The organism is Methanomassiliicoccus luminyensis B10, assembly GCF_000308215.1.
GTDB lineage: Archaea > Thermoplasmatota > Thermoplasmata > Methanomassiliicoccales > Methanomassiliicoccaceae > Methanomassiliicoccus > Methanomassiliicoccus luminyensis.
In genome coordinates, this window is record NZ_CAJE01000013.1 from 57,672 (window position 1) to 166,644 (window position 108,973).

General features: G+C 61.9%; 124 protein-coding genes, 2 tRNA genes and 1 pseudogene (2 of these 127 only partly in view). 50 read left to right on the forward strand and 77 right to left on the reverse strand.

Going from position 1 to position 108,973, the window contains the following annotated elements; all coding sequences use genetic code 11:
- From rrp42 to WYS_RS07090, 6 genes are all read left to right on the forward strand, one after another.
- Window positions 1-639, forward strand: partial view of an exosome complex protein Rrp42 gene (gene rrp42, locus WYS_RS07065; RefSeq protein ID WP_026068908.1) — the 3' portion only. Its footprint begins 135 nt before the window's first position; only the last 639 of its 774 coding nucleotides appear in the window; the start codon falls outside the window, past its left edge; it ends in the stop codon at window positions 637-639.
- A 6-nt stretch (window positions 640-645) separates the two neighbouring features.
- Window positions 646-939 (forward strand): 50S ribosomal protein L37ae, encoded by a 294-nt coding sequence (locus tag WYS_RS07070; protein ID WP_019177468.1) that lies wholly within the window; start codon window positions 646-648, stop codon window positions 937-939.
- Window positions 940-945: 6 nt separating this feature from the next.
- Window positions 946-1,080: a DNA-directed RNA polymerase subunit P gene (locus tag WYS_RS07075; RefSeq protein ID WP_019177469.1), complete on the forward strand. Its 135-nt coding sequence runs from the start codon at window positions 946-948 to the stop codon at window positions 1,078-1,080.
- 4 nt (window positions 1,081-1,084) lie between these two features.
- A complete protein-coding gene (locus WYS_RS07080; RefSeq protein WP_026068909.1) occupies window positions 1,085-1,327 on the forward strand; it encodes a KEOPS complex subunit Pcc1 in 243 nt (80 codons plus the stop codon).
- Window positions 1,320-1,685 (forward strand): prefoldin subunit beta, encoded by a 366-nt coding sequence (locus tag WYS_RS07085; protein WP_019177471.1) that lies wholly within the window; start codon window positions 1,320-1,322, stop codon window positions 1,683-1,685. The genes WYS_RS07080 and WYS_RS07085 overlap by 8 nt, the downstream gene beginning before the upstream one ends.
- Before the next feature lie 125 nt (window positions 1,686-1,810).
- Window positions 1,811-2,782 (forward strand): DHH family phosphoesterase, encoded by a 972-nt coding sequence (locus WYS_RS07090; RefSeq protein ID WP_019177472.1) that lies wholly within the window; start codon window positions 1,811-1,813, stop codon window positions 2,780-2,782.
- Window positions 2,783-2,787: 5 nt separating this feature from the next.
- Here the strand turns inward: WYS_RS07090 and WYS_RS07095 are convergent, their stop codons facing one another.
- Window positions 2,788-3,300: a hypothetical protein gene (locus tag WYS_RS07095; protein WP_019177473.1), complete on the reverse strand. Its 513-nt coding sequence runs from the start codon at window positions 3,298-3,300 to the stop codon at window positions 2,788-2,790.
- A 264-nt stretch (window positions 3,301-3,564) separates the two neighbouring features.
- Here WYS_RS07095 and WYS_RS07100 point away from each other — a divergent pair, with 264 nt between their 5' ends.
- The 7 genes from WYS_RS07100 (at window position 3,565) to WYS_RS14675 (ending at window position 13,676) form a co-directional block, all read left to right on the forward strand.
- A complete protein-coding gene (locus WYS_RS07100) occupies window positions 3,565-3,993 on the forward strand; it encodes a hypothetical protein (protein WP_019177474.1) in 429 nt (142 codons plus the stop codon).
- Window positions 3,994-4,711: 718 nt separating this feature from the next.
- Complete coding sequence (locus tag WYS_RS07110; RefSeq protein ID WP_162137714.1) at window positions 4,712-6,265, forward strand: right-handed parallel beta-helix repeat-containing protein; 1,554 nt, start codon at window positions 4,712-4,714, stop codon at window positions 6,263-6,265.
- 249 nt (window positions 6,266-6,514) lie between these two features.
- Window positions 6,515-6,757 (forward strand): hypothetical protein, encoded by a 243-nt coding sequence (locus tag WYS_RS07115; protein ID WP_049796287.1) that lies wholly within the window; start codon window positions 6,515-6,517, stop codon window positions 6,755-6,757.
- Window positions 6,758-6,759: 2 nt separating this feature from the next.
- Window positions 6,760-6,969 (forward strand): hypothetical protein, encoded by a 210-nt coding sequence (locus WYS_RS07120; RefSeq protein WP_026068910.1) that lies wholly within the window; start codon window positions 6,760-6,762, stop codon window positions 6,967-6,969.
- A 99-nt stretch (window positions 6,970-7,068) separates the two neighbouring features.
- Window positions 7,069-8,772 carry an adenine deaminase C-terminal domain-containing protein gene (locus WYS_RS14670; RefSeq protein ID WP_019177479.1) on the forward strand — a complete coding sequence of 568 codons (1,704 nt, stop codon included), beginning with the start codon at window positions 7,069-7,071 and terminating at the stop codon, window positions 8,770-8,772.
- 659 nt (window positions 8,773-9,431) lie between these two features.
- On the forward strand, window positions 9,432-9,947 hold the full coding sequence (locus tag WYS_RS07130) for a phosphoribosyltransferase (RefSeq protein ID WP_019177480.1): 516 nt from the start codon (window positions 9,432-9,434) through the stop codon (window positions 9,945-9,947).
- A gap of 195 nt (window positions 9,948-10,142) precedes the next feature.
- Window positions 10,143-13,676 carry a cobaltochelatase subunit CobN gene (locus WYS_RS14675; RefSeq protein ID WP_081579890.1) on the forward strand — a complete coding sequence of 1,178 codons (3,534 nt, stop codon included), beginning with the start codon at window positions 10,143-10,145 and terminating at the stop codon, window positions 13,674-13,676.
- A gap of 19 nt (window positions 13,677-13,695) precedes the next feature.
- Here WYS_RS14675 and WYS_RS07140 read toward each other — a convergent pair whose 3' ends face one another.
- Genes WYS_RS07140 through WYS_RS07150 form a run of 3 tightly spaced genes read right to left on the reverse strand, consistent with a single transcriptional unit; the run spans window position 13,696 to window position 16,745 of the window.
- Window positions 13,696-14,487, reverse strand: coding sequence for an ABC transporter ATP-binding protein (locus tag WYS_RS07140; RefSeq protein WP_019177482.1), 792 nt, complete (start codon window positions 14,485-14,487; stop codon window positions 13,696-13,698).
- Window positions 14,484-15,668 (reverse strand): FecCD family ABC transporter permease, encoded by a 1,185-nt coding sequence (locus tag WYS_RS07145; protein ID WP_019177483.1) that lies wholly within the window; start codon window positions 15,666-15,668, stop codon window positions 14,484-14,486. The genes WYS_RS07140 and WYS_RS07145 overlap by 4 nt, the downstream gene beginning before the upstream one ends.
- Window positions 15,669-15,680: 12 nt before the next feature.
- The gene (locus WYS_RS07150; RefSeq protein WP_019177484.1) at window positions 15,681-16,745 is read right to left on the reverse strand and encodes an ABC transporter substrate-binding protein; all 1,065 of its coding nucleotides are present in this window, start codon (window positions 16,743-16,745) and stop codon (window positions 15,681-15,683) included.
- Between the two features lie 159 nt (window positions 16,746-16,904).
- On the opposite strand from WYS_RS07150, the gene WYS_RS07155 reads away from it, so the two are divergent.
- The 3 genes from WYS_RS07155 to hpt all read left to right on the forward strand — a co-directional run bounded on the left by WYS_RS07155 (window position 16,905) and on the right by hpt (window position 18,664).
- Window positions 16,905-17,474 carry a hypothetical protein gene (locus WYS_RS07155; protein WP_147654346.1) on the forward strand — a complete coding sequence of 190 codons (570 nt, stop codon included), beginning with the start codon at window positions 16,905-16,907 and terminating at the stop codon, window positions 17,472-17,474.
- Window positions 17,475-17,483: 9 nt separating this feature from the next.
- The gene (locus tag WYS_RS07160) at window positions 17,484-17,933 is read left to right on the forward strand and encodes a hypothetical protein (RefSeq protein ID WP_019177486.1); all 450 of its coding nucleotides are present in this window, start codon (window positions 17,484-17,486) and stop codon (window positions 17,931-17,933) included.
- Window positions 17,934-18,106: 173 nt separating this feature from the next.
- Window positions 18,107-18,664 carry a hypoxanthine/guanine phosphoribosyltransferase gene (gene hpt, locus WYS_RS07165; protein ID WP_019177487.1) on the forward strand — a complete coding sequence of 186 codons (558 nt, stop codon included), beginning with the start codon at window positions 18,107-18,109 and terminating at the stop codon, window positions 18,662-18,664.
- Here the strand turns inward: hpt and WYS_RS07170 are convergent.
- Both WYS_RS07170 and WYS_RS07175 read right to left on the reverse strand, forming a co-directional pair.
- On the reverse strand, window positions 18,657-19,460 hold the full coding sequence (locus WYS_RS07170; RefSeq protein WP_019177488.1) for an ABC transporter permease: 804 nt from the start codon (window positions 19,458-19,460) through the stop codon (window positions 18,657-18,659). The two genes, hpt and WYS_RS07170, sit on opposite strands and share 8 nt — an antisense overlap.
- Entirely contained in the window at window positions 19,457-20,371 is a 915-nt protein-coding gene (locus tag WYS_RS07175) for an ABC transporter ATP-binding protein (RefSeq protein WP_019177489.1), read from the reverse strand. The genes WYS_RS07170 and WYS_RS07175 overlap by 4 nt, the downstream gene beginning before the upstream one ends.
- Window positions 20,372-20,464: 93 nt before the next feature.
- Between WYS_RS07175 and WYS_RS07180 the strand changes: the two genes are divergently transcribed.
- The gene (locus WYS_RS07180; protein ID WP_019177490.1) at window positions 20,465-22,045 is read left to right on the forward strand and encodes a tripartite tricarboxylate transporter permease; all 1,581 of its coding nucleotides are present in this window, start codon (window positions 20,465-20,467) and stop codon (window positions 22,043-22,045) included.
- Here the strand turns inward: WYS_RS07180 and WYS_RS14680 are convergent.
- Genes WYS_RS14680 through WYS_RS07195 form a run of 3 tightly spaced genes read right to left on the reverse strand, consistent with a single transcriptional unit; the run spans window position 21,998 to window position 25,168 of the window.
- Window positions 21,998-24,205 carry a DNA polymerase domain-containing protein gene (locus WYS_RS14680; RefSeq protein WP_019177491.1) on the reverse strand — a complete coding sequence of 736 codons (2,208 nt, stop codon included), beginning with the start codon at window positions 24,203-24,205 and terminating at the stop codon, window positions 21,998-22,000. The genes WYS_RS07180 and WYS_RS14680 overlap by 48 nt on opposite strands.
- Window positions 24,202-24,441: a hypothetical protein gene (locus tag WYS_RS14685; RefSeq protein ID WP_019177492.1), complete on the reverse strand. Its 240-nt coding sequence runs from the start codon at window positions 24,439-24,441 to the stop codon at window positions 24,202-24,204. Before WYS_RS14685 ends, WYS_RS14680 begins: the two co-directional genes overlap by 4 nt.
- A gap of 1 nt (window position 24,442) precedes the next feature.
- Window positions 24,443-25,168 carry a hypothetical protein gene (locus WYS_RS07195; RefSeq protein WP_162137715.1) on the reverse strand — a complete coding sequence of 242 codons (726 nt, stop codon included), beginning with the start codon at window positions 25,166-25,168 and terminating at the stop codon, window positions 24,443-24,445.
- Between the two features lie 215 nt (window positions 25,169-25,383).
- On the opposite strand from WYS_RS07195, the gene WYS_RS07200 reads away from it, so the two are divergent.
- The 5 genes from WYS_RS07200 (at window position 25,384) to WYS_RS07220 (ending at window position 28,908) form a co-directional block, all read left to right on the forward strand.
- Window positions 25,384-26,361 carry an MBL fold metallo-hydrolase RNA specificity domain-containing protein gene (locus WYS_RS07200; protein WP_162137716.1) on the forward strand — a complete coding sequence of 326 codons (978 nt, stop codon included), beginning with the start codon at window positions 25,384-25,386 and terminating at the stop codon, window positions 26,359-26,361.
- 64 nt (window positions 26,362-26,425) lie between these two features.
- Window positions 26,426-26,833, forward strand: a complete 408-nt coding sequence (locus tag WYS_RS14690) for a carboxymuconolactone decarboxylase family protein (RefSeq protein WP_019177495.1) — start codon at window positions 26,426-26,428, stop codon at window positions 26,831-26,833.
- Between the two features lie 26 nt (window positions 26,834-26,859).
- Window positions 26,860-28,017, forward strand: coding sequence for a hypothetical protein (locus tag WYS_RS07210; RefSeq protein WP_019177496.1), 1,158 nt, complete (start codon window positions 26,860-26,862; stop codon window positions 28,015-28,017).
- Window positions 28,018-28,060: 43 nt separating this feature from the next.
- Window positions 28,061-28,411, forward strand: coding sequence for a hypothetical protein (locus WYS_RS07215; protein ID WP_019177497.1), 351 nt, complete (start codon window positions 28,061-28,063; stop codon window positions 28,409-28,411).
- A 74-nt stretch (window positions 28,412-28,485) separates the two neighbouring features.
- Window positions 28,486-28,908 (forward strand): hypothetical protein, encoded by a 423-nt coding sequence (locus WYS_RS07220; RefSeq protein ID WP_019177498.1) that lies wholly within the window; start codon window positions 28,486-28,488, stop codon window positions 28,906-28,908.
- Here the strand turns inward: WYS_RS07220 and WYS_RS07225 are convergent.
- Entirely contained in the window at window positions 28,902-29,399 is a 498-nt protein-coding gene (locus WYS_RS07225) for a GNAT family N-acetyltransferase (protein ID WP_019177499.1), read from the reverse strand. The genes WYS_RS07220 and WYS_RS07225 overlap by 7 nt on opposite strands.
- Window positions 29,400-29,462: 63 nt before the next feature.
- A complete protein-coding gene (locus WYS_RS07230) occupies window positions 29,463-30,224 on the reverse strand; it encodes a potassium channel family protein (RefSeq protein WP_019177500.1) in 762 nt (253 codons plus the stop codon).
- Window positions 30,225-30,570: 346 nt separating this feature from the next.
- On the opposite strand from WYS_RS07230, the gene WYS_RS07235 reads away from it, so the two are divergent.
- Entirely contained in the window at window positions 30,571-31,215 is a 645-nt protein-coding gene (locus tag WYS_RS07235) for a helix-turn-helix domain-containing protein (RefSeq protein ID WP_019177501.1), read from the forward strand.
- A 56-nt stretch (window positions 31,216-31,271) separates the two neighbouring features.
- On the opposite strand, the gene WYS_RS07240 is transcribed toward WYS_RS07235, so the two are convergent.
- From WYS_RS07240 to WYS_RS07385, 30 genes are all read right to left on the reverse strand, one after another.
- Window positions 31,272-32,333 carry an MtaA/CmuA family methyltransferase gene (locus WYS_RS07240; protein ID WP_081579891.1) on the reverse strand — a complete coding sequence of 354 codons (1,062 nt, stop codon included), beginning with the start codon at window positions 32,331-32,333 and terminating at the stop codon, window positions 31,272-31,274.
- Window positions 32,334-32,400: 67 nt separating this feature from the next.
- The gene (locus WYS_RS07245; protein ID WP_236993872.1) at window positions 32,401-33,738 is read right to left on the reverse strand and encodes an MFS transporter; all 1,338 of its coding nucleotides are present in this window, start codon (window positions 33,736-33,738) and stop codon (window positions 32,401-32,403) included.
- Window positions 33,739-33,917: 179 nt separating this feature from the next.
- Window positions 33,918-34,874, reverse strand: coding sequence for an RNA-guided pseudouridylation complex pseudouridine synthase subunit Cbf5 (locus WYS_RS16315; RefSeq protein WP_019177504.1), 957 nt, complete (start codon window positions 34,872-34,874; stop codon window positions 33,918-33,920).
- Entirely contained in the window at window positions 34,867-35,403 is a 537-nt protein-coding gene (gene cmk / locus WYS_RS16320) for a (d)CMP kinase (protein ID WP_019177505.1), read from the reverse strand. The genes WYS_RS16315 and cmk overlap by 8 nt, the downstream gene beginning before the upstream one ends.
- Window positions 35,400-36,074 carry a DUF106 domain-containing protein gene (locus WYS_RS14695; protein ID WP_081579892.1) on the reverse strand — a complete coding sequence of 225 codons (675 nt, stop codon included), beginning with the start codon at window positions 36,072-36,074 and terminating at the stop codon, window positions 35,400-35,402. The genes cmk and WYS_RS14695 overlap by 4 nt, the downstream gene beginning before the upstream one ends.
- Before the next feature lie 2 nt (window positions 36,075-36,076).
- Entirely contained in the window at window positions 36,077-37,657 is a 1,581-nt protein-coding gene (secY, locus tag WYS_RS07265) for a preprotein translocase subunit SecY (RefSeq protein ID WP_049796300.1), read from the reverse strand.
- A gap of 19 nt (window positions 37,658-37,676) precedes the next feature.
- The gene (locus WYS_RS07270; RefSeq protein ID WP_019177508.1) at window positions 37,677-38,102 is read right to left on the reverse strand and encodes an uL15m family ribosomal protein; all 426 of its coding nucleotides are present in this window, start codon (window positions 38,100-38,102) and stop codon (window positions 37,677-37,679) included.
- Between the two features lie 10 nt (window positions 38,103-38,112).
- A complete protein-coding gene (locus WYS_RS07275; protein ID WP_019177509.1) occupies window positions 38,113-38,577 on the reverse strand; it encodes a 50S ribosomal protein L30 in 465 nt (154 codons plus the stop codon).
- 5 nt (window positions 38,578-38,582) lie between these two features.
- Window positions 38,583-39,278, reverse strand: coding sequence for a 30S ribosomal protein S5 (locus WYS_RS07280; RefSeq protein WP_049796290.1), 696 nt, complete (start codon window positions 39,276-39,278; stop codon window positions 38,583-38,585).
- Window position 39,279: 1 nt separating this feature from the next.
- The gene (locus WYS_RS07285; RefSeq protein WP_019177511.1) at window positions 39,280-39,780 is read right to left on the reverse strand and encodes a 50S ribosomal protein L18; all 501 of its coding nucleotides are present in this window, start codon (window positions 39,778-39,780) and stop codon (window positions 39,280-39,282) included.
- A complete protein-coding gene (locus tag WYS_RS07290; RefSeq protein WP_019177512.1) occupies window positions 39,780-40,241 on the reverse strand; it encodes a 50S ribosomal protein L19e in 462 nt (153 codons plus the stop codon). Before WYS_RS07290 ends, WYS_RS07285 begins: the two co-directional genes overlap by 1 nt.
- Window positions 40,238-40,972: a 50S ribosomal protein L32e gene (locus tag WYS_RS16325; RefSeq protein ID WP_019177513.1), complete on the reverse strand. Its 735-nt coding sequence runs from the start codon at window positions 40,970-40,972 to the stop codon at window positions 40,238-40,240. Before WYS_RS16325 ends, WYS_RS07290 begins: the two co-directional genes overlap by 4 nt.
- Window positions 40,969-41,520, reverse strand: a complete 552-nt coding sequence (locus WYS_RS07300; RefSeq protein WP_019177514.1) for a 50S ribosomal protein L6 — start codon at window positions 41,518-41,520, stop codon at window positions 40,969-40,971. Before WYS_RS07300 ends, WYS_RS16325 begins: the two co-directional genes overlap by 4 nt.
- Before the next feature lie 10 nt (window positions 41,521-41,530).
- Window positions 41,531-41,920 carry a 30S ribosomal protein S8 gene (locus WYS_RS07305; RefSeq protein ID WP_019177515.1) on the reverse strand — a complete coding sequence of 130 codons (390 nt, stop codon included), beginning with the start codon at window positions 41,918-41,920 and terminating at the stop codon, window positions 41,531-41,533.
- A gap of 9 nt (window positions 41,921-41,929) precedes the next feature.
- Complete coding sequence (locus WYS_RS07310) at window positions 41,930-42,076, reverse strand: 30S ribosomal protein S14 (protein WP_019177516.1); 147 nt, start codon at window positions 42,074-42,076, stop codon at window positions 41,930-41,932.
- Entirely contained in the window at window positions 42,073-42,585 is a 513-nt protein-coding gene (locus tag WYS_RS07315) for a 50S ribosomal protein L5 (protein ID WP_026068918.1), read from the reverse strand. Before WYS_RS07315 ends, WYS_RS07310 begins: the two co-directional genes overlap by 4 nt.
- Window positions 42,582-43,292 (reverse strand): 30S ribosomal protein S4e, encoded by a 711-nt coding sequence (locus WYS_RS07320; RefSeq protein WP_019177518.1) that lies wholly within the window; start codon window positions 43,290-43,292, stop codon window positions 42,582-42,584. Before WYS_RS07320 ends, WYS_RS07315 begins: the two co-directional genes overlap by 4 nt.
- Complete coding sequence (gene rplX, locus WYS_RS07325) at window positions 43,289-43,666, reverse strand: 50S ribosomal protein L24 (protein ID WP_019177519.1); 378 nt, start codon at window positions 43,664-43,666, stop codon at window positions 43,289-43,291. The genes WYS_RS07320 and rplX overlap by 4 nt, the downstream gene beginning before the upstream one ends.
- Before the next feature lie 10 nt (window positions 43,667-43,676).
- Window positions 43,677-44,075 (reverse strand): 50S ribosomal protein L14, encoded by a 399-nt coding sequence (locus WYS_RS07330; RefSeq protein ID WP_026068919.1) that lies wholly within the window; start codon window positions 44,073-44,075, stop codon window positions 43,677-43,679.
- Window positions 44,076-44,080: 5 nt separating this feature from the next.
- On the reverse strand, window positions 44,081-44,410 hold the full coding sequence (locus WYS_RS07335) for a 30S ribosomal protein S17 (protein WP_019177521.1): 330 nt from the start codon (window positions 44,408-44,410) through the stop codon (window positions 44,081-44,083).
- 5 nt (window positions 44,411-44,415) lie between these two features.
- Window positions 44,416-44,682 (reverse strand): ribonuclease P protein component 1, encoded by a 267-nt coding sequence (locus WYS_RS07340; RefSeq protein ID WP_019177522.1) that lies wholly within the window; start codon window positions 44,680-44,682, stop codon window positions 44,416-44,418.
- The gene (gene yciH, locus WYS_RS07345; protein ID WP_026068920.1) at window positions 44,679-44,978 is read right to left on the reverse strand and encodes a stress response translation initiation inhibitor YciH; all 300 of its coding nucleotides are present in this window, start codon (window positions 44,976-44,978) and stop codon (window positions 44,679-44,681) included. The genes WYS_RS07340 and yciH overlap by 4 nt, the downstream gene beginning before the upstream one ends.
- The gene (rpmC, locus tag WYS_RS07350) at window positions 44,978-45,181 is read right to left on the reverse strand and encodes a 50S ribosomal protein L29 (protein WP_019177524.1); all 204 of its coding nucleotides are present in this window, start codon (window positions 45,179-45,181) and stop codon (window positions 44,978-44,980) included. Before rpmC ends, yciH begins: the two co-directional genes overlap by 1 nt.
- Window positions 45,181-45,921 carry a 30S ribosomal protein S3 gene (locus WYS_RS07355; RefSeq protein WP_019177525.1) on the reverse strand — a complete coding sequence of 247 codons (741 nt, stop codon included), beginning with the start codon at window positions 45,919-45,921 and terminating at the stop codon, window positions 45,181-45,183. Before WYS_RS07355 ends, rpmC begins: the two co-directional genes overlap by 1 nt.
- Window position 45,922: 1 nt before the next feature.
- Entirely contained in the window at window positions 45,923-46,369 is a 447-nt protein-coding gene (locus tag WYS_RS07360; RefSeq protein ID WP_019177526.1) for a 50S ribosomal protein L22, read from the reverse strand.
- A 9-nt stretch (window positions 46,370-46,378) separates the two neighbouring features.
- On the reverse strand, window positions 46,379-46,840 hold the full coding sequence (locus tag WYS_RS07365) for a 30S ribosomal protein S19 (protein WP_019177527.1): 462 nt from the start codon (window positions 46,838-46,840) through the stop codon (window positions 46,379-46,381).
- Between the two features lie 5 nt (window positions 46,841-46,845).
- Window positions 46,846-47,541 (reverse strand): 50S ribosomal protein L2, encoded by a 696-nt coding sequence (locus tag WYS_RS07370; RefSeq protein ID WP_019177528.1) that lies wholly within the window; start codon window positions 47,539-47,541, stop codon window positions 46,846-46,848.
- Window positions 47,542-47,550: 9 nt separating this feature from the next.
- The gene (rplW, locus tag WYS_RS07375; protein WP_026068921.1) at window positions 47,551-47,832 is read right to left on the reverse strand and encodes a 50S ribosomal protein L23; all 282 of its coding nucleotides are present in this window, start codon (window positions 47,830-47,832) and stop codon (window positions 47,551-47,553) included.
- A gap of 2 nt (window positions 47,833-47,834) precedes the next feature.
- Window positions 47,835-48,605, reverse strand: coding sequence for a 50S ribosomal protein L4 (rpl4p, locus tag WYS_RS07380; protein ID WP_019177530.1), 771 nt, complete (start codon window positions 48,603-48,605; stop codon window positions 47,835-47,837).
- A gap of 5 nt (window positions 48,606-48,610) precedes the next feature.
- Window positions 48,611-49,612, reverse strand: a complete 1,002-nt coding sequence (locus tag WYS_RS07385) for a 50S ribosomal protein L3 (protein ID WP_026068922.1) — start codon at window positions 49,610-49,612, stop codon at window positions 48,611-48,613.
- Window positions 49,613-50,361: 749 nt separating this feature from the next.
- Between WYS_RS07385 and WYS_RS07395 the strand changes: the two genes are divergently transcribed.
- Entirely contained in the window at window positions 50,362-50,568 is a 207-nt protein-coding gene (locus WYS_RS07395) for a hypothetical protein (protein ID WP_019177533.1), read from the forward strand.
- Between the two features lie 40 nt (window positions 50,569-50,608).
- On the opposite strand, the gene WYS_RS07400 is transcribed toward WYS_RS07395, so the two are convergent.
- The 3 genes from WYS_RS07400 to WYS_RS14700 form a co-directional block, all read right to left on the reverse strand.
- Entirely contained in the window at window positions 50,609-50,929 is a 321-nt protein-coding gene (locus WYS_RS07400) for a DUF5611 family protein (protein WP_019177534.1), read from the reverse strand.
- Window positions 50,930-50,941: 12 nt separating this feature from the next.
- Window positions 50,942-51,943, reverse strand: a complete 1,002-nt coding sequence (locus WYS_RS07405; protein ID WP_147654350.1) for an archaeosine biosynthesis radical SAM protein RaSEA — start codon at window positions 51,941-51,943, stop codon at window positions 50,942-50,944.
- Window positions 51,944-52,037: 94 nt separating this feature from the next.
- Window positions 52,038-53,642 carry a B12-binding domain-containing radical SAM protein gene (locus WYS_RS14700; RefSeq protein WP_081579893.1) on the reverse strand — a complete coding sequence of 535 codons (1,605 nt, stop codon included), beginning with the start codon at window positions 53,640-53,642 and terminating at the stop codon, window positions 52,038-52,040.
- A gap of 436 nt (window positions 53,643-54,078) precedes the next feature.
- Between WYS_RS14700 and WYS_RS07415 the strand changes: the two genes are divergently transcribed.
- Together WYS_RS07415 and WYS_RS07420 are read left to right on the forward strand one after the other, a co-directional pair.
- Window positions 54,079-55,428: an NAD(P)/FAD-dependent oxidoreductase gene (locus WYS_RS07415; protein ID WP_019177537.1), complete on the forward strand. Its 1,350-nt coding sequence runs from the start codon at window positions 54,079-54,081 to the stop codon at window positions 55,426-55,428.
- 117 nt (window positions 55,429-55,545) lie between these two features.
- Window positions 55,546-55,737, forward strand: coding sequence for a hypothetical protein (locus WYS_RS07420; protein WP_019177538.1), 192 nt, complete (start codon window positions 55,546-55,548; stop codon window positions 55,735-55,737).
- A gap of 41 nt (window positions 55,738-55,778) precedes the next feature.
- Here the strand turns inward: WYS_RS07420 and glnA (WYS_RS07425) are convergent, their stop codons facing one another.
- A complete protein-coding gene (glnA, locus tag WYS_RS07425; RefSeq protein ID WP_019177539.1) occupies window positions 55,779-57,233 on the reverse strand; it encodes a type I glutamate--ammonia ligase in 1,455 nt (484 codons plus the stop codon).
- Window positions 57,234-57,788: 555 nt separating this feature from the next.
- Between glnA (WYS_RS07425) and WYS_RS07430 the strand changes: the two genes are divergently transcribed.
- From WYS_RS07430 to WYS_RS07440, 3 genes are all read left to right on the forward strand, one after another.
- On the forward strand, window positions 57,789-58,838 hold the full coding sequence (locus WYS_RS07430) for a tyrosine--tRNA ligase (RefSeq protein ID WP_019177540.1): 1,050 nt from the start codon (window positions 57,789-57,791) through the stop codon (window positions 58,836-58,838).
- A 113-nt stretch (window positions 58,839-58,951) separates the two neighbouring features.
- Window positions 58,952-59,122: a hypothetical protein gene (locus WYS_RS16000; RefSeq protein WP_019177541.1), complete on the forward strand. Its 171-nt coding sequence runs from the start codon at window positions 58,952-58,954 to the stop codon at window positions 59,120-59,122.
- Between the two features lie 29 nt (window positions 59,123-59,151).
- The gene (locus tag WYS_RS07440; RefSeq protein ID WP_019177542.1) at window positions 59,152-59,394 is read left to right on the forward strand and encodes a DUF504 domain-containing protein; all 243 of its coding nucleotides are present in this window, start codon (window positions 59,152-59,154) and stop codon (window positions 59,392-59,394) included.
- A gap of 36 nt (window positions 59,395-59,430) precedes the next feature.
- Here the strand turns inward: WYS_RS07440 and WYS_RS16330 are convergent, their stop codons facing one another.
- A complete protein-coding gene (locus WYS_RS16330) occupies window positions 59,431-60,060 on the reverse strand; it encodes a hypothetical protein (protein ID WP_187120185.1) in 630 nt (209 codons plus the stop codon).
- Between the two features lie 235 nt (window positions 60,061-60,295).
- Here WYS_RS16330 and WYS_RS14705 point away from each other — a divergent pair, with 235 nt between their 5' ends.
- Together WYS_RS14705 and cas4 are read left to right on the forward strand one after the other, a co-directional pair.
- Window positions 60,296-61,108 (forward strand): C15orf41 family protein, encoded by an 813-nt coding sequence (locus WYS_RS14705; protein ID WP_019177544.1) that lies wholly within the window; start codon window positions 60,296-60,298, stop codon window positions 61,106-61,108.
- A 62-nt stretch (window positions 61,109-61,170) separates the two neighbouring features.
- The gene (gene cas4, locus WYS_RS14710) at window positions 61,171-62,154 is read left to right on the forward strand and encodes a CRISPR-associated protein Cas4 (RefSeq protein ID WP_019177545.1); all 984 of its coding nucleotides are present in this window, start codon (window positions 61,171-61,173) and stop codon (window positions 62,152-62,154) included.
- Window positions 62,155-62,205: 51 nt separating this feature from the next.
- On the opposite strand, the gene glmS is transcribed toward cas4, so the two are convergent.
- The 10 genes and pseudogenes from glmS to rnhB form a co-directional block, all read right to left on the reverse strand.
- Entirely contained in the window at window positions 62,206-63,996 is a 1,791-nt protein-coding gene (gene glmS, locus WYS_RS07460) for a glutamine--fructose-6-phosphate transaminase (isomerizing) (protein WP_019177546.1), read from the reverse strand.
- Between the two features lies 1 nt (window position 63,997).
- Window positions 63,998-65,182, reverse strand: coding sequence for a bifunctional sugar-1-phosphate nucleotidylyltransferase/acetyltransferase (gene glmU / locus WYS_RS07465; RefSeq protein WP_236993880.1), 1,185 nt, complete (start codon window positions 65,180-65,182; stop codon window positions 63,998-64,000).
- A gap of 243 nt (window positions 65,183-65,425) precedes the next feature.
- A complete protein-coding gene (locus WYS_RS07475) occupies window positions 65,426-65,638 on the reverse strand; it encodes a hypothetical protein (RefSeq protein ID WP_019177548.1) in 213 nt (70 codons plus the stop codon).
- 165 nt (window positions 65,639-65,803) lie between these two features.
- A pseudogene (locus WYS_RS07480) lies at window positions 65,804-66,735 on the reverse strand ((Fe-S)-binding protein); the annotation flags it as partial.
- A complete protein-coding gene (locus tag WYS_RS07485; RefSeq protein ID WP_019177549.1) occupies window positions 66,699-67,793 on the reverse strand; it encodes a hypothetical protein in 1,095 nt (364 codons plus the stop codon). The pseudogene WYS_RS07480 and the gene WYS_RS07485, both read right to left, overlap by 37 nt.
- Window positions 67,790-69,355, reverse strand: coding sequence for an anaerobic glycerol-3-phosphate dehydrogenase subunit A (gene glpA, locus WYS_RS07490; RefSeq protein WP_019177550.1), 1,566 nt, complete (start codon window positions 69,353-69,355; stop codon window positions 67,790-67,792). Before glpA ends, WYS_RS07485 begins: the two co-directional genes overlap by 4 nt.
- Window positions 69,356-69,409: 54 nt before the next feature.
- On the reverse strand, window positions 69,410-69,778 hold the full coding sequence (locus WYS_RS07495) for a DUF1622 domain-containing protein (RefSeq protein ID WP_019177551.1): 369 nt from the start codon (window positions 69,776-69,778) through the stop codon (window positions 69,410-69,412).
- Between the two features lie 54 nt (window positions 69,779-69,832).
- Window positions 69,833-69,907 (reverse strand) — tRNA-Met (locus WYS_RS07500).
- Window positions 69,908-69,996: 89 nt separating this feature from the next.
- Complete coding sequence (locus WYS_RS14715) at window positions 69,997-70,329, reverse strand: SCP2 sterol-binding domain-containing protein (RefSeq protein WP_019177552.1); 333 nt, start codon at window positions 70,327-70,329, stop codon at window positions 69,997-69,999.
- Window positions 70,326-70,979: a ribonuclease HII gene (gene rnhB / locus WYS_RS07510; RefSeq protein ID WP_019177553.1), complete on the reverse strand. Its 654-nt coding sequence runs from the start codon at window positions 70,977-70,979 to the stop codon at window positions 70,326-70,328. Before rnhB ends, WYS_RS14715 begins: the two co-directional genes overlap by 4 nt.
- 147 nt (window positions 70,980-71,126) lie before the next feature.
- Between rnhB and mptA the strand changes: the two genes are divergently transcribed.
- Entirely contained in the window at window positions 71,127-72,005 is an 879-nt protein-coding gene (mptA, locus tag WYS_RS07515; RefSeq protein ID WP_019177554.1) for a GTP cyclohydrolase MptA, read from the forward strand.
- On the opposite strand, the gene WYS_RS14720 is transcribed toward mptA, so the two are convergent.
- Window positions 72,006-74,366 (reverse strand): PAS domain S-box protein, encoded by a 2,361-nt coding sequence (locus WYS_RS14720; RefSeq protein WP_049796291.1) that lies wholly within the window; start codon window positions 74,364-74,366, stop codon window positions 72,006-72,008.
- Between the two features lie 450 nt (window positions 74,367-74,816).
- On the opposite strand from WYS_RS14720, the gene WYS_RS07525 reads away from it, so the two are divergent.
- Window positions 74,817-75,491 (forward strand): phosphoglycolate phosphatase, encoded by a 675-nt coding sequence (locus WYS_RS07525; protein WP_019177556.1) that lies wholly within the window; start codon window positions 74,817-74,819, stop codon window positions 75,489-75,491.
- A gap of 195 nt (window positions 75,492-75,686) precedes the next feature.
- Here the strand turns inward: WYS_RS07525 and WYS_RS07530 are convergent, their stop codons facing one another.
- Both WYS_RS07530 and WYS_RS07535 read right to left on the reverse strand, forming a co-directional pair.
- Window positions 75,687-76,802 (reverse strand): (Fe-S)-binding protein, encoded by a 1,116-nt coding sequence (locus tag WYS_RS07530; protein ID WP_019177557.1) that lies wholly within the window; start codon window positions 76,800-76,802, stop codon window positions 75,687-75,689.
- Between the two features lie 322 nt (window positions 76,803-77,124).
- The gene (locus tag WYS_RS07535) at window positions 77,125-77,622 is read right to left on the reverse strand and encodes a tetratricopeptide repeat protein (RefSeq protein ID WP_019177558.1); all 498 of its coding nucleotides are present in this window, start codon (window positions 77,620-77,622) and stop codon (window positions 77,125-77,127) included.
- Between the two features lie 146 nt (window positions 77,623-77,768).
- Here WYS_RS07535 and WYS_RS07540 point away from each other — a divergent pair, with 146 nt between their 5' ends.
- From WYS_RS07540 to gatB, 3 genes are read left to right on the forward strand one after another with little or no spacing between them, the layout of a single operon-like run.
- Window positions 77,769-78,047 carry an Asp-tRNA(Asn)/Glu-tRNA(Gln) amidotransferase subunit GatC gene (locus WYS_RS07540; RefSeq protein ID WP_147654351.1) on the forward strand — a complete coding sequence of 93 codons (279 nt, stop codon included), beginning with the start codon at window positions 77,769-77,771 and terminating at the stop codon, window positions 78,045-78,047.
- The gene (locus WYS_RS07545; RefSeq protein WP_019177560.1) at window positions 78,044-79,366 is read left to right on the forward strand and encodes an amidase family protein; all 1,323 of its coding nucleotides are present in this window, start codon (window positions 78,044-78,046) and stop codon (window positions 79,364-79,366) included. Before WYS_RS07540 ends, WYS_RS07545 begins: the two co-directional genes overlap by 4 nt.
- Window positions 79,363-80,715, forward strand: coding sequence for an Asp-tRNA(Asn)/Glu-tRNA(Gln) amidotransferase subunit GatB (gene gatB, locus WYS_RS07550; protein ID WP_019177561.1), 1,353 nt, complete (start codon window positions 79,363-79,365; stop codon window positions 80,713-80,715). The genes WYS_RS07545 and gatB overlap by 4 nt, the downstream gene beginning before the upstream one ends.
- Before the next feature lie 3 nt (window positions 80,716-80,718).
- On the opposite strand, the gene aspS is transcribed toward gatB, so the two are convergent.
- From aspS to WYS_RS07565, 3 genes are all read right to left on the reverse strand, one after another.
- A complete protein-coding gene (gene aspS, locus WYS_RS07555; RefSeq protein WP_019177562.1) occupies window positions 80,719-82,551 on the reverse strand; it encodes an aspartate--tRNA ligase in 1,833 nt (610 codons plus the stop codon).
- Between the two features lie 142 nt (window positions 82,552-82,693).
- Entirely contained in the window at window positions 82,694-83,167 is a 474-nt protein-coding gene (locus WYS_RS07560) for an Lrp/AsnC family transcriptional regulator (RefSeq protein ID WP_019177563.1), read from the reverse strand.
- Between the two features lie 130 nt (window positions 83,168-83,297).
- Window positions 83,298-83,552: a hypothetical protein gene (locus tag WYS_RS07565; protein ID WP_019177564.1), complete on the reverse strand. Its 255-nt coding sequence runs from the start codon at window positions 83,550-83,552 to the stop codon at window positions 83,298-83,300.
- A gap of 98 nt (window positions 83,553-83,650) precedes the next feature.
- Between WYS_RS07565 and WYS_RS07570 the strand changes: the two genes are divergently transcribed.
- The 4 genes from WYS_RS07570 (at window position 83,651) to WYS_RS07585 (ending at window position 86,955) form a co-directional block, all read left to right on the forward strand.
- Window positions 83,651-84,841 (forward strand): alanyl-tRNA editing protein, encoded by a 1,191-nt coding sequence (locus WYS_RS07570; RefSeq protein WP_019177565.1) that lies wholly within the window; start codon window positions 83,651-83,653, stop codon window positions 84,839-84,841.
- A gap of 67 nt (window positions 84,842-84,908) precedes the next feature.
- Window positions 84,909-86,255, forward strand: coding sequence for a type I glutamate--ammonia ligase (glnA, locus tag WYS_RS07575; RefSeq protein ID WP_019177566.1), 1,347 nt, complete (start codon window positions 84,909-84,911; stop codon window positions 86,253-86,255).
- Window positions 86,256-86,337: 82 nt separating this feature from the next.
- The gene (locus tag WYS_RS07580; RefSeq protein ID WP_026068929.1) at window positions 86,338-86,715 is read left to right on the forward strand and encodes a nascent polypeptide-associated complex protein; all 378 of its coding nucleotides are present in this window, start codon (window positions 86,338-86,340) and stop codon (window positions 86,713-86,715) included.
- A 6-nt stretch (window positions 86,716-86,721) separates the two neighbouring features.
- A complete protein-coding gene (locus WYS_RS07585; protein ID WP_019177568.1) occupies window positions 86,722-86,955 on the forward strand; it encodes a HypC/HybG/HupF family hydrogenase formation chaperone in 234 nt (77 codons plus the stop codon).
- A 26-nt stretch (window positions 86,956-86,981) separates the two neighbouring features.
- Here the strand turns inward: WYS_RS07585 and WYS_RS07590 are convergent, their stop codons facing one another.
- From WYS_RS07590 to WYS_RS07615, 6 genes are all read right to left on the reverse strand, one after another.
- On the reverse strand, window positions 86,982-87,659 hold the full coding sequence (locus tag WYS_RS07590) for a 4Fe-4S dicluster domain-containing protein (RefSeq protein WP_026068930.1): 678 nt from the start codon (window positions 87,657-87,659) through the stop codon (window positions 86,982-86,984).
- Between the two features lie 47 nt (window positions 87,660-87,706).
- Complete coding sequence (locus WYS_RS07595) at window positions 87,707-88,354, reverse strand: DUF1847 domain-containing protein (RefSeq protein ID WP_026068931.1); 648 nt, start codon at window positions 88,352-88,354, stop codon at window positions 87,707-87,709.
- Between the two features lie 166 nt (window positions 88,355-88,520).
- Window positions 88,521-89,462 (reverse strand): thiamine pyrophosphate-dependent enzyme, encoded by a 942-nt coding sequence (locus WYS_RS07600; RefSeq protein ID WP_019177571.1) that lies wholly within the window; start codon window positions 89,460-89,462, stop codon window positions 88,521-88,523.
- Window positions 89,459-90,619 (reverse strand): pyruvate ferredoxin oxidoreductase, encoded by a 1,161-nt coding sequence (gene porA / locus WYS_RS07605; RefSeq protein ID WP_049796292.1) that lies wholly within the window; start codon window positions 90,617-90,619, stop codon window positions 89,459-89,461. The genes WYS_RS07600 and porA overlap by 4 nt, the downstream gene beginning before the upstream one ends.
- The gene (locus WYS_RS07610; RefSeq protein WP_019177573.1) at window positions 90,616-90,882 is read right to left on the reverse strand and encodes a 4Fe-4S binding protein; all 267 of its coding nucleotides are present in this window, start codon (window positions 90,880-90,882) and stop codon (window positions 90,616-90,618) included. Before WYS_RS07610 ends, porA begins: the two co-directional genes overlap by 4 nt.
- The gene (locus WYS_RS07615; protein ID WP_019177574.1) at window positions 90,882-91,433 is read right to left on the reverse strand and encodes a 2-oxoacid:acceptor oxidoreductase family protein; all 552 of its coding nucleotides are present in this window, start codon (window positions 91,431-91,433) and stop codon (window positions 90,882-90,884) included. Before WYS_RS07615 ends, WYS_RS07610 begins: the two co-directional genes overlap by 1 nt.
- Before the next feature lie 646 nt (window positions 91,434-92,079).
- Between WYS_RS07615 and ppsA the strand changes: the two genes are divergently transcribed.
- The gene (gene ppsA, locus WYS_RS07620) at window positions 92,080-94,374 is read left to right on the forward strand and encodes a phosphoenolpyruvate synthase (protein ID WP_019177575.1); all 2,295 of its coding nucleotides are present in this window, start codon (window positions 92,080-92,082) and stop codon (window positions 94,372-94,374) included.
- A gap of 60 nt (window positions 94,375-94,434) precedes the next feature.
- Here the strand turns inward: ppsA and WYS_RS07625 are convergent, their stop codons facing one another.
- Both WYS_RS07625 and WYS_RS07630 read right to left on the reverse strand, forming a co-directional pair.
- Entirely contained in the window at window positions 94,435-94,890 is a 456-nt protein-coding gene (locus WYS_RS07625) for a hypothetical protein (RefSeq protein ID WP_019177576.1), read from the reverse strand.
- Between the two features lie 109 nt (window positions 94,891-94,999).
- Complete coding sequence (locus tag WYS_RS07630; RefSeq protein WP_019177577.1) at window positions 95,000-95,809, reverse strand: CBS domain-containing ParB/RepB/Spo0J family partition protein; 810 nt, start codon at window positions 95,807-95,809, stop codon at window positions 95,000-95,002.
- A gap of 122 nt (window positions 95,810-95,931) precedes the next feature.
- Here WYS_RS07630 and WYS_RS07635 point away from each other — a divergent pair, with 122 nt between their 5' ends.
- Both WYS_RS07635 and WYS_RS07640 read left to right on the forward strand, forming a co-directional pair.
- Entirely contained in the window at window positions 95,932-96,174 is a 243-nt protein-coding gene (locus WYS_RS07635; protein ID WP_019177578.1) for a hypothetical protein, read from the forward strand.
- A gap of 142 nt (window positions 96,175-96,316) precedes the next feature.
- Window positions 96,317-96,392, forward strand: a tRNA-Asp gene (locus tag WYS_RS07640).
- 35 nt (window positions 96,393-96,427) lie between these two features.
- On the opposite strand, the gene WYS_RS07645 is transcribed toward WYS_RS07640, so the two are convergent.
- Genes WYS_RS07645 through WYS_RS07660 form a run of 4 tightly spaced genes read right to left on the reverse strand, consistent with a single transcriptional unit; the run spans window position 96,428 to window position 100,431 of the window.
- Entirely contained in the window at window positions 96,428-97,525 is a 1,098-nt protein-coding gene (locus tag WYS_RS07645) for an acetoin utilization protein AcuC (RefSeq protein WP_019177579.1), read from the reverse strand.
- 51 nt (window positions 97,526-97,576) lie between these two features.
- The gene (locus WYS_RS07650) at window positions 97,577-98,386 is read right to left on the reverse strand and encodes an ABC transporter ATP-binding protein (protein ID WP_019177580.1); all 810 of its coding nucleotides are present in this window, start codon (window positions 98,384-98,386) and stop codon (window positions 97,577-97,579) included.
- Window position 98,387: 1 nt separating this feature from the next.
- Window positions 98,388-99,440 (reverse strand): FecCD family ABC transporter permease, encoded by a 1,053-nt coding sequence (locus WYS_RS07655; protein ID WP_019177581.1) that lies wholly within the window; start codon window positions 99,438-99,440, stop codon window positions 98,388-98,390.
- Between the two features lie 58 nt (window positions 99,441-99,498).
- Window positions 99,499-100,431, reverse strand: a complete 933-nt coding sequence (locus tag WYS_RS07660; protein WP_162137717.1) for an ABC transporter substrate-binding protein — start codon at window positions 100,429-100,431, stop codon at window positions 99,499-99,501.
- Between the two features lie 183 nt (window positions 100,432-100,614).
- Here WYS_RS07660 and panD point away from each other — a divergent pair, with 183 nt between their 5' ends.
- The 3 genes from panD to WYS_RS07675 are packed head-to-tail and all read left to right on the forward strand — an operon-like array spanning window position 100,615 to window position 101,698.
- Window positions 100,615-100,974: an aspartate 1-decarboxylase gene (panD, locus tag WYS_RS07665; protein ID WP_019177583.1), complete on the forward strand. Its 360-nt coding sequence runs from the start codon at window positions 100,615-100,617 to the stop codon at window positions 100,972-100,974.
- A 49-nt stretch (window positions 100,975-101,023) separates the two neighbouring features.
- Entirely contained in the window at window positions 101,024-101,461 is a 438-nt protein-coding gene (locus WYS_RS07670; protein WP_019177584.1) for a ribonuclease HI family protein, read from the forward strand.
- Between the two features lie 36 nt (window positions 101,462-101,497).
- Window positions 101,498-101,698 carry a dodecin family protein gene (locus tag WYS_RS07675; protein WP_019177585.1) on the forward strand — a complete coding sequence of 67 codons (201 nt, stop codon included), beginning with the start codon at window positions 101,498-101,500 and terminating at the stop codon, window positions 101,696-101,698.
- A gap of 175 nt (window positions 101,699-101,873) precedes the next feature.
- On the opposite strand, the gene hisS is transcribed toward WYS_RS07675, so the two are convergent.
- The 3 genes from hisS to arcC all read right to left on the reverse strand — a co-directional run bounded on the left by hisS (window position 101,874) and on the right by arcC (window position 105,271).
- The gene (hisS, locus tag WYS_RS07680) at window positions 101,874-103,130 is read right to left on the reverse strand and encodes a histidine--tRNA ligase (RefSeq protein WP_019177586.1); all 1,257 of its coding nucleotides are present in this window, start codon (window positions 103,128-103,130) and stop codon (window positions 101,874-101,876) included.
- 76 nt (window positions 103,131-103,206) lie between these two features.
- Window positions 103,207-104,322, reverse strand: coding sequence for an OBG GTPase family GTP-binding protein (locus WYS_RS07685; RefSeq protein WP_019177587.1), 1,116 nt, complete (start codon window positions 104,320-104,322; stop codon window positions 103,207-103,209).
- A 4-nt stretch (window positions 104,323-104,326) separates the two neighbouring features.
- Window positions 104,327-105,271, reverse strand: coding sequence for a carbamate kinase (gene arcC, locus WYS_RS07690; RefSeq protein ID WP_019177588.1), 945 nt, complete (start codon window positions 105,269-105,271; stop codon window positions 104,327-104,329).
- A 197-nt stretch (window positions 105,272-105,468) separates the two neighbouring features.
- On the opposite strand from arcC, the gene WYS_RS07695 reads away from it, so the two are divergent.
- From WYS_RS07695 to WYS_RS07710, 4 genes are all read left to right on the forward strand, one after another.
- The gene (locus tag WYS_RS07695; protein ID WP_019177589.1) at window positions 105,469-105,687 is read left to right on the forward strand and encodes a hypothetical protein; all 219 of its coding nucleotides are present in this window, start codon (window positions 105,469-105,471) and stop codon (window positions 105,685-105,687) included.
- 89 nt (window positions 105,688-105,776) lie between these two features.
- On the forward strand, window positions 105,777-106,778 hold the full coding sequence (locus WYS_RS07700; protein WP_187120186.1) for a zinc ribbon domain-containing protein: 1,002 nt from the start codon (window positions 105,777-105,779) through the stop codon (window positions 106,776-106,778).
- Between the two features lie 61 nt (window positions 106,779-106,839).
- Complete coding sequence (locus WYS_RS07705; protein ID WP_019177591.1) at window positions 106,840-108,834, forward strand: DNA topoisomerase VI subunit B; 1,995 nt, start codon at window positions 106,840-106,842, stop codon at window positions 108,832-108,834.
- A protein-coding gene (locus WYS_RS07710) for a DNA topoisomerase IV subunit A (protein WP_019177592.1) crosses the window boundary here: on the forward strand, window positions 108,824-108,973 show its beginning. Its footprint extends 954 nt past the window's final position; only the first 150 of its 1,104 coding nucleotides appear in the window; the start codon lies at window positions 108,824-108,826; its stop codon lies beyond the right edge, outside the window. The genes WYS_RS07705 and WYS_RS07710 overlap by 11 nt, the downstream gene beginning before the upstream one ends.

The following is a 108,973-nucleotide window of genomic DNA, read 5'->3' on the forward strand; positions in this document are numbered from 1 at the left end:
CAGGGCTCCGCCCGGGTGCGCCTCGGCAACACCGACATCCTGGTGGGCGTGAAGATGGAAGTGGGCTCTCCCTTCCCCGACACCCCCGACCGCGGCGTCCTTACCACCAACACCGAGCTGATCCCTCTGGCTTCTCCGACCTTCGAGTCCGGGCCGCCAGACGCCGGCGCCATCGAGCTGGCTAGGGTCATCGATAGGGGCATCCGCGAGAGCGAGATGATCGACCTGCAGAAGCTGTGCATCAAGGAGGGCGAGGAGGTCTGGATCAACTTCCTGGACATTTACGTCCTGGACTACGATGGCAACCTCTTCGACGCCTGCTTCATCGGCGCGGTCGCCGCACTAAGGAGCACCATCGTTCCGGCCAAGGAGAACGAGAAGGGCGAGGACTACCCGCTGCCGGTGCGCCACTTCCCCATTCAGACCACTGCCGTAAAGATAGAAAACTCTATATTGTTTGACCCTACTCTTGACGAAGAAAAGGTCGCGGATGCCCGTCTGAGCGTCACCACCGATGAGAACGGGGACCTCAGGGCGATGCAGAAGGGCCTCGCCGGCGCTTTCACGCTGGATGAGGTCAAACAAGTGATCGATACGTCTCTTCGCGTCAGCAAGGGGATCAGGGAAATCATTGGGTGATACAGCATGTCCAAGTCGACGGAGAAAGCAGGTAGCTCGGGAAGGTTCGGTGCGCGCTACGGTGTGGTCGTTAGGAACCGCACCCGCGACATCGACAAGATGAGGACCGCGGCGCATGAGTGCCCGTCCTGCCACAGGACGAGCGTGTCGAGGGTCAGCAGCGGCATCTGGGAGTGCTCCAAGTGCTCCACCAAGTTCGCTGCTGGCGCGTACTCGCCGCTGTCCAAGAAAGAAACCTCCGAGGAGATCCGGGCCAAGGCCGCTGCGGTCGAGAGCGAGGAGATCGCCCCCCAGGAGTGAGCAGGAATGTACAAGTGCGGGAAGTGCAACGAGCCCATCCGCTCCAACGTCAACACCGTTGGCATACAGTGCGAGAAGTGCGGCTCCAAGATCTTCTACAAGGAAAGGCCCAACGTAAAGAAGGTCGTCAAAGCCCGGTGAGGGGATGCCGCGGGCAACCCTTCGCTTGGCCACCCCGCATGCCCAGGCCGTATGGGGTGCCCTGTGCCCGGAAGTGGGCCGGGAGATTCCCCGCACCCGGGTCCGCATGGACCGGGACGACGGCGGGATCGTCCTGCGCGTCGAGGCCTCTGACCTCGGCGCGCTGAGGGCCGCCCTTAACTCATACCTCAGATGGATAAGGATCTCAGAAGAGATCGGCAACATGGTAGGTGAACAGCATGGATGATCTAAGTCCCAAGGTCCAGAACCAGATCGCTCAGTTCCAGCAGTTGCAGCAGCAGTTGCAGGCTGTGCTCAACCAGAAGTTCCAGATAGACGCCCAGGTCAAGGAGATGACCCGCACCGTGGAGGAGCTGAGCAGGTCCCCCCAGGACGTGGTCATCTACAAGAGCATCGGCTCCCTCCTGATCAAGGCAGAGAGCAAGGACGCCGTCCTCAAGGAGATCGAGGAGGACAAGGAGACCATGGAAGTGCGCCTCAAGTCCATGGACCGCCAGGAGAAGGCCCTGAGGGACAAGTACCAGTCCCTGCAGGACCAGCTCAACAAGGCTCTCGGCGCCCCCGGCAAGCCCGGAGAGAACTAAACCCCATCCCCTTCCGGGTCCGCCCGGAAGAAGAAATCGCTTCCTGTTCTTCATTAATTCCCTCATCCCTGACCATCTGACCGTATCAGAAACAGGTTTATACGAACCGCGCATACTGCCGGGCAATGCTCGATGTCATCGCCCAGAAACTGCGGGGCGGGAGGAAGCTGGTACTGCTGCACGGCAACGCCGACCCCGACGCCTTGGGCTCTGCCTATGCCATCTATCGCGCTTTTCCCGATGTCGCCGTGGCGGCCTTCGGCGGCCTTGACCGGGTGTCCAAGGTCATCGCCTCCAAGCTCGGCTTCACCGTCCTCGAGAGCGCCGATCTCGGCGACTATGACATCATCGTGGCGGTGGACTCGTCCTCCCACGACCAGCTGGGAGTGGACGTGTCGGGGCGCGAAGTGATCGTCATCGACCACCATTCCCAGAGCGGGGATTGGGAGCACTGCCTGTGCTACATCGACGAGGGCAAGAGGAGCTGCGCGGAGATGGTGTTCGCGCTGCTCCGCTCAGCCGGGATCACGGTGGAGAGGGACGCCGCGCTGGCCCTGGGGGCTGGGATGCTCACCGACAGCGGGCACTTCCGGTTCGCCAATACCGACCTGCTCCGGGCCTTCGCCGAGCTGATGGAGGCCTCGGGCATCAACATGGACGAGATCATGGAGATGACCGACCTGGAACCGGACGTCTCCGAGAGGATCTCGCAACTGAAGGGGGCGCAGCGGCTCCGGTTCGAGCGGGTCGGCGAGAAGATCGTGGCGATATCCCTCGGCAGCGCCCATGAGAGTGCGGTGTGCAAGGCCATGCTGGGCATCGGCGCCGATGTCGCGTTCGTCGGCTCGCAGAGGGATGAGAGGTTCAGGATCAGCGCGCGGGCCCGTCAGGACCTGGTCCGCGAGGGCTTTCACCTCGGCAGGCTCTTCGACGAAGTAGGGGGCGAGACGTCCAACAGCGGGGGAGGCCACGCGGGGGCCGCCGGGCTGACCGGAGTCGGCGACGTGGAGGCTATGCTGAACATATGCCTCTCCAAGACCATGGACTTCTTCCGCGCGGCGGAAGGGAGGGGGGCCAAAGCCCCCCCGGCGGCGTGATCAGCTCACTTGGCCTTTCCCTTCATGCGCCCCCCGGTGGCCACCATGCCGCCTCTCTGGGGCGCCACCACGCTCTGCACCCTCTTCTTGGAGGGGGTCTTGTCAGAGGGCGTGTCCTTCAAGGTCTTGTTGCGCAGGCCCAGCTGCTGCTTGTCGATGGCCTTCGAACTTGTCGGCGCGGACCTGCTGGACCGTTTCTTCGCGGGCACCATGCCGCCCCTCCGGGGCGCGTTGACCTCCGAGATGTCCTTGCGCACCCGGTCGGTCGCCGCCGCGGTCGCGCTGAGGGTCTTGTTGCGCAGGCTAAGCTCCTGCGCGCTGGTGAACTCGCTCCCCGCGCTCGACCGCGAGGCCGATCTCCCTCCCCACTTCCTCTGTATCTCGAGGGCGATCGCGTAATCCATGCTGTAGCCGCTTGAGCCGCTGCCGGAGGCCTTCTTGGCCACGGGCCCCTTCCTTACGGACCCGGACGACCGCTTCTTCGACGGCTTCGCTTTGAGCTTCTTGCTCGCAACCATTAATGGAGTCCCTCCGATTCTTTTGGTATCTACCCCCAGCGCATAGTATACAAAGCCTGGGCGCTGAAAAAGCGAAATGACCAGCTAGCGGGCCGCGGAGGAGGTAGCGGAGTACTTATCGATTCCCGACCGGACGTCGACCGGGGGCCTCGGAAATGTTCTTCTAGGGCGGTCGACAACTGGCAAAGAGGTCAGGGAGCAAATTCTAAGTTTGCTCGATCAGGCCGCCCGTATCGAGGCTAACGGCCTCGGGATGGTGGTCTCGTGAGCGGCTACGACAGCACGGACCGCTTCCGGCCGCCTAAGGTCATCTCTCAGAAGAAAGAGGACGACCTCGAGATGGACGGGCTTAGGGAGGCGAGAGAGCGCGACAAACTCCTAGGCCGCGCCCCTGTCCGTTCCTTGCAGGCGCAGGTGTCCACCGGCCGCACCATCGCCGACGTGGAGAAGGAGCTGGCGGTGATGCGCATCGACGGGGACCGCATAACCCTGCTCAAGGAAGGCCCCTACTCGAAGGTGCGCCGCCTGCCGGATCCCAAATCTCCTGCGGTCCAAGGAATTGTGACCGCATGGGAACGGGACCGGCCCCGCTACCGTGCGTTGCTCATCAAGCACGGTTGGATACAGCCCGATAACGTCATCGACGCCATCATGCCAGCACGGGAGTTCGACCGGCGCATGGGGGTGTGCTGATGCCATCTGATCGCGAGGACCTTTCCCTCTGCGATCGAACCGTCCTCAAGGCCGTCGAGTCCGGGGGCCGTGCCTCCCTTCCCCTTCTTTTTTCTATTTCATCGGGGCAGACGCCATCATTCCCTTGTTTTTGATAGTTTCTCAATACTTCCCCTCGCCCGCGGACGGAGCGAACGGAACGCGGCGTTCATGCCTGCCCCTGCTCTCTTAAGGAATTCGGGGCGGTTGTTCACCGCTTAACAACTCATCTCTTCGAGAGGCCTGGACAGCATATTCTCGCCCGTTTGTGGGTTTCCTCATTCCTTCCCTTCGGCTCCAGACGGTGTCGCGTAAGTGCTTGCGCAACGCCACTCCTTATTTTCCTAGAGATGTAACGTCAAAATGAAAGCGTAGATCTTGCCGACCACGCCCCCTAACACCCCACCGATTTCATGAATTATCATCGAGAATTCGGCGCTCGACGCCTCATTCCCTCCTTCCGGGAACTTTCGAGAACGTTTCTGCACTACTGGCCGGGCATTTTCCGATAAAAATGCCGATACCGGAAAGGTCTCTCCATGTGGGGCTCTGGAAATTATCGGTCCTGTCCCCGGAGTCCTTGTTCTTTCCAAGACTTCGCTATTGATAACGACCAACTATCAAACACAGTATCGTTTTATATTGTCGCCGTCAGTTCCTCTTCCACTTCCCCCACTGGGACATATGGAGAACGAGTATCTTGAGAGACCTCACCAGAAAGGCATTGCTATCGATCGTTTCATTCTTGTTGATCGCATCGCTGTTCGCTCCCCTGGGAGCGATAGGCAACGTGCAAGGAGATCCGCTCTCCCTCGAAACGCACGACGTCATACGCGTGAACAATGAAACGGAATTGAGCACCTTGATATCGAACGAGGGATGGGACGGCACCGGGAGCGCCGATGATCCGTACGTCATCGAGAACTTGAGCATCAACGCGTTAGGCTACGGTGCCGGGATATTCATCGGCAATACCACCTCGCACCTGGTGATACGCAACTGCACGATCTATGATGCTGAATGGCTTCTGAGCGAATATCAGTACGGTGGCAACATCCTCCTGTACAACGTGACCAATGCCGTGATCGAGAACAACATCTGCTACGATGTCAACGGCGGGGACAGCGACGGTATCGACCTGTTCTATTCTCATGACAACATCGTCAGGAACAACAATTGCAGTGACAACCGCTTCTACGGCATCTACCTTAACACCTCGAACGACAACGTCATCGAGGATAACACCTGCAACTTAAATGATTACGGCATCTACCTGGAAGGCTCATACGACAACATCGTCAATAACAACATCTGCAACTCGAATAATGACTACGGCATCTGCCTGTTCATCTCGAACGACAATGTCGTCGGGAACAATACCTGCAACTCGAATTATTGCGGCATCGGCCTGTCCGCCTCAGCCGGCATCACGATGGAGAACAACATCATCGCCGATGCCGAGCGCTATGGCATCTATGTCGCTTATACCACGGACAGCACCATATACGGCAACGCCGTCATCAACTGCGCCGAATACGGCATCCGCCTTAGCTCCTGCTACGACAACCTCCTCTACCGGAACGTCTTCGTCAACAACAATGGGGCGACGTCCGAGTACAATAACACTCACGTCCAAGCGTACGACGACGGCGACAATGATTGGAACTCCTCGTCCTACGGCAACGTATGGAGCGACTGGATCTCGCCTGACGTGAACAGGGACGGCATCGTCGATTCGTCGTATGCGATAGACGGCGGCTTGAAAGTCGACAGCTATCCCCTGGTCACCGTTCCCCACGTCACCATAACCTCGCCTGTTAACGGGACCGTGACGAAGTCGAGCACTGTGCTGGTCAGCGGAACTGCCGATCCCGATTGCCCGCTGGTCATCAACGGAATAATGGTGCATGTCAACGAGAACGGCACCTTCTCGGTCGTCATCGCTCTGCTGGAGGGGAACAACACCATCGAAGCGACCTCGGGATTCCCGGTGCTGACCGCTGAGGACAGCGTCACCGTCACATACATTGACCAGACCCCTGGGCTGCTGGACGATATCGACGAGATCCAGGACCGCTTGGACGAGGCGTCCGACCGTATCGACGACCTCACCGCGCAGCTCAACGTCCATGATGTAAAGGCAGCGGACGACAGCTCGCTGGCCTTGATGGTCGGTGCCGTCGGCGTGGTCTTCGGCATCGTGGCCGTCGGGCTGTTCTTCTTCATGTACGTGAGGAAGCCGAGAACGCCGTGAGACGGCGTAAACCTCTTTTCCCTTCCCTGGATATGACGATATCTGCGGGGCCGGGGCGAGGTCGCAGCGGAACACTTTCGGTTCAAACCACTTAGCATTATCATTTTTCATAGCTCGATGATTTCAGGATTGCCAGCATTATCGACCCACTTTTATCTAAATCTACCAGGGTGGTTTTCGCTCCACTCCCTCCGCAACCGACGTTAAGATGCCTTCGCTGTCCAACACGTCCACAAGGAGACAAAACAAATGGACCAAGACAACGAACCGAGAATGAAGATCGGGCCGAACGGCGAGAAGATGTACTCCCTAGAAGAGGTAAAGGCCCGGCTGGAACTAGTGTACGAGAGATCGTCCAAGCGCGTGGCCCCGGAGGCCCGCAAGAGCTGCTCACCCCTGGTGGTGCTCAAGGAGGCCATTGACATCGTTCAGAGGGCCATCGACGGCGACAGCTCTGAGCTAGATGCTATCGTCAACGGCAGGAGGGCTTAGAGGTGGTGGATATCCAGACCGAACGAATAATGATGGCGCACACTGACGTGCTGTTCGATGACGCCGACGACGATTGCCCGAAGAAAAAGATGGCCTACAAGATGATGGAGAGCATTCGACAGGCCAACAACCAGGAGATATTGGAGCAGATCAGAGGTATCGCCAGGACGCCGTGCAACCCTAGCTGTCGCCACCGGCATCGGGCTCGTTGAATAAATCAACCGCCTCCCTAAACCTGGAGGCGATTTTTTTCCTTTTTTAGTTAATGTGATAACATAGGTTCTTTAGAACATGGCTCAAATGAATGCAACATGTTAACTTATGGCGACCTGATCGACGAGGCGAGGGCCGATTTCATCAACGGCTTCTTCGTGGACGTGGTCCGCGGAGAGATCTATCCTGCGTGCGTCAATTTCCGCGACGGGAAGATCGTCAGGGTGGAAAGGAAGGAGTCCGCGCCTCCCTACTACATCCTGCCCGGGCTGATAGACGCGCACGTGCACATCGAGTCGTCGATGCTCACGCCGTACCGCTTCGCCGAGAGGGCCGTGGCGCACGGGACGACCTCGGTGGTGGCGAACCCCAACGGGGCGGCCAGCGTGGCGGGGATGGAGGGCATAAGATACATGGTGGAGGACGGCAGGAGGACGCCGCTGCGCTTCTACTACGCCGCGCCTTCCAGCACGCCGTCCGCCGACGCCGGGACCAGGGGCTCGGAGATAGGATGGAAGGAAGTGCGGGCGATGCTCTCGCGCGACGACTTCGTGGCGCTGGGGGAGATCGAGGACCACCACGCGGTGCTGGATGACGACGCCGAAACGATGGCCATGATAGAGGTGGCGAGGGAGGCGGGGAAACCCATCGACGGCCACTGCCCCGGCCTGAGGGGGTACGAGCTTGACCGCTACGTCATGAGCGGCATCTCTTCCGAGCACTCCTCGGTGTCGCCGGCAGAGGCAGCGGAGAAGGCCCGCAGGGGGATGAGGATTATGGTGCGGGAGGGGAGCTCGGCGCGGGACCTGAAATACATGCTGCTATTCGCGATGGAGAACGAGCATCTCTTGGTGACCAACGACCTCCGCCCCTCGGACCTGATGGAGGGACATATGGACAACGTGCTCCGGAAGGCGGTGGCCGCGGGGATGAACCCCATGCAAGCGATACGCGCGGTGACCCTTTGGCCGGCGCGGCACTACAAGCTGCCCGGCGGCTCGCTGTATCTGGGAAGCGATGCCGACTTCATCGTGGTGAACGATCTGACGGAGTTCAGGGTGCTGGAGACCTGGATCGGGGGAAAGCAGGTGGCCAGCGAGGGGCGGGCCCTGTTCGAGATGGCGCCGTCCTTCACCATGGGCTCGGGCATCGTCCCCATCAACTTGCGGGCTGGCGACCTCGCCGTGCCGGCGGAGCGGGGGAGGGAGAGGGTGAGGGTGATCGAGGTATTGCCTGAGCGGGTGGAGAGCGGGGCGGGGACCGCCGAGCTGTACGCGTACGACGGTGAGCTGCAGCCAGACCCGTCGCAGGACGTCCTGCTCATGGCAGTGGTGAGCCGATACCACGGGTCCGGGCCGGCCGTGGCGTTCGTTCGGGGCTTCGGGCTTCGCTCCGGGGCTATAGCGTCATCCGTGGCCCACGACGCGCACAACCTCATCGGCGTGGGGGCGGACCCCGGGAGCCTGGCGTACGCCCTCAACGAGGTGGCGGCGCAGGGCGGAGGGTACTTTGCCGTGGACGGGGAGCGCGCCTATGGCCTGGAGCTCCCGGTGGGCGGGCTGATGAGCGACCGGCCGGCCGAGGAGGTCGCTGCCGGGGAGAAGACCATGAACGAGGCGGTGTGGGGCATGGGCTCCCGGCTGTACGCTCCGTTCGCCGCCCTGTCGTACCAATCTCTCCTTTCGGAACCGGAGCTGAAGCTCAGCGACAGGGGGCTGTTCGATACCGTCAGGGGAGAGTACGTCGACCCCGTCATCGGGCGGAGGAGGATCATGTTGGATCAGAGGGCGGGGGCGCCTTGAGGTTGGACCGGATCACGTGAGGCGGGGGTGCGTCTTCGCATCATGGCCCCGCGGGGTTCGTACGCTGCCTTCACCATGGGGCTGCCTCGCTGAGGGAGCGTATTGTCATGCTGCCGCCGGGTCGCCTCCTTGGCGATCCCCCGGTCCCCAAACTTTCCGGTCGTCCTGTGTCAACGGAGGTCCTGGAGACACTGGCGGCTTCGATCTCGGAGATGGTGAAGTTGCCGCGAGGCATCGACGTGGGGACGCCGTGGATTCGAGATCGCCGGAGCCCCCAATATCTTCTTGAAAGGGCCTTCTTTCAATGCAGTAGCCCGACAAAATAATGAAGTGTGCGATAGTCCGATCGTCCATGAAATTAACGAGGAGGGTCGAATGGATCTTACAGCTTGGTTTTTATCGCTCACATTCACAAAAAAGTTTTTTTCCAGAGCCGCTATCCCGTATGATAGATAGCCACGGGGAACATGCGAATTGTGCCCCCGGGGCACCGGCTGAGGGGATTCACATGGACAAGATCGAGAGCTTTCTGTGCAAGCTTGTAACCTATGACGAGATAATGAAATGGACCGCCAACATTGCCAAGCAGATCAGGGCCTGCGACTGCAAGCCCACTGTCATCGTCGGCCTCACTCGGGGGGGGCTGGGTCCCTGCCAGGATGCTCTGCGACCTGCTGAGCGTGAAGAAGCTGTACGCGGTCAAGACGGAGCATTGGGGGGTGACGGCGAACCTCGACGGCAAGGCCCTGCTGACGCAGGAGCTCATCGCCGACGTGGCCAACGAGAGCGTGCTGGTGGTCGATGACATCACCGACACCGGGGAGTCGCTCATGCTGGCTATGGCGCACCTGTTCAAGAAGCAGCCGGCCGAGCTGAAGAGCGCCACGCTGCTACACATCACCCACTCCAAGATCGAGCCCGACTTCTACGCTGTTGAGGTCCCCAAGGAGAAGTGGGCCTGGTTCATCTGGCCCTGGAACCTGCACGAGGACCTCAGGACACTGCTGCCAAAGACGCTGTATGAGCCGAAGACCGTCCCGCAGATCAAGAAGGCGTTCAGAGAGCAATTCCATATCACCGTGCCGGAAAGCCACATAAGGATGACGCTGAACGACCTGGCGAAGAGGGGAGCGGTGAGAAAGAACGGGAAGGCGTGGGAGAGGAAGGTGGCTTAAGCCGACCGTTAGGTCCGGCCGGACGCGCGCACGAGGGCGCACCGATCTTAGTGCCATCGGCCTCGCCAGGCATTGCCATGGTGTTTCCCGGCACCGCCCCCGAACATGTGGCCAGCCCGAGCCTGATGCGGCGGCGCAGCAGAAGATATGAATAATGCCAAACCGATAGGATGATGCATCCAACGGAGATAGCGCATGCCCTTGATCATTACCGTGGCCTCGGTATCAATGCCTGCCCTTGCGCAGGTCTGCAGGTACGCTGAGAAGAACAAGGACAGCGGCTTCGATTTCCGGATCCATTACTTGGGCGGGGGCGATGGTGAGCACAAGGACTGCATAGAGGAGGATGTGAGGAACGCCGATCTGCTGCTCACCGACCTCATGGGCGCGTCCCGGGAAACATACTCCAAAGTGGTAAGATCGGCAAAGGCATGCAAAGGCCAGAGGCTGGCCATAGGGGGCATGGCGCCGTCGCTGAGCCGCTTGGGCGGTTACGACGCAGCCTCGTTCAGGATGAACAGGGCCGATGAGGAGAACCTGCACCGCATAGGGGAATGCTGGAAGCGCGCTGAATACCAGGACATAGATTATATCTTCACCTCGGTCCTCAAGAACTACCTTGGCCAGGACCACCTTCCGGACGTCCCCTGCTCGGAGGCCAGGGAAGGCGTGTACATAAAGGACCCCGTTACTCTCAAGGAATACGGGTCGGCCGACGACTACTTCGAGGACCTCGGCAGCGTGCCCGGAGGGGGGCGCGTCGTCCTGACGTACAGCGGCAACAGCTACCCGACCCGCAGCATCGAAGCGGTCCGCATGCTTTTCGAGAGGATGCGCGAGTTCGTTGATGTTCTTCCGATAGCCATGAACAGTTACAACATACGATATGTTCCGATGATGAGATCGCTGATCGGGACCCCCAATCTGATCGTCAACGTCCTTCCGTTCCGCTTCATGGCCGGACCGATGGGCGGGGACAGCGTATCGGCCACTGAACTCCTGCGAGAGCTGGATGCGCCATACCTCTCACCGTTCTTCCTGACGAAAACGACCAGGGAGGAATGGGGGTCCCGCAAAGCAGGAACGAACCCCATGGAATTCATGCTCTATATCTTCCTGCCGGAGCTGGACGGCGCGCTGTGCACCATCCCCCTCGGGTTCAACGAGGCCGTGGGCCGCCTGGAAGGATATGACCTCCCGGTCACGGAGATCGCCCCCTTGGAGGACCGAGTGGATCGCATCGTGGGAAAGGTCCGGAGCTACATGAGGCTCAGGACGAAGCCGAACAGCGAGAAAAAAGTGGCCATCATATCGTATAATTACCCTCCCGGCGAGGGCAACCTATTTGGCGGGTCCTTCCTCGACGGCTCCGGATCGATATCCTTGATACTGGACATGTTGACATCAGAAGGGTACAGCACGAAGGCCATGCCCCCCGACGAGATCATAGATTCCTTCGTGAGGAACGGGACCCTGAATGAAGGCCAGTGGATGTCCCCGACCGACAGGATGATAACATACGATGGGGGCGGGAAACACCCGGACCAGGTTTCTAGGGCCTGGGGGCGGCCGCCCGGCAGGATCATGACGGAGAACGGCAGGTACATGATCCCCGGGACGGTGAACGGGAACGTGTTCATAGGCCTCCAGCCGCCCCGCGTGCCGGGCTCGGAGGATGTCTCCGGGAGCTACCATGATCCGGACCTCCCCCCGCACCACCAGTATATGGCAATGTACGAGTGGATAAGGGATGTTTTCAAGGCCGATGCCATCGTGCATCTGGGAACTCACGGGACCTTGGAGTTCCTTCCCGGCAAGGAGTCCGCGGCATCCTCCGAATGCTATCCGGACATGATGATGGGCGACTCGGTCCACATATACATCTACTACTCCGGGAACCCCTCCGAGGCGATGATCGCGAAGAGGAAGTCCCATGCGTGCCTGGTGAGCTATATGCCGCCGCCGTTCGTAAAGAGCGGGACCTACGGCGACCTGGTAGAGCTGGAAGAGGCCATAGCGGAGTACCGGGAGAGCATCAAGACCGACATCGGCAGGAGCGAAGCACTCCGGGAGTCGATAGAGAGGAAGGCGTCGGGCATGCGCCTTCCCGCGGACATCGAGGAGCTTGAGGACGAGCTCGTATCGATACGCGAATCGCTTATTCCGAAGGGACTGCACAGGTTCGGGAAGGCCTTCGACAAAGAGGATGCCGAAAGCTACGCCATACATGCTATGGGGTTCCCTCACGACGGCGTTGTGCCTTTGGAGAGCCTGCCGGAGCTGGACGCCCATGATGTCGAGCGGATCTATCGCGAGTACAATTCGGACAGGACCGTTCCGGACGTCATAAAGGACCATACCGAGGCGATCAGGTCCCTGGAGTATGAGCACAGCCTCGTCCTCAGAGCGTCCAGGTCCGACGAGCTGGACGGCCTCCGAAGGGCATTGGAGGGCAGGTTCATCGACGTGAAGCCGGGCGGGGACGCCATGAAGGACCCGGAGGTCCTCCCATCGGGGTACAACATCGTTCAGTTCAATCCGGACCGCGTCCCCACAATGGCGGGCTTCGAGAGAGGCAGGCAGGCCGCGGAGGACACCATATCCCAGTACGAAGAGGTCGCCGGCAGCTATCCGTGTAGCGTGGCCCTGGTCCTCTGGGGGCTGGAGACCTCCCGCACCCAGGGAATGACAGTAGGGCAGATCTGCTGGTATCTCGGACTGAGGCTGGTCAGAACGTCCGGGGACTTTGCCAGCCGGTTCGAGGTGGTCCCGCTCGAGGAGCTGGGCCGCCCCAGGATAGATGTCACTGTGTCCATGTGCGGCTTCTTCAGGGACATGTTCCCGAACCTCGTCCCGGGGCTGAGCCAGCTGTTCTCGATCGTCAGCTCTCTGGACGAGCCCGAGGACCTCAACTACTGCAAGGCCGGAACACGCCGTAACCGCGAGTTCCTGAGGTCGAAGGGGTATAGCGGCAATGAGCTGGACGACCTGTCGGAGTGCAGATTGTTCGGTCCCCCCAGGGGCGAATACGGGACATCCATGACCGGCATCGTGAACAGGTCCTCGTGGAAAGACGAGGGCGAGCTCGGCAGCTCGTTCACGGAGAGCCTCCGCTACGCATACACCCACAGCTCGCAGGGGTACGACGCAAAGGGACTCCTGGAGGTCAACCACAGGGAGGTCCAGGTCGTGTCCCAGGTGAGGGACAGCACGGACCGGGAGCTGATCGACCTGGACCACTATTATGAGTTCCTCGGGGGGCTGTCCAAGGCGGTGGAGATCGCGCGCGGCGGGAAGAGAGCGTCGGTCTTCGTCGTCGACGGCAGCGGCAGCAAGGTAAGGACGCTGGGCGTCAGGAGGTCCATCGAGCGCGGGGTGCGCACAAGGCTGCTGAACCCAAAATGGATAGATGGCCTCCTGGAGGTCAGATATCACGGGGCGCAGAACATCAACGACCGCTTTGAGAACGTGCTCGGCCTCGCCGCCACCACCGGAGAGGTGGACAGCGGGGTCTTCAGCGACATGCTGAAGTGCTACGTCGAGGACCAAGACATGCGCAGGCGCGTCAGGGAGAACAATAACTGGGCCTACATGTCCATGCTGAGCAGGCTGTCCGAGGCCAGCTCCCGCGGGTATTGGAACGCGACGGACAAGGAGCTGGAGCTGCTCAACAGCGCGTACATGGAGTCGGAGGAGATGGCGGAGGCCGAGACGGACAGGGACAGCTGAGGGCGGAGGTGCCACAGCCTCAAGCGCGGTCTGCCATAGCGTCCGTTTCGGAGTCGTAGGAGCGAACGAACCGGCCGTGCCGGTCCTCCGCGATGTCGGCCGTGACCCCGTAGACGTCCTTGATCATCTTGGGCGTTATCACGTTCTCGGGCGTTCCGATGTCATAGACTTTGCTGTCGTTCAGGACCATCACGCGGTCGGAATACCGCATGGCCAGGTTCAGGTCGTGAAGGGCAACGATGAGGCACGCGTTCTTCTCGCGGATCATGTTCCTCATGATGCGCATGGTGTCGAGCTGGTTGCGCAGGTCGAACGAGCTGGTGGGCTCGTCGAAGATATAGAACTCTGGGTCCTGGGCCAGAGCGCGGGCTATGAAGGCCCTCTGGCGCTGTCCGCCGGACAGTTCCTGGACGTCCTTGTCGAGGTACATGTTCACGTTCATGGTGATCATGGCGTCCGCCGCGATCCTCAGATCGTCCCGGGAGTACGTCCATTCGACGTACGGCCTCCTGCCGATCAGCACGAGATCGTATACGGTGGAGTACCCGAAGCTCGTGGTGCTCTGAGGGACATAGCCGATGAGCTTTGCCAGCTCCTTAGTGTCCATTCCCCGCGTGTCGTTACCGTCGATGCTTATGGTCCCCTTCCTGGGATCGTATACGCTGCACAGCGTCTTTATCAGGGTCGACTTCCCGCAGCCGTTCGGCCCCAGGATGGTCAGGAGTTCCCCGCTCTTTGCGGTGAAGCTTATATCATCGATGACCAGATCTTTCCCGTACCCCTGGCTGAGGCCATTCACTTCTAGGATCATAGCTTGCCCCTCCACTTCCTGCGGGTGACCATCCAGATGAAGAACGCCCCTCCGACCAGGTACAGGATTATGCCGACCGGGATCTGGTCAGGCCTCACTATGGTCCTGGCGACGATATCCGAGAACAGGAGTATCGCCGCGCCCAAGAGCGCTGACGCCGGAAGGACGTAACGCGTGTCGTTTCCCATGACCATCCTGCACATGTGGGGCGCCATCAGGCCTATGAACCCGATCACCCCGGCGAATGCGACGCACGAGGACGCCACCAGAGTGCTGACGATCAACCCGCGGTTCCTGAGCTTCCCCACGTCCACCCCGACGTTCTTGGCTATCTCGTCCCCCGCCGACAGGCTGTTTATGTCAAGGGCCAGCTTCTCCAGGTATATCACGCACGGTATGACTATGGGGGTCAGGATCACGATGGCGCCCCATGTGGCGTTCCACATCCCGCCCATCAGCCAGTTCGTTATCTCGCGAAGCGCCTCGTCGTCGGACACGTACTTCGAGAAAGATATTCCCGCCTGGAAAAGGTAGCTGATGACCACCCCCGACAGCACCAGCGTCGAGCGGGACGCGTCTTTCTTGGCGATCCTCAGCACGAGCAGGATGCTGAGCATGCCGAACACGAACGACATTATGACCAGGACGATGTTCTCCACGGTCATCTTGAACCCCAGGAAGTCGAAGGTACCGTAGAACGCGCTTCCGAACAGGGATGAGCCGAACACTATGGCGATGGCCGCGCCGAACGACGCGGCGGTCGACACGCCCAGCGTGAAGGGGCTCACCAGAGGGTTCCTGAGCAGACCCTGCATCACGGTGCCTGCGGAGGCCAAGGCCACCCCGGTCAGGAGGCACAGGAGCGTTCGCGGAAGGCGCTCCCTCATTATGATGGTATCATACCATCCCGCCTCAGGGAGGGAGATCCAGGCCGGGAACAGGTGGTGTCCGATGACCGACAGCGTGTCCCCGAACGGGATGTCGACGGAGCCTATCGCCAGCGAGCACACGAACGCGATCACGCTCAGCGCGGCCATCGAGGATATGAACAGCAGCTTGCTCCTTAGGGATGTGTCATAGTGCCCTTCGATGAGATCGTGCTCGAGGCTCCCGCTGATGACCGACACGATGCGCTCTCGCTCGGCATCGAGATCGTCCACGCCTCCTTGAACGTTGACCATGGATTCACCGCGTCAAGCCACTTCTACGATGAGGTTCTCCGTGCTGTAGTGCAGGCCGAAAGCGTCGTTGAACGCCTGGACCATCTCCTCCGCCTTGTCGCCGACATCGGCGCCGAACGCGTCCGCGTACAATATGCGGGAGATGCAGGACAGCGCCCCGTTGACACAATCCGTGGAGAGGGCGTACACTTGCTTGTTCTTGACGCATGTAAGTTGTGTGTAGTCTACGTTCTCCCCAGAGGACAGGAACTGCTGGTAGTTCTGCTCGGGAGTGTCCATGCTATACAGGAACAGGTAGTCCAGGGTGTACCTGCCGTCGAAGTTGATAAGGACGGACGGATCCTGATAGAAGTACACGGTATCCTTGACGGTCGGGTCGATGGTGCGGGTGTAGCTCTTTCCGGAAACGCTTTCGACGACCTTCACGGCGGCGGATGCGTGGGTCTGGTAGAACCCCGACGAGGCCATGTGCAGCACGAAGTTCTTGTCCTTGGTGTCGCTGAGATCGAACTGATCAACGAAAGTCTGGCATTCGTTGAAAAGTTCCATGTACCTGCTGTAGTTGGTTTGGGCCGCCTCTGTCGCCCCGAACAGATTGATGAGCAGCCTGAGATTATCGCCGATCACGTACGGGTCCGTGAGATCGATGTATATTACCTCGATCCCCACCTCTTTCAGCGCGTCCGCGTTGGTAAGCCCCATGGTGACAGGGGTAAGAATGACCTTGGAACCATGACTGATCATGGTGGCCCCGTCCGGCGCGGAATAGTCGCCTATGGAGAATGAGTTGTCAAAGTACTCCGTGAACTTCATGCCGTAGGTGGAATCCAGTCCGGCGACCTGGTCCTCGACGCCAAGGATCTTCATGAAGATCGGTATGTACTTGTGGACCACGGATACGTTCGAGATGGGCGTTGCAATGGAGTGCTTGTAGCCCTTCGCGTCGGTGAATGTATACTTCTCTCCCTGATCCTCATCGCCGCCGTCGCCTGCGTTCAGATGTTGCGCTACTGACACTGCCGCTACGACGATGACGGCAACAACTATGATGGACAGTATCTTCACTTTCTTATCCATGGCTCGTCCCGCTGGAAGGGAACGCCTAGTGAATATTTAATCAATTGGTCGATACATCCAACAACACGTCTATTCAGGATATACATCCAATGACATATCTAATTGGATTATACATCCAACAGTTTATATTCGCGGAGAACATCACTGCCCCCGAGTCTTATGGCGTTAGCGAAGTCTCAAAAATATCTCGTGGTCGGCATTGTGGTCGTACTTGCCGCGGCGATCGTCGCGGGCGCGTGGTACCTTGGCAAGGACACCGATGCTCAGGAGCCTGGAAAGAACGCGAAGGACCTGGCAAGCAAGTTCGCCGAGAACTACGACGGTTCGTTCGGACAGTTCGAGCTGAACTCCACCTCCACGTCCGACCACGCCGTAGTGGTGAACGAGACTGGAAGTTCCTATCTGAAATACAGCATGATCAACTACGTATCTACGTCGGACGCGCAGAGCCAGTTCGATGAGATAAAGCTGAAGATCGAGTCCATGGAAGGAGTCATGGGCGGGACCCCTACCGAGATCGAGAACATCGCCGGGTTCGATGGGATATGCGCTTACAAGATGGACATTAAGATCATGCAGAAAGAGTTCACCCTGGTCTACTTCGTGGCCTACGTTGACTGGGTGCTCATCGATGCATCAGAGGGCCCTCTGTACCACTCGGGTTCGTGGGCTACGGAGACTGAGATCACGGAACTCTTCGCGGCGGTCTCGGCCTCCCTCTCCCCGTGAGGCGATAGGATGGTCAGGCCGAACGCGCTGGACATGATCGATGCTTTTATTTCGTCGTATGAAGGGATGTTCGGAAGGTTCTCCAAGGACGATGAGACCGCGCCCATGTCGGCGTCGGCCTCATCTCCCGACGGGGACAACGTCAGCGTCGTTCGCTTCGACATCCCTGATGACGTCGTGTCGGAGTTCGAGAACCGCAAAGCGTTCATCGAGTCCAAGCGCGGCAGGCTGGGTCCGATGGGGAAGCTGCAGCCGTTCGATTGCCGGTGCGATTTCGAGGATTCCTTCGGCGGCATCCTGAACTTCAACCTTCTGGGAAAGGTCGGAGGATTCTTCTTTTTCACGGCACACAAGAACGGGGTCCTCCTGTTCATACAGGCGTATTCGACCGCCGGCAAAGGGCAGGTCCCCGACCTGGAACGGGACGAGATCATCGAAGCTGCCTACAGGACCATGTGAGCCCCGAAAACGTTTTCCTTGGCACTGCTGCGCGCAGTGCTGACCATTTAATGAATGGCGAGCCATTTTCCACTCGGCAGATGCGCATATTCTCTGGCCCCATGCCTGGGAGGGGCAGTTTGTTCTTTGAGCAGCGAAGCAGCCTTAAATCATCCGTCATCGTTCGGTCCATCGTGCTGCAGCGTTTCAAGAAGAGCCTGGCCGACGCCCCGGTCATCAAGGTGGGCAAGTACGACTACTTCGTTCACCCCATGACCGACGGCATCCCCCGCGCCGACCCCGAGGTGCTGGACGAGGTGGTAAAGGAGATGCTGCGGATAGGCAGCTTCGACTGCGACGTCATCCTCGCCCCCGAGGCCATGGGGATCCCCATCGCCGTCCCGCTGTCCCTGGAGCTGAGGATACCGTACAGCGTCATAAGGAAGCGCGGCTACTCGCTGCCCGGCGAAGTGCGGGTGGACCAGCAGACCGGGTACTCCAAGGGCGCCATGTTCGTCAACGGCCTGAGCAGGGGGGACCGCGTAGCCATAGTGGACGACGTTCTGTCGACCGGAGGGACCCTCAGGGCCGTGGTCCTCGCCCTCAGGAGCATCGGCGTGGAGATCGTCGACGTCCTGGTGGCGGTGGAGAAGGGCAACGCGAAGGAGAGGCTGGAGGCCGAGCTCGGCATCGGGATCAAGACATTGGTCAAGGTCGAGGTCCGAGACGGGCGGCTGGTCGTCCTCACTTGATGAGCCGCTTCTTCATCAGGTACAGCGCGGGGAAGAACGTGACCAGCGTCAGCACCACCAAGTAGATGGTCGAGTAGACCCAAATGGAGTCGCCGATGCCCAGGGCCATGTTCCTCACCAGTATGCTGACGTGGGTGAGCGGGAGGAAGTACGCGATGGGTTCCGCCGGGCCGAGCTGAGAGATGGGGAAGAAAGTACCGCCCAGCAGGAACATCGGGGTGACCAGCAGGAAGAAGGGGTAGTTGAACGAGTCGATGTTGGGCACCAGGGCGGTGAAGATCATGGCGATGGAGGAGAACATCAGCCCGCCCAGGAACGCGAACGCTGGGATCAGGAGGAGCGTCCCCGCAGTGAACAGCACCGACGGGAAGAAGGTCAGCCCCATCAGCAATATCACCGCCAGCACGATGGTGGAGTTGATGAAGCTCTTGGTCGCCCCCCACAATATCTCGCCGGCGATGACGTCCTCGATGCTCACCGGAGTGGCGATGATGGCGTCGAACGTCTTCTGGTAATGCATCCGCACGAACGAGCCGTAGGTGCACTCGAAGAACCCCCCGTACATGATGGATATGGCGATAAGGCCGGGCGCCAGGAACCGCACGTAGCTGATGTCGTGGCCGGCGTACTGCAGCCCCACCACCAGTCCGCCCAGCCCCGCCCCCATGGCCACCAGGTACAGCAGCGGCTCGAAGATGGACGGCAGGAAGTTGACCTTCCAGGTCTTGAGGTACACGTCGGCGTTGCGCCTCCACACCATGAGCGCGCCGGGGCCGATGTTGGAGAGCATGCTCATTCCCGCAGCCTCCGGCCGGTGAGCTTCAGGAACACGTCCTCCAGGGTGGCCGGGCGCACCGTGGAATACACATCGGGCAGCTGTGCCCGGAAGTCCTTCTGCACCAGCTGGCAGTTGTCGGCGTACACGTAGATGCGGTCCGCCGAGCGCTCGATGTGCTCTCCCCTCGACCTCAGGTACTCTTCCGCCAGGGTCCCCTCGGGGTCGATGACCTCCATGACGCACGGCCCCACCGCCTCCCGGATGAGCTCCTTCGGCCTTCCCTCCACGAGGAACCTTCCGTCCTCCATGATGACCAGGCGGTCGCACAGCTGCTCGGCCTCGTCCATGTAGTGCGTGGACAGGATGATGGTGGTGCCCCTCTTCTTCAGCTCCCTGATTTTCTCCCATATGAGGTGCCGGGCCTGAGGGTCGAGACCGGTGGTCGGCTCGTCCAGGATGACCAGGTCGGGGTCGTTGATCAGCGCCCTCGCCACGATGAGGCGGCGCTTCATCCCCCCGGACAGGTTCTCGATCTGCTCGTCCGCCTTCTCGGTCAGCTGCATGAACTCCAGCAGCTCCCGGGACCTGGTCATCGCCTGGACCTTGGGGATGCGGTAGTACCTGGCAAAGGTGACGAGGTTGTTCAGGACGGAGAAGTCGGGATCGAGGTTCGTCTCCTGCGGGGCCACCCCGATGCGGCCCTTGATCTCCCGGGACCGCGTCCGCGCGTCCATGCCCAGTACGTCCAGGCATCCGGAGGTGATGGGCGACACGCACTGGATCATGCGCATGGTGGTGCTCTTGCCCGCACCGTTGGGACCGAGGAAACCGAAGATCTCGCCCTGCTCGATGCGGAACTCGATGTGGTCCACGGCCGTGAACGAACCGAACTGCTTCACCAGGTCCCTGGCCTGAACCACAACGGTCATAATGTTCCCCAAAATCCACGTCGGTCGTATATATTTCCAGCGTATACTACGAGCAGGGGTCCGTATTAACCTTCTGGCGGTCGAGAGGGGCAGGTGGACCTCGCTATGCTGTTGGCGGTATCGTACTTCGCCCTGCTAGGCTCGGCCCTGGGGACGTTCACCGGGGTGGTGCCGGGGATCCACGTCAACACCCTGGCCCTGCTCCTGGTGACCCTGTCGCCCGCGCTGCTCCCTCTGATGGGGAGCGCCGCCGAGCTACTGGGGGCCGGGAGAGACAGCGCGGTCCTGCTCATGCTCGCGGTCATCGTGTCCGCGGCGGTGGCGCACTCCTTCCTGGACTTCGTCCCCTCCATATTCCTGGGGGCGCCCGATGAGGACGAGGCGCTCTCCATCCTACCAGGGCACCGGCTGCTGATGGACGGGCGGGGCGCGGAGGCGGTCCTGGCCGCCGCTTCCGGCAGCTTCATGGGCGCGACGGTGGCGGTGGCGCTGTCGTTCCCCCTCTACCTGGTGCTGGGCCCTCCCCTGGAGCTGTATCGCGTCCTGGATACGATCATCCCGGCGGTCATCGTTCTCGCCCTCATCTCCCTGGTCATGTCGGAGAAGGGCGGGAAGGAGGCTAGCGCGAGCATCAGGGTGCGCAAGGCGGAAAGGTGTCCTCTCACGGTGAGCATCGTCCGCCCGGTCCCGGTGCATCGCCAGGCCGTAACGTTGTGCGGCACGGCGGTCCGCGTTCCGCTGAGGGGGCGATGGCTCCGCAACGGGACCGGGGAGTGGAAGGTGCGCGGCCGCGTTCCCATGGGGAGCGTGCGCGTGGAGGGGGAATGGACCGTCCGCCGTCCGCGGTGGAAGAAGCGGGCCCTGGCCTCGTTCCTGATCCTTATCTCCGGGCTCCTCGGCCTTACGGCCACGGAGGGCCGCCTCCCCGTGGTCGGCGCGTTCCTCGGCCTCGACCACAGCATCATGTTCCCGCTGCTCACTGGGCTGTTCGGCCTGCCCGCCCTCATCCTATCAGGCAACGCCCGGCCGCTCCCTCCCCAGTCCGAGGCGGAGGTGACGGAGTTCGACCTGCGCTCCGGGATCGTAGGGGCGCTCTCCGGCGGCCTGGTGGGGTGGTTCCCGGGGATCAGCTCCACCACCGGGGTCATCATCGGCTCCGCCTTCGGGAAAGAGGGGCGGGGAGCGCAGTCGGCGAAGAGGTTCATCACCATGGTCTCCGCCGTAGGCACCTCCTCCACGGTGTTCGGGCTGCTGGCCCTGGCCATCGCCTACAAGGGGCGCTCCGGGGCGATGCTGGCGGCGAAGGATGTCCTGGGGAACGACGGCGCCTCGCTGATGTCCCTGCCCTCGCCGTACTTCCCCATGCTCCTGGGGGCGGTGCTCGTCTCCGCGGCGGTGTCGTTCCACATCACCATACGCGTGGGCGAGCGGTTCTCCCGGAAGGTCGCCGGGAGGCCCCTGGGGCGGGTGAACGCCGTTCTCATCGTCGCCATGGTCGTCCTCGCCCTGGCGTTCTGCGGCCTCCCCGGACTGGTCATACTGGCCGTTTCGACGCTCCTCGGCCTGGTCCCTCCGCTGCTGGGGGTGAACCGGGTCCATCTCACCGGCTGCCTGCTCATCCCCTCGCTACTTTTCTTCATGGGCTGGAAGGACGCCTTGCTGTCCTTTCTTTGACCTGCCCTCGTCCCTGGCCCTGAGATCCTCGAAGGCCCATCCAAAGGGAGAGAGGAGCTCGCCGGCACCGCGGAGAGCGAGGTCGACGTAGCGTTCGGCATCGTATCGCTCGCTCCCTTCCAGGAACGGTGCCGCCCTCACCCGGTCCCGGGAGCTCCTGCTCCCGGGGTCGAGGATAAGGTACTCCACCGCCTGCCCCGGCTGCAGTTCGAAGCCTTCGTCGTTCAGCTGCCGCAGCGCCGCCACGGAGTCGTTGAACTGCACATAATCCTCCAAGCGCTGGGATATTCTCTTGCGCAGGATCAGCCGGTCCACCGGCACGGCGCCGTCGCGAAGCTTCGATATGCAGCCGTCGAGGATATCGAGGGAGGATGGCACCGCGGCCAGGAAGGACGCGGCGTCCCTCGCTTCCGACAGCCGCTCCAGCATGTCCCTCTGAAGGTCCTCTACCAGCACCGGGGTGTCCCTGCGGCGGAGCGCTATCCCCCGCAGCTTGAGCTCGCCGCTCTCGAACCGGCCGTAGTAGCGGTTCAGCGCCCCCACCCCGGTAGATATGTTGGGCAGGAACACGATCCAGTCGTAGCGGCCCTCCAGCTGCAGGTCGATGCCGACCTCCCTGGTCACTTCCCCGCAGTACGAAGCGATGTCCCCCTCGCCGAGAAGCCACAGCGAGTCCACGATTCCGTGCAGGACCTCGAAGCCCCGCTTCCCCGCCAGATCGGCCGACCGCACCAGGATGTCCCGGCCGAACGCGTTGATGGCCTCATGGCACTCGATGCGCCCGAACCGGGCGTTGCGGTACCCGGTGTAGCCGAAGCAGGTGACCAGGAGCCACTTGAGCATCTTGGAGCGCTGCTCGTACATCTCCCGCTTCGCCCCCTCCTTGTTCTTCAGGTCCTTGTACAGCCGGCGGCGCTTGAGCACCGGCACCAGCACGTGGGGGATGAGGCCGGTGCGCCTCTCGCATATCCGGTAGCCCAGCTCCGGCACGACGTGGCGGGACTGGGGGCAGCAACCGCACATCATCGTCTCCGGGGAGATGTTGTGGCGGACCATGATGCTGGGATAGAGAGAGAAGAAGTCCACCTCCCACACTCCCCCGTGCACCCCGACCTTGGGCTCGTAGATGAAGCCGCCGCGGTCCGAGGCGATAAGGGCCATGGCGGTCTTGAAGTCCTCGGGGCGGTTCTTCTTCCACTGCACGACGTGGCCGGTGCGCAGGGCCTCGTTGATCTGCATGGAGCTGATAGCGCTGCCAGGGGACATGCGGGAGAGGTCCTGGATCGTGATGAGGGAGAGGCGGGAGAGCTCGATGAGGCCGTGCATCCCGCTCTCGGCGAAGATGAAGGAAGTTTCCCGGTCGATGTGCACCCGGCCGCGCAGCTTGTAGGCAGGGGGCTTGTACAAGATGCGGCCATAAGTGAAGTAGCTCTTGCCCCGGGCGGTCCTCCGCCCCCGGTCCCGGCCGAGCTCCAGCTCCATGCCGTTGGCCTCGGCCCTCTTCTGCAGGTAGGGCAGGACGAAGCTGTCCCCCTTGCGGGTGTAGATCACGTCGGGGTCGCGCTTCCGGATGAGCGCCTGCAGCTCCCCGATGACCTTGTCCTCCGGGCCGTCGATCTCGGCGCCGTCCACCGTGACCGACGCAATGGGGTCGCCGAAGGTGGGGATGCTCCCGCCCCCCGCGCGGACTCCGAGGTCCACCGACCTCAGCCTTGGTATCGGATAATCGATGCGCAGGTTCGAGTCGAGGGAGCGCAGGGACGGCAGCTCCGTGAGCCCCATAGGGAAGATCTTCCGGTCCGTGAAGTATCGCTGGTCCATGCGCAGGTCCACGTCGTACAGCAGGTAGTCGCGGTAGCCACCCCACATGTCTATCGTGACCGCCAGCGGCTGGATGCTGGAGTAATCGGGCACGGCGATGGAGAGCACTTCTCGCTTCTCCTCCCCCAGCCCGGTGCGGCGGCGCACCTTCGACACTCCTTTCACACCTATCATGGCAAGGTCATTGACCAGCTTCCCCGTGCGGCCCTGGGGGGCGCGCACGCAGATGCGGGGGACGAACTCTTCCTCGATGCGTTCCGCTCCCGAGTTGGTCTTGAACCACGTGACCATGCGGTTCGTCTCGTGGTCCGCGTAGCAGTCGAGGACCCAGCCTTTCATATCCTCTCCTTCAGCCGGCGGATCTCCTTCTCCTGCTCCAGAAGAATGGAGAGCAGCGCCCCCTCCACGGGATCGGAGAACGCCGCGTACGAGGACGCGGAGGCGTGCATCCTCGCCCGGTTGACCATCTGGTCGAACGCTTCTCGGTCCTCTCGGGGGAGCGCCCGCCTGAAGTCGTCCCAGCTGCCGATGATCGACTCCAGCGTCGTCCGGTAGGTCGGAACGGTCCTGCCCATGCTATCGCCTCGCGAACTCCCCCAAGGTGGTCTGTCCCCGCGGCACGGGGCGGTAGAATACGCTCTCCCCTCGGAGAGGGAGGGTTATGCGCAGCGCCCGGGAGGCGTTCTCGACGCGCATGATCTCGTCTGCCCCCTCGTAGACGAGGTCACGGAGGCCAGGGGGCATCGGCCCCCGGCTGGTCACCAGCACCGCTACCTTGTCAGAACTGGCTATCGCGCGCAGGCGCTCCATGCATCTCCTGACCAGCTGGTGCGACTCGGACCTGCGCATCTCCTTGTCCTGGAACATCTCAGGGAGACAAGAGATGACCACCATGCCCGCGCCAGTCCTGGCGACCTCCTTCTCCAGCCGCTCGTCGATGAGGTCGACGAGCTGATAGGCGGTGAAGGCCCTTGCCACGTTGATGCTGTCCAGGACCTCGGCGCGGCCCATGCCGCGGCGACGGCAGGCCCGTCCGATCTCATAGGGGTCCACGGTGCAGCCGCCGTCCACCCACACCACGTCCCGCTCCAGATCCCTTATCCCATTTACGCAGAGTGCGGGGATGAGATCCAGGAGCACGCGGCCGGGGCTGTCGATCAGAGTGACGCTGCAAGGGCGGAAGCCCTGGAAAACGGCGTCCAAGACCGGGATGGAGGTGCGCACGCACCTCTCCTCCGCCGCCGAGGGAGGGGGCATCGGGCCGCCCGCCGGCATCCTCTCTGTCCAAACCGAACCGCTCATCATATCCCTTCTTCCTCTTTGAAATATAATTATAAATTGATAGGAGAGGGAGGTGCCCGAAAGTGCGGATGGAGGTCGGCGGATCTGGCTCGATGCAAAGAGGACCGCAAGCGCTTCCGGCCCGAGCGGGATCATTTCAAGACCCGCCACGTCCCTTCGGTCCTTGCTGGAACCGTAAGGATAATTTTAACTATCGAACCAGTTATGGAAAGTTCGTGTCGGAGAGAGCTTTGGAGATCAGGCTCGGGAACGGGGTGGAGGTCCTGGGCGAGGAGGAGTTCTACTTCGACGCCGAGACCATCGGGACCTCGGGCACTTTCTGCATATCCCACGCGCACTCGGACCATCTCCCCAAAAGGGTGGAGGGGCGCGAGGTGGTCTGTTCCGATGTAACGCTCAAGTGCATCGAGGGACGGACCAAGCACCCTCTGAACAAGATAGACCATCCCGGCGTGGCGATGTTCGACGCCGGGCACATGGCCGGCTCCCGGATGTTCCAGGCGGAGCAGTGCGGGAAGAGGGTGCTGTACACCGGGGACCTGTGCACCCGCGACCGCTTCGGTTGTGCGGGAGCGAAGCCGGTGAAGACGGACGTGCTGATCATCGAGTCCACCTACGGCCGCCCCGGCTACGTGTTCCCGCCGAGCGAGGAGATGGGCAGGGTCATGCACGACTGGGCCGAGGACACCATCTCCCAGGGGCACTCGGCGGCCATGTTCGCCTACCCCTTCGGGAAATCGCAGGACCTCATCAAGATACTGGACGACATGGACCCGCTGACCGACCAGTCAGTGTACAACGCCACCTCTGCCATAAGCTCGGAGCGCGATCCATACAACTTCCGCCTGTACTCTGAAGAATTGGCTAACGATCCGTTCGTGGTGGTATGCACTCCCTGGTTCCGCAAGTCCTCGCAGGCGGACTGCTGGCGCCGCAACGGCATGAGGACCGCGGCAGTGTCCGGCTGGGCCCTGGACCGCGGGTACCGGTACAAGATGCGCGTGGATGAGGCGTTCCCGTTCTCCGACCACGCCGATTTCGAGGAGCTGCTGGCGTTCACCAAGGCCTGCGAGCCGTCCGTCGTCCTGACGCACCACGGTTTCGACGCCGACCTGGCAAGGGAGATCGAGAGCAGGCTGGGTATCGAGGCTAGGCCCCTGATCAAGAACCAGAGGTCCCTGCTGGAGTTCTGAGGCCCGTTCCACGGTCAGGCAAGCATTAAGCACGTTGCCCGGCCACGTGGACATGGGAGATACGATGGGAGAGTACGAGGACACCTTGGACGATATCAGGAAGACCCTCGGGATAGTGCCTGGTTTCATGAGCGCTCTGCCGGAGGATGTTCTGATCCACGACTGGGCATTAATGAAAAAATACCAGTGGGGCGAGTCGGTGATAGAGCCAAAGCACCGGGAGCTCATCGGGCTGGCCGTGGCCGCCAACCTGAAGTGCCCGTACTGCCAGCTGATGCATCTCAACATGGCCAAGGCCAGGGGCGCCACGGACGAGGAACTCGCGGAGCTGTTCTACCTCGCCTCCTTCACCTCGCGGTGGAGCTCGATGCTGCACGCCCAGCACTATGATTTGAAGCAGTTCGAGAAGGAGGCCGCCAAGATCGGCGATCATCTCTCGAACAAAGAGAAGGTCGTGCAACAGGTCCTTTAAAGCGGCGACCAGCTATGACAAGGGCGATGGAGCGGGGAACGGCCGCTGCGCTGGCCGGGGACCTCATGCTCGACTTCGCCAAGATAACCGGGTTGGCGCCGGCGGGCCCGGCGCCGAAGCGCTACCTGTGGACCGACGCGTTCGCGGTGTGCAACTACCTGGAGCTGTTCCAGGACAGCGGCGATGCCGAGTACCGGAACATAGCGCTGGAGCTCGTGGACGAGGTGCACCATGTCCTGGGGAAGCACCGCTCCGACGACGGTGAGAGGGGGTGGATAAGCGGCCTCGATGAGTACGAGGGGGAGCGCCATCCCACCGCCGGGGGCCTGCGCATAGGCAAGCCCCTCCCGGAGCGCCTGCCCGGCGAGCCGGCGGACCCGCAGCGGGAGTGGGAGCAGGACGGGCAATATTATCACTACCTCACCAAGTGGATGCATGCCCTGAGCAGGGTCGCCGCGGCGACCGGGGACCCCCAGTACCTGAGGTGGGCGGTGGAGCTGGCCAAGGCCGTTCACCCGGCGTTCATATATTCGCCGCGGGGCGGGCGCAAGAGGATGTACTGGAAGATGAGTATCGATCTCTCCCGCCCTCAGGTCGCCTCGATGGGGCAGCACGACCCCCTCGACGGCCTCGTCACCTACAGCGAGATCGCGTCGAGGGCTCGGAAGCTCGGCGTCAGAACGGACCTGGACGGGGAAATCGCCGACATGGCCGGCATCGTTCGGGAAGGCCGCCTCCTGACCGATGATCCCCTGGGCGCGGGCGGCCTGCTCTCCGACGCGTGGCGGATCGTCCAGCTCACGGCGGCGGGCGGCCTGGACCGCCCCGGGCTGCTGGAGAAGGTGCTCGGCTCCGCCCCTCTCAGCGTGCAATTCATCGCCGAGAGCGATCTTCTCGGACTTCCGGCCGCTCACCGCCTGGCGTTCCGAGAACTAGGGCTGGCCATCGGGCTGAAAGGGATGGAGCGCGTGAAGGACTGCATGTCCATGAAGCCGGGCCTGTTCAGCAGGGACGCGGCGCACAGTGCCGAAGCGCTCAACGCGTTCCTACCCCTGGCGGGAGCGATAGACCGGTTCTGGACCGACGGACGGAACTGGACGGTGAGCACGTGGAGGGAGCACCGCGAGATCAATATGGTCATGCTCGCCACGAGCCTTGTCCCCGGAGAGTTCCTGCGCGCCTAGGCGCCGGATAGCATTATTAAATCATGGCCGGCGATATCGGCTCATGGCCGAGGTCGGAGAGGTCGCCAGGGAAAGGATGGCGAAGCTGGGGGAAGCGAACCCCGGCAGGAAGTTCGAGGATGACTACATGGACACCGAGTTCGGGACCAGGGGGCTCATCAGGGTCTTCGGGTACGAGGACGACGTCGTTGCCTTGGAGTTCATCGAGCCGGAGGAGATGTGGGCCGACCCTGATGCGCTGGAGGAGTACAGCGAAACGCTGTCCGATGGCATCGGCGTCAGGGTCATCGTGCCCGCAGAGGAGAAGCGCGACGCCGCGGACATGCTGCGCGAGATCATCGGCAAGGCAGTGGTCCTGGGCTACGACGAGCTCGGGAAGTTCCTTGAGATCTGAATAAAGCTCGGGACGTCTTCCGGCCCTTCGCGCGCCCACCGTATTATATCCGATGGCGTCCCCACGTGCTCAGCATGAGCACAAAGGCCGCCCACCACAATGACAAGGCCTCCCCACGAAAGAAGGCAACGAAGAAGGAAAAGCGGAGCGAGGATGACTATCTTCTGGAGCTGCCCATGGGCCGTTTGGCGGATGTTCCCATGCCCTTCCGGTTCATCGGCCTCGATATAGGCAAGATATTCCAGAAGGATTTCATGGATAGTTTGGATGCGAGCATCTCCAAGCCCATGATGTTCATAGTCAAGGTCAATTGTGCGGGGGACGATCCTTTCACGGACACCCTCATCCTGAGCATCATGCTGGTGGGAAAGGAGGCAGAGTGCATCGTGCTTCCTGCCCCGGACATCCCATATGAAACGATCAAGGAGATCATCGAGCCGCTGGGCGGAAGGGAGGCGCCCATGAGGGATTTTGATGCGATGGGCCTGTCCTATTGAGACCGCTCGACGGCCTCGCCGAAATCGTTCTCCGTGAGCCTGAAAGTGACCCACGGGATCTTCTTTCCGCCCATCCTCTCGTAGAAGGAGTGCGCCCCGACGTTCCAGTCCAGGGCGGTCCACTCCATCCGCCCGCACCCGCGGCGCTTCGCTTCCTGCACGCAGAACGAGAACAGCTTGGAACCGATGCCCCTCTTCCGATGCTCTTCCAGCACGAAGATGTCCTCCAGGAACAGGGTGGGCTTGGCCAGGAAGGTGGAGTAGGTGAAGTACACGGTGGCGAAGCCTATGGCCTTCCCGTCGAGGACGGCCAGGAACGCCTCGGCCATGGGCGGGTCGGCGATAAGGTCCCTCTTGAGGCGGAGCCTGGCCGCCTCGTTCGGCCCCTCCAGGCGCTCGAAGTCGGCGAACTCCTGGACCAGTCGCAGGAACTCCTCGATGTTCTTCCGGTCTACCCTGACCGTCTGGACGCTGCCGCTCTCTATGGCCATGAGCCCCAATAATAGCCTGGACGCATAAGTCATTTGGGACCGTTCCGCCGATCCTTCCCGGGGCTATGGGCGGCCGGCGCGTTGTTGTGATGCCAGTACGCTCTGGATGAAGATCGCCGATAACAGGCCCAGGACCATGAAGCCAGAGACGGCCTCGAACACTACCAGCCATTTGCCCAACCCCACCGGGGAAACGTCGGAGTATCCCAGCGTGGTGAAGACCAGGCCGCTGAAGTAGAACGCATCGTCAAAGCCCATGGGGGCACCGGAACTGGTCCTAAGGAAGCCCTGAACATAATAGATGGAGGCGAAGATGTAGATCGTCAGGAAGATGGTCAGGAACACCAGGAACAGTGATGCGCGCGGATCATCCTGGACGGTGCCCTTCCTGACGACCGACCATATCAGGATGCTGACCACGAACAACAGAGGGACCACGACCACCATCGAGATCGCCATCCTGACCATTGGGAGGACCTCGTTCCCGAACAGCGCGATCGATGCGGTGAGGAGAGAGAACATGGTTATGGGGGCAACGATCAGGAAGACCACTGCGCGCCCGGTCCTCCGCATTTCCGCCGGCGCTTTCCCGTTGAACGCCGCCAGCGCCGCGGCGGCCAGATAGAAGGAAAGGTTCAGGATGGTGAATATGGAGATGGCTTCCAGGACCCTTTCCGAGGATCTGCTGGGGTCGCCCAGCAGCGGCACGATGACGAATATCGAGAAGAACGTGAGGACGGCCGCTCTTGATGGCCAAGGAGCGGTCCGGAAGAAGAGACGGAAATAATCGTAGGTTCCGCCCAGGACATGGGGCCGAGATTGCATTCAATGAGTTTAATCACCACCACGAGGCGATAAAAATATGGAACGGCGGGGGAAGGCCGCAGGGCATCTTGGCATGATGCCGCACAGACACCACCCGGTCACTCGCTCGACGAGCACGTTCGGCCGCCGGTGCAGAGGCTTCCCGGCCTTTGCCTGCGGTCTGCCGGGCTCCGGGCGTAGCCTGGTGCATTTGCGCAAGGTGGCCTTGAGCCACAGAACGGTCAAGGGCCGAAGGGGCTGCAGCATCCCCTTCGCAAGGCCCTTCGAGGCAAGAGAAAATATAGCATTTACAAACAGTGCTAAGCTATTTCCTGCCCCTGCGGCAATCCCCTGAAGGGAGGATGAGATGAGACGCGTGGTTCTCTCGTACAAGATGGTCAATGAGCACATCTGCAGCAACTTCCTTCCTCATCTGGCCAAGTGCGGAATGGATGTGAACGTGTTGCGATGCGCTCCGGTGGGACCGCGCTCCGGCTACAGCCTGGTAAGGGTCCAGGGACCTCATGAACTGTGCGAGGCCGAGCTCGCCAACATCCAGGACCGGGTCGGGGGGTGGTGCTCGGTGGAGCTGTCCAAGACCGCGCCGGGGGACTATATCGCCATGGTCTCCAACCGCGACTGCGCCATCTGCCATCTGTTCACCAGCTCCCAATGCTTCCTGGAGTCCTGCAGCCTCAAGGAGGACGGCACGGTGACGTGGAGCGTGGTGGGGCCGGATAGCGGCTCCATCGGCCGGCTCATCGGAGCGCTCAGGGAGACCGGGAGGAACGTGATCGTTCACAGCACCCATGAGCGCGGCTCCAGCAGCGCCCTCACCTTCCGGCAGAAACAGGCGCTCCTCCTGGCCTTCGACATGGGTTTCTACGACATACCCCAGAGGACCACCCTGGACGAGCTGGCCACCCAGGTCAAATGCTCCAAGTCCACTCTCAATATCGTGCTGAGGCGGGCCGAGCGCAAGGTCCTGGGGGATTATCTCACTCGTTCCTAAGAAAAAGTTTCGACGGGGCGGGAGGAAAGGTGGGTTTCGCGCCCCGTCACGGAGGATTACCACTTCTTGGGCAGGTTCTTCACCATATCGACCATGGCCGCGATGTTGTCCCGGCTGATCATGGCCGACAGGCCGCACCCGGCGGAGATGACGTTGAAGCCGGCGTCCACGGACTTCAGGGCCATCTCCCGGACCTGTTCAGGGGTTCCCTGCAGCAGGGGGCGGACCACTCCGACGTTCCCGATAAGGGCGGCCCGGCTGTCCACCAGCTTGACCGATCGATACGGGTCGCTCTTCTCCTCGATGGACAGCCCGTCCGCGCCGGTGGCGATCATGTTCTCCAGCCCGTCGACCATGTTGCCGCAGATGTGCAGCACCTTCTTGGTGTGCTCCATGCCGCTGAACGTCTCCTGTATGTACGGCAGAGCGAACTCCCGGAACGACTCCGGGGAGATCATGTCCAAGGAGGCGGAGGGCTCGCTCATCTGGACGATGTCGACCCCCAGCTTGTCTACGATCTTGAGCCATTCCTTCTCGTAGGTCGCCGCGAACTTGACGAACTTGTGCACCAGCTCCGGGTCGGTGAGCACCCACAGCAGGAGGTTCTCCGTTCCCACCAGGTGCCCGGCGATGGTGAAGGGGCCGGTAACTCCCACGATAGTGGGGCGGTCCCCCGCTCCCTCCTTCATCATCCTGGCGGCGTCCAGGATCACCTTGTTCCGGGCGATCCTGGGTATCTCCGACCGCTTCGGCAGCACCAGGTCCGCGTCGAAATTGTCCTTGTAGGGGTGCGATTTCACCATGGGGGTGCTGTTCTTGGTCCCCAGGAAAACGTTGCACCCCAGGGCCTCGGCCTCGTAGCTGAGGCAGTACGGCACCCGGGCCGACTCCAGGCCCAGGTAGGGGTATGCCGCCAGGGCCAGGCGGGACATCTTCACCGCGTCGGTATGAACCTCTGGCCACGCCGCATTGGCATAATCCATGAGCTGGACGGTCCCCGACGTGGTCATCCCGGCCACCGGGGGACGGTCGTTCTCCTTGCACGCCAGAGCACGGAGCATGCGTTCCCGCATCGTCACTCCGCTCTCGTCTTTGGGTCTTGCAACTGTCGTTGTCATGTGATCACTTCCGTCGAACTATGAGCAAAGGAACGAGGGCACAGGGCCCTCAGATAGCGTTTTGACCTCAGCCCGAGGCCTGTCCCTTCTTGTCCGCGTCCACGGGGACCGTCACCGGAACGCGTTCCTTCTCCTTGGACAGGAAGGCGGCCACGGTGGCGATAAGCATGCACACGAACATGAACAGCCAGATGGTCTGGTATGACCCCAGGGTGCGGTCGATGAGCATCAGGCCCGAGATCTGCTGCAGGATGGCCCCGCCGGCGAAGGGGAATATGTTCAGGGCGGCAGTGGTGGTCCCCACTATGGCTATGGGGAACAGCTCCTTGATCTGGGCGTAGCTTACCACGAAGAAGCCCCCGAAGAAGCCGAACACGAAGTTGATGGCCATGTAGGCCACCGTGCTGGTGATGTGCCCGGCAGTGAGCCAGATGACCGCCCAGGTGATGGTGTAGACCACCGTGCCGATGATCAGCACCTTCTTGCGGGACTTCAGGACCTTGTCAGATATGAAACCAGCCAGAGGGCACCCGACGATCATGCCGATGCCGATGAAGGTCAGCACCATGCCGTAGGTGGCCTTGTCCCATCCCAGCACGTCGTTGAAGAACGGCCCCGCCCACAGTCCCTGATAGACCATGATGCTGCCGTACATGAAGAAGAACCAGATCGCCAGGGGCCAGAATTTCATGCCTGCCCCGAAGGTCATCTTGAGGGCCTTCACCATAGGGATCTTCTCCACCTGCTTTGCCTCGGGGATCGGCTCCCCCTTCTCTTCCGCCTCTACCTCCTGGATGGACGGAAGGCCCATGTCCTGGGGGCGGTCCCTGGTGATCACCCAGGCCACTACCGCGAGGACCACTGAGATCACGCCCAGGATGATGAACACCTGCTGCCATCCCAGGGCATCCGACATTAGGGCCAGGGGGCCGGCGGCGCTGAGGGCGCCGATGTTGCCCACGGCCAACAATATGCCGCTGAGGGACGCGAACTCGTTCTTGCGGTACCAGGTGGCCAGGATCTTCATGATGGGGATGTACACCATTGCCACCCCCACCCCGATCAGCAGCCTGCCGGCGATGACCATCACGAAGGTGGTGGCGATGCCGGTCATTATGGCGCCGATCGCGGCGACCATGGTGAAGACGCCTACCGTCTTCCGCGGCCCCCAGCTGTCTGTCAGTAATCCAGACGGGAGCTGCATTATAGTATATGCGTAGAAGTACGCCGAGCTCAACAGGGCGATGGACGCCGCGCCTACCCCAAAGCTTCCCTGAAGATCTGTCGATACCACCGCCGGGGACACCCGGTGGAAGTACACGAAGAAGTAGGCGAACGCCAGTATCCCGAACACCGCCCAGCGGTAGCTCAGGACCTTCTTTACCTTGCTTTTTTCCAATGCCAAGACACTCAACTCCTCCTATCATCGGACCGGGACGATGAGCCCTTGCCCTAGAAATCGGCGGAGAGTTACATGGTCCGCACGGCGAATATGTTCGTTCGGGGCGAGATATAAAACAGATGCGGCGAACCTGTTCAACGCCTTTCCGGAGGTCCGCTATAAACATTGGGTCGCCCGAGGGGTCACCACATCTTCGGATAGGTGCCGGGGAGCATGTACACCCGGTCGGTGGAGACGGCCACCCCGTCCTTGGCCCTGGTCATCTCCTCGGCGGCCATCTTGGCGGTGCCCACCGCCACGGCCTCCCCCTTGGCGGTGAACATCGCCACCACCGTCTCCTTTTGCACGGAGCCGTCGACCTGTACCACGCCCACCACCGCGAGGTCCGCGCCGTGCGCTACCGCGTCCACCGCGCTGTCCTTGAGCACGACCTTCGGCAGCGGGTCGAACAGCACCTCGAAGGGCAGGACCATGCTGCGCAGCCAAGAGTCGTCGCCGTCCTCTTTCCACATCACGTAGGCGTCCTTGATGTCCTGCAGGGTGACGGCCCTGTCCTCGATCATGTCCCCGGAGCGCGTCCTCCGCAGGTCCTCCATGCTCGCCCCCACCCCCAAAGCGTCTCCGATGTCCACGCACAGAGTGCGTATGTACGTCCCGGCATCGCAGCGCACCCGGAACAGCACGTCCCGGCCCCGGACCTCCAGCACATTGATGGAGTGGATGGTCCGAATGCGCATCTGCCTTTTGACGGCGGAGCGGACCGGGGGGGTCTGGTAGATCCTCCCGACGAAGGAGGCGATGACCTTGCGGATATCCTCCTCCTTGCGGTCGCGGTGCAGCCGCATCAGGCAGACGTACTCCTTGTCGGACCTGAGAACGAGATTGAGGGCTCGAACAGCGCGCCCGGTAGCGACGGGCAGCACACCGGACACCTTGGGGTCCAGCGTCCCTCCGTGGCCGATCTTCTCGGTGTGCAGGATCTCCCGCACCCACGCGGTGGCCTGGTGCGAGGTGGGCCCCTGGGGCTTGTCCATGATGATCATGCCGGCGTCGAGCAGCTCCTCGATGCTCCTTTCCGAAGGCCGCTTCCCCGCCTTCAGCTCCAGGGGCGCCTTGTCGCGGACGAGCATCTTAGCCATCCAGCGCCTCCGCGGCCTCGACTATGCCCGAAGCGACCTCTTCCGGGGACAGGCGGGTAGTGTCGATGACGAGGTCATATATCGCGCGATCGCCGATATCGATATTGTAGAATGAAAGGTACCGCTTGGCCTCGCAGGCCTCCCGGGCAAGGATCTCCTGCTTGCGCCGGGCAGGATCGCCGCCCTCGCGCTCGGCGACCCTGGCGGCGCGGACGTCGACGTCTGCGTCCAGGAGCACCCGGAGCGCAGGGATGCCGTTCCGGGTGAGCATGTGAGCGGTAAGCCTCCCTTCCAGGATGACGCCCTCGCTGCCCCGGGCGATCTCCACCATCCGGTCATCGAGAAGCCTGTCCACCTCGGGGTCCTCCTCGCACATCCTCCCGAAATCGCCGAGGGACATGCCACGGTCCTTGGCCATCTGCCGGAAGATGTTCCCGGAGATCACGACCTCCAGATGGAGGCGTTCCCCCAGCATCCTGCAGACGGTGGTCTTGCCGGAGCCGGGGGGGCCGCTGATGGTTATTCTCATGCGCTTTCCGCCTTGATCTCGTTCAGCCTCTTCCTGAACTCGAAGTAGCGGAGGGCGCGCATGAGCACCTGGCTGAAGGGTATGCTGATGAGCGAGTACAGCAAGATCCAGTGCGGGAGCACCGTCGACGCGGTCAGCGACACCGAGAAGGCCCACGGCAGATGCACTATGGCGGCCGGATTGAAGCCGTGTATGAACACATCAAGCCAGGCGAACACGGGAATGATGACGATCATGGTCAGCGGCATCAGCTTCATCTGGGTGGTGGACATTTCCATGGACTTGGTCATGATGTTCTGCTGCTGCTCGACCAGCTTCTTCATCTTGTACTTGTTGTTCTCCACCCGGGCCTGGCGCAGCTCCTTGTTGAAGGAGGACACTATCTTCTGGCTCTCGGCCTGCCCGATGTAATCGGTGAAGAAGTGACGGATGATGGTGGTCAGCCCGACCATCACGATGCCCGCGAGGAACAGCGTGACCACGGGATACTCGCCGCCCAGGCCCACGGTGGGCTGGAGGGCCAGCCCGGCGATCTCGCCGAGCCAGCGGCGGAGGCCCTGGTCGAACATCACGAACATGGCGAATATGAAGACGAATATCGTCACGAACGTGCTGGCCTGCTTCTTTGCATCAGGGGCCGGCCTTGCCGGCAACGGAGTAGTTCCTTCCATTCTCAGTCACCTCCGAAGAAGCCCCTCAGCATGGGGTGCATCTCCATCATCTGCTCACGGCCCAGCGCCTCATAGAACTGGATCAGTATGCCCACTGCCAGCAGGACACCGGTACCGGACGCGTTCCCGACCGTACCTATGAGGTCGGCGCCGGCGGCGAGGGCGCCCACCAGCGCACCGGATATCACCGTGACCACGGGGATGTACCTCTCCAACACTCTCTTCAGCACCCTGGGGTCGCGCCTGAACCCGGGGATCTGCAGGCCGGAGGACTCGATCTGGCGAGCCACCGCTTCCGGCCCCATGTTGGTGGTCATTATCCAGAACTTGGCGAAGACCACCGAGCCCAGCACCATCACCGTGAAGTAGATCAATACTTTTGCCAAGATCTGCAGGGAGCTATGGCCGAACACGTACGATGAGTACGTGACGGGATCGAGCATTGGCAACAGCCAGCTCGAAAGCCCCTGCGGCGTGGAAAGATACCATGCCAGTCCTCCCGTGGGGGTCGAGGACCCCGCCGAGAAGGAACCGAGCATGGGGTTCCCTCCGATGAGCGGTATCTGCGACAGGGTGGGGTTGGTGTACAGCAGCAGCGAGAACATCGCCACGTTCGCCAGCACCGCGGCCATCAGGATGACCGGGATGTTGGAAGCGTACAGCAACTTGATGGGGTAGCGTCCCCTCGCTCCCCTGGCCGTACCGTGCGACAGCGGCAACTCGATCCTTGCCGACTCTATGTACGCCACGAACAGGAAGATCGCTATCGTCCCGATGAGCGCGACCATGGGGTTGGGCGGACTGAGCAATATCTGCTCATAGCCTCCGCTGGCCAGCGACGCCGCTGACATGTTGAACAGGAAATAGAAGGTTTTGGGGATGGTACCCACCGGCGGATTGTCCAGGCTGGTCGCGGAGCTGGCGTCCGCGGGGTACCAGTTCAGGGTACCAGTGAAGAGGGCCTGAGCTACGCCGGCGGCGATGAACAGCGATATGCCGCTGCCCACCCCCCATTTGGACACCACTTCGTCCATCAGGAACACCAGGTACGAGCCGATGAACAGCTGCAGTATCAGCACCGCCTGTGCAAGGCTCGTTCCATTGATCATCCCCGAGTCGCCCACCAGGCCGTTCAGGTTGCTCACGAAGGCGCCCGAGGGCACCAGGTAGCCGAACACCTGAGGCACGGCCTCGATCAGGATCATGACCAGCACCAGGAACTTCTGGGTTCCCTGGTACACGGCCTTGTCCTCATCGTTGGTGAGGTCCAGCTTGATGATCTTCGCGCCGACGAACAGCTGCATGATGATCGACGCCGTGACTATCGGCCCGATGCCCAGATGCATTAGGGAGCCCTGAGCCCCAGCCAGGATAGCACGGTACGGACCGAATAGGTCAACGACACTTTCCTGGTCCAGCCCGTAGAGGTATACGTTGGTCATCACGAAGTAGAAGACCAGCATCAGGATGACCCACATGATCTTGGTCCGGAAGTGCACGTGCCCTTCCGGACGCTTGACCGCGGGGAGCCTCTCCGTCAGAGGTTTCAACTTGTACAGCATGCTCTTGTGTTCGTCGGCCATGATCATCACATGAAGCCAATTACGGCTGGGTCACCGAGCCCCCTGCCGCCTCGAGCTTTTCTTTGGCCCGGGCAGAGGTCTCGGCGACCACTATATCGAAGGGGTTTGCTACCTTTCCGAATCCAAGGAGTTTGTCGACGCCCATATTGGCTAGGTTGATTTTTATTTTACCCTCTTGCTTCACGGCGAACCCTTGCTTCATGAGGTCCTCCATTCTCTCGTCCAGATCCCCTACGTTAAGAGTTATCTTGGCGGAGACGACCTTCTGGGGGCGCTTGAAGCCGTGACGGCCGAAGTGCATGGGGTCGTACTTGAGCACGCTGATGGTCTTATGCTTGTGGAGACCGGCGTTGCCGTGGCCTCCCATCTTGCCGGCGCCTCTACCGCTCTTCTTGCCGCGTCCGTGCGTCCGGGAGCCTCTGAACTTGTTAGTTCTGCTTACCATCTCATCCACCTCACAGCATCTTGTCGATGAGGGCGTTTATCCTCTCGCCCCGGTACCCCAGGGACCCGTGGGTCTTGAGGTCCTTCTTCACGGCCTCGTACCCCTGCTTTGGGGGGTGCAGCCGGAACAGCGGCTTCACGTCCTTCAGCTCGGAGTACTTCACCTCATCCTTCACCACGCTCTGGGCGAACGCGTCCACCGAAGGGTACGAGGAGTTCGCTCCCACGTACGCGTCGTCGATGGGCTTGTCCCCCATGAGGCGGCCGCGGGTCCTAATCATCTTGGCGAGGGTCTCGTCCGAAACCTCTCCCCAGGTGATGAAGTCCTTGGCCTTCTGGAGCATGCCTTTCATGACATCGTTCTCAGGTATCACCACGCAGTGGTTCACGCGGGTGAGGCGGAGCATGCACATGGTGTCCTCGATGTCCTTGTTGATCTTCCTGTGTCCGCGAACCCTGATTACCGCGAATGCCATCTCAATCACGCTTCCTTCAGCGCTTCGGCGTCGCCCTCCACGGGCGCGCCGGCAACGTGGACCCTGGTGGGACCACTGATGATCCTGAGGCGCTTCTCCTGCTCCTCCGTTACTCTCAGCTCAGAGGTGCGCTTGAGGGCGTCGAAGGTGGCCAGGGCGTAGTTGACGGTGGTCTTGGTGTGCCCGCGGGCGAAGCCCCAGGAGTCCTTGACCCCGGCCAGGCTGACGATGCTCTTGGCAACGTCGCCGATGGCCAGCCCGATGCCGCGGGGGGCTGGTCGGAGGGTCACTTCCACGGACCCGCACTTGCCCACCACAGCCATGGGGAGCGAGTGAGCTTGACCGCACCCGCATTCCCAGGAGCCGCAACCCCTCTTGATCTCGATCATTTCCAGCTTGGCATTGTCGATCGCCTTGCGTATGGTCGGGCCGACCTCCTTTCCCTTGGCGCGGCCGAGGCCGACGAACCCGTCGCCGTTGCCGACCGCGCAGGTGACCGCAAAGCGCACCCTGCGGCCGGAGTCGGTCATCCTCTGGACCATGTTGAGGTCGATGACCTCGTCCTTCAGCTCGGGGAGGAGGATGTCGACTATCTCGGGCTCCCTCAGGGGGAGCTTGGTGGCCAGGGCCTGGCTCATGGTGGTGACCTCACCGCTCAGGACCATCTTGCCCAGCCTAGTTTTCGGAACCCATTCTGCCATCTTACTCAGCCTCCATCCGGCTCTTGACGTCCTCAATCATCTTCTCGATATTCCCGTCGATGTGCTGGCCCTTGAGCCTGGCCTCGGCAGGGATGACATCCTCGCCGTGGGGTATCTCAATGCCCGCATCGAGCATGCCCTTCAGGGCGGCGAAGACATTGGAGCCCTTCGCCGGCACCTTCTGGCCTATATCCAGCACCGCTTCCTCGACCCCGCTCTTGGCGGCCCTCTTGCCGGCCAAGTAGCCGGTGAGGTAGGCGGCGGGCAGGTTCCCGGTCGCGGCGGTCCATCCGAGCTCGGGGAGCTCCTTGGAGGTGGCCGCGGCCAGGATCTGGTCGCCCTTCTCGTCGTAGGCGATGAACTGGACGTTCGCGTTCTTGAGCGACAGGCGCACTACCGCCCTCGGGACCCGAGAGCGGAGCAGGCGCTGCCTGTATCTGTAGTCGGTCCTTCCCTCCCTTCTCCTGCGGAAGGGTACTCTGTACCTTGGTCCCGTTGCCATTACTGTCCCTCCTGCAGGTGCCCGTCGGCCTTGAGGTGCGAGACCAGGTGGGCGCGGTTCTTGAACACGCCGCCCTTGGCCTTCATGTAGAACTCCCGGTAGACCGTCTTGGAGATCTTGCCGGAGTCGCGCAGCTCCCGCAGCTCGGAGCGGATGGGGCGTATGGTCTGGATCCAGTCCCTCTTGGTGGGGGACCTGGCGCCGGCCCTTCCCTTCCTGCTGCCGGGCCCGCGCTGCCTTCCCTTCCTGCGCTGGGCGAGGTTGTGCCTGGTCCGGCCGCGAGAGATGCCCTGCTTGGGCGCCGCCCTTATGGTGCCGGACTCTATAGCTGTGCGGATGTCCGCCCTGGTGATGGCGTCGGCGAGGTCCTCGATCCGGTTGGGGTCGATCCACACGCGGTTCTGACCGCATCCCAGGATCTCGGCCGCCATACGCTTCTGGTTCTTAAGGTCCATTTTCATCCCGTCCTGTTCAAGACACGAATGCCCAGCTCGTCGGCCTTCTTCTCGATGACCTGCCTCTTCTTGAACCCGACGCTGCTGCCGATCCTGACGGCCTGCACCTTGGGGTCCACGGAGTCGAGCTGGTCGGCGTTGAACACCATGACCTCCTGGAACCCGGAGGGGTGCAGCCCGCGGACCTGCTTCGGTCCGCGATATCCGATGCTCACGACGTTCGGCCTGTACTGAACGTGGCGGCGCATCTTGCTGTGCATGCCGCGGGGGCGCCTCCACTTCTCGCCCAGGCGGGGGAAGCGGAACCACTCCTGCCTGAGGAAGGCGATGCGGTCATGGCTCATGTCGTACCTGAGGGCCAGGAGCTTCTTGGTATCGGCATCCAGCTCGGGCTTCTTCTTCACCACGTAGCCGCCCTCTTCCACGACCTCGGCCGCAGGCTCCACTATCTCGACCTCGGCCTTCTCCTTCTTGGCCTTGGCCAGCTTCTTCCCCTCGGCGGGGACGATGGCCGTCTCCCCGGTGTCCTTCAGAAGGGACTTCCAGGTGGAGACGGTCTTCGGCCCGACGCCGCTGAGTTCCTCCTGGATCTTCTTGGATTGGGACCTGTCGGCGAGAGCCGCTTTCAGCTGGGGCAGGGACTCGATGCCCATGTCCTTGAGCTGGGCGGTGAACTCCGCCTTGTAGTTGGGAAGGTCCTCCAGCTGGTCGATCTGTTCCTTCTTGGCCTTGCTCATTGGCTCACCTTCTTGGCTTTGGTGGTGATGTATATGCCGTCCTGGAACACCCTGGGATCGTATCCCCAGATGTGGGTCGCCCTCTCGATGTTGGCGGCGGTCTGGCTCACGGCCTCGATGTCGATGCCGGTGAGGGACACCTCATTGCCCTTCACCTGGATCTTGGTGTCGCCCATGATCTTGGCCACGCGGGGGGCCCTCTCACCGAGGAAGTTCTCGATGAGGAACTTGTCTCCCTTCACGGCGGTCTTCATGGGGAAGTGGGAGTAGACGATCTTCATCTCGTACTCGAACCCCACGGTCACGCCCTCTATCATGTTATTGATGTGCGCAGCGAAGGTGCCTACCATGGCCTTGTCCTTCACGCGGGGGAGCTCGCAGCTCACCACCACGTGGTCGCCGTCCTTGGACACCTTGGTCTTGGGATTGTAGAAGTCCCTGACCAGGGTACCCTTGGGGCCTTTGACGGTGACCTTGCTGCCTTCGACGGTGACTGTGACCTTCTCGGGTATGGCCACCTTCTCTTCGATCAGTCCGCTAAGTGTCATCTCGTTCCCCTCAGTACACGTAGGCCAGAAGCTTTCCGCCCACCCCAAGCTCCTTGGCCTTGGCATGGCTCACGACGCCCTCGGTGGTCGTCAGTATGAGCACTCCGAAGTCCTGAGCGGGTAGGTATCTGGATTCGAACTTCTCCAGATCATTCTTCTGAACCGAGTATCTCGGCTTTATCACGCCGCAATCGTTTATCTTGCCCTGTATCCTTACCTTGAACACGCCGGCCTTTCCGTCCTCGACGAACTCGAACTGGTTGATGTAGCCGTATTCCTGCATGACCTTGAGCACGCGTCCGATGAGCTTCGAGGACGGGCGGATCATGCATTCGTTCTTGCCGACTGAGGCCGCGTTCTTGATGGTCGACATGGCGTCGTTAAGTGGGTCGCTCTGCATGTCATCACCTCAGCTGTACTTCTTGAATCCTATCTCTGGTGCGATCTCACGGAAGCACTGCCGGCAGACGTGCATGCCATAGCGGCGCACGATCCCCCGCTTCCTTCCGCAGCGCAGGCAGCCCTTCTTCCTTCCGAACTCCTTCTTTGTCTTCACTCGACCACCTCGACGTTGTAGCGCTCCTTCATGAAGCCGATGGCCTCAGCCCTGGTCATGCGGTGCTCCTTAGGGACGGTCTTGGCCATGATGCGTCTCTTGGCCACTCTGTAACCGGGCCTCTTGAAGACCACGTTGACATCCATGCCGAATATGCCGATCTCGGGGTCGTACTTCATGCCCTCGAAGTCAGTGTAGTCGGAGATCCCGAAGGACAGGTTGCCCTGCGGGTCGAAGGAGTAGGAAGCTACCCTGTTATCGCGGATCGCCAGGGCCTTCCTGAGGAACCCCTCGGCGGTCTCGCCCCTCAGGGTGACCTTGCAGCCGATCGGCATGCCATGCCTGACCCCCAGGTCCCTGTTGGTGACCTTGGCGGTGGTGATGACAGGCTTCTGCTTCGCCACCATGCTCAAGACCTTCTGGGCCTTGTTCAGGCGCTCGCCGGCCTCGCCGACGCCGATGTTGATGACGACCTTCTCGATGCGGGGTGCCCGCATGATGTCGCTCATATGGCAGCCTCCTCGGGCAGCTCGACCTCGGAGCCCTTGGCACCGACGACGAACACATTGCTCTTGATGGTGGAGGTGCCGTTGGTGAACTTCACCAGGTTGTCGGCGGAGAGGCGGGTCACGGTGTACTCGTCGACCGTGGCGGTCTCGCCCACGTGGGAACCGGAGGTGATCAGGGCCATGCTGCCCTTGTCCAGCCTGTAAACGTCCAGTATCTTCTGGGAAGGGACCTCGATCTTGAGCACGTCCCCGGTCTTGTACCCGTCCTTCTCCACCAGGATGTTCCTGCCGTCGTGGAGGTTGAGCTGGGTCTTGCCGCCGGGCACGGTGGTCTTGTCCTCGATCCGGCACAGCTTCCAGGAGGCCTTGGCCCCGGGGACCTGGACCAGCTGGAGCTTGCCCCTCCGGTCCATGACCACGCGGTAGTGGGTGTCGATCTTGGGCAGGGACAGCACGTCCATGAGGCCGAGGCCCTGCTTCAGGTTGGTGGCGACCTTGCCGTCCACCAGTACCAGCTTGTCGTGCAGCATCTGCCTGACCTCCTGGGCCGTCTGGCACAGGTGCAGCAGGTCGCGAAGCACCACGTTGACCGGGATGCTCTCCTCGATGGCGTGAGCGCCGGGGGAGGGCTTGGTGATCCAGGCCGAGGTCTTCCTCTTGACCGGCCAGCTGCGGGGCGCGGTCAGTCTCTTCATTTCGTTGCTCATTGTGAAACCTCCTTGGCCTTGGTGAGCTTATCCTTCCGCTTGCCGTCGGAAAGGTCCAGCTTCATTATCATGACCTTGGACGCGTGCACGGGTCTGGCCACCTGGGTCCCGTCCGCCTTGGCGGTGGTGACGCCCTCGACCACGACCCTACCGGTCTTGGTGATGACCTCGGTGACCCTGCCTTCGACACCGTTGATGTCCTCGTCACCGCGCATGACCTTCACGGTGTCCCCCTTTATGACCTGAGTGGACCGCACCTTGTACTCCTTGCGCAGGTCGTCGCTCAAGTGGGAGGCCACCATCTTCCTCCGGACGTGGACGGGAGCGTTGTAGAAGGCCTTTCTCTGCTTCCTTGCTTTCTTGCTCTCTACCATTTTCTCACCTTCAGATGATCGTCGAGGCGGTCGCCGCTATGCGGGGCCACCTCTCCGCCGCTTCCCTCGCCACAGGTCCCTTTATGTCCGTCCCCTTGGTCTCGCCCTCTTCGGTGGTGATCACCGCGGCGTTGTCCTCGAAAGAGACCATGACCCCGTCAGCGCGCCTGAACGGCCTGCGCTGGCGGACCACGATCGCGTAAACGACCTGCCGCCTCATCTCCGGGGTGCCCTTTTTCACGGACGCGATCACTATGTCCCCAACACCGGCGCTGGGGTACCGGCGGTTGGTGCCGTGGTACCCGGGCACGGTGATGATCGCGATCGTCTTGGCTCCCGTGTTGTCGATAACGTTGAGCACGGTCCCCGTGTGGACACCGCGCGTCTGTCTGCCAGCGACTCCCTTCATCACGTTCACCTCTTCTCGACGATCACGAAGGAGACGGTCTTGCTCAGCGGGCGGCATTCCATGATAGTAACCTGGTCGCCGGCCTTCACTCCCAAGCAGGGAGGGTTGTGCACTGAGTAGTGGCTCGTCCTCTTCTCGTATCTCTCGTACTTCTGCTGATATTTCAGGTAGTTCTTCTCGACCACCGCGGTCTTGTCCATCTTAGTGGAGATGACCACTCCCTCGATGGTCTGACCCTTCACCGAAAGCTCCCCGTGGAAGGGGCAGTGCTTATCGGTGCAGGTGGTCTCGGGAACTTTAACATCGATTCCGATATCCTTGACTTCGTTAGCCATTGGGATCACCTAATCTTCTTAATCCGATCCTCAGGTCGGTGCTGGATCTCCGAACCATGAATTAGGACCATTTCGCCCTGGTATGTGAACATGAACTCGTGGTAGGGCTTGGGCACGGTGACCTCGCGGTCCCCCTTGCGTATGACGAAGGTGTTCTTGGTCTCATCCTTCACTACCCCGCTGAAGTCCTCGCTCCCCCGGGTGGTCGAATGGACCTGAACCTCCAAGCCTATGAGTTCCGAGCGCATGAAATCCCTCTTGTTCACGTTCATCTAACATCCGTCTTGAAGCCCATCTGTTCGAGGACCTCTTTGACCTTCTTCTTGTGGTCGCCCTGCAGCTCGATGCGGCCTTCTTTGGCCGTACCTCCGGCAGCGCACTTGCTTTTCAATTTCTTGGCCAGGTCGTCCATGTCGATGTCGTTCTCGTCGATCCCTTCGACCACGGTGACGATCTTGCCATAGCGCCTGCTGTCGGTGCTGATCCTTACGGTCTGCTGCTCACGGGCGATCTCTTCGCACATGCACAGCTCTTTGGGCAGTCCACATACCGGACAGATCTCAGCCATTAGTGCTTCTCCTCCTCCTTCTGGATGGTCTCGATCCTAGCGATGTTCGTCCTGAGGGCCCTGATCTTCCCGGGGTTGGTGGGAGCGCCGCCCATGGCGGCGGTCCCCCTCTCGTGCATGAGCTCGTCGCGGAGCTCGCGCAGCTTCTTGGCGCGGTCCTCGACGGGCATCTCCCTGATCTCCGAGGTCCTGAGAAGGGCCATTACTGCTCACCCTCCTTGGCCTCGGTGATCTCGGGCTCGGCTTCCTCAGCGGGCGCCTCCTCGACGGGTTTCGTCTCCACCGGCGAGAAGTCATCCTTCTTCTCCATCATGGGAGCGAGGTCAGGGAACTTCTCGACCGCTTCCGCCGGAGCGGTGACGTCGATCTCGTCAGGCAGCTTGGCGGTAGGGCGCATGATCTCGACGGTGACGCCGATGACGCCGGGCTTGAGCTTCGCCACGGCGTAGCCCTTGTCGACGTCCTTCAGCTTGGGCTCGCCGCAGAACTTGATGTAGCCCTCCTTGAACTTCTCGGTCCTGTGCCTCTGCCCAGTGAGCTTGCCGGCTATGATGATGTGGCAGCCCCTGGCGCCGTTGTCCATGACCCTCCTGATGGTGGAGTGCCCGGCGCGGCGGAAGTGCCAGCCCCTCTCCAGGGCGAAGGCCAGCTTCTCGGCCATGATCTGGGCGTTGAGGTTGGGGTTCTCTACTTCCTGGACCTCCACCTGGGGGTTGTCGAACTTGAAATCCTCCTCGATGGCGCGGGTCAGGTTCTTGATTGCGGCACCGCGGCGGCCGATGACGATCCCGGGGCGCTCGGTGACGAGCGTGACCCTGGTCCCCATGGGGGTCCTCTGCACGTCCAATCCGCCGAACCCAGCTCTGGTCACTTCCTTCATAAGGTATTCCTTGAGGAGGACCCGCCGGGTGTTCTCGGCGATGAACTTCCTTTCGCTTGCCATATTACTGTACCTCCTCTAGGATGACCTCGATGTTCACCGTCTGCTGGTTCCATTGGGTGCTCCTGCCGTAGGCGCGGGGCATGTACCCGGGGATGACGCGTCCCAGGTTGGCGGTGATGACCTTGACCTTCATGTTCTCGGAGTCAAGGCCCTTGTACTCGGCGTTATGCTTGGCGCTCTCGATGACCTTGAGGATCGCTTCCGCCGACTTCTTGGGGTAGCGGCCAGGTCCGACGCCGGGCTTGTGCGCCACGCCCGTGTTATAGCGGGCGAAGGGCACCGGCCTCTTGGCATCTATGACCTCCTCGAGCATCTTGATGGCCATGGAGACCTTGCGGCCTCTCAGCATGCGGCACACCTCGCGGGAGTCCTTGGGGGAGATGGGCATCTCCTTCCCGATGGCCCTGGAGGTCTTGTCCGGATCAGTGTATTGAGTGTATCCAGCCATGTTACCACCTTACTTAAGCGGCAGGAACTTGGAACCCCTGGTGGCACCGACGCCCGGTCCAGAGTGCTTCACTTCGTGCCTGGTCATGCTGAACTCCCCGGTGAAGTGCCCGATCATCTCGGGCTTGATCTCGAACTCGAAGAACTCCTTCCCGTTGTATACGGCGACCCTCTTCCCTACGAACTGGGGGATTATGGGCACATCGCGGCGGTGGGTCCTGACGACCTCCTTCTTGCCGGCCTTGATGGTCTCGAAGGCGGTCTTCTGCTCGTCGTTCATCCCGCGGGTAAGCGTCCTTCTGGTCCTGCTCGGGAGCAAGGTGACCATCTCGTCGAAGGGCATCTCCAGCAGCTCCTCCATGGTGAAGCCGCGGAAGGTGAACTCCTTCTTCCTGCGGGCGGTTATGCCGCCCTTCTTCTTCCGCTGCTTCCTTCTCGCGGCCTTCTGGCCGCCAATCTTCTCCTTTGCCATCTAGATCACTTCCTCCGCTTGGGCGAGAGACGGCCGACCTTACGACCGGGCGACGCGTTCCTGCTGACGGTGCTGGGCTTGCCGACGTGCGGGTGACCGCCACCACCGTGGGGGTGGTTGACGGGGTTCATGGCTACACCTTTGACCTTGAAGTAAGCCTTGCTCTTGCTCCGGTAGGCGTGGAACTTGTTCCCCGACTTTCCGAAGGGCTTCTCCTTCTGACCGCCTCCTGCGACCACGCCTACCGAGGCGCGGCAGCGGGGGTCGAAGGTCTTGAACGACCCGGAGGGCATTAGGACAACGACCCTGTCGCCCCTGCTGACCAGGGTTGCAGAGGTGCCCGCGGCGCGGACGAACTTGCCGCCGTCGCCGGGCTTGCCCTCGATGTTGTAGATATAGCTGCCCTCGGGGACCTTGCTGAGAAGCACCACGTTGCCGGGGGACATGTCAGCGTTGGAATCGCCGTAGCTGACCTCGTTCCCGACCGTCATCCCCTCAGCGGCGATCATGAGGACGTTCTTGCCGGCGAAGTTGATCTTTGCCAGGGGTCCGCTCCTGCCGGGGGCGTGTATGAGGTCGGTGATCGTTCCGGCGGTGGCGTCCACCTTAGGATACCGTATGTCGCCGATGTGCCTGTGACCGGGGCTGCGGTACACCGAGGTGCCCTGGCCCCTTCTCTGCTGTCTGAGTTGTTTTCCCATACTATCCCCTCAGAACACTCCGATTCTCATTCCGATATCCTCTGCCGAGTAGCCCTCGGCGAGCTGTATCGTGGCGCGCTTGCCATCCTTGGTGATCTTGGTCCAGACCCTCTTGACCTTGACATCGAACTGCTTCTCGAAGGCCACCTTGATCTCCTGCTTGTTCGCTTCCTTGAGCACGACGAACTCGATCTTGTTGCCGTCCTTGAAATCCTGGGTAGGAGTGCCGGCCATGTAGTTCATCGTCTTTTCCGTCACATAGGGGTGGAGCAGAATGTTGCTCTTGGCCATGTCTACCACTCTCCTACCTGCTTGAGGGCGGACTCAGAGAACACCGTCAGCCTCCCGGCGGCGCCGCCGGGGGCGAGCTTTCCGGCGCTCAGGCCCTCGGTCGAGGTTATCTCCACGCCGGGCAGGTTGTTGGCGCCCATGAACACCGGGGCCTCCTTGGCGGAAACGACCACCAGGATGCTCCGGGGGGTCTTGTACTTCCTGCTCCTCATCTTGCCGCGTCCAGCGCGGACCTTCTTGCCGTCCTTGGCGCGGTCCAGGTCGGCGGAGATGCCGATACCGGCGAGCGCTTCCACGACCTCGGAGGTGGTGGCGAGCTTCTCGAAGTCGTCCTCGACGACCACGGGCAGGGTGATGCCGTCCTCGAACTGGTGGCCTCTCAGCTTCACCATCTCGACGTCGCTGAGGGCAGCGAGCGCGGACAGCTTGGCCTTGGTCTTCTCCTTGCGGTTGACTTTCTTGGAATAGTCCTTCTCCGGCTTGGGCGGGAAGGCCCTGCGGCCGCCCACGTTGTTGGGCGACTCGGCGGCCTTGTTGCCCTGGGTAAGGCGCTGGACCCTGGAGGTACCGCGGCCCTTGCCCCATTGGGAAACAGCATGTCGCACCCCCGCCGTGGGGGAGGGGCCATAGGGCTGGCGCTTGTTGGCCATCTCGGCATCGGCGGCCCTCTTGATCACGTCCGGCCTGAACTCAGTGGCGAAGGCGGAGGGGAGCTCCACGCTCTTCACGACCTCGCCCTTTACGGAATATATGTTAACATTGCTCTTGGCCATGATCTTCAGGCCCCCTGCTTGGATTCAGTAGATACATATACCAGGTTGGGCGCCTCCTTAAGCACAGCGCCGGTGGGCCTCACGGGGTCGCGCAGACGGATGAGCCTCTTGGTGGGTCCGGGCACGGAGCCGTGGATGAGCACGTAGCTGCCCCTGACGGCGCCATAGTGCACGAAGCCGCCCTTGGGGTTGACCTCATCCCCCTTTTCCCCGACCTTGAGGATGCGCTTGTTGAACTCGGTCCTCTGGTGGTAGCCCACCTGGCCGGCCTGCGGGACGGTGGGCCTGACGAAGCCGGGCCTCTTGGGACCCAGGTTGCCTACCATCCTGCGGTGCTTGGAGTTCTTGTGGGAGAGCAGCTTGACGCCCCACCTCTTGATGGCGCCCTGGAACCCCTTTCCCTTGGTGACGGCGGCAACATCGATGATGGCGCCGTCCTTGGCGAACTCGGTGACGGTGATATCCTTTCCCAGGAGCCCCTTGGCGTACTCCAGCCTCTGTTCGAGGGAACCACCGCCGACGCGGGTCTCCATGAGGTCAGGGACCTTCTTGGGGACGCCGGTGATGAGCTTTGGCTGGGTATAGGTGAGCACGCGGACATCCTCGATGTCATTCTTGTTGAGCTCTGTCCAGGCCTTCTCGAAGTCGTAGTTCTTGGGTATGGGCAGCTTCCTCTTCAGCGCCTCGTCGACGCTGGGTGCCCAGACTTCCCCGGCGGTCTTGAGCCCATAGCGGGTGTTCTCATAGACCCTGACCGCGGCGACCTTCATCGGAGGCACCTCCAGAACGGTCACGGGGACCTGAATCTCCTGCCCGGTGGTGAGGCTGCTCTTGCGGAAGTCCACCACGAACGCGTGGGTCATGCCCGCCTTATAGCCCGCGAAGTCCTGAAGCTTAGGGCCTTCGCTGATCTCGGGCCAGGAGTCTAACCTGGGTGTCTGGCTTACTGCTCGCTTTCTCGGCGAATATGCTTTCGAGCCTTTCTTTGGACGTCTCTTGTTTGGCATGATTCTCCCTCTCGTTTTTTGAGAGAATCCACTCTCTGTGCTTGCGCCTCTGATCCCTTCGATTGCTCGAGGTCAGCACCTTCGACCGTGGCGCGGTATCCACCCTCCGAGAATGGAGTTAGAGGGGAAATTGGGATGCTAGAGCATTGCCCATGGCGTCTGGTCGAACGTCCTCAGCGCGTTTAGCGTGCCTGTCGGATAATAGTTATGGTATTTAAAGTTATCCTGCCATCACGCCGGCATGCTGGCTAGGCCGGATTCCCATTTTGTGGAAGCATGCGAAAGGATGGCAGGGAGGCGCCTCTCCACATTGGGAAAGGATCATGAAATGGTCGGTCTGAGTCCCAGCGGCTTTCGTAAGTTGATTGAGAGCAACATATTATGCAACATATTAAAACAGCAGAACAACATTGCACTGGACACGCGGGACCATCGGATGCCTCGCAAGAGGAAAGGCATTCTCCCTGAGAGCAAAACGGCTGAAGTTCCGATACTCTGGTCCCGAACATCGCCCATAGGAGCATGATGCCGGCGACAGCATGTGGGAAAGGCATTGAGCGCGCCCCTGTGAGCAGGCCGCCTAACGCATCGCACGGTGCTCGTTGCCCCTTGCGGGCAGGAGCCAGCCGAATGCAGCGGGCGTTGATGCCGAAGGTCATTGGATAAATGGGGCAGAGTGTGGCTTCAAGCCCACGAATGATCGTGAGCGGCTGACGTTCCCACATCACGTCCGCTGGCGGGGAGCGGAGATGAAGGTCAAGGAGATCAAGGGAGGGCAGAAGACCCTGTTCAACTTCGACATAGGGGATCCCTTCGAGGCGCCCTCCATGGACGTGTTCAAGGACCAGTTCAGGCGTCTGCACGGCCGCAACCCCTCCGCATCGGACATCTCGGCCTACTACGACAGGCACCCCAAGGAATTGGAGCGCGTTCCCGGCCGGACCGGGAAGCGATGAACTCGGGGCGGCCCCCGGGGACTTTTTCGGGCCCAGGATCTCAGAGCTTGCCGTCCTTGGCCTTCTTCTGCAACCTCTTGGAGCGCTCCTTGGTGTTGAACCCTGTGGCCTTCTCCATGAACTCGTTGTACTTGCGGTTCGACTCGACCATGGCCTCCGTCGGCGCTGCCTTGTCCGAAGTGGTCGCCACCGACAGGGCGGTCTTGCTGATCAGCTTGACCTCGAAGCGAGTGGTGGCGCCGAACGATGTGACGTAGGCGCCACCTTCCTCCTTCACTGCGCCGAAGACCTCGGTCATCAGGTTCTTCAGGCCGTCCCCTTCCAAGCTCGCTCCGTGCCCCTTCTTGATGTCGAAATCCATATTATTGTCTCCTTAATCGAACTCCAGCTCGCTGCTCAGGTACCGTGAGATGTCCACGCTGGTGCCCATGGTGTCCTGGACGTCCATGACGGCCGCCCATTCCTTCCGGCACCCGCACTGCAGGCCCTCGAACTCCCCTGCGTCCTGATTGAAGGAAAAACGCTGGACGGCGTCAAGAATCTTTCTGTCGCAACGGTCGCAGTTGTGCACGCCCCTCGCGGTCCCTCCCCCGGAGGGCGAGGACATCACCCTGCATCCGCTGACCTCCTTGCCCTGCCTCAGCACTTCTACCAGCGACCACAGGTAAGGCGGGCGGTAGTTGCCCCGGCGCCACAGCGCCTCTACCACGGTGTCCCGCTGCACGTTCACCGGGTTGACGCTGACGCTCTCGGAGAACTGGGAGGAGTACTGTATCGAGCTGATGGCGTCCTCTACCGCAGCGCGCTCCGTGAGGTACGGCGGCTTCAGCAGGAGGTACGTCCTGAGGGGGACCTTCCGGTCCAGCATCACTTCGGCAGCGCGGGTGTAGTCGGCCACGGTGAAGCCTTTGCGCACGCTCTTCCGGAGGATCTCCTCGTTCGAGCTCTCCAGCCCGATGGCGATCGCGGACCGCGCGCAGTCGATGCGGGACAGCGAATCATCGGTGATGAACTCCGGGCGGCTCTCGAAGAGGATCCGGTCGGCCTTGCCGAAGGCGGAGAACACCTCGTCCCGGACCTCCGGGGGCACCTCATTCTCATCAAGGAACGAGCCAGAGGTGTACAGCTTCACCATCCTCTCGCCGCGGTAGCGCTCCGTGGCCTTGGCCAGTTGAGCCTTCAGGTCCTCGATCGTGACCGCGCGGGAGCTGGCGGCGTTGTAGCCGCACATTAGGCACCCGCCCTGGTAGGACCACCAGCACCCGGTGGTGCGGAATATGAGAACGAAAGCTTCCGCTCTCTCCCCGGCGATCATGTCCTCTTCCCGCCACATGCTGACGGGGACCTGCAGCTCTTCCCTGGTCAATCGGGCCATATTACACCTGAGCTTACAGTGGACATGACAAGTGGAATAACTACCTTTGCCCGGGGAAGCGCTTAAGGGCGGTACGGTCCGGACCGCTCCTGACTCAAAGCTCGCCCTTGACCATGTTGACGATGGCCCGTGCGGTCATGCTCTCTATGTTCAGGTCCCCCTTCCGGTTGGCATCGACGATCCGGCCGAGGTCGGTGTCGTACTCCTCGCGGCAGACCCGGATGGCCTCCTTGACCTCGTTGCTGCCGAAGTTGTAGGCCAGCCGGATGAACCTCCTCGCTACGTTGTTCTTGAGAGCGATGCGGTCCCAGCCTTCGTAGAGGGAGCTGCCCCATTTCAGGTTGTGCTCCCAGCAGTTCAGGAACAGCTCGCTGTAGGTCCTGCTCATCTGCTGCAGATCGAAGGACTTGCACCCGTCGTTCAGCTCGCCGGTGGCCACGAAGAACAGCGGGACAATGAGGGACCGGAAGCCGTGCAGGCGGTCCACCAACTCGCTGGTCATGGCCACGTCGCTCTCCGTTTCCCCAGGCAGCCCCATGATGATAGTGGCGCAGGGTACCCAATGGTTATCCTCCAGCACCTGGAAGGCCTGCACAACCGTGTCGGGCCATTGCTCGCACTCAAAGGGGCGGCACTTGCCGCGCATGTATCGGGCCATGAGCCGGGGGCTTCCGGTCTCCACCCCGGTCTGTCCTCCCAGCCACCTGCTCCCGTCCAGCTCAAGGATCTCGGAGATCTCTGCCACCGCGCGAGGCGCGCTGGCCACGGAGGCCAGGGCAAAGTGGGAGATGCCCACCTTGGTCACTCCGGGCCGGCCCTTCACCGCGCGGAACAGGCCCACCACCTTCTCCTCGTCCACCGCGATGGACTTGGCACCATAGCGCAGCACGTCCTCGGCATGAAGGATGGGCTGCCGCCCCGCCCGGAGGTTCAGGTCCACGTCGCGGCAGATGTTCTCCACCGGCAGGCACCGGTACTTCTGCAGCTGGGGCACGCAGAACTCGCAGCCCCGGCCGCATCCCCGGGCGATCTCCACGATCCCGTTCAGCGTGGCGTGCTCCAGCTGGGGTATCTCCTCAATGGGCGTCACCTCGCCCATGACCATTCTGGGGATGTCCTCGCCGGACATGGCCTTGCGGAACAGGGGCCCCACCACCCTCTCGGCCTCCCCTATCACCACGCAGTCCACACCGATCGATTCCCTGGCTCCCCGCTCCGCCAGCTGCCAGGACCCTGGGCCGCCCAGGATTATCCTGGGGTGGTACTTCTGGACGGAGGGATGGCGGACCAATTCCTGGAGCTTCAGCTTCATGTGGGGCTCGCCGCCCAGGATCTGGGTGAACGTCGAGGTGGCCGGGCCGATGCCCAGAGGATCGTTCTCCGTCAACCCCAGGACCTTGGTGTCCGGCCCGATGACCAGATGCAGCTTGTCAGGATGAGCGACGATGATGTCGTCCTGGGAGAAGCCGCTCCGGAGCAGGGCCGCCTCGATCTTCCGCATTCCGCAGGGCGCAACGCTCACCGAGCCGTCCTTGTCCGCCTCGATGGAAGGACAGAGCAGGTTGAAGTAAACATTGTCGGGGACGGTGCCCTTCGGCAGGCACGCGCTGAACCCCATGAACAGTCCTCCGCCGTACTCGCTCATCAACGTCCGATCGGAAGTCAGGACGATCGGATACCCTCCATTATGGCTGCGCATTTTAAATCCCTCTGGGTCCTGCGCGGTACCTTGTGAAGCGACGCCACGCCGGGGGCCGTTCCTCGACCGCGCGTATGCGTTGAAAGTATCGTTAACCGATATATCGGCATAAACCTATTCGAACGAATGTCCATGGAAATAATTCCACCAGCACCTGCGGCCAGGACCCCCTCCTCAATGGGAGGGGGCCGTGGCCTGCAGTCGGGCCGGCCGCCCGCTGGCAAGCTCAAAGGCCGCATGGTCACCAGCTTGGCCCCCGGCCCGTTTGGACCAGGTCGGAGGGCAGCATCGGGAGATCTTGATGGTGCGGGACATCCCATCACGCAACGCTATTCTGCCGGATCACGCTCGTCGCGGCTCATCCCGGCCTTTGAAAAGGCGGGTTTCTGGTGATACTTATTATAATGCCATTCGTATCAGGAATGAAGGTCGGGAAATGGCCAAGAAGATAGTTGTCATCGGCTCGGGCGCGGCAGGCATGACCGCGGCCTCCTCCGCCCGCGAGGCGAACGAGGACGCGGAGATCGTGGTCTTCACCGAAGAGGAGCACGTTTCGTACTCCCCCTGCGCCATACCCTTCGTCCTGGAAGGCAAGATCAAGGATTTCGATTCCATCATCATGCATACCCCGGAATGGTACCGCAAGGAAAGGAGCATCGAGGTAAGAACCAGGACCAAGGTCACCGGCGTGGACGTAGACAAGAAGACCATCGCGCTGGCCGACGGGACCTCCGCCCCCTATGACTCCCTGGTACTGGCCACCGGGGGCACCGTGTTCGTCCCGCCCATCGAGGGGGCCGATCTCCCCGGCGTGCACAAGGTACGCTTCATCAAGGACGGCATGGACATCCAGAAGGCCATGGCCTCTGCCAGGCACGTCGTGGTCGCCGGCGCCGGCGTCATCGGCCTGGAGGTGGCCGTTGCGCTCCGCCACGCCGGGCTGGAGGTCACCGTCGTCGAGATGTTCCCTCAGGTCATCCCCCGGATCTGCGACGCGGATATGGCCAAAGAAGTGCAGTCTTACTGCGAGTCCCTGGGAATTAAGTTCGTCATGGGCGCCCCGCTGCAGGCCATCCAGGGCGAGGGCAGGGTCCAGAAGGTCGTCGCCGGGGGCAAGGAGCACCCGGCCGACCTGGTAGTCATGGCTACAGGGGTGAGGGCGAACCTTGAGCTGCCCAACCAGATGGGACTGGAGATAGGGGGCCTCGGCGCGGTTAGGGTCTCCCCGACCCTGCAGCCATACCGGAAGGGGCGCCTGATGAGGGACGTGTTCCTCGCCGGCGACCTGGTCATGTGCGAGAGCGCCGCGGCGCCCGGCCCGACCATGAGCCAGCTCGGCGGCACCGGCGTGCGCATGGGCCGCGTGGCCGGCATCAACGCCGCCGGGGGGTACGCCACCTTCCCCGCAGTGGTGAGCCCGTGGGTATCCCAGATAGGCGACGTTCAGATCGCCGGCACCGGACTCTCCTGCGGCCTTGCCGACTACTACGGCATGAGTGTGGTTGAGGGCCGCAGCACCGGCACCACCAGGGCCCGCTACTACCCCGGCGGCAAGAAGCTCATCGTCAAGCTCCTGGCCGACAGGTCCACCCACCGCATCGTAGGCGGGCAGATACTGGCCGGGGAAGAGGCCACCGGCAGGATCAACTGGATCAGCGCGGCCATCCTGAACGGCGCGACGGTGGAGGATTTCGTGACCTCTTACGAGAACGCCTACTGCCCGCCGACCTCCATGGTCAAGGATGTGGTGAACCGGGCGGCCGAGGACCTCCTGTCGAAGTTCTAACCCGGCGCCTCCGGGCGCCATCTTCAAAACCCCTTAAAATGTTTTATTCCGCCCAGACCGCCATGGATGCCATTATATCCTTCCTGATCGCAAATATTTCCTGTCGGAGGGATCGGTGTGCGAGACTCGGAGATTTTGCAGGCCAAAATAGCGGTGTGGATACTGAGCGGCATGGACGATCGCGGCGAGGAGGAGACGTGGTTCAGGGCCTCTAATCCCGCTCAGGAAATGGACAGCGAGGATGGCGGGAAGCAGACCCGCGATCGGGTAGCTGATCAATCGGACGCCTTTACCCGGCCATCAAGTTAGAAGAAAAGATAGGGTAAGGGGTTTTCGAGGATCGCTCTTCCTCAGCAGCTGTAATACAGGAAGAACTCGGCGGGGACCGGCCTGAGGCGAACGAAGTCGTTCTCCTTGGTCCTCTTGTATTCGATCCAGTTCTCGATGAAGTCCTTGCTGAAAACCCCACCCTGTAGCAGGAAGTCGTGGTCGGCCTCCAGCGCGCTGAGGGAGGCTTCCAGGCTGCCGGGGACGGTTTTGATCCTGGATATCTCTTCCTTGGACAGCTCGAACATGTCCATGTCGTGGGCCTCGCCGGGGCTGATCTTCTTCTTGATGCCATCCAGGCCGGCCAGCAGCATCGCGGAGAACGCCAGGTAGGGGTTGCTGGTGGAGTCTGGCGGGCGGTACTCGATCCTCTTGGACTTGGGGCTCTTGGAGTAGACCGGTATCCTGACCGCGGCGGAGCGGTTCCTCTGGGAGTATACCAGGTTCACGGGCGCCTCGAAGCCGGGGACCAGCCTCCGGTACGAGTTGGTGGAAGGGTTGGTCAGACCGAGCAGGGCGGGAGAGTGGGCCAGCAGGCCGCCGATGTAATACAGGGCGGTCTGGGACAGCAGGGAGTAGCCCTTCTTGTCGTAGAAGGTGTTCTCGCCGCCCTTGAACAGGCTCTGGTGGGTGTGCATGCCGGTGCCGTTGTCGCCGAACAGGGGCTTGGGCATGAAAGTAACGGTCTTGCCGAACTCCTTGGCGGTGTTCTTCAGCACATACTTGTACAGCATGACGTTGTCGGCCATCTTGGTCAGGGTCTGGAACTTCATCCCGATCTCGCCCTGGCCGGCGGTCGCCACCTCATGGTGGTGAAGCTCGGTCTCTATGCCGGCGGCCATGAGGTTCAGGACCATCTGGGACCTGAGGTCCTGCAGGCTGTCGGCGGGGGGGACGGGGAAGTAGCCCTCCTTGTTCTTGGGGCGGTGCCCATGGTTGGGGGTGCAACCCTCCTTGCCGCAGTTCCAGATGCCCTCATCAGAGTCGATATGATAGTATCCGAAATGCTGGTTCTGGTCGAACCGGGCGGAATCGAAGATGAAGAACTCCAGCTCGGGGCCGAAGAAGGCAGTGTCGGCTATGCCGGTGGTCTTTAGGTACGCCTCGGCATTCTTCGCGATGCCCCGGGGGTCGCGCGGATATGGGGACCCGGATATGGGGTCGGCCACGTCGCAGACCACCGACAGGGTGGGGACCTTGCATGCGGGATCCATGATCGCGGTCTCGATGTCCGGCATGAGGAGCATGTCGCTCTCGTTGATGTGCGCGAAACCCCTGATGGAAGAGGCATCGAAGCCAACGCCGTCGACAAGGAGGTCCTCGTCCAGCCTCGCGGCGGGATAGGTGATGTGCTGCCAGGTGCCAGGGACGTCGGTGAACTTGAAGTCCACCATTTTCACGGCGCCGGACTTGGCTAGCTCCAGGGTCGCGGCCTTGCGGTCGCTTGAGCTTGCTTTTTTCTTGGATGATGGTGCCATATTGTCATTCCCTCTCTATTCGCCTAGTCAGGGCCTTTTTCACAGGACATTTGTCCGCGTGAAACGCCCTTTTGCGCTTTGCCCGAGAGCGCCGTCCGCCTTATTAAGGCTCCGTTGGCGCCGCAACCTCATCGACCTATGGTTGGACTCTCAAGGCGATGTCCTATAGACAAATACATAATTAAAAGTTTTCTTACGAGACAAATGAACATATGAGTCCTAAGAGAATATACATCCCCGCCTGCGATTCAAATCTACCGTCCCCGCCGGCCGGGAGAGGGCCGGGCAGGACCAGATATTGCGATTCCGGGGGATGTCCCCTGGCCCCGAGAGAGCGATCTCGCCGGGGTCGAGGGAGGACGAGAGCGGACGAAGGGAATCAGGGTTTTTCCGGGCCGGATGGAGGAGCGGGGGCGACGGCCTCGGAAGAGCCAGATACGCCGGTGCGGCCGGAAGCCCTTTCATGGCATTGTCCGGAGATCCGCTTCCCGCGGCACCATTTCCGTGCCTGACATAATGACTTTATAATCCCCTGGCAATCAAGGCCCGATCCACATGGACATCGAAGAGAGGTATGAACTGCTGGCGCGGAACACCGAAGAGATAGTCACCGCGGATGAGCTGAGAGGCCTTCTCGCCAAGGACGTCGCGCCGAAGGCATATATCGGCTTCGAGCCGTCCGGGTTGGTCCACCTGGGGTGGGTGGTCTGTGCCAACAAGATCAGGGACTTCGTGGACGCGGGGTTCGAGATGACCATCTTCTTCGCGGACTGGCATGCCTACATCAACGACAAGCTGGGCGGGGACATCGAGAGGATCCGCCTGTGCGCCTTGTACATGCAGGACTGCTTCGAGGCGCTGGGAGTGCCCCGCGACAAGGTCAAGTTCGTGATGGCCTCCGAGATCATGGACGGCATCGGCTACTGGGAGAAGGTCATGAAGGTCGGCAAGGTCACCTCGCTCTCCCGGATCAAGAGGTCCATGACCATCATGGGCCGCAAGGAGGACGACGCCGAGCTCGATTCCTCGAAGTTCCTTTACCCTTTGATGCAGGCTACTGACCTATTCATGATGGACATCGATGTCGCCTACGCGGGCATCGACCAGAGGAGGGTCCACATGCTGGCCAGGGAAGCGGCCGAGAAGCTGCACTGGAAGGTACCGATCGCATTGCACACTCCCCTGCTCCCCGGGCTGAAGGGAGTGAACCGCATGGACCCCATAGCCACCAAGATGTCCAAGTCCGACCCGGACAGCGGGATATCCATACATGACTCCCCCGAGGACATCAACAGGAAGATCAAGAAGGCGTTCTGCCCGGAAAAAGAAGTGGAGGGCAACCCCATGATGGCAATATGCAAGCACATCCTGTTCCAGGAGTCCTCGGATTTCGTCATCGACCGGCCCGAAAAATTCGGCGGGAAGTTGGTGTTCCATTCGTACGACGAGCTGGCGTCCGCCTACGCCGGCGGGGACCTTCACCCCGTGGACCTCAAGCAGGGCGTGGCCAAGGGCCTCATCGACAAGCTGGCCCCCGTCCGCGCGTACTTCGAGAAGAACCACCAGAACCTTGACGCCCTGAAGAGGTCGCTCGGCATCGCGTGAGCCCCGGCCGAGCTAGAAACGCCTTCGATCTCAATATTTTTCGGACTTTTCGGACATTACAACAAGGACACAGCGCAGATATCTCCCTGCTGCCCCTAACATCTGACGAGACCATGCCCGCCGCCAAGAAGACCAAGACCGAAGGAGTCTGCCTGTTCATGACCGCCCTGGCATTCCTATCCGCGCTGGCCGAGATTGGAATATTGGCTCTGGCGTTCATGGCCTGCGGGTTCGCCGCCATCGCCTTCGAGGAGGCGTCGGAGAGGCGCCCCGCCGTAAAGTGATATCATCCCTCAAGTGCGTTCAATGGACCATGGTATATCCCCGGGAGGTCCTGAACCGGCTGCGCTGGACCGAGGGGCTCGGCCTGGAGGACGCAGTAATCACCTACCTGCACCGGGGAGCGCCGGGCGACCTCATGGCCGTGAAGGGCTCGAACATCATGGAGCTGGAGCGCTCCTTCTTCGTCACCGTCGACTCCAAGGTCCCGTACCACCGCATCAGGAAGATCGAGTACCGCGGGAAGGTGCTCTATGAGGAAATAACGGAAAAATAGGGTCCTAGAAGCGGTTTCGTTCCTGGGCCGGCGCTCTCACTTGGGGGCGCCGCAGGTGGGGCAGTTCCTCATGAAAGAGGGGTACTCCTTCCCGCAGCTCGCGCATTTGGTCGAGTCCACGGGGGCCTGGGCCGGCGCCGCCGGAGCAGCAGGGGCCTGCGCAGGGGCGGGCGGGTACTGCGGAGCGGACTGAGGATACTGCGGCGGGGCCGGCGGGGAGTACTGCTGGGGCTGCTGGTAATACTGAGTAGGATACTGCTGCTGCCCCTGGGGCTGCATGGCCTCCTGCATGCGGATGAACGCGATCAGGAAGAACAGCCCCGGGACCACCAGGCAGAAGATCAGACCGATGACGCCCCATATCAGGAGGTGATCGCTGGCCTCCTTGAAGCGGCCCTGGTCTATCGGGTCGAAGACCGTGTTGTTCATGAGGAAAATAAGCAGCGCGCAGACGGCGGCGAATATGAGCCACATCACGCCGCCGATGTTCAGGGTGACCAGCGACACGACGCCGGCGATCACGGAGATCAGGAACATCAGGTACAGCAGGAGGTGTCCATAGTAAGCGAACCGTCTCCCCTCGGCGGCCGCGGCAGGAAGCCAGGCCGGCCCGTTGCTCTTTGACATATATGGCAGGTTTGCCAATTCTGGCGGCAGGTCGTTCATATTGTTACCTCCCATCCATCGGGGCGCCGCGTCGCGGCGGCGCCTAGATGCTCGGGACGAATGAACTCCCTCGTTCATATAAAACCTTCCTGCCTTCGCTACCGGAGAGCGGAACGGGGGCCGGCCCCACCGCTCGAAGCGGGGAAATGCTTGGGCTGACCTGTTTTTTTAGTCGATATATTTAATAGATAGAGGGGTTTACGAAATCCCATATTCATTCGATAGGTTGAAATTCATGAAGTATGAAGAGTTCAGGGCCCTCTACGACCGGCTTTGCTCCTACAAGGACGTCAAAGGCCTGTCGGAACAGACCGGCCTTGATGAGGAGCTTCTCAACGTCATCTACACCCAGAGGACGGTGAGGGAAGCCACCAAGCGCCATCACATTATAAAGAGGAACGCTCCCCGCATGTTGCGGGAGTGGAAGTCGGGAAGCAGCCTGCTCAGCGTCGCCCAGAAGTGGAACTTCCCGCCGGTGCTGACCGGGCTCATCCTGTTCCAGGAGAACGGATACTCCAAGAAGGAGTTCTGGAAATACGTGCGAGAGCCTGATTCCATACCCAACCCCCGGCTCAAGAAGGAGATCGTCGAGATAACCGAGGCGGACAGCATATATTCCCCCTGGGGGAACGAGGTCCAGTACAAGCGCGGGGCGTGGGGGGAGACCAAGCTGCAGGAGTGGCTGGCATCCCACAACATCTCCTACCGCACCGAGAAGGACCTGCGGGGCAAGTTCGCCAAGACCCCGGACTGCCTCCTGGACGAGCCGCTGAAAGTGAACGGCTGGACCATCAACTGGATCGAGTCCAAGGCGTCCTTCGGCGATCGCGTGGAGTTCAACAAGAACATCAGGGGACAGCTGGCCCAGTACGTTGACATGTTCGGCCATGGCCTGGTGGTATACTGGTTCGGGCATGTCGACGATATGGAGTGCCCTCCTGGGATCGAGATCATCGATGCCTGCCTGTGCGACCTGGCCTGCGAGAAGGCCGCAGCGGGCGCGGCGGACTTCTGCCCGGAAGAGATACCCAATAACTCCCAGGCCTGAGACCTCAGGGCCGACATCCACGTCGGCACTGATAGATACGTAATGGGCCCATTCGAGGCGCAATGGAGAGCATCTCCGCCAGCGACCTCGAGAAATTCTGTTATTGTCCGCTGAGCTGGCAGCTCAGCAAGGGCGCCGACACCACCTCCGACGCCACTCGGAGAGGGAAGGAGGAGCACGACGCTCTCGGCAACGACCTCTCCGAGATGGTCACCAAGGAGCGCCGGGGCGCGCTCTACGAGAAGGTGATCCTGTGGTCCTCGGTCCTCGCTACCGCGCTAGCTCTGACCGGGCTGTTCTTCTTCTACTCCGACGACCTCATGCTGAGGTGGAAGGTATTGGGGATCCTGGCCCTGCTTTGGGTCATCGTCGCCATGTACCTCCTCTACCGCTCCACCTGGGAGAAGGAGGCAATAAAGAAGGAGAGAAGCGAAAGGCTCATCTCGGTCCTGGCCATCCTGGCGATGATCGCTGCGCTCAACGGGGTACCCTTCTTCGGCATCAGCCAGGACGAAGCCCTCATCTATGAGGCGGTGGCCCTCATCCTCCTGATGTGCGCATGCGTGGCGCTGTATCTGTCCTACTACTCCGAGGAGGACGCCAAGCGCATCCGGCGGAACATGGACGTGAAGGGAAGGGTGGCGTACATCGGGGAGGGCGACGATATCTCCAGGGCGCTGCGCTCCAAGGAGCACGGGCTCACCGGACGTCCGGACTACGTGCTGGAGATGGAGGGCGAGCTGGTTCCAGTGGAGGTGAAGACGGGGCGGGTGCCGAGAGGCCCGCTGTTCTCCCACATCCTCCAGGTCGCGGCGTACTGCCTCATCCTCGAGGAACAAGGCGACAAGGTCTCCCGCGGAATTCTACGGTACGGGGAGGTGGAGCACGAGATAGAGTACGACGAAGCGCTCCGGTCCTTGCTGCTGGCGAAGCTGGAGGAGATGCGCCGGGCCATCGGGACCGGCGAGGTGCATCGGAACCACGAGCGGCCCGGCAAGTGCCGCTCCTGCTCCCGCCGGGTCCGCTGCCCGGAACGACTGGAGTGAACTGCTCGCCCACAAGGTCCTTGCCTCTGACGAGGCGGCCCGGGAGTCCGGTCAATCCACGGTGACGCTCTTGGCCAGGTTCCTGGGCTTGTCTATGGGGCAGCCCCTCTTCTTGGCCGCGTAGTACGCTATGAGCTGCACCACTACCGTCAGGGGGACCGGGGAAAGTATCGGCGCCACGTGCGGTATGGTAACGAGCTTGTCGGCCACCGCCAACAGTTCCTCGTCCCCCTCCTCGCCGATCGCCAGTATCGGGCTGTCCCTCGCCGCCGTCTCCGAGATGTTGGACAGCATCTTCTCGTAGGTGTGGTCCTTGATGCACGCCGCCACCACCGGAGTGGAGGCATCCAGAAGTGCCAGGGGGCCGTGCTTCAGCTCCCCCGCGGCGTAGCCCTCGGCGTGGATGTAGGATATCTCCTTGAGCTTCAGGGCCCCTTCCAGCATGGTGGGGTAGTTGATGTTGCGGCCGAGGAAGAACACGTCCCTGGCCTCCACCAGCATGTCGGTGGAATCATCCACCTCGGAGGCGCGGTCCAGGACCCCCCTGACGTACTGGGGCATCGATCTAAGCTCGGAGGACAGGCTGCGGATCTCGTCCCTCCCCATGGCCTTGCGCAGGTACCCCAGCCTCAGCCCGAGAAGGTACATGGCCATGAGCTGGGTGGAGTAGGTCTTGGTGGCGGCGACGCCGATCTCCGGCCCCGCCTTGGTGTAGAACACCGAGTCGACCTCGCGGGCGATGGTGGAGCCGACCACATTCGTCACCGCGAGCGTGTGGCAGCCCCTCCGCTTGGCCTCCCTCGCTGCCGCCAAAGTGTCGGCCGTCTCCCCGGACTGCGTGACCATCACGGTGAGGGGGTTCTCCCCGGTGCCGGGCGAATAGCGGTACTCGGAAGCCAGCTCGACGGTGACCGGTATCTTGGCCAAAGCCTCGATGATGTACTTCCCCACCATGGAGGCGTGGTACGAGGTGCCACAGGCCACCAGCTTCACCGCCCCGAAGTCCTGGTCGACCAGGGAGCCCTCGGACATTATCTCGTCCAGGCTGCCCAGGAGCGAGTTGTGGATGGCAGTGGGCTGCTCGTATATCTCCTTGAGCATGTAGTGCTCGAAGCCGCCCTTCTGGGCGTCCTCGATGGTCCAAGAGATTGTGCTGGGCTCGCGGACCACCACGTCGTTGTTCCGGTCGTAGATGGTCACCTTGTCGGCGGTGAGGGACACCGTCTCCCCGTCCATCACGTACAGCGCCTTCTGGGTATAGTTCAGCATGGCCGTGACGTCGGAGGCCAAAATGTTCTCCCCCACTCCCAGGCCGACCACCAGGGGGTTCTCCTTCCGCGCCGCCACGATCTCGTTGCTGTCGGTCCTGAGGGCCACCACCGCGTAGGTGCCCTTGACCTCCTTCAGCGCGCTTATCAGGGCGGCGCGGAGGTTGCCCCGGTAATGCTTCTCCAGCAGGTGTACCAGCACCTCCGTGTCGGTCTCAGAAGTGAACTTGTGGCCTTCATCGGTGAGCTGCTTCCTCAGGGCCTGATAGTTCTCGATGATCCCGTTGTGGACGACGGCGGTCTGATTGGTGCAGTCCACGAAGGGATGGGCGTTCTGCTTGGAGGGCTTCCCGCAAGTGGCCCACCTGGTGTGCCCGACCCCCAAGTTCCCGCGTATCTCGGGCATGGAGGTGTAGAGCTTGGAGATCTCCCCCTTGTCCTTGAAGACCTGCAGCCCGCTGCCGACGATAGCCACTCCCGCGGAATCATAACCCCGGTACTCCAGCCTCCTCAAACCGTCCAGGAGGACCTCTTGCGCGTTCCGGGGGCCCGCATATCCTATGATGCCGCACATTTCAGACCACTACGCTCCTGTTGTCGAGGTTTCTCCTCACCACGACCCCATCCTCAATCTGGCAATTGGTCCCTATGACCGCGCCGGGAGATATGACCACCCGCGAACCGACGGTGGAGTCCTGTCCGATCAGCGCCCCCACGTTGGGGAGGTTGAAAGTATCCCGGTCCACCCTGGCGGAACAGCCGCCGGAGGGGGCGAACACCCCCGCCCGGGTCTTGACCCCGTCGCCGAGGACCGAGTGCGAGAAATGAGAGTGAGAACCGATGCGCACGTTGTTCATGACCAGGCTATGCTGGATAAAGGTGAACGGCTCGACCTGCACCCCGTCCCCTATGCTGGTGGACGACAGTATGGTCACGTTCGGCCCGATGTCGCAGCCCTCGCCGATGCTGACGGGACCCTCGATGTAGCACCCCGACCTGATGCGGGTGCCCGCACCGATGGACACCGCCCCCTTGAGGGTGACCCCGGGCTCGATGGTGCCGCCCACGCCCTGCCCGTGGAACTCCAGGGCCGCCGCGTTGACATCCAGGAGGTCCCACGGATACACCGCGTCGATCCACTTGCCGGAAGTGGGCACCGCGCTGAGGTTGACGTCCTTGACCACCGGCGCCAATACCTGGGTGATCCCACGCTCCACCGCGAACTCTTGGTCCTTGAACACCTTGAGCATATCGGCGGTGAAGTAGTAAACTCCCGTATTGATGATATTCCCGATCTTCCACTCGGGCTTCTCCACGATGCCGACGACCTTCCCGCCCTCGACCTTTACCACGCCGTACTTCGAGGGGTTCTCGCTCTCGGTGACCATCATGGACGAACCGTTCTTCTTTCCCAGCAGGTCCGCCACCGTGCGGGCGTCGATGAGGTTGTCCCCCGCCACCACCATGAAGCCGGCGCCGTCGAGGTCCTTGCTGGCGAGCGCGAGGGCTTGGGCGGTCCCCAGCTGCTTCTCCTGGACCACGTACTTGATGCGGGCGCCGAACTTCCGGCCGTCCTCGAAGTGCGACAGGATGGTATCGCGGCGGTAGCCGACCACCATCACAATGTCCTTCACATCGTTCTGGACCAGCGCCTCGACGATGTACTCCATGATCGGCCGGTTCCCCACTGATATCATGCCCTTCGGCCTGGAAATGGTGAAGGGACGAAGCCTCGTCCCTTCTCCTGCTGCAAGAACCACCGCTTTCAACTTCCGCCCGCTCCCACGTACTCCGATTCAGTTCGGTATTCATATAACTTTTTCAAGAGCGCGACCGCCCTGCTGCTGGACCGGGGCATGTGCGGAGCATCGCAGAACATCGTCATGGCGCACCTGCACTTGAACAAAATGCTAAATTTATAAATATTTATAAAAGTAAGGAGGCGATCGAGCGGCCGCAGCGGTGAAATGGCCGAGCCTGCTGCCCATGAGGGACGCTAAGGCTTATTCGACTTCCTCGGCGCTGATGGTGCCGTAGATGGAGGCTTTCATGCTCTCCCGGTTCTGGACGGTGGCGCGAAGATACATATCGCACTTGATCTTGGGCCTCACTACCAGCTTTTTCTTCTGGCAGTAGATCAGGCCGCCCTGTATGCCCGACTCAGGCCGCCTGTCGAGATATAAGCAGGATGGGCAGAGGCTCTCTTCTTGGTTCAATGCCGATGCACACGCCGAGGAGCTATTTATTGATTATGACCGCTCCAAGCGCGCTACCAGGAACGCGGCGAGGTCCCTGACCTCCATCATGCTGGTCCGGCCCAGGTTCACCACGCAGAAGGGGCAGGGGGCCAGAACCATGTCCGCACCGGCATCCCGGGCCGCCGCCATCCTGGCCTGGGCCATCCTCGCCGCCACCTCCGGCGCGGCCGACGCCACTCCCCCGCCCCGCCGCAGCAGTCGTCCTGACCCGGGTGATCGAGCACCTCGACCCCGGGGACGGCCTCGAGGATGCGCCTGGCGTCGTCGATGGTGTGCGGCCCCACCGACCTGGCGAGATGGCAGGGGCGGTGGAGGGATACTCTCACCTTAGGCGCCTCAGGGTCGAAGGGGAGCTTGGCCCCGCGCTCCGCCAGGAACTCCAGCAGATGCAGGGGGTCTTTGCCGTACCCCCTCCGGAGCTGCATGGTGCAGCCGGGGCAGGAGGCGACCAGCACCTCCGCCCGGTCGAGCAGGGGCAGGTTGGCCTCCCTGACCTTCCTCAGGCGCTCGGTGTCCCCGATCTTCTCCAGCGGGGAACCGCAGCACATCCATCCCCCCGGCACATAGGGCTTTCCGCCGGCGGCGCGGATGAGGGCGAGGGCGCTCGATGTCGCTTCGCCGGAACGGCCCTCCCCGATGCAGCCGGGGAAGAACAGGACATCGCCTTCCGCGGGGCGCTCGCCGGCCTTTCGCTCGGGGAGCACCGTCCTCCCGGTCCGGTCCACGTTCTCCAGCATCCTGCGGTGCCCTTCCGATAGGGGGCCGGGGCCGCTCAGCCGCTTCCTGACCTCCACCACCGCATCGGGGAGAGGGAGCCGGGAGGGGCACGCCGCCTCGCAGCGGGCGCAGGTGGTGCACAGCGCCAGCGGGGACCTCAGGCCTTCGAGCTCGCGGTTGAAGCGGGGGCCCTCCACCGCCAGCTGCCTCGGCCCCGGGAAGACGCCGGGACCCTCCTGCCTCAGCACCGGGCATTCCCTCACGCAGGCGCCGCACTTGATGCAGCCGTCGAGGACCTTCGTCACAGCGCCTCCCTTACCGCGCCGGCGGTCTCCCATGCGTTCAGGATCACGGGGCCGAGCCCCTTTCCCAAGGGGTAGGACATCCCCGGGAGCATCGAGCCGGCGATGAATATGTTGCCCGATCTCCGCCCTCCCGCCGCGACCGCCCTTCCTCCCCTGGCCTCCACCCCGGTGGCCAGAGCTGCCCGGAGAGCCTGCGATCCGATCCCTTTCCCCCGCGCCTCCCTGGTGCCGAGGGCGAGCACGGGCTCCCGGACCATGGTGCCGTCGATGGCGAGGCCGCCCCCGATAAGGTTCCCGCACGCCATTACCAGGGCCTTGATCTCGAACCGGACCTCCCTGATGCCAGAGGCCGCCGTCGCCGACAGGGCGTCCCGGCCGTCCATCTCCACTTCGGCAAGCCAGCGGTCCTTGAGCAAGGTGACGCCGCACCTCGCCGCGGCCTCCTCCAGGCAGGACTGGGCCCTCTGCCCGGGGCAGGACAGCGGGGTCATGGGCTCGCGCATCTTCCGGCCGCTCTTCCTCTCCAGCAGGCGGAGCGCGTCGGCCCCGCCGCGCCCCGGGAACAGGGGCGGCAGCACCACCGTCCCCTGCGGAACGTCCTTCAGGACCTCCGACAGCACATCGACGATCTCGTCCCGGCCCATCGAGCGCCACGGACCGATGTCCGCCCAGTACGGGACCGCCCTGGCCTTCCGAGAACGCGCCGCCGCGCTGCACAGCAGGTCGGGGTCCAGGTCAGGGTGGCCCGCCAGCCCCAGGACCGCCGCGTCGGAGTCCTCCGAGAGCCAGTCATGGTCCGAGGAGAGGGACTGTGCTGACATCGTTCCCATGTTGGTCCATGCCTCCCGCCGGCCGACCGGCCCTTGGAACAGTCCCCAGGGCCCGCCGTGCTCCTTGAGGAACCTGATAGGCTCGCCGGCGCTCCCCAGCTCGCCATCGGTGAAGGAGACGCGCCCGGTGGACAGGGCGGTGGCGGTGGTGCCGCGGCCGATCAGCGAGACCCTGAGGCCGAGCGAGGCTAGGCGGGCGGCGGTGACGCACCCGGCCGCGCCGTGCCCGGCCACCAGGACGTCGCAGCTCTCCTCCCTCAATGCCTCACCCCCCTGGAGTGATCGATGTCGTACACCTTGAACAGATGCGCCTTGAAGACCTCCTGCCGGAGCTGCTCGCCGCAGAGCACTGGCTCCACGCCCTTCCACCTCTCGCCGAGGTGCTCCCGCACGTCGGCGATGGGGTCCTGGGAGCCCAGCGCGGACACCAGCCTGAAGGCGCACAGGCCGGACTGGCAGAAGCCCATGCCCGCCCTGGTCCGCCTCATGAGGTCCCCGGGGGACGATACGTCGGGGGACGCGGCGAAATACTCCAGCTCTCCCTGGGAGACCCCCTCGCAGGAGCAGGCGTCCTCGGCGCCCCGCGGGGACGGGAAGGAGGCGATGATGTCGCCCGCCGAGCCGTACTTCACGAGGAGGAGCCTGGCGCGGAACGAACCCGCATCTTTGTTGCCAGGGGGCACGATCTCCTCCCTGGCGGTGCGGCACGCCGCCGACCGCCCGAGGTGCTCCATGACCGCGTCGGAGACCTTCTCGGCCATGAGCCGGTAGGTGGTCAGCTTCCCTCCCGCCACGCTGATTAGGTTGTCCACGCCGTCCTCGCGATGGTCCATCACCCTGAAGGTCCGGGAGGCCTCCCGGCCCTCCCCTCCTCCCGCCAGCAACGGGCGTACCCCCGCGTACGCCCTGACCGCGCGGGCGGAGCATATGCCGGGCATCACCCTGTTAGCCTGTGCGAGGAGACGCTCGACCTCTTCCTCGGTGGCCCGGATGCCATCGAGGCGGCCGGGGCCGGAGGTCGTGCCCAGGATGGTGGCGGAGCGGTGCGGCACCAGGATGTCGCCGTCGGAGGGCGGCCTCAGGCGGTTGACCAGGCGGTTGACCAGGCGGCCGTTGAACACCACCATGGTGCCCTTGTCCACTTTCACCGGCAGCTCCGCGCCGGCGAGGGCGGCGACCCCGCCGGCCCATGCCCCCGCCGCGTTGACGACGATCTCCGGCCTCACCGTCCTACGTCCGCTCCCCGTCCCGATGACCGCTCTCTCGATCCGCCCGTCCCTCACCGTCATCGAGGCGACCGGGCAATGATTGAGCACCGTCGCGCCGGCGTCCCGGGCCGATTCCACGTTCCCCCATACCAAGAAGAACGGGTCGACGGACGCGTCGTTCACCTCCACCGCCCTGCGCACCTCCGGGTTGAGGAGGGGCTCCATGTCCGCGGCCTCCTCCGCGGCGATCTCCCCCGCCTCCACTCCGGCGGAGCGGCAGCAGGCCAGGAACCGGTCGGGATAGGTCTCGTCGTCCTCGGGCAGGGACACGAACAGGCCTCCGGTGTCCTCGATACAGAACCCGGCCACGCGCTTGAGCACCTTGTTCTCCGCGGCGCATTCCCTGGCGGACTCGGGGTCCTTCACCGCGTAGCGGGCCCCGCTGTGCAGCATGCCGTGATTGGAGCCGGAAGCTCCTGAAGAGAAGTCCCCGGACTCGGCCAGGAGGACCTTGGCCCCCCGCATGGCCAGGTCCCTGGCCACCCCGGCCCCGGTGGCGCCGCCCCCGATGACCAGGACCTCCACCGCGAGCGACTGCTTGGCTGTGCTACCCATCGTGCCCACAGAACCGCATTAGCGGATAATATCTTTGCGAACGAGCATCGGGAATCACGTGCGGTGGATGAACTCGTCCCTCTGCCGGTCGATGTCCTTGGTCTCCTGGGATAGTATGATGGTGAGCACTGTCCGGATCAGCACGATGGCCCCCAGGACCAGGACCTCGTTGAAGCCGGGGTTGCCGATGGTAGAGAGGATGTCGCTGGCGATGAGGAAATCGAGCCCCAGGATGATTCGGGAGGCGAACCCGCCCCTGATCTCCTTGAACGATAAGTGCGCGGGGTGCTTCAGCTCCAGCCGCAATGACGATATCACTGCCCGCACCCCTCCGTAGGTGATGATGATAGCGCCGAAATATGCCAGCATCGTCTCCGCGATGTCGAAGGCCGCGGATATAAGGGGGGTGGAGAGGATCGCCACGAGCGATAGATTTCGAACGTAACGAGGATAAACCTATTGATTTTGAAAAGAGAGTAGCGGGGGGTCGATTTGAACGACCGGTCTCCGGGTTATGAGCCCGACGGGATGTCCTGGCTACCCCACCCCGCTATGTAGGCACCACTATTGCGACGCCCCTAATAAACCTTTCCTGAGCTTAATTGTTCCAGAGCCCCGTCGTCTCTGGCGGCGGCACCGGCTCAGAACAGCTTCCGCAAGCGCAGGACGTCGTCTATGTTGCCCTTGATCTTTACTTTCCGCAACGCGAAGGCCTTCATGGGCTTGATCTTCCCCTCGATGATGCCCCGAAAGGTCTCGATGTCGGACATGACGGTGATATCAGGGGCGTCTATGCTCCCGGTGTTGAGGTTCTGGATCTTGCTGCTGGCAAGATGGAAGTTATAGACCTCGGTCTCCAGATCGACTAGCACCTTCTTGTCCATCCCGTTCAGCTCGGTGCGCAATTTCTCGTCGGTGTCCACCTTGTCGTTGAATCTGTTGATAAGGTCCTGAATGAGGGGTTCCACAGTCATCGGTTATCCGTCCAATCCGTTAATCTCGTTACACTGCTCAGGGAATATATTTCCTTGGCGGTCCTCCAGGACCTTCTGGTATGGGGCGGGAAATCCTTGTTCTCCCTTATCCACTTTTCCAGGAACGACCTGGTGGTCTCGTCGTTCGGGTACCCCGACCCTACTGGCTGGCCTAGCTCCTTCCCGATGTCGTCCATGATGCCGTCCCTCACGGTCTTGGCTATGATGGAGGCCGCCGAGACGACCGGGTAGTTCACATCGGCCTTGTGCTTGCACACCATCTCCGGCCGGCACCGCATGTTGTCCATGATCATCTTGCCGAAGCGCTCCTCCACCACATCGGCGGCGTCCACGATGGCCAGGTCCGGCGACATGATCTCGATGAGTTCGGCGAAGGCCATGGCCTCCAGCATATTGAGGGAGTCGTCGGTCCGGAACTTGTCGATGTGCTCCGCGGACAGCACTTTCACCTCCACCCTCGCCACCTCGCGGATGCGGGGGGCCAGTGCCTCCCTCTTCTGGCGGGTTAGAAGCTTGGAGTCCTTTACCTTCAGTTCCTTCAGCCCGGCGTCGGTGTCCACCATGACCGCCGCGATGACCAGGGGTCCCATCACCGGCCCCCGGCCCGCCTCGTCCACCCCGCAGATCACGATGGCCCCATTTTTTCATTGATATAAATCCGTGTCGCCGGGACCGGCCGGCGGCATGGCCGGCAGCAATATGCGGTATCTACAATCATAGGGCGTAGCTACAATATCTTTATTGAGCACGGACGAATCATCGTAGCGTTCCCAGGAGTGATTCGTATTCAGACTGATGTTCAGAACCGCAAGCTGACCAACGGGTTCATGCTGACCCGGGTCGGCGTCACCGATGTCAAGAAGCCGGTCAGGGTCACCAGGGGAGGGAGGACCACCACGTTGTTCTGCTCCATCGACGTGTTCGTGGACCTGCCCTCCACCCAGAAGGGCTCGCACCTGTCCCGGAACCTCGAGGCCATCAATGAGGCGGTGTCCCGCAGCAACAAGGAAGAGGTGGCGGGCATAGAGGTCATCGCCGCGGAGATCTGCCGCACCCTCCGGGATAAGCATGAATACTCCACCTACGCCGAGGTGCACATGATCGCCGATTATTTCATGGAGCGGCCCGGTCCCAGCGGGAAGATCACCCTGGAACCGTTCAAGATCATGGCCAAGGCCACCAGCCGCAACTCCGACGGCCTGAAGAAGATGATCGGGGTGCAGGCCATCGGCATGACCGCCTGCCCCTGCGCCATGGAGACAGTGCGCGAGCTGTACAAAGGCAGCGTGGTGTTCGATGACGACCTACCCGTGATAACGCACAACCAGCGCAATGTGGCCACCGTGATGATCGAGGTGCCGGAGGAATTGGACGTGGAGGCCAACGACCTCCTCGACGTGGTGGAGGCGTCATTCTCCTCGCCCACCTTCGAGCTGCTGAAGCGGGCCGACGAGGCCAAGGTCGTGCTCAACGCCCACCAGAACCCCAAGTTCGTGGAGGATGTGGTCCGCGCGGTGCTGACCCGGCTCCTGGAGAAGTACACCGACCTGCCCGACGACGTGGTGGTGACGGTCAGAAGCGAGAGCGAGGAGTCCATCCACAAGCACAATGCCTTCGCCGAGAGGGTGACCACCCTCGGCGACCTCAGAAAGTGATCACATCGCCGAACGCGGGTCGGTGGTGACAGAAGGCAGCAGGACCGCGAATCTAGCCCCCTTGGAATAATCCCCGGGGACCCTGTCCTCCACCCACACCCTGCCGTTCGACTCCTCCACCAGCTTCTTCACCAGGTAGAGGCCCAGGCCAGTGCCGGTCGCTTTCGTCTTTCCCCTTTGCTTTCTCTGGAACAGCTTGACCTTCAGGTCGTCGGGTATGCCCGGCCCGTCGTCCTCCACTACAACCTTGTAGTACTCCCTGCCGTCCTCGAAGGCCTTGGTCATGACGATGGCGATCTCCACCGGCCCTACGGAGTGCTTGATGGAGTTGCTGACCAGGTTCACGAACACGTCCTTGAGCAGGTCGCTGCCCATAACGAACCTCTTGATGGAGGGCTTGTAGGTGATCTTGACGTCCCTGCCGGGGTAGTGCTCGTACTCCATCCTCACATCCTCCAGGAGCCAGCCCAGGTCCACCAGCCCGTGCTTGGACTCATGGCTCTCCACCTGCTGGATCTTGCGGACGTTCTCGATGAGGCGGCTGCTGTTCTCCAGGATGTCCAGCGGCTTGATGAAGTACTGCTTGTTGGCCTCCGAGATGTCCATCTTGTCCAGCGCCATCTGGAGATATCCTGCGATAGCGGTGTTCATATTGCTGATATCGTGGGACAGCAGATCGATGTACAGCTCCGCCTGCTCCTTGGCCTCGATGGCATCGTGCTCCAGCTTTCTCTGCCGGGTGATGTCCTGCATGACCGCGACCCCGCCCAGGAGCCTGCCGCCGGCGTCCCGTATGGGGGACGCGGAGCTGAGGATGGTGCCTCTGGTCCCGTCGAACCGCAGGATGTCCATGGTCTCGCCAACTGGGGTCTCCCCCTTGCTGAGGGCGCGGGAGATGGCCCACTCCTCCGGTCGGACGTTCATGCCGGTGTCGGCCCACCATGCCTTGAAATCGCGGTACCCCTTGATGCTCTCCGGCAGAGGGGCGCGTCCTCCCCAGATCTTGTCCACGATCTCGTTCTTCTCGATGGTGCGGCCCGAGGCGTCGGCGACGATGACGCCGACCGGCAGGCTGTCGAGGATCGTCTTAAGCCGCCTCCTTTCCGCGTCCGACCTCGCCGCCATCTCCTCCATGCGCCGGCGGGCGTTGACCTGCTCGGTCATGTCTACGACGGTCAGCATCACGTCCTGGAGCGGCCCGCCGGAAGATATGGGGACCACCGTCAGATGCCAGAAGGTGCTGTTCCCGTCGGCGGGGTCTTTGAACTCCATCTCGGTGCTGACGCTGGACCTCTGGTCGTTCATCACCGATTGTATCAGGGCGGTGATGCTGCTCCCGTTCGCCCACTCGATGACGTCCTGCAGCGGCCTGCCGATCAGGTCGGGCACGGGCAAAGGCCTCTTGCGGCCCTGCGGGAAGGAGCCGTTGACCCACTTGATCCCCAATGTCATCCCGCTGAGGACCAGGATGCCCGCTGGAGTGTTGTCGATCATGGCCTTAAGCAGGTTGCTCTGCCGCTCCATCTCCCTGGCCAGCCGCTCCCTCTCCTCCTCGGCCCTCTTGCGGTCGGTGATGTCGTGGACGATCGAGTACAGGAGCGTCTTGCTGTGAAGGGCGATCGGGCCGGTGTAGACCTCCACGTCCCTCACCTGCCCGTTGGCCAGGCGGTGTCGGAAGAAGAAGTGGTTCTGGTCGCGGGAGGAGGCCAGCCCCATTCTCTCGTATGCCTGCTCGGGGGGCAGCTGGTTGATCTCGGTGATCTTCATGGTCCGCAGGGTGCTTAGGTCGTACCCGTAGAAGTCAGAGGCCGCCTGGTTCGCGTCGACGATGAACGAGGTCACAGGGTCCACGATGATCATGACGGCGCCGTTATCCTGGAACAGGCTGGTGTACCGCCGGTTGCTCTCCCTGATCTCCTCCATCGCCTTCTTGCGCTGGATGGCGTACCTTATGGACCGCTCGAGGCCGTCCCGCTCCACCTGGCCCTTGACAAGGTAGTCCTGGGCGCCCATCTTCATGGCCTCGGCGACCACGCCCTCGTCGGCGACGCCGGTGAGGACCACGATGGGGATGTCGAGAGAGCGGCCTACCATCTTTCCCAATGTTCCCAGGCCGCGGGAGTCCGGCAGGCCGAGGTCCAGCAGGATTACGTCCGGCTGCCATTCCGTCGTCCTCTCCAGCGCTTCCTGCAAGCGGGAGACCGAAACGATCTCGAACCGGGGCGGGCGGCTGGCCTCCAGCATCTCCCTCATGAACGCCGTGTCCCCCTGGTTGTCCTCGACCAGCAGGACCTTGATGACCCCGCCTTCCTCACCGTCGACCCGGGAGGTGTTCACCTCGACGTTATCGGACCGGCTCATAACGGTCCGTCCTCCCGCACCTCACGGCTGCGCGCTGGATCACTTGCCCCACCACTCGTGCCAAGGCGGCCGACCCCTTTCTCAGGCTGTGCTCCGCACCCAGGCTTCCGGTCGCACCATCTCTTGGAACCAGCCTGATTTAACTGTTGCGGCAAGCACGTGGCCTGGTCCCCTGATACCGTTCCCGCCGGACCAGATGCACCGCGGGTGCGAGCATTCTCCTCCGTTCCTATCAATAGCATCCCTTCGGTTGGTGACCTTATGCCGACAGGTACTTCTCCATCACCCATCGACCTCGGTCGCGTTTGAAAAGGGTTCGGGGGTCGAGCGTTCGACCGAGCGTATAGCCTATTCTCGATATATATAATTAGCAACCAATTATTGGACGCTCGAAACAGATAACACTATTTACGGCGTCACCGCATAACGCCCCGCCATCCGAGGGATCGCATGGCGGAGATCAAGGCCGTAGTCGTGGACGTGGACGGTACGCTGACCGACCGGAACAAGGTCATGTTCGTCAGCGCCGTCGAGGCGCTCAGGAAGGTCCAGGACAAAGGCACCATCGTCAGCGTGGTCACGGGCAACGTCCTCCCAGTGGCGCTGGGCATCTCCACGTACGTGGGGCTGAGAGGGCCGATCATCGCCGAGAACGGCGGGATGGTATGCTACCAGGAGAAGATCTACCAGCTGTTCGACGGGGAGCTTCCCTGGAAGGCGTATGAGCACCTCCGGACGGTCATGCCGGTAGAGAGGCTGTTCACCGATAACTGGCGCAAGACCGAGGTCGGGCTGAAGCGGAGCAATGACCTGGACAAGGTGCTGGAGGCCTTGAAGGGATGGGACCTCAACATCGAGGCCACCGGGTTCGCCATCCACATCATGAACAAAGGCCACGGCAAGATCGCCGGGGTCAGGAAGATGGCTGAGATCATGGGCCTGAAGATCGAGGAGATCGCCGCGTTCGGCGACTCCGACAACGACGTCTGCACGCTGAGCCAATGCGGGTACGGGGTGGCGGTGGCCAACGCCTCCGAGGCTGCCAAGAAGGCGGCCAAGTACGTGGCCTCGAAGCCTCATGCCGACGGCGTGATAGAGGGCCTGGAACTGCTGGGATTGCTGTAGCCCCCATCAGCCCTTTTTCGTCCGGTGTCCTGGCGCCCGGGTCGACCCTGAAGTATGCCGCGCAGGCGCCCTGTAGCCGGCTCGGCGGGCCCGGAGGAGGGGGACACCAGATTATATTGACGGCGCGCTCGCGCGGCAAGGTCATTTCATAGTAAAGATGTCGCTCCTCCTGATGTTCTGTGACTGCCCATTCCCTCACCGTTCGCTAGCCAAGCTCTCGAGCATCAATTGGGAGGGGGTGCGGATCCTTAACGGGCCCTCCGTACCATTCTGGACCCCGCTCATATGGTGCATGCAAAAAGGGCAACCTACCCCGACCTGATCGACACCTTTGGAACTGGCTTCCTTGAGAAGCTTTCCTGCCAGCTCGTTCGCCACCTCCGGATAAAGTGGCTTTACCCCCGCAGGGGCCCCGCAGCAAACGGCCTCCGCCCCGTGCTCTTCGAATTCAACGACCTCGGCAACATGGCCCAGGACCTCTCGGGCAGCCTTCGTCATGTCGTATCTCCTGGCCAGGGGGCAGGGGTCCTTGTAGATGACCTTTCTTCCAGAATGCTTGACCTCGATGTTGCCGTGCTCGACGATGTCCTTTAAGATGTCCGCGATGTAGATCACTTCGTAGTTCGGCTCTCTAAAAAGGGCCGGATAGACCCTTTTATAAACATCATAACAACCGGGGCATTCGGTGATGACCGTCTTGGCGGATGTCGATTCCAGCAGCAAGGTGTTCTTTTCGGCGAGCTCCCTAGCCTCGTCCATCAACCCATTGTCGATCAGGAACAGGCCGCAACACCTCTCCTTCTCCCCGAGGGTGGTGATGTCCAATCCGGCCTTCGTAAGCAATTGGAAGGACGCCCTGGCGACCTCAGGGAGCCTGACGCTGGCCCAGCACCCCGGAACATACAGGTATTCTGCCTTTTCCCGTACATTATGGTCTTTGCCCAGATAGGTGATCCGGTCCTGGGGAGGCGCGGCCATGGGAGAGCCGTGCTCGATGATGGCGTTGGCGATGTTAGAGCATTTTTGGGGCCACTGTCCTCTTCTTCTGAGTTCGGCCCTGGCGCTCTGAACGATGTCTGGTACTGAAATACCGACGGGGCAAGTCGATACGCATCGATCGCAACGAGTGCATAGCCAAAGGGTCTTGAGACCCTCTTCCGTGAGTCCCTCTCCGGCAAAGAGGGACCTGGCGGCCCCCACTTTGGCCATGGCCCCATAGCTCGGGTTTCCCGTTGCTTTGTAGAAGGGGCAGACCTCGACGCATTCTCCGCATTGCACGCATGTCTCGATCATACCCTGCACGTTCGTCATGTTCGCAAACCTCCGACTTTTTCATCTCAAGATAGCTGGACAGGGTCCGTCTTTCATTTGACCGCCGACGGGACCAGATCCCTTTACCCCGTTTAAGAGCATCGGCCCCTTATTTCACGATTATGCCTTTCTGGCGCAAAACGTTAGCTTGGCCGCTCAGACCTCATCGATGGGTTTCCGCCCCGCTCCCCTCATTCCTATCTTCCGCTATGTGAGACCGAACGACCATAAGAGAAAATATGACTCCCCCATACGGCGGGGCCAGCATCCACCGGCCAATGGGTGCGATGAAAGATGAGGAAAGGAAGATATTGTGCAGGGCTCACTTGCGCTGCAGGAGCTCCAGCGCTCCGGCCTCATCGAGCCCGATGGACAGCAGGAGATACTTCAAGGACTTCTTGATGACCATTTCCTCGGTCTTGTCGTCCATGTATGCCTCCATGACCACCGGCGCGCGCTTGAAGTACTCCACCGCGAACTCCGAGTAGTAGTACGGGGCGTTGTCGGGGTCGATCTCGGCGGCCTTCTTGTACGCGCCCTCGGCGTCGTTGAACAGTCCGGCCTCCACGCAGAACGAGCCCATGGAGCTGTGATACATGGGGTTCTTGGGGTCCAGCTCCGCGGCCTTCTTGTACGCGGCGAGGATGTCCTCGGTCTTGGCCTTGGGCACCAGAACCGATGCCTCAGCCTTTCCGAACCATGCCTCCGCGTTGTTCGCGTCGGTCTTGGTCACCTTGTCGAATTTGGATAGCGCCTTGGAATAATCGCCCTCTTCGAGCGCTTGGTAAGCCTGCTTCATAAGCTTGTCAGTCTCTTCCAACCGAATCACCAAGCCTAGTAATTCTGACCAAGTTATAATGGTTTTTGCTAACTAGCTTCGGTGCATGAAGTGACCGGGCACCGCCGTGCCCAACAAAACATTATATGCCCCGCGCTTAATCCAGATTGTCCTTTTGAGGTCGCATCATGGCAATGGACGAGCAGACCGTTCTGAGAGTGGCCCGGGTGGCCAGGCTCAAGCTCACCGAGGAGGAGCTGAAGCAGTATTCCGCGGACCTTGAAGATATTCTTAGCGCTTTTTCCGTTCTCGACGAGGCGCCGTCGGTCGGGGAGTTCGACTTCAATCCGGTGAAGATCGAAGATGCCCTAAGGGAGGACGAGGTGGAGAGGGACAGCGAGCCCTCCGAGCTGCGGGACCTGATTCGCACGGAGGACGACAGAGTGAGGGGGCCGAGGGTCCAATGACCTCCCTCACCGATCTGGTGGACGCAGCGGACCGGCGCCACAGCGTGTTCGCTGACAGGCTCCAGGATCCTCTGGCGTTCGAGCAGGGGCACAAGTTCCACTTCTCCGCCAAGGACAACCTCTGCTCCAGGGAGTTCCAGGCCCGCGCCGGCAGCAAGATACTGGAAGGATATCGCCCCCCCTTCGACGCCACGCCCATACGGAAGCTGCGCGAGGCGGGCGGACTGCTGATCGGCAAGACCAACATGGACGAGTTCGGGTTCGGGACCTTCAGCACCAACTCCGGGTACGGCGTGCCGAAGAACCCCTTCGACGTGGACAGGAGCTGCGGCGGTTCCTCGGGAGGAGCGGCCGCGGCGGCCTGCCTGATCCCCGGGCACGTGGCGCTCGGCGTCAGCACCGGCGGCTCCATCTCCTGTCCCGCATCGTTCTGCGGCGTGGTCGGCCTCACCCCCACATATGGCAGGGTATCGAGGTACGGCCTCATCGACTACGGCAACTCGCTCGACAAGGTGGGCATACTGTCGCGCACCGCCAAGGACCTGGGGAGGTACTTTCCGGCCATCGCCGGACCCGACGCCAAGGACCCCACTTCACAGGCGCAGCCCGCCCTGGACATGAGCGGGAAAGTTAGCTCAGTGGCGGTGCCCGAGGAGGCGCTGAACGGCCTAAGCCCGGAGGTCCGCAAGGCCTTCGACGCCGCGCTCGGGAAGCTGAAGGAGATGGGGGTGGAGACACATGAGGTCAACATGCCCTCCCTGAAGTACGCCATCTCATCGTACTACATACTGGCGACCTCGGAAGCGTCGACCAACCTGGCGCGCTACTGCGGCATGCGGTTCGGGGTGATGAACGACAAGTTCGACCAGGGGTTCAACGAGTTCTTCTCCGAGACCAGGTCCGAGGACTTCGGCGCGGAGGCCAAGAGGCGCATACTGCTCGGCACGTTCTCCAGGATGGTGGGCTTCCGGAACCGCTACTACATGAAAGCGCTCCAGGTCCGCCAGCTCATCATACGCGAGTACCAGAAGGTGTTCGGGGACCACGACGTGGTGCTGACCCCGACCATGCCGTTCACCCCTCCGCGCTTCGACGAGATCGCCAGGATGAAGCCGCTGGAAATGTACCAGGCCGACTTCCTGACGGTGCCGCCGAACCTGGCGGGGATGCCGCACCTGTCCATCCCATGCGGCTATCATGAGGGCCTCCCTGTCGGCATGCAGGCGGTGGCCCCGCACTGGCAAGAGGGCCGATTGATATGCCTGGCCAAGATGTGGGAGGACGAGTTCACTTATATCTTCCCGGAGGTGAGCGAATGAAGATTGGTCTGGAGATACACGTTCAGCTGCCGACGAGATCGAAGCTGTTCTGCTCCTGCTCTACGTCGAGCGACAGCCCCAACAGCTCCATCTGCCCGGTGTGCCTGGGATTCCCAGGCTCCCGGCCGAGGCTTAACCGCAGGGCCCTGGAGATGGGCGTGCTCATCGCCAAGTACCTGCAGTGCAAGGTCGCGGACACGGTATGGTTCTCCCGCAAGACCTACTTTTATCCGGACCTGCCGAAGAACTTCCAGATCACCCAGTATGATTCGCCGCTCGGCACCGACGGCAAGTTCATGATTGGCCAGAAGCCCATAGGCATATGGAGGGCCCATCTCGAGGAGGACCCCGGCCGCATCAAGAGGGTGGGGCGTTCCGGCGAGGAGCTGGCGCTGATCGACTACGACAGATCTGGCATACCGCTCGTGGAGATAGTGACCGCGCCGGACATGAGCTCGCCCGCGGAGGCGAGGGATTTCCTCACCGACCTGCTCATCGAGATGCGCAGCCTCATCGGGGTCTCCGGAGAGGATACCTCTATCCGGGCCGACGCCAACATCTCCGTCGGCGAGGAGAGGGTGGAGGTAAAGAACATTACCGGGATCCGCAACGTGGAGAAGGCGCTGAAGTTCGAGGCCACCCGGCAATCCAAGCTCATCGCCGCCGGGAAGAAGATCGTGAGGGAGACCCGCCACTACGACGAGGAGAGGGGCGTCACCATGCCCGGTCGGGAGAAGGAGTTCGAGGAGGACTATGGGTACATCGGCGAGCCGGACCTCGGGGTATTCCACATCGGGGAGATTGCCGCCCGCATGGCCGTGCCCGAGACCCCTCTGGCCCGCGCCGCCAGGCTGGAAGGGCAGTACGCCGTCCCCGCCGCCGCGGCGAGGCAGATGGTCCTCACCTCCATGGAGCTGACGGACATGTTCGAGCGCCTCGCCTACACGGCGGGGGTTGAGGCGGCCACGAGCTGGACCCTAGGTCCGCTGTCCGCCAACTGGAAGGGGCTCTCGCCCCGCATGTCCCCGGAGCTTCGCTCCTCTGTCGAGGAGATCGTGGTCTCGGTATCCAAGGGCCCCATGACCGACAGCGAGGGCAAGCTGCGCATCGCCGCCCTTGCGGAAGGGAGAGAACTGGAGGCGGGAGCGGCGCCCGAAGCGGGCGGCTCCGACCTGGACCAGCTCATCGCAACCCTCGTCGACGCCCACCCCGAGGTGGTCAGGGACTTCAAAACGAACGAGAAGGCGGCCAACTTCCTCATCGGACAGGCCATGAAGGGGACCAGGGGCCGGTACTCGTCGAAAGAGATAGCGGAAAAGATGAGGAAGGAATTGGGAAAGAGAGTGTGAGGCTCACTCGTTCTTCTCTTCCTCGTCCCCCGCCAGGCACAGCAGCTGGAGCTCGGCGAGCCTTGCCTCCTCCACTGTGTCAGGGCAGCCGTCCATTAACGACTGGAACTTCTTGTTCTTGGGGAACGCGATGACCTCGCGGATGGATTCGCAGCCCAGGAGTATCGATACCAGGCGGTCCACCCCCAGCGCGATGCCGCCGTGGGGCGGCGCTCCGAAGCCCAGAGCTTCGAGGAAGTAGCCGAACTCCCTCTCGATCTTCTCATCGCTCATGCCCATGAGCTTGAAGATCCTGCGCTGCACCGCGGGGTCGTGGCAACGAACCGAGCCGGAGCCTATTTCGGAGCCGTCCAGCACCAGATCGTAGCTCATGCCCTGGATGGCCCATATGTCCTCGTCCTCGCCGATGTGCCCGGCGGTCGGGCACACGAAGGCGTGGTGGAACGGTTCCAGCTGCCCGGTGAGGGAGTCCTTCTGGAACAGGGGGCAGCCGACCAGCCACACGAACTGGTGGTCCTTGCCCTCGGTGAGCTTGAGGTCCCTTGCGAGTTTGCGGCGCAGCTCCCCGCCGGCCTTCAGCGCGGCTATCTCGGAGCCGGCCAGGAACAGCAGGAGGTCGCCATCCTCGGCGCCCAGCTTGGCCTCCAACGCCTGCGTGACCTCCTTGGGGAAGTACTTGACGATGTTGCTCTGCAGGCCGTCCTTGGTCATCCTCATCCAGGTGAGGCCGCCCATGCCCTGGGACTTGGCCCATTCGATAAGGCGGTCGACCTCGTTGCGGCCGACCGCGCTCTCGTCGGTGGGGGTGGCCTTGGTCAGTTCCGCCTTGACATTGACGCCCACGACCCTTCCGCCCTTGCCCAGGATCCTCTGGAAGATCTCGTACTTGGCATCCTTGACAATGTCGGTGACGTCGTTCAGCTCCAGCCCGTACCGCGTGTCCGGCGCGTCGGTGCCGTAGCGGTGCATGGCGTCGTAGAAAGTGATGCGGGGGAACGGGGTCTTCAGCTCCTTCCCGTAGACGGACCTCCATACGCTGGCCAAGATCTTCTCCACAACGGCCTGCACGTCCTTATCGTCGACGAAGGATTGCTCGATATCGAGCTGGGTGAACTCGGGCTGCCGGTCCGCCCGGGAATCCTCATCGCGGAAGCACCGAGCGACCTGGTAGTACTTGTCCATACCGCCGACCATCAGCATCTGCTTGTACAGCTGGGGCGACTGGGGCAGAGCGTAGAAGGAACCGGGAGATATCCTGGACGGGACGATGAACGACCTCGCCCCTTCGGGCGACTCCTTCACCAGCACCGGCGTCTCGATCTCCACGAAGCCTTCCGCGTCCAGCGCCCTTCTCGCCGCCGATAGGAGGCGATGGCGGAAGCGCAGGTTGTTGCCCATCTGCACCCTCCTGAGGTCCAGGTAGCGGTACCTCAGGCGAAGGTCCTCCGACGGGAGCAAGGATCCCTTCTGCTCGGCGATCTCGAAGGGGAGCGGCTTGGAGGAGTTGAGGAGCTTGGAGTCCTCGATCATGACCTCCACCTGGCCGGTGGGGTTCCTGGCGTCCTCGGTGCCGGGGACACGATTCCTGACCACGCCGTGGACCGAGATTACAGACTCTCGGCCGAAGGACTTGAACAGCTTTTCCAGGCGCTCGCGGTCCGCTCCTTCCGATATGCCCTCGGGGTCGTAGACCACCTGGGTGGTCCCGTACGCGTCGGCCACATCGAAGAAGAGCACCCCGCCATGGTCTCGGGAGAACCTGATCCAGCCTGCCAGCTCGACATGCTTGCCGATATCCTCGGCCCTAAGTTCTCCGCAGGTGTGTGTCCTCATCATGTTAAAGACCTCATATGAAGTCGCGATTCCGCCGAATGGGTGCAATCGACATAAACCATTCGGTGGCCGCTCGGCGCGGGACGTTACGCTGATCGCGGAACGCCCGCTCAGCTATTGACGAGAAAATCAGCGGGGCCGAGGCTCATCCCTCGCTCGGCCCCCCGATGACGTTCATCTCAGGGATGAACTGGTACGGGTCCTTGATAAGGTTCAGGACGACATAGGTGTTGGTCTTCTTGACGCCGTGGATGGCCACCATGCGCTTGATGAGCTCGGAGAACTCGTTGCGGCTCTTGCAGGCGACCCAGGCGATGGAGTCGCACTCCCCGGTGACGTCGAAGATGGCCAGCACGTTGTCCATCGCTTTGATCTTCCCCTGCACGTCCAGAACGTCGCCCTCGACATAGATGTGCACCAGGGCCATGAACTCGTAGCCGAGCTTGAGGTAGTCGACGTTGGCCCGGTAGCCTCTAATGATCCCCAGGTCCTCGAGGCTCTTCACCCTCTGGATCAGAGTGGTGGGGTGCACCCCCAGCCTCTTGGCGATCTGCCGGTAGGAGCCCTGGCTGGAGATGCAGAGCTCTTCTACAATGCGCTTGTCGAGTTCGTCTAGCATTACAATTACCTTCGTATAAGATAGACAAATGTCTAATCACTATGGGACTATAAGTAATTTTGTCTATAGAATGAGGCTCAAGCCCCCGCGGGAGCTTCTAAACACCCCAAAGCCTTCGGTAGATATTAACTTATCGCGTGCGGACCGCGGTCCTCGCCATCTCCGGCTGCGCGGCGGCCTTCACGCGCTGCACCAGCTCCCTCTTCATGCCCTTGTCCTCGGCGATCTGCGAGCCCGCCTCCCGCAATACCGCCGAGCACCTCCCCACTGAGGAGTTGTTCTCTACGTAGTCCTGAATGACCTTGTCGATGCGTTCCCTGTTCTCCTCGGTGACCTCCACTCCCGCCTCGTCCAGGACGGTGTTGAACCATTTCCAGCAGGACATGGTGGCATTATCTCGAACATGACGTTAATACAATTATTGCCGCGGCGCGGGAGCGCGTTCGAGAAGGTTTATACGGCCCCGTTCGCTTGTCATGGGGCATGACCCAACGGTTGTACATGGTCGACCCGTACCTCGCAGAGTTCTCCGCTACCGTGACCGAGGCCAAGGGAGATTGGGTCGCCCTTGACCGGACCGCCTTCTACCCCGGGGGCGGGGGGCAGGACCCCGACCGGGGAGAGCTGGGCGGAGGGAGGGTCATCGACGTCAAGCAGGAGGGCGGGAAGGTCCTGCACAAGGTCACCGGAGCGGCGCTCTCGGTCGGGCAGCACGTACAGGCGAAGATAGACTGGTCCCGCCGGTACGATCTCATGCAGGGGCATACCGGCGAGCACTTGCTGTTCTCCCGGCTGAAGCTCCTAAGCCCCGACCTGGAGCTGGTGAAGATCGCCATCACCCCGGAGAGGAAGAGCTTCGTGCTCAAGGGGCCGCTGGACTGGGACGCCGTCGCCAATGCCCAGGAGATGGCCCGCCAGGCCATCGAGGCCTCCCTCCCCATCACCGAATCGGTAGTAAGGAAGGGCGATCCCATACTGGAGCGGACCAGGGTCAAGCTGGACCGCATACCGGGCGACGAGGTCCGCGTCGTCTCCATCGGAGACATCGATCGGGCCGCCTGCGCAGGGGTCCACGTGCGCAACACCGGCGAGCTGGGTCTGCTGCTCATCACCAAGTTCACCTCCGCCCGGCCGGCCGCCGACTACGAGGTGGAGTTCGAGGTGGGCGCCAAGGCGAGAGCTAGGGCCCTGGAGCTTTCCGCGGCCGCGCTGCAGGCCGCCGGGTCGGTGGGCTCCCGCCCCCAGGACCTCCTGTCGGCCGTGGCCAACCTGAAAGCGGCCAAGGAGCGGGCCGAGGCGTCCCTGCGCTCCTACTCAGCGCAGGCGCTGAGGGGCCTGATCCCTTCGGAGGTCGGCGGGGTGAAGCTGTACTCCGGCATCTTCGAGGGAGTGGACAAGAAGGTGCTCATGGATGCGGCCAACGAGTTCACCGCCGAGGAGGCGGTGTGCGTTCTTGGCTCCGCCGGCGAGAGGTTCCTTCTCGTGGTGGCCTGCCACCCCTCGGTGGGCATCGACTGCGTGGCCGCGCTCAACGAGGCCCTCGCTACGGTGGGCGGGAAGGGAGGCGGCAAGCCGAACTTTGCCACCGGAGGCTCGCCCTCACCGGAAAAGGCGGAAGAGGCCATGGTAGGCGCCATCGTGGCGGTCCGGAAGGCCCTGGAAGCGAGGCTCTGACGGGGCCTCCGCCCCCTTACGGCATCAGGCACAACAATTCAATACCTATTCTCTCATAAGGTGGGACATGCCTGCGAAAGCGGTCACCTCCAAAGAGGATATTATCAAAGAGGTCAAGGAAAAGGACATCAAGTTCATCGAGATGCAGTTCTCGGACATCCTGGGGACCGTCAAGACGGTCGCCATCCCCGCCCACAACCTGGAGAAAGCGCTGGACGAGGGAGTGTACATCGACGGCTCGTCAATACTCGGCTACGCCACCATCGAGGAATCGGACATGCGGGCGCAGCCCATCTTATCATCGTTCCAGATATACCCGTGGACCCTGGACGGGAAGCTCAGGACGGCCCGGCTGTTGTGCCAGATCTACGACCACTCCGGGAACCGCTTCAAGGGCGATCCCCGCTGGGTCCTGGAAAGGATGGTGGAGAAGGCCAAGAAGAAGGGGTTCGGCTGCAACATGGGGCCGGAGTTCGAGTTCTTCCTCTTCAAACTGGACGCTAACGGGGACCCCATCCCCGCGCCGTCCGATTCCGCAGGCTACTTTGACCTCATGGCCCTGGACAAGGGAGAGGAGGTGCGCAAGGACATTACCCTGAACCTCGACGACATGGGATTCGGGGTCGAGGCCTCGCACCATGAGGTGGCCCCGGGGCAGCACGAAGTGGGAATGCGGTACAACGATGCCCTGACGGTGGCGGACCGGATCATGACGCTGAAGCTGACGGTGAAGACCATCGCCCTCCGCCATGGCATGTACGCCAGCTTCATGCCCAAGCCCCTGTTCGGGACCAACGGCTCCGGGATGCACGTACACCAGAGCCTGGTGGCGGCGGACGGGAAGAACGCCTTCGATGAACCTTCCGGCAGGTTCGGACTGAGCGAGAACGCCTTCCAGTACCTGGGAGGCCTGCTGGCTCATTCGAGGGAGACCTGCGCCATCCTGGCCCCTCACGTGAACTCCTACAAGCGCCTGGTCCCCGGCTACGAGGCGCCGGTATACATTTCCTGGGCCAACATGAACCGCAGCGCGCTCATCAGGGTGCCCGCGGGAAGGGGCGGAAGGACCAGGATCGAGCTTCGCAACCCCGACCCCTCCGGGAACCCCTATCTGCAGTTCGCGGTCATGCTGGCCTCCGGCCTGGACGGCATGGAGAAGGGGATCGTTCCGCCGGAGCCGGTGGAGAAGGACATCTATCACATGTGCACGGAGGAGAGGGACAGCAACGGCATCGGCTCCCTGCCGGAGAACCTGGGGGCGGCCCTGGACAGGATGTCCGAGAGCCAGCTGATGAAGGACACCCTGGGGGACCACATATTCCACCACTACATCAATATTAAAGGCCAGGAGTGGGACGAGTTCCGCACCTTCGTCACGGACTGGGAGCTGAAGAGGTACTTGAAAGTGCTGTAATCAGCGCTCTGGAACGTCTCGGAACTTCCGCGGCGTTCCCCGAAAACCTTTAACTACCGCGGGGGCATCACACAGCGCTACTATGATGCCGGGCATGCGCGGAGTGAACCCCCGCCAGATGAAACAGGCCATGAAGCGCCTTGGTATCACCACCGAGGAGCTTAGCGGGGTGGAAGAGGTCATCATCAGGACCAGGGACAAGGAGTACGTCGTAAAGGACGCCGCGGTCACCATGATGGACATGCAGGGCCAGAGGACCTTCCAGGTCGTCGGCGAGGCTGTCGTGCAGGACCGGAAGGCTTCCGCATCCTCCGCCAAGCCCGCCGAGGCTTCCGTGCCCGATGAGGATATCCAGCTGGTGATGGACCAGACCGGGGCTACCAGGGAAGCTGCCATCAAGGCGCTCAAAGAGACAGGCGGTCAGCCTGCCGAGGCCATCATCAAGATCATTTCATCGTGATTTGCCATGTGTCTTGCAGTACCGGGAAAGGTAGTATCGATCGAGGGGCACCAGGCCGACGTCGACTTCGGCGGGGTGCTCAGAAAGGTGAACGTCTCTCTGGTGGAGGCCGCCCCCGGCGAGTGGGTGGTCGTCCACGCCGGCTTCGCCATCGAGAAGATGGACGAGGACGAGGCCAAGGAGACCCTCCGCATGTGGGAGGAGCTCCTGGACCAGGAAGAGAAAGAAGAGGTCCAGTAATTTTTAAGAGCCCTTTCCGCGCGTTCTCACAGCGGGCAGGTCTTGAGGCAGAGGCCGCACCGGAGCCCGCCCAGCTCCCCGAACATGTACTGGGCGCACTTCTCCCGATGGATCGTGCCATCCTTTTCGAGCGCGCCGACCGGACATATGTCCACGCACCGGCCGCAACTGGAGCACCCCTCATGCGCGAAATCCGAGGCGGGGACGCCAGGCTCCAGGGGGGCGTCGGTCAGTATCCCCATGAACCTTACCCTCGGGCCGTACTTCTCAGTGACGAGGGAATGGTTCAGCCCGTACCGGCCCAGGCCGGCCAGGTAGGCGGCGTACCTCAGAGACACGTCCGCCCTCAGCGTTTCCCGGTCGGCGTACCAGATGCCGAACTCGCTGCCCTCGGCCGGGACTATGGAAGCGAGGTACTCGGCATCCTCGATGCGCTTGGCGAGCTGGAACGACATGTATCTCAGCGTCACCGTCGCCGCCAGCAGGGAGTTGTGGTACTCCGCCCTGCCCTTGGGAAGCGCATCCATGGAGCCGCGCAGCAGGGGCACTCCGAGAACCACTACGGAGCGCACCGAGGGCATGACGTCCTGGGGGCGGTTCCCCTGATATTCGGGGCTCAGGAACCCTTTAGCGTCCGCCACCCCGTACAGGCTTACCTCCAGGTCGCCAGCGGCCCTTCTCAGCTCCTCTGAGAGCGATCTCATGCCATCGAACAGCGCGGTCATGCTATCTAAGTTCGGCGGCCCCCCACTCAGTACTTCTTGAGGATACCGCTGAAGAAGCCCGAGTAAAGTGGGCCCACCGGGTTGTTGGCGGTCATGCGGTCCTTGACCATCAGCGTGGTGACGTACGCATTGGAGTGCTTGTTGAACAGCATGTCGTGGCCGACGCACAGGCCCAGCACGATGTTAAGCTGGGTCCCCGCCTCGTTCAGCAGCTCGGCCTGGTAGACCGGGTTGCACACCGTCTCCGCCTCGCTCTTCAGGCAGTCCTCCTTGGCGATGCCGATCTCCCCCTTCTTCACGCCGAAGTTCCGGCAGATGATGGAGTGGACCTCGAAGCCCCGGGCCTCCAGGACCTTGGTCAATCTGAGCGCCTCGTCCCTGGCCGCCAGGCAGAACGCCACGCCGATCCTCTTCCAGCCCATCTCGTCGGCGAAGGCCATTATCTCCGAGATCCGGGGGCGGATAGGGGTCTGCACGCCGTTGACCTCCTGCAGGGTCCCCTTCTCGACCCTCGCGGCGGTCCTCATGATCCCCTGGACCTCGGGTTGCGAATAGCGCTCTATGATCTCCTCACGGGTGTGCTCGGAAACATTGCTCGGGCAGAACTGGAATTTCACGGGCTGGCCGGCCTTGCACCCGACCTCGCTGCACATGTCGCATCTGGGACAGTCCATAACCTCACCGCGCCGAAATCCTCGCAGGCGCTAATATAGTCTCCCCCGAAATGCACACTAATAATTGGATTAACGATAGACAATGGCTTGAGAGAGAAAGAGGTCATGAGGATATAAAAAAAGAATGAAAAAAGAAAGGGGCCGGAGGCCCTTTCAATGCCGACGTTCACTGCTTGGAGAGGCGCAGGAGCTCTTCCCACTTGAAGTCGACATTTTCCTGTATCTCGTCGACGACCGAGCTCCATTTGGGGTCCTGCAGGTGCTTGAAGCGGCCCTGGGCCTTGATCCAGTCGGTCACCGGCCTCTTCTCCATGCTGCCCTCGGCGATGCGCTTGCTTTCGCCGGTGAGGGTCCACTTCCCCCTCTCGTACTCGTAGAGGGGCCACACGCAGGTCTCCACCGCCAGCTTGGCGATCTCGACGGTGAGCTGGGGCTCGTACCTCCATCCGCGCGGGCATGGCGTGATGGCGTTGATGAACGCCGGACCTCCGCACTCGAAGCCCTTGCCGGCCTTCTCGACCATGTCCCTCCAGTTGTGGGGGGAGGCCTGGGCGGCGTACGGCAGCTCGTGAGCGGCGATGATCTTGGTGAAATCCTTGGGGAACTCCCTCTTGCCGGGGATGCATGTGCCCGAAGGGCAGGTGGTGGTGGCCGCCCCTCTCCCGGTGGCGCCGCTCCTCTGGATGCCGGTGTTCATGTAGGCCTCGTTGTTCAGGCAGACGAACAGGAACTGATGCCCCCGCTCGATCGCGCCCGACAGCGCCTGGAACCCAATGTCGTAGGTGGCGCCGTCGCCGGCGAAGACGGCGAAGCGCATGTCGTCCTGCACCTTGCCCTTCTTCTTGAGCACGCGGTACGCGCTCTCCACGCCGGATATGGTGGCCGCGGCGTTCCCGAACGCGCTGTGTATCCATGGGATGTTCCATGCGGAGTAGGGATAGCCGGAGGTGGACACCTCGAAACACCCGGTGGCGTTGGAGACGACCACCGGCTTGTTGGTGGCCATCAGCACCTGCCTGACGGCGATCGGCTCCGAGCATCCCGCGCAAAGGCGGTGGCCCTCGGTCAGCTTCACCGGCTGCTCCGCGAGTTCTTTGATGGTGATCATTGCTTCACCCCCAGGTAGTTGATGGTCGCCGCGGTCCCGGTCTCCAGCTGCCGGTACACTTGCTTGAGGTCCTCCACTCCCACGTCCCTGCCGCCGAGGCCGTAGACGTAGTTGACGGTCCTGGGGTGGTTGCGGTTGTCGAACTCGGCGGAGCGGACCTCCGCGAACAGCGGCCCGCAGGCCCCGAAGCTGATGGCGCGGTCCAGGACCGCGACCCCTTTCTTGCCTTCCATCACCTTGGCGACGGCGGCGTACGGGAAGGGACGGAACACCCGGAGCTTGATGCTGCCGACCTTGTGGCCTTCCTTCCTCATGTCGTCCACGACCTGCTTCAGGGTGCCGGCGGTGGAGCCGATGGCGATGGCGACGTAGTCGGCGTCCTCGGTCCGGTAGGTCTCGATGAAATCATACTTGCGGCCGGTGAGCTTCTCGAAGTCCTTGTGGACCTCGTCGATCACCGACAGGACGTTGTTCATGGCCATGGCCTGCGCGTACTTGTGCTCGTAATAGTACTCGGGCATGTCGAACGGGCCGAAGGTGTGGGGGTTTTTGTGATCGAGCAGGGGCATGACCGGCTTGAACTCTCCCACGAACTTCTTGACGTCCTCGTCCGCTATGGGGCTGAGGGACTCGATGGCGTGGGTGACGATGAAGCCGTCCAGGCAGTTCATGACCGGCAGGCGGACCTTCATGTGCTCGGCGATGCGGAAGGACATGATGGAGTTGTCGTAAGCCTCCTGCACGTTCTCGGCGAAGATCTGCACCCAGCCGCTGTCCCTCGCGCCCATGGCGTCGGAGTGGTCGCAGTGGATGTTGATCGGTCCGGAGAGCGCCCTGTTGGCCACGGTCATGACGATGGGCATCCTCATGGAGGCGGCGATGTACAGCACCTCCCACATGTACGCTAGGCCCGCGGAGGCGGTGGCGGTGACGGCCCTCGCGCCCGCGGCGGAGGCACCTATGCATAAGCTCATGGAGCTGTGCTCCGATTCGGTGCACACATATTCGGTGTCGACCTCGCCATCGGCGACGAAGTCGGAGAACGCCTCCACGATGATGGTCTGAGGAGTGATCGGATAGGACGCGCAGACGTCCGGGTTTATCTGCTTCCACGACAGGGCGACCGCCTGGTCACCGTTCATTGCCATTCGCTTCATCTCTCTCCCTCCTCGACCATGGTGATGCAGTTCTTGGGACAGTGGTGCGCGCAGATGCCGCAACCCTTGCAGTGAGTAAGTCTGAAACCTTTCATCTCGCCGTTCTCCACCAGCACGGAGTTGTCAGGACAGTACATCCAGCAGATGAGGCAGTCGATGCACTTCTCCTTGTCCACCACCGGGCGCTTGGAGCGCCATGAGCCGGTCTGGTACTCCCGGGCGGTGCCGGGATCGACTATGACGGGGATGCGCTCGGCCGCCATCAGTCCACCTCCTGGTAGGCCCTCTCCACGCTGAGCACGTTCTTCTCCACGACCTTCTGGGGGAGCTTACCCCCCAGCTTGGCCCGCAGTTCATCCTTCACGCTGTCCAGCTCCACGATGCCGGAGACCTTGACCAGAGCGCCCAGCATGGCGGTGTTGGCCAGGGGCCTGCCCACGGTCTCGAGGGCGATCTTGGTGCCGTCCACGACATGGACCTCCAGATCGGTGGCCAACGCCTTCCTGAGGTGGTCCTTGCCGTCAGGGTAGTTGACGATCAGTCCGCCATCGGCCTTCATCCCCTCGAGCACGTTCACGTTGCCGATAAGGGTGGGGTCCAGGACGATCACGTAATCGGGAAAGTAGACCTGACTGTGCACTTTGATAGGCTCATCGGATACTCTGGCGAAAGCGCGTATGGGGGCGCCCATTCTCTCTGGGCCGAACTCCGGGAAGGCCTTCATGTATTTGCCTTCCTGGAGAGCGGCACCGGCCAGGATCTCGTTCGCGGTGACAACTCCTTGACCGCCTCTGCCGTGCCATCTGATTTCCAATGTCCTCAATCAATTCCCTCGCTTTGGCCTCCCTGTAATCTTGAAATTATTTAAGATTATCCTATAAACGCCCCATTCAGGTCGTTAAATCTGCGAATAATCAATAATTTTCTGGCGAGATTCGAAATCTGTTGAAGGAATTCGAACGAAAACGCAGTCCGTTGCGTTGCGGCACAGGGGGTGAGGCCGCCCCTCTGGCATTATTACTTCATCCTCGGGATGCCGAGGCGCGGGGCGAAAGGATGCGCCGCGGTCATGCTGGCCGAGGCCGCTGCCGATCCGGTCCCTGTTCCCTGAGGGGCGCTCCGCGACGTGGTTCTGAAAACCGCAGGGATGCGCCGGGGCAGGGCGTTGGCCCGCCGTTCGGCCGGACCTGAAGGGGCGTGACAGATAAGTGATGCGAGGAACGGCCGATCCTCCGACCGGCTCAGCGGCGCAGAGGTCGGCGGCATCCTTTGCCGGACCTTCGCCACTTCTACTTCTTTTTTAAGATATGATAGGCCGGGCCAGTCGATCGTTGTAGGAGGCATGCTCGCTCCGCGTTCCCAGCAGGATGGTAGGTTTTAATACCAACGACTTTATCTGACATTTGCTCCATGTTAGCGATAGAGCGGAGCATTCCGGTGATTGTGATATGAAGCGTATTATGAGCATCAAGAATCTTGGAGTAGACGATATACCAATCGCGGGCGGAAAGGCGGCCAACCTCGGGGAGCTAACGGGAGCAGGCTTCGACGTCCCTCCCGGGTTCGTGCTGACCACCGAATCATATGACTATTTCATGGAACACAATGACCTGACCGGCGTCCTGGAGTCCACTATGAAGGATCTGGACGTCAACTCCGATGCCGCGCTACAGGAGGCCTCGCACACCATCCGCACCGCCTTCGAGAAGGGGACCATCCCCAAGGACCTGGAGGTCGAGATCGTGGAGGAGTACAAGAAGCTGGGGAAGGGCAAGTATCCCCTGGTGGCGGTCCGCTCCAGCGCCACCGCGGAGGACCTTCCGACCGCCTCGTTCGCCGGTCAGCAGGACACCTACCTGAACGTGTCCGAACCCAAGTCACTCCTGATCTGCGTCAAGAAGTGCTGGTCCTCCCTGTACACCCCCAGGGCCATCTCTTATCGCGCCTCCAAGGACTTCGACCACAGCAAGGTCAAGCTGGCGGTGGTGGTGCAACGCATGATCAATTCCGAGCAGTCGGGCATCATGTTCACCATAGACCCCAATTCCGAGCTGCCGCACATCATCATCGAGGCCGGCTACGGCCTGGGGGAGGCATTGGTGGGAGGAAAGGTCACCCCTGACACTTACGTGGTGGACAAGTTCCACCGCAAGATCCTGAACAAGCGCATCTCCAACCAGTCCTGGAAGCTGGTGCGGGGCGAGAGCGGGGAGTGCGTCCGCTGCGACGTTCCCGTGGACAAAGCCAAGGGCCAGAAGCTCACCGACGAGCAGATCCTGGAGCTTGCGGAGATCGGTAACCGCATCGAGATGCACTATGATCGCCCCATGGACATCGAGTGGGCCATGGAGGGCGGGGAGATGTACGTCGTGCAGGCCCGCCCCATCACCACTGTTTCCGTCGGCAACGACAGCAAGGGAAGCAAGGAGGAGGACAACAAGATGGAGTCGAGCCGCACCATCCTGGTGAAGGGACTGGGGGCCAGCCCCGGGACCGCCGGAGGCGTCGTCCGGATATACAACGAGGGAATGAGCCTGGACATCGTGAAGCAAGGTGACGTGCTGGTCACTCAGATGACCACGCCGGACATGGTGCCGGCCATGACCCGGGCCGCCGCCATCGTTACGGATGAGGGCGGGATGACCTGCCACGCCGCCATCGTCGCCAGGGAACTAGGCATCCCCTGCGTCGTCGGCGCTACCGACGCCACCACCTCCCTGAAGGAAGGGATGGAGGTCACCGTGCACGGGCAGATGGGCGTAGTGTACGAAGGAGTGGAGAAGAACGAGGAGAAACCTGCCGCAGTGGCGGTGGCGACCTCCGTTTCTGTCCCGGTAACCGCGACCAAGATCATGCTCAACGTCGGAGTGCCCCAGAAGGCCACGGAGTACGCGGACCTGCCAGTGCAGGGGGTCGGACTGATGCGCATCGAGTTCCTCTTCACCTCCTATGTCCAGGAGCACCCCTGCGCCCTCATCGAACAGGGCCGGGAGGACGAGCTCGTGAACAAGCTGGCCCAGGGCATCGGGATCGTGGGGAAGGCTTTCTTCCCCCGGCCCGTGATACTGCGCACCTCCGACTTCAAGACCAACGAGTACCACGACATGAAGGGCGGGGCCAAGTACGAGCCGAAGGAGCAGAACCCCATGATCGGGTGGCGCGGCTGCTCCAGGTACGTCACCGATTCTTACCGCGCGGCGTTCGTGGCCGAGCTGAAGGCCATCAAGAAGGCCCGCGACGAGATGGGGCTGAAGAACGTGTGGGTCATGCTGCCGTTCGTCCGCACCGTCGACGAGGTCAAGAAGATCGAGAAGATGATGAACGAGGTGGGCCTCTATCGCAGCCGGGACTTCAAGCTCTATCTGATGGCCGAAGTTCCGGCCATCATCTTCATGGCCGAGGAGTTCGCGGAGGTGTGCGACGGCTTCTCCATCGGATCCAATGACCTTACCCAGCTGACCATGGGCGCGGACCGCGACTCCGACATCCTGGGCAAGATGGGATACTTCGATGAGAGGAACGATGCGATAAAGCGCGCCATAGGCCACCTTATCAAGCACGCCCACAAGAAGGGAGTCCCGGTGGGCATCTGCGGCCAGGGCCCCTCCGTGTACCCTGAGTTCGCGGAGTTCCTGGTGCGCGAAGGCATCGACTCCATCTCCCTGAACCCCGATACCGTGGTCAAGAGCATCAGCAACATCGCGGCGGCGGAGCAGAGGCTCCTGCTGGAAGCGGTCAGAAGTCAGAAGCGGTAAACCCCTTCGCGATGCGAGGCGGGCGGAGCACGAGCTGCCCGCCTGCCGGCCTTTTACTTTTTATGACCTGTCCGAAAGCAGCTTCAGCCATTTCCTTTGCCGGTGGCGATAGAAGGACCTGCTCCAGAGGTATACTAGGCCGGTCAGTCGGCCGGCATAGATCTCCACCTCGTCGGTATAGCGTGTGGACGACGAGTCGATAGGGACGAGAGCGATCTTGTGGTTCCAGACCGGCACGGTCTTGTTGCCCTCAACGGTCTGAACGGCAAGGCTGGCCTTGTCGAACTTTTTCACCTTGACGGTGTGCATCCCCATAGGAATTATCCCACAGACGCGCAGGCGGAAGCGAAGGACGGCGCCCTCTTCCCACGCGGTGCCCTCCTCAGGGTCGACGGGCGAGAACGCGGCATAGGGGGCCGCGACATATTGCAGTGTTTCCACTTGGACTAGCCGTGCCCATATCTCATCCGGCGTGGCCGGGAACACCGATGAAACGGTAATGACCTTCATCCTCATTGAACGTCCCCGGGTGGATGCGCCCATGTTAAATTAAGTATTGGTTATATGATCTATAGATGTTTCATTGTCCCAAAACAGTGGGAGATAGTGGAGCGGGCCTCGATCGTCACCGCGAGCTCACTTTCTCATCGTCCTTCATCAGCCGGGTGGCGACCCTCACCAGCGGGTGGTGATCGCCCTCGATGACCTTCACATCGTCCAGGGTCCTGACCCCCAGCTCCTCGGCCGATCTCTCCATCCCCAGCTCGACGTCCCGGTCGAGCTCCAGCACGAAGGCCTGGAACTGCCGCACCCCCATGTCCCTGGCCGCCAGCACGCGGTGGTGCCCGTCCACCAGGACATAGTGGCTGTTCTTCTGGATCACGATGAGAGGCTCCACCAGACCCTTCCTTATCTCATACTGCCGCCCGCGGAGCTCGTCGGCGTAGACCTCATGCTGTGTGGGCCTTAGAGATTCGATGGGTATGATCCTCCGCTTCACCGCGATCTTGATGCCGTGCTTCTGCTCCAGGAAGGTCTTGAGCATGTTGATCTTATTAGGGGTGGCCTTCTCGATGGCGGACCGTATTATGTCGATGTTGGAGAGCATCCCCACGGCCTTGCCGTCGGTGTCCACCACCGGCACGTTGCGCAGGCCGTAGCGGAACAGCACCCTGGAGGCATCGTCGATGTCCATGTCCGGGGTGACGGTAATGGTACCGACCCGGATGATGTCGCGTACCTTGACATCAGGGCGGTCGATGGCCCGCAGCAGCTCCTTGGCGGTGACGAAACCTATGATGTGGTCTCCTTCCGCCACCGGAAGCCCATGGAACTCGCTGTTGATCAGCTCCTGTCTGGCCTGTCCTACGGTATAATCCGGAGGGATCGACACTATCTCCGTGGCCATGTAGTCGCTGACCTTCTTTCCATCCATGGTGAAGCTCCTCGGCTATTATCCAAGGACGCCCACATAAAGGTGATGTGATGATTCGTGCGGCGGTAGAGAGGCCGGCAATCTTTTTCCGACCCCACGGCGATGGGGCGTCCCGGTCCAAGATGAAGCGCGAGGCCAGAAGCAAAGCGGAGGAACGGGCGACCTCGGTCCTCTATTACGAGGCCAGGTCGACCATCGCCGGGCCGTGCGGCCATCGACACGGCACCAAGGAGGCCGCGGAGAAATGCGCCCGGAGCTTCGCTGCCAAGCACCGGAGGTTGCACCCCCTGAACAAGCATACCTACTGGCACGTGGCCGCGGTAGGGGAACGCGGGGTCCGCCGGCGGGTGACCGAGGACCTCTGAACGGCCCACAGGGGGCGCGTCGGCCGGGATAAGGAAGCGCCAAGACCGTCGGATGTTGGACGGCCGCATCTCCCAGCATCTCCAGCAAGTGGTCCGGTTAGAAAAGCCATATATAGGACTTACATATTGTGGTCGAATGCAAGCCCTGGTAGTGTAGCGGCCTATCATGAAGCCCTGTCGAGGCTTCGACTCGGGTTCAAATCCCGACCAGGGCGCCACTCACGAATTCTCGACGTTTTTAAGCGCTGCGAACTCAAGCGAAGCGTACCATCTCTTCTAAAAGGGGCAGCGAGTTCTTTCCGAGCGCCTCTATCGTCTCGTCCACCTTGACCTCGATCTCCCGGCCCGAGCGGGGACCGCCGTGGTCATGCAGGCCCTCCAGCATATCGCGCACATCCTCATTCGCCCCTGCCAGGATGGAGAACATAATCGACCATGTTCGCCTGGTGGCGTCGATGTCATAGCCTCCTCCGCCCACCACCAGGTACTTGCCGCCGCACAGCTCGTGCGCCAGCCCATGGGTCAGGCGGGCGATCTCCTCGTAGCCGCGGGTGGTGAGGCCCAGCCCGACCAGCGGGTCCTTGTAGTGGCCGTCCGCCCCGAACTGGTGTATGATCAGCTGCGGCCGGTACGCGCGCAGGGCGGGGACGGCGATAGCCCGATACGCCTTCAGATACAGCTCGTCATCCGTCCCGGAGGGCAGGGGGACGTTGATGTTGCAGCCCTCCCCCTCGCCCTCCCCGATCTCCCCGGTGCTGCCGGACCCTGGAAAGAAGTAGCGTCCGAACCGGTGCAGGGAGATCGTCAGCACCCTTTCCCCATAGAAGATCTCCTGGGTCCCGTCGCCGTGGTGACCGTCGATGTCCACCACCGCGATGCGCCGGAGCCCATACTCCTCCTGAAGGGCCCGCACGGCCACGGCGATGTCGTGGAAAACACAGAAGCCCGAAGCCCTACCGGGGTGAGCATGGTGCAGCCCGCCCCCGGGATTGAAGGCGTGGTCGAACTCCCCCTCCATGATGCCCTTGGCGCCGCGAAGGGTCCCCCCGACCACAGACAGGGCGCCTTCGTACAGTCCCGGGACGGCGGGAGTGTCGCCGCGGTCCAGCTCGCCGCCCGCGGCACAGGTCCTCTCCACGAAGCGGACGTACTCGGGAGGGTGGACGGCGTTCAGGCGCCTCATGTCCACCGGGGTGGGGTCGATCACCCTAGCGCCGCATTTGTCGAAAACTCCCAGGGAGGCGACGGTGTCCAGGGTCAGCTTCTCCCGCACCGGCTGGAACGGGTGGCGTGGTCCGAACTGATAGCGCATGTAATCATCGCCATACAGGAACGCAGCGTTGCTGCTCAAGTCCCTCTCCCAGAGCGCTAGGGCCAGTCATCGCTAATAAAAGTGACCGCGTCAGACCGGAACGTCGGCGCCGCTGCAGGGGTAGGACCGCAGCACCGTCACGCCGTACGCGCCGGTGCGCTGGTCGAATTGCAGCTCGGCCTCGATGGAGAACACCTTCCTCATGTTGTCAGAGGTAAGGACCTCCGGCACCGCCCCCGCCGCCTGGACCGACCCGCCCTTCATCAGCACGATGTGATCGCAGTACCTCGCCGCCAGGCCGAGGTCGTGGGTGACGATGATCACCACCATCTTCTGCTTCTTGGCCAGGGAGTGGATCAGGTCCAGGATGTCCAGCTGGTGATTGATGTCCAGGTGGAGGGTCGGCTCGTCCAGGAGCATTATCCGGGGCCTCTGCGCCAGCGCCCTGGCGATGATGACCCTCTGCATCTCCCCGCCGCTGATGTCGCTGACCGGCCGGCCGGCGAGGTGCACCACGTTGGCCTTCTCCATGGCCTCCTTCACGATGTCGATGTCCTGTTCGGTCTCCGGCTCGAACCTCTTCAGCGCCGGAGTGCGGCCCATCATGACGACGTCCAGGACCGTGAACGGGAAGTTCACGCCGCCGTTCTGCGGTACGACCCCTACTTGGAGCGCGATCTCCTTCTTTGACATCTTGGAGTGGTCCTTGCCCTCGATGAGCACCGTCCCCGAACTGGGGGAGAGGGCGCGGTTCATGCACTTCAGCAGGGTGGTCTTTCCCGACCCGTTGGGCCCCAGGATGCCGATGATCTCGCCCTCCCGGGCCTCCATGCTCACCCCGGAAAGCACTTCGGAGCTGTTGTAGCTGAATCGGACGCCGTTGACGGCGATCTGCACCATCTTACCACCCCATGGTCCGCTTGCGGGTCATCAACAGGTAAATGAAGAACGGCGCGCCCAGCAGGGAGGTGATGATGCCCACCGGCAGCTCCGCGGGCGCGATGATAATCCGGGCCAGGGTGTCGGTCAGGACCAGGAACAGCGCCCCGCCCACTATGGAGCAGGGCAGCAGGATGCGGTGGTCCGGCCCCACCAGGGTGCGTATCACGTGCGGGATGATTAGGCCGACGAAACCGATGACCCCGGACACGGAAACGGCCATGGCGGTGACCAAGGACGCTGCCAGAAGCAGGACGATACGCACCTGGTTGACATTGATGCCCAGGTTCCCGGCCTGCTCCTCGCCGACCATCATGGCGTTGAGGTCGCGAGACAGCACCATCATCACCGAGCAGCCCAAGATTATAGCGGGAAGGGACACCAGTACCTGGTCCCAGGTGGCATTGTTGAGCCCGCCCATGAGCCAGAACACCACTCCCGATAGCTGCTCCCCGGCGAAGTACTGCATCGCCGATACCAGGGCGCTGAACAGCGATCCGACGGCGATGCCGGCCAGGAGTAGGGTCTCCACCGGAACGTACCCATTGCGGGTGCGGGAGATGGAGTAGACCAGGAACAGCGTGACGAAAGAGAACACAAAGGCCATCGCGGGGATGGCGAAAGAGCCCCCGATCCACGATATGCCCAGCACCATCGCCAGGGCCGCGCCGAAGGCTGCGCCGGATGATATGCCCAGGACGGACGGGGAGGCCATAGGGTTCCTGAACAAGCCCTGCATGGTCGCCCCGGCCACGGCGAGAGAGGCGCCCACCAGGCAAGCCAAGAGGATGCGCGGCAATCGAAGATTGACCACGATCCACCGGTCCGTGTCGGAGGCCCCTCCGATCAGGGACGCCAGGACATCATGGAACGGGATGGATACCGCGCCTATCCCCAGGCAGACCATGATGGTGGCCGCTAGCACTAGGACCAGGCCGACCAGTGTGATGGCCCACTTTAGAGCCCTGGTGCTCTGGAGCTCTGCGATGTTTAGTGCCTCCGTGCTAGTGGTCACGTTGTCCGTTCCTCCAATGTATCCTAGGTCCGCCCTGTGGCCGCCTCGGCTGAAGGGGTCAATCGAACAGCTCCGGGTGGAACCATTTCGCCAAGTTCTCCAGGGCGTCCACCATGCTTGGGCTGGTGGTTATGGTCCCATCGGCGATGCGATATATCTGGTTCTTGGATACGGCCGTCACGCTTGGCGACAGAAACGAGACCAGGTCGGCGGTGGCCCTGCCGCCGTTCTCGATGACGATTATATCTGGGTCCCTATCATTGATGATGGATTCCTGGACGTCCCAGGTACCGGACACGTCGTTACATATATTGATCCCGCCAGCCATGACCATTAGCTCATCGGATATTGTGCCGCTACCGGCAGCCCGTCCTCCCATGGTCTTGAGCTCGAGGTAGACCCGGGGCTTTTGCGAGTCGGAAAGGGTTGACGTCATCGCGGTGATGGTGTCAATGCGTTCCTGCATGCCGCTCACTAAGGCAGTGGCGTTCGCCTCTTCCCCAATAGCCGTGCCAAGGCGGGAGATGGTGCTCAGTACGGTGTCGACGTTCGTTGGGTTAAACGCCAGGACAGTTATGTTGGCCTTCTCCATGTTGCCGATGAAGGACTGGTACATATTATAGTTCCAGATTATTACGAGGTCCGGATCATGGGCGAGGATCGATTCCACGTTCAGGCTGCTTACCTGGTTTAGATTGATGATGCCGCTCGCGGCATACGGTGCCAGCCACATGCTGGAATAATCCGCCGCCACGACAGCGTCGATGCGGCCCAGGTCAAAGATTATCTCAGTGAACGAGGAGCCCAGCGAGACTATCCTTTCAGGAGCCTTAGCCAAGGTCACGTTCTTGCCCCGGTCATCTATGATCGATATGCCGTCCCCGCCAGGGCCATCGTCCGGGCTGCCGCCCAAGAGCGCAAACGCCGCCGCCATGCTGGCCACGAGCAGCACGGCCACGATAAAAATCGCTATCAGTCCTCTTCTTGCCATTGAAATCCCCTTGTCCGTCCCGGGGCCGTTCGGCGGACCGGAACGAGTGTAAATGGTAAGCGGCATAAATAGATTGGCGTAACAAGTTACGATACCCCCGTAACACTATGCCCCCTCCAGGCGCTTCGACACCGCGTATGCCGCATTAACAAAATTTTTTAACTAGCTCTCTATGCTCTATTCATGCGTTGCCTGCTGCGCGGCAAGATCCACCGCGCCGTCATCACCGACGCCAACCCCGAGTACGTGGGGAGCATCACCATCGACCAGGACCTCCTGGAAAAGTCCGACATCTGGGAAGGGGAGAAGGTCCTGATAGCCGATGTCGACAACGGTGCCAGGTTCGAAACATACACCGTGGTAGGCAAGCGCGGCTCCGGAGTCATATGCGTCAACGGCGCCGCGGCCAAGCTGGTGAAGCAGGGCGATCGCATTATAATCATGGCCTTCGAGTATTCCGACAAGCCCATCGCGCCCAGGATAGTACTGGTCAACGACAAGAACCAGTGCGTAGAGCTCCGGCGGTCCATCGTGTCGGATTGAGAGCGTTCATTTTATACAGACCATTGAGATTGAGGGACCAGGCGGTCCAATGAAGCTCATCATCTACACCGACGGAGGGGCCCGCGGCAATCCCGGCCCTTCCGCGTTCGCCGTCGTCGTGACCGACGAGAGCGGCAAGGTCATCAAGGAGTTCGCCAGGTACGCCGGCAAGATCACCAACAACGAGGCCGAGTACAACGGGGCCATCGCCGGGCTGAACGAGGCGAAGGTCCTGGGCGCCGACGAGGTGGAGATGGTGATGGACTCCGAGCTGGTGGTCAAGCATGTCAACGGCCAGTATGCCTGCAAGGCCTCCAACCTTAGGCCGAAGCTGGAGGAGGTCAGGAGGCTCATGGCCGGGTTCAGGAAGGCCACCTTTCGCCACGTCCCGCGGGAGAACAAGATGGTCTCGCGGGCCGACGCGCTTTTGAACCAGGAGCTGGACGTCATGTCCTCCCTCACCCCGCGAGGCGTCCCGAACAAATAAGAACCCCCGCCTGCCATTGATATGGCGGGTGTTGAGATGGTCGAGAAGGTACTGGAAATAGTGGGCGTGTCCAACGAGAGCTTCGACAAGGCCGCGCAGGACGCGGTGAACGAAACGGCCAAGACCGTGCGCAACATACGGTGGGCGACCGTCAAGGAGCTGGACTGCAAGGTGGAAGGCAACAAGATCGTGGAGTACCACACCTTGATGCGCATCTATTTCGACGTGGAGAGATAGACTGGCCTGGCGGGGGCCGGAGCGGCGCGCCCCATCCTACGGGGCGTGTTCAAGAAAATAGCACATCTTTATATAGAAGAACAGAATTAGGCAGGATTAGTGCCTGAGGTCGGCGGCTCAACTCTCCTCCTAAGTAGTTTTCCTCCGAATCCCCACCAAGCTCCGGCCTCGGGCATCACTTATTCGCCCGTTCAATCTCCGGCAGCAGTTCTTCCAGCTTTACCATCTTCTGCTCCCCGGAGGTCATGTCCCTCACCGCCACCGAGCCGGAGGCCAGCTCCTTCTCGCCCACGATGACGGCATTCCTGGCGTTGATGGCGGCGGCATACTTGAAGTTCTTGGACATGTTCCTGCCCATCAGGTCCACTTCGGCGCTGACGCCCGCGCCGCGGAGCTGGCCGGCGATCCTGAAGGCTTGGTCCTTCACCGCCTCGGTGACCGGTATGACGTACGCGTCAACAGCGTGGGCGGGGGCTTGGAACCCTTCTTTCTCCAAAGCCAGAAGGGTCCTGTCGAACCCTATGCCGAAACCGGTGGAGAATGTCCTCTCCCCGCCGAACAGCTCGGTGAGAGAATAGGAGCCGCCGCCGCAGATCTGCTTCTCCGCTCCCAGGGACGGCGCGTCCATCTCGAACACCATGCCGGTGTAGTAGTCCAGCCCTCTGACGACCCCCAGGTCGACCTCGACATTGGTGATGCCATAGTCGGCCAGGATGCGGAAGATGGCCTGCAGGTGCGCCTTGGCGTCGCCCCCGATCTTGTCCAGCGTACCGATCGGACCGACCGTTCGGGTGATCTCAATGACCCTCTCGATCTGCTCGGGGACCATTCCGGCGCCGGCCATGCGGAGGCGGGCCTCATCGTACTCCTTCTTGTCCAGCTTCTGCAGGATGGGGGGAGCGTTCTCCGCGGTTACGCCGGCCTCGGCCAGCATTCCCCGGAGCACTCCGATGTGCCCGATGCGGATGTTGTACTCCTTGATCCCGATGCGCTTCATTATGGAGGCTGCCAGGGCGATGACTTCAGCGTCCGACTCGGGGCCGAGGTTGCCGATGAGCTCGGCGCCGAACTGGAAGAACTCGCGGTACCGGCCGGACTGCGGCCGCTCGTACCTGAAGCACTGCCCGAAGTAGAACATCTTCAGCGGCCGGGGGGAGGTGGAGAGGTCGTTCACGAAGAACCGCATCACCGGAGCGGTGAGCTCGGGACGCAGCGAGATGTCCCTTCCGCCCTTGTCCTGGAACGCGTAGATCTCCTCCACCACGTTCGGTCCGGACTTGAGGGTGAAAAGCTCGGTGTGCTCGAAGATGGGGGTCGCGACCTCGCGAAAGCCGAACACCGCGGCCTCGGCGCGCATCAGGCCTTCCAGGTACCGCCTCTTCTCCATCTCCTCGGGGCCGAAGTCCCGGGTCCCCCTTGGCCTTTGGATCATCCCTGCCACATTGGGAACGCGTTATAAAACTATTTGCGATGCCGTTCCAGGAGCGTCCAGCAATAAGCTGGGGAGCTCACTCCCCGCCCCTCTTGACCACCACGGTCACGATATCCCCGTCCATGAGCACATGGTCCACCCCGACGGTCTGCCCGGGGAACTTGGCGCTCTTCCCCCATACGATGGCGTAGCGGAAGTTCTTCCTGAAGGCGCGGTGGATGCGGTCGGCGAGGTCCCCGACGGTGGAGCCGTTCATTATGACCATCGGCTCATCCATGTCAGCGTCCTGCCCCTGGGGTTTGAGGAACACGTGGATGAAGTCGAGCTTGCGGTAGATCGCCTCCTTCAGATCGTCGATGTGCATCATCTTGTTGGCGGACACGAACACGGGGTTCCAGCCAGCCAGCTTCTTCTTGACGTTGGCGACGAGTTTTTCGTCCGCCAGGTCGATCTTGTTGACCACCGCCATGGCCTTGAGATACACGCGGTTCCCGGTGAGGGCGTCGATGAGCTGCTCCTCGTCCACGTCCTCGCGGATGATCACTTCCGCGTTCACGTACCCGTACGCGCCGACCATGTCGGCGGCCATCTCCGAGGTGATCTTGGTCAGCGTGACGGTGGGCTTGACCTCGATGCCGCCCTTGTCCGTCTTGGTGATGACCACGTTGGGAGGGCGGGTGTTCAGCCGGATGCCGGTGTTGTACAGCTCAGCGGCCAGCACGTCGATGTTCGTTTCGTACACGTCGATGACGAACATGACCAGGTCGGAGGTGCGCACCACCGCCAGCACCTCTCTGCCGCGCCCCTTGCCCTTGGAGGCGTCGCGGATAAGACCAGGCATGTCCAGGATCTGGATCTTGGCGTACTTGTGGTAAAGGATGCCGGGGATGACGTCCAGGGTGGTGAAGGCGTATGCGGCCACGTCGCTCTTGGCGTCGGTGAGCTTGTTGAGAAGGGTTGACTTCCCGACGCTCGGGAATCCCACCAGCGCGACGGTGGCGTTGCCGGACTTCTTGACCGAGTATCCCTGGCCCCCGCCCCCCGACGCGGCGCGGCGCTTCTCCTGCTCCATCTTCAGCCGGGCGATCTTGGCCTTGAGGAGACCTATGTGACCCTCGGTCTTCTTGTTTTTCTGGGTCTTAAGGATCTCGTCCTCGATCGCCTTGATCTGCTCATCTATGGTCAGGGCCACTTGTTCACCTGGGAAGTATCTGAGTTCCCGCCTTACTCGCCAAAGCCTTATGTATACATTGCGGTTGAGCTATAAGCGCCCTTTTCCCGCCTGAACGGAGGAACCGCACCGCCGCCTCGATCTTGGGCCCCATGGTGCCGGGCGGGAACTGGCCCTCCCGGAGGTACTTTTCCGCCTCGTCCGCGGTCATCGAGGATATCGGCCTCTGCCTCGCAGTGCCGTAGTCCAGGTACACCTGCTCCACGTCGGTGAGGAACACCATCAGCGATGCCCGGGCGCTCCTCGCCAGGCACGCCGCCGAGAGGTCCTTGTCCACCACCGCCTCCACCCCCTCCAGCCTGCCGCCCCTTTCCACCACGGGAACGCCGCCCCCGCCCGCGGCGATCACGACCTCGTCCCCGCCGGACACCAGCCGATGGATCGCGGACGCCTCCACGATGCTCACCGGCCGGGGCGAGGGGACCACGCGCCGCCACCCGCCCCGGGCGCGGTCCTCCACCATGACCCAACCCTTTTCATCCCTCAGGGTCCGGGCCTCCTCCTCGCGGTAGTACGGACCGATGGGCTTGGACGGCGCCTTGAACGCCTCGTCCGCTTCGTCGACCAGCACCCTGGTGAGCACGCAAGTGACGGTGTTCCGGCAGCCCTCCGACCTCAGCGCTTCGGTAAGGGTCTGCTGCATCATGTAGCCAATGAGGCCCTGGGACTCCGCCACGCACGCGTCCAGGGGCATGGGCGGGACCTCCCGGGCGGCCAGCTCGTTCTGGAGCAGTATGCTCCCCACCTGGGGCCCGTTGCCGTGGGTCAGCACCACCTCATGCCCGTCGCGGACCAGCCGGGCGATCTGCGCCGAGGTCGCCCTCAGGTTCCCCATCTGGTCCTCCAGAGTGGCCTTCTGGCCCCTCCCCAGGATGGCATTGCCCCCCACGGCCACCAGTATGGTCGTCATCTTTCCCTCGGCCTCAACCCCATCTCTCCTGCGGGGATATTTAGACTATCGCCGGCGATGGCCCGGACCGGCGGAACGCAATCGAAAACACTATCGTGGGTGAGAGGATACGGAAGTCGAGCGAAGGTCCTTTAGCATAGACATGCGGCCCCAGCGGGGCGGTCCGGACCTCACAAATCAACGAACAGGTGAATGAATTGGGAGAGCTTATACTGGCCGCATCGGAAGAACCGCGGAAGCTGAGCGTCATGCTCCTCGACGAGGTGGACGAGAAGATGCTCAAGGCGAACAAGAAGGTCCGCAAGGAGAAAGAGATAGCGGAGCGCAGCTTGAGGGACGAGACGATCATCGAGGTGCCTGCCGGGAAGAGGATCAGGATCGTAATGACCTCCTCCAAGGAACGAAAGGCCAAGTGACGCCGCCAGGGCAGGCCATTCCTGCCTGACGGACATGGTCGAAAGCGAGGGCACAAGATTTAAAGCCAGCATTGCCATGCCGAGCGATGATGTCATCGCCTGACGACCTCAAGAGCCGCTTCAACAGGTTCCGGGAGAAGAAGTACGCTCTCCCCCTTGCGCTGCTGCTCACTTTCATCGTATGTTCTGTGCTGCTGATGTACTCGGCCAACCTGTGCTTCGGGTACTTGCTCGTGGCAGTGGTCGCCTACTATCTGCCCTACTATTTCGGGCTGAAGGACCGCAGGAAGCTGGCGGTCTTCGGCGCGGTGCTGATGGTCGCCATCGCCATTCCGTTCGGGCTGATGATCGCTTCCGACTACCAGGGGTTCGAAGGCTCGACGGTGAGTACCGACGACCGATCCATGTTCGACGGCGGCGTCACTCCGTTCAGCGACGTGGACGGCAGGACCCACAATTACACTGTCACCGTCAGCGACCCGGCGATAACCAACGTTTCGGTCGCCATCAACGATTGGTGGACGAACACGAACATCAACTCACCGAACTTCAATTACACCATGACCCAGTACGTGGACGTGGAGGGAGGCCGTCAGTTCTACCTGGAGGTCCAGCTGCCCGAGCAATCCATGTACGCATTCCACTTCAGCGCGCTCAACGGCACCGAGTGGATAAGGACCGACGTGACCGTCGGGCCCATCGACATGCCCTCCGGCGATTTCTACACGAAGATCATCACGGGGACCATCCTGAGCACATTCATGACGGTGGGCATCCTGTTCTACCTGCTGCTGGTCCTGACCTGGTTCGCCGATAGGTCCAGGAAGAAGGCCATTGAGATGCAGAAGAACATGAACTTCCCGCCGGCCGGAGATCAGAAGAGCAAGGAGAAGTTCATATGCTCGGAATGCCGGGCAGAGGTGCCTGCCGATGCCAAGACCTGCCCGCAGTGCGGAGAAAGGTTCGACGACGAGCCTGAAGCCCCTGCCGCGGCCGCCAAGGAGGATGAGTATTACTGCACCGACTGCGGCGCCACCGTCCAGGAGTCGGACACAGTATGCCCGAACTGCGGGAAGAAGTTCGAGGACTGAGCCGTTCTTCGGACATCTCCCCTAAACCCTTTTAAACTTCATTCAAATTTGAGGTAATGGGATGCCCTCAACAGCCATAGCCAATAAGCTGGCCAAGAGCCAAAAGGAGATATCTGTCTCCGAGTTCTTCGAGAAGAACCGCCAGATCCTGGGATTCGATTCCCCGATCAAGAGCCTCATCATGGGGGTCAAGGAGGCGGTGGATAACGCCCTCGACGCCTGCGAGGAGGCGCAGATCCTGCCCGACATAGTCGTCAAGATCGACCGGGTGGACCAGAAGGAGTTCCGGGTGACCGTCGAAGATAACGGCCCCGGTATAGTCCCGTCGTCCATGCCCAACGTGTTCGGGCGCCTGCTGTACGGCTCCCGGTTCCACGCCGTCCGCCAATCCAGAGGGCAGCAGGGCATCGGGATCTCGGCCACCATCATGTTCGGCCAGATCACTACGGGAAAGGCCGCGACCGCCCGCTCCAAGGTGGAGGGGGCCGAGGCGGCCAAGGAGATCGACATCATTATCGACACCAAGAAGAACGCCCCGGTAATTCTGAGAGAGTCCTACACCCCCTGGGACGAGAAGCCCCACGGCACCAGGGTGGAGTACTACATGAACGGGAGGTACGTTACCGGAAAGCAGTCCGTGCTGGAGTACCTCCGGCAGACCGCCATCGTCAACCCCCACGCCACCGTCACGTTCATAGACCCTGATGGGAAGAGGTACGTGTTCGAGCGGGCCACCGAGCAGATGCCCCCGCCCACCAAGGAGATCAAGCCACATCCTGACGGCATCGAGCTGGGCACCTTGATGAACATGATCAAATCCACCAAGGAGAAGAGCCTGGTCAAGTTCCTGCAGAACGACTTCAACCGCGTCTCCGAGCGCGTGGCCAAGGAGATCTGCGCGGCCGCAGCCATGCCCGAGACCACCCGGCCGTCGAACCTGTCGCTGGAATCATCCAAGCAGCTGCTGGAGGGCATCGGCAAGGTCAAGATCATGGCCCCCCAGGTCGATTGCCTTTCTCCGATCGGCGAGAGCCTCATACGGAAAGGGCTGAAGCATGTTCTGCTGGATCTAAAGCCGGAGTTCTATGCGCCCCCCGTCACCAGGGAGCCGAAGGTGCACTCCGGGAACCCGTTCCTGATCGAGGTCGGCATCGTGTACGGCGGCGACCTCCCCGGGGACCAGCAGGTGCAGATACTTCGGTTCGCCAATCGCGTGCCCCTGCTGTACCAGCAAGGGGCCTGCGTGGTCACCAAGGCTATCGAGAGCACCGACTGGAGGAGGTACGGCCTGGAACAGAGAGGGGGCTCCGGCATACCGTTCGGGCCGGCCATCATACTGGTGCACGTAGCCTCGACCAAGATCCCGTTCACCTCCGAGGCCAAGGAGGCCATCTCCTCTATACCATCAATACAAGAGGAGATCGAGCTCGCCCTCAAGGCCTGCGGACGGAGCCTGCGGACGCACCTCAACAAGAAGGAGCGGAAGGGGAAGACCAGGGCCAAGTTCGAGATCGTCCAGGTCATCATCCCCCTCATCGCCGAGAAGACCTCCCAGATCGTGGGGAAGCCGGTGCCGGACCTGCGGGGCACCATCACCAAGATCATGAACGTGGTGTGGATCGACGACGCGGTCACCTACGAGAAGGGGCGCCACAAGGTCAAGGTGTCCATTTACAACTACACCCCCAAGCAGCAGAAGTTCAAGCTGCACACCGTGCTGCCCAAGGGCGCGCTGGACCTCGGCACCTGCTCCATCAAGCCCTCCGAGATCAAGGAGGACGACAAGATCACCTGGGAGCTGCCCAAGATCGTCTCCACCGGCATCCTCGACCTCACCTTCGACCTCAATGGGCTGGACCAGGAAGCGTTCGAGGAGACCGAGATGTACATCTCCGGGATCAACCCAGTGGACGTCATGGGCGCCGATCCCCTGCCCGGGGACTGGGACCTGCAAGGGGTCAATTTCACCGAGACCGAGGCGGTCCCCGAGGCCAAGGAAGAGGAGGAAGAGGAGCCGGACTACGACGAGGAGGGAGAGGAACTCAATGAAGAGTAATCAGCGCAACACCGAGGCCGTCAAGCGGCTCTACTCCATATCCGAGGACATCTACGACCAGCTCGACCAGGGCAAGGTGCCCAAGATGGTCCTTCCTCTCAGGACCAAGTCGAACATCAAGTTCGACCCCAAGACCCAG

Excerpts from the sequence above, each read along its gene's own strand:
- WYS_RS07070 (WP_019177468.1), top strand. The coding sequence starts at position 646 with ATGTCCAAGTCGACGGAGAAAGCAGGTAGCTCGGGAAGGTTCGGTGCG.
- WYS_RS07075 (WP_019177469.1), top strand. The coding sequence starts at position 946 with ATGTACAAGTGCGGGAAGTGCAACGAGCCCATCCGCTCCAACGTCAAC.
- WYS_RS07080 (WP_026068909.1), top strand. The coding sequence starts at position 1,085 with ATGCCGCGGGCAACCCTTCGCTTGGCCACCCCGCATGCCCAGGCCGTA.
- WYS_RS07085 (WP_019177471.1), top strand. The coding sequence starts at position 1,320 with ATGGATGATCTAAGTCCCAAGGTCCAGAACCAGATCGCTCAGTTCCAG.
- WYS_RS07090 (WP_019177472.1), top strand. The coding sequence starts at position 1,811 with ATGCTCGATGTCATCGCCCAGAAACTGCGGGGCGGGAGGAAGCTGGTA.
- WYS_RS07095 (WP_019177473.1), bottom strand. The coding sequence starts at position 3,300 with ATGGTTGCGAGCAAGAAGCTCAAAGCGAAGCCGTCGAAGAAGCGGTCG.
- WYS_RS07115 (WP_049796287.1), top strand. The coding sequence starts at position 6,515 with ATGGACCAAGACAACGAACCGAGAATGAAGATCGGGCCGAACGGCGAG.
- WYS_RS14670 (WP_019177479.1), top strand. The coding sequence starts at position 7,069 with ATGTTAACTTATGGCGACCTGATCGACGAGGCGAGGGCCGATTTCATC.
- WYS_RS07130 (WP_019177480.1), top strand. The coding sequence starts at position 9,432 with ATGCTCTGCGACCTGCTGAGCGTGAAGAAGCTGTACGCGGTCAAGACG.
- WYS_RS14675 (WP_081579890.1), top strand. The coding sequence starts at position 10,143 with ATGCCCTTGATCATTACCGTGGCCTCGGTATCAATGCCTGCCCTTGCG.
- WYS_RS07140 (WP_019177482.1), bottom strand. The coding sequence starts at position 14,487 with ATGATCCTAGAAGTGAATGGCCTCAGCCAGGGGTACGGGAAAGATCTG.
- WYS_RS07145 (WP_019177483.1), bottom strand. The coding sequence starts at position 15,668 with ATGGTCAACGTTCAAGGAGGCGTGGACGATCTCGATGCCGAGCGAGAG.
- WYS_RS07150 (WP_019177484.1), bottom strand. The coding sequence starts at position 16,745 with ATGGATAAGAAAGTGAAGATACTGTCCATCATAGTTGTTGCCGTCATC.
- WYS_RS07155 (WP_147654346.1), top strand. The coding sequence starts at position 16,905 with ATGGCGTTAGCGAAGTCTCAAAAATATCTCGTGGTCGGCATTGTGGTC.
- WYS_RS07160 (WP_019177486.1), top strand. The coding sequence starts at position 17,484 with ATGGTCAGGCCGAACGCGCTGGACATGATCGATGCTTTTATTTCGTCG.
- WYS_RS07170 (WP_019177488.1), bottom strand. The coding sequence starts at position 19,460 with ATGAGCATGCTCTCCAACATCGGCCCCGGCGCGCTCATGGTGTGGAGG.
- WYS_RS07175 (WP_019177489.1), bottom strand. The coding sequence starts at position 20,371 with ATGACCGTTGTGGTTCAGGCCAGGGACCTGGTGAAGCAGTTCGGTTCG.
- WYS_RS14680 (WP_019177491.1), bottom strand. The coding sequence starts at position 24,205 with ATGAAAGGCTGGGTCCTCGACTGCTACGCGGACCACGAGACGAACCGC.
- WYS_RS14685 (WP_019177492.1), bottom strand. The coding sequence starts at position 24,441 with ATGGGCAGGACCGTTCCGACCTACCGGACGACGCTGGAGTCGATCATC.
- WYS_RS07195 (WP_162137715.1), bottom strand. The coding sequence starts at position 25,168 with ATGAGCGGTTCGGTTTGGACAGAGAGGATGCCGGCGGGCGGCCCGATG.
- WYS_RS14690 (WP_019177495.1), top strand. The coding sequence starts at position 26,426 with ATGGGAGAGTACGAGGACACCTTGGACGATATCAGGAAGACCCTCGGG.
- WYS_RS07210 (WP_019177496.1), top strand. The coding sequence starts at position 26,860 with ATGGAGCGGGGAACGGCCGCTGCGCTGGCCGGGGACCTCATGCTCGAC.
- WYS_RS07215 (WP_019177497.1), top strand. The coding sequence starts at position 28,061 with ATGGCCGAGGTCGGAGAGGTCGCCAGGGAAAGGATGGCGAAGCTGGGG.
- WYS_RS07220 (WP_019177498.1), top strand. The coding sequence starts at position 28,486 with ATGAGCACAAAGGCCGCCCACCACAATGACAAGGCCTCCCCACGAAAG.
- WYS_RS07225 (WP_019177499.1), bottom strand. The coding sequence starts at position 29,399 with ATGGCCATAGAGAGCGGCAGCGTCCAGACGGTCAGGGTAGACCGGAAG.
- WYS_RS07230 (WP_019177500.1), bottom strand. The coding sequence starts at position 30,224 with ATGCAATCTCGGCCCCATGTCCTGGGCGGAACCTACGATTATTTCCGT.
- WYS_RS07235 (WP_019177501.1), top strand. The coding sequence starts at position 30,571 with ATGAGACGCGTGGTTCTCTCGTACAAGATGGTCAATGAGCACATCTGC.
- WYS_RS07240 (WP_081579891.1), bottom strand. The coding sequence starts at position 32,333 with ATGACAACGACAGTTGCAAGACCCAAAGACGAGAGCGGAGTGACGATG.
- WYS_RS16315 (WP_019177504.1), bottom strand. The coding sequence starts at position 34,874 with ATGGCTAAGATGCTCGTCCGCGACAAGGCGCCCCTGGAGCTGAAGGCG.
- cmk (WP_019177505.1), bottom strand. The coding sequence starts at position 35,403 with ATGAGAATAACCATCAGCGGCCCCCCCGGCTCCGGCAAGACCACCGTC.
- WYS_RS14695 (WP_081579892.1), bottom strand. The coding sequence starts at position 36,074 with ATGGAAGGAACTACTCCGTTGCCGGCAAGGCCGGCCCCTGATGCAAAG.
- secY (WP_049796300.1), bottom strand. The coding sequence starts at position 37,657 with ATGGCCGACGAACACAAGAGCATGCTGTACAAGTTGAAACCTCTGACG.
- WYS_RS07270 (WP_019177508.1), bottom strand. The coding sequence starts at position 38,102 with ATGGTAAGCAGAACTAACAAGTTCAGAGGCTCCCGGACGCACGGACGC.
- WYS_RS07275 (WP_019177509.1), bottom strand. The coding sequence starts at position 38,577 with ATGGCATTCGCGGTAATCAGGGTTCGCGGACACAGGAAGATCAACAAG.
- WYS_RS07280 (WP_049796290.1), bottom strand. The coding sequence starts at position 39,278 with ATGGCAGAATGGGTTCCGAAAACTAGGCTGGGCAAGATGGTCCTGAGC.
- WYS_RS07285 (WP_019177511.1), bottom strand. The coding sequence starts at position 39,780 with ATGGCAACGGGACCAAGGTACAGAGTACCCTTCCGCAGGAGAAGGGAG.
- WYS_RS07290 (WP_019177512.1), bottom strand. The coding sequence starts at position 40,241 with ATGAAAATGGACCTTAAGAACCAGAAGCGTATGGCGGCCGAGATCCTG.
- WYS_RS16325 (WP_019177513.1), bottom strand. The coding sequence starts at position 40,972 with ATGAGCAAGGCCAAGAAGGAACAGATCGACCAGCTGGAGGACCTTCCC.
- WYS_RS07300 (WP_019177514.1), bottom strand. The coding sequence starts at position 41,520 with ATGACACTTAGCGGACTGATCGAAGAGAAGGTGGCCATACCCGAGAAG.
- WYS_RS07305 (WP_019177515.1), bottom strand. The coding sequence starts at position 41,920 with ATGCAGAGCGACCCACTTAACGACGCCATGTCGACCATCAAGAACGCG.
- WYS_RS07315 (WP_026068918.1), bottom strand. The coding sequence starts at position 42,585 with ATGAGCGACATCATGCGGGCACCCCGCATCGAGAAGGTCGTCATCAAC.
- WYS_RS07320 (WP_019177518.1), bottom strand. The coding sequence starts at position 43,292 with ATGAGCAACGAAATGAAGAGACTGACCGCGCCCCGCAGCTGGCCGGTC.
- rplX (WP_019177519.1), bottom strand. The coding sequence starts at position 43,666 with ATGGTAGAGAGCAAGAAAGCAAGGAAGCAGAGAAAGGCCTTCTACAAC.
- WYS_RS07330 (WP_026068919.1), bottom strand. The coding sequence starts at position 44,075 with ATGAAGGGAGTCGCTGGCAGACAGACGCGCGGTGTCCACACGGGGACC.
- WYS_RS07335 (WP_019177521.1), bottom strand. The coding sequence starts at position 44,410 with ATGGCTAACGAAGTCAAGGATATCGGAATCGATGTTAAAGTTCCCGAG.
- WYS_RS07340 (WP_019177522.1), bottom strand. The coding sequence starts at position 44,682 with ATGAACGTGAACAAGAGGGATTTCATGCGCTCGGAACTCATAGGCTTG.
- yciH (WP_026068920.1), bottom strand. The coding sequence starts at position 44,978 with ATGGCTGAGATCTGTCCGGTATGTGGACTGCCCAAAGAGCTGTGCATG.
- rpmC (WP_019177524.1), bottom strand. The coding sequence starts at position 45,181 with ATGGCCCTTCTCAGGACCTCGGAGATCAGGGAGATGCCCGTCGAGGAC.
- WYS_RS07355 (WP_019177525.1), bottom strand. The coding sequence starts at position 45,921 with ATGGCAAGCGAAAGGAAGTTCATCGCCGAGAACACCCGGCGGGTCCTC.
- WYS_RS07360 (WP_019177526.1), bottom strand. The coding sequence starts at position 46,369 with ATGGCTGGATACACTCAATACACTGATCCGGACAAGACCTCCAGGGCC.
- WYS_RS07365 (WP_019177527.1), bottom strand. The coding sequence starts at position 46,840 with ATGGCAAAGGAGAAGATTGGCGGCCAGAAGGCCGCGAGAAGGAAGCAG.
- WYS_RS07370 (WP_019177528.1), bottom strand. The coding sequence starts at position 47,541 with ATGGGAAAACAACTCAGACAGCAGAGAAGGGGCCAGGGCACCTCGGTG.
- rplW (WP_026068921.1), bottom strand. The coding sequence starts at position 47,832 with ATGGCCAAGAGCAACATTCTGCTCCACCCCTATGTGACGGAAAAGACG.
- rpl4p (WP_019177530.1), bottom strand. The coding sequence starts at position 48,605 with ATGGCCAAGAGCAATGTTAACATATATTCCGTAAAGGGCGAGGTCGTG.
- WYS_RS07385 (WP_026068922.1), bottom strand. The coding sequence starts at position 49,612 with ATGCCAAACAAGAGACGTCCAAAGAAAGGCTCGAAAGCATATTCGCCG.
- WYS_RS07395 (WP_019177533.1), top strand. The coding sequence starts at position 50,362 with ATGAAGGTCAAGGAGATCAAGGGAGGGCAGAAGACCCTGTTCAACTTC.
- WYS_RS07400 (WP_019177534.1), bottom strand. The coding sequence starts at position 50,929 with ATGGATTTCGACATCAAGAAGGGGCACGGAGCGAGCTTGGAAGGGGAC.
- WYS_RS07405 (WP_147654350.1), bottom strand. The coding sequence starts at position 51,943 with ATGGCCCGATTGACCAGGGAAGAGCTGCAGGTCCCCGTCAGCATGTGG.
- WYS_RS14700 (WP_081579893.1), bottom strand. The coding sequence starts at position 53,642 with ATGCGCAGCCATAATGGAGGGTATCCGATCGTCCTGACTTCCGATCGG.
- WYS_RS07415 (WP_019177537.1), top strand. The coding sequence starts at position 54,079 with ATGGCCAAGAAGATAGTTGTCATCGGCTCGGGCGCGGCAGGCATGACC.
- glnA (WP_019177539.1), bottom strand. The coding sequence starts at position 57,233 with ATGGCACCATCATCCAAGAAAAAAGCAAGCTCAAGCGACCGCAAGGCC.
- WYS_RS07430 (WP_019177540.1), top strand. The coding sequence starts at position 57,789 with ATGGACATCGAAGAGAGGTATGAACTGCTGGCGCGGAACACCGAAGAG.
- WYS_RS16000 (WP_019177541.1), top strand. The coding sequence starts at position 58,952 with ATGCCCGCCGCCAAGAAGACCAAGACCGAAGGAGTCTGCCTGTTCATG.
- WYS_RS07440 (WP_019177542.1), top strand. The coding sequence starts at position 59,152 with ATGGTATATCCCCGGGAGGTCCTGAACCGGCTGCGCTGGACCGAGGGG.
- WYS_RS16330 (WP_187120185.1), bottom strand. The coding sequence starts at position 60,060 with ATGAACGACCTGCCGCCAGAATTGGCAAACCTGCCATATATGTCAAAG.
- WYS_RS14705 (WP_019177544.1), top strand. The coding sequence starts at position 60,296 with ATGAAGTATGAAGAGTTCAGGGCCCTCTACGACCGGCTTTGCTCCTAC.
- cas4 (WP_019177545.1), top strand. The coding sequence starts at position 61,171 with ATGGAGAGCATCTCCGCCAGCGACCTCGAGAAATTCTGTTATTGTCCG.
- glmS (WP_019177546.1), bottom strand. The coding sequence starts at position 63,996 with ATGTGCGGCATCATAGGATATGCGGGCCCCCGGAACGCGCAAGAGGTC.
- glpA (WP_019177550.1), bottom strand. The coding sequence starts at position 69,355 with ATGGGTAGCACAGCCAAGCAGTCGCTCGCGGTGGAGGTCCTGGTCATC.
- WYS_RS14715 (WP_019177552.1), bottom strand. The coding sequence starts at position 70,329 with ATGACTGTGGAACCCCTCATTCAGGACCTTATCAACAGATTCAACGAC.
- WYS_RS14720 (WP_049796291.1), bottom strand. The coding sequence starts at position 74,366 with ATGAGCCGGTCCGATAACGTCGAGGTGAACACCTCCCGGGTCGACGGT.
- WYS_RS07525 (WP_019177556.1), top strand. The coding sequence starts at position 74,817 with ATGGCGGAGATCAAGGCCGTAGTCGTGGACGTGGACGGTACGCTGACC.
- WYS_RS07530 (WP_019177557.1), bottom strand. The coding sequence starts at position 76,802 with ATGACGAACGTGCAGGGTATGATCGAGACATGCGTGCAATGCGGAGAA.
- WYS_RS07540 (WP_147654351.1), top strand. The coding sequence starts at position 77,769 with ATGGCAATGGACGAGCAGACCGTTCTGAGAGTGGCCCGGGTGGCCAGG.
- WYS_RS07545 (WP_019177560.1), top strand. The coding sequence starts at position 78,044 with ATGACCTCCCTCACCGATCTGGTGGACGCAGCGGACCGGCGCCACAGC.
- gatB (WP_019177561.1), top strand. The coding sequence starts at position 79,363 with ATGAAGATTGGTCTGGAGATACACGTTCAGCTGCCGACGAGATCGAAG.
- aspS (WP_019177562.1), bottom strand. The coding sequence starts at position 82,551 with ATGATGAGGACACACACCTGCGGAGAACTTAGGGCCGAGGATATCGGC.
- WYS_RS07560 (WP_019177563.1), bottom strand. The coding sequence starts at position 83,167 with ATGCTAGACGAACTCGACAAGCGCATTGTAGAAGAGCTCTGCATCTCC.
- WYS_RS07565 (WP_019177564.1), bottom strand. The coding sequence starts at position 83,552 with ATGTCCTGCTGGAAATGGTTCAACACCGTCCTGGACGAGGCGGGAGTG.
- WYS_RS07570 (WP_019177565.1), top strand. The coding sequence starts at position 83,651 with ATGACCCAACGGTTGTACATGGTCGACCCGTACCTCGCAGAGTTCTCC.
- glnA (WP_019177566.1), top strand. The coding sequence starts at position 84,909 with ATGCCTGCGAAAGCGGTCACCTCCAAAGAGGATATTATCAAAGAGGTC.
- WYS_RS07580 (WP_026068929.1), top strand. The coding sequence starts at position 86,338 with ATGATGCCGGGCATGCGCGGAGTGAACCCCCGCCAGATGAAACAGGCC.
- WYS_RS07585 (WP_019177568.1), top strand. The coding sequence starts at position 86,722 with ATGTGTCTTGCAGTACCGGGAAAGGTAGTATCGATCGAGGGGCACCAG.
- WYS_RS07590 (WP_026068930.1), bottom strand. The coding sequence starts at position 87,659 with ATGAGATCGCTCTCAGAGGAGCTGAGAAGGGCCGCTGGCGACCTGGAG.
- WYS_RS07595 (WP_026068931.1), bottom strand. The coding sequence starts at position 88,354 with ATGGACTGTCCCAGATGCGACATGTGCAGCGAGGTCGGGTGCAAGGCC.
- WYS_RS07600 (WP_019177571.1), bottom strand. The coding sequence starts at position 89,462 with ATGATCACCATCAAAGAACTCGCGGAGCAGCCGGTGAAGCTGACCGAG.
- porA (WP_049796292.1), bottom strand. The coding sequence starts at position 90,619 with ATGAAGCGAATGGCAATGAACGGTGACCAGGCGGTCGCCCTGTCGTGG.
- WYS_RS07610 (WP_019177573.1), bottom strand. The coding sequence starts at position 90,882 with ATGGCGGCCGAGCGCATCCCCGTCATAGTCGATCCCGGCACCGCCCGG.
- ppsA (WP_019177575.1), top strand. The coding sequence starts at position 92,080 with ATGAGCATCAAGAATCTTGGAGTAGACGATATACCAATCGCGGGCGGA.
- WYS_RS07625 (WP_019177576.1), bottom strand. The coding sequence starts at position 94,890 with ATGAGGATGAAGGTCATTACCGTTTCATCGGTGTTCCCGGCCACGCCG.
- WYS_RS07630 (WP_019177577.1), bottom strand. The coding sequence starts at position 95,809 with ATGGATGGAAAGAAGGTCAGCGACTACATGGCCACGGAGATAGTGTCG.
- WYS_RS07635 (WP_019177578.1), top strand. The coding sequence starts at position 95,932 with ATGAAGCGCGAGGCCAGAAGCAAAGCGGAGGAACGGGCGACCTCGGTC.
- WYS_RS07650 (WP_019177580.1), bottom strand. The coding sequence starts at position 98,386 with ATGGTGCAGATCGCCGTCAACGGCGTCCGATTCAGCTACAACAGCTCC.
- WYS_RS07660 (WP_162137717.1), bottom strand. The coding sequence starts at position 100,431 with ATGGCAAGAAGAGGACTGATAGCGATTTTTATCGTGGCCGTGCTGCTC.
- panD (WP_019177583.1), top strand. The coding sequence starts at position 100,615 with ATGCGTTGCCTGCTGCGCGGCAAGATCCACCGCGCCGTCATCACCGAC.
- WYS_RS07670 (WP_019177584.1), top strand. The coding sequence starts at position 101,024 with ATGAAGCTCATCATCTACACCGACGGAGGGGCCCGCGGCAATCCCGGC.
- WYS_RS07675 (WP_019177585.1), top strand. The coding sequence starts at position 101,498 with ATGGTCGAGAAGGTACTGGAAATAGTGGGCGTGTCCAACGAGAGCTTC.
- hisS (WP_019177586.1), bottom strand. The coding sequence starts at position 103,130 with ATGATCCAAAGGCCAAGGGGGACCCGGGACTTCGGCCCCGAGGAGATG.
- arcC (WP_019177588.1), bottom strand. The coding sequence starts at position 105,271 with ATGACGACCATACTGGTGGCCGTGGGGGGCAATGCCATCCTGGGGAGG.
- WYS_RS07700 (WP_187120186.1), top strand. The coding sequence starts at position 105,777 with ATGTCATCGCCTGACGACCTCAAGAGCCGCTTCAACAGGTTCCGGGAG.
- WYS_RS07705 (WP_019177591.1), top strand. The coding sequence starts at position 106,840 with ATGCCCTCAACAGCCATAGCCAATAAGCTGGCCAAGAGCCAAAAGGAG.